Origin of the sequence: Streptomyces sp. NBC_01497 (assembly GCF_036250695.1) — a bacterium.
Lineage (GTDB): Bacteria > Actinomycetota > Actinomycetes > Streptomycetales > Streptomycetaceae > Streptomyces.
Genome location: NZ_CP109427.1, coordinates 576,715 through 690,449 on the forward strand (window position 1 = coordinate 576,715; position 113,735 = coordinate 690,449).

Genomic DNA, 113,735 nt, shown 5'->3' on the forward strand with positions numbered 1-113,735 from the left:
CCTGGAAGGCCAGGTCGCGGTAGAAGGGGGTGCGCTTCTTTCTGCCCTGGTCCTGTCCCGGCACGGGGGCAGCAGTTGCTGTGGTTTCGCTCATCGTTTCCGGTTTCTCCGTTGAATGTCCGGCGCCGATATCCGGCCTGCGTCCGCGTGATCAGTCCGCGGCGTGGCCGAGGACGTCCCTGGCCGGCCCGAACACCTCGTCCAGGCCGAGGCGTCGGGGCAGCAGTCCCTGCGCGAGGCAGGCGTCGATCAAGAACTCCATCGGCTCCTTGAGCTGTTCGAAGCCGAAGAGGGTGGGCGACGGTGCGCCCTCGGGTCGTTCGACGGTGTCGTCGGCGCGGCGCAGCAGCGCGTACGCCGCACGGATCGCCTCGGCGTCCCCGCGGCAGGCCGAGGACCCGGCGGCCACCATGTGGTTGATCGGCATGAAGCCGTGCTGACGCCACCACTCCTGGTCGCGTACGACGGCGTCGGGGACGACCGGGACGAACTCGTCGCCGCCGGGCAGGTCGTTGCCGAGGATGGTGGCGTCGATGCGCCCCTCGCGCAGCAGGTCGAGCAGACTCCCGTCCTCGGTGTCGTGCTCGACGAACCCGGGGTCGGCGTACTGCTCCACGTGGGCGCCCTCGCGGGTGGTCCAGCGGACGTCCTGCGGTGCCAGGCCGTAGTCCTCGGCGAGATGGGCGCGGACCCACATCCCCGTCGTCTGGGTGTAGGCGCGTACCCCGATGTGCTTGCCGGCCAGTTCCCGCGGTGCGATCGGTCGTGACGCGTGGGCGATCAGGCAGCCGCGCTGGAAGCGCGAGGCGACGACGGCGGGCAGCAGTACCACGGGACGCCCGTAGGCGATCGCCTGCAGGGCGGTGACGACGGCGAGTTCGCTCAGGTCGTAGGCCTCGTCACGCACCATCGGCGCGAATGCCCGGTGGATCGGGGAGACAGTGTGGAAGTCGAGCCGTACCCGGTCGTCGCCGATCAGGCCGTTCTTCAGCGGCGTCGTGTGCGGGTAGTCGGCGAGCACGGCACGCAGCACGGTGGATTCAGGCACGACGGTCTCCCGTGGTCGCGACGGAGGGGTAGAACGCGGCGGCTGTTCCACCGAAGATCATTTCCTGGTCGGTCTCCGGCAGGCTGGACACCATCTCGCGGGCCTCCGCGAGGATGTCCGCCGCACTGCCCTGCGCCGCCGGGAAGTTGGAACCCCAGGCGATACGGCCGGCGCCGTACGCCGCGACCAGGTCCGCCAGGAAGTCCGCGGGCGTCGAGGCGCCCTTCGCCGACGCCGCCAGGGCCCGGTGGGTGAGTTTGAGGAACACACCCGGGAAAGCCGCCAGTTCGAAGAGTTCCTTCGACGTGACATACGGCCGGCCGTCGGAGAGGTCGGGGCGCGCGCAGTGGTCGAGCAGGACGCGCACTCCGGGGAACCGCTCCAACAGATCGCGCAGCGCGGGCAGTCCCTGGATCGTCATCTGGAGGCAGACAGGGATGTCATGTTCCTCGGCGTAGGCCCAGGCGGGGTGGGAGTCCTCGTGCCCCAGCCAGTCCGCCTGGCCGGGCATGGTGGTTCCGGTGGTGAACAGCCGGAAGCCCGAAAGGCCTTGCCCCTGCCAGTGCTTTATTTTGGCCACCGCGTCGGGTGCCATGGCGTCGAGCGAGTAGACACCGACGAACGTGTCGGGGTGGGTCCGCACCGCCTCGACGACATAACGGTTGTCGTGTCCGTACACCGTTGAGGCCTGCACCACCACGGCTTTGGCGATGCCGGCCTGGTCGAGCGCCTGCCGCAGGCCGTCGATGTCCACCGGGTGTGCCAGCGACCACTCGGACTGCCGTCCACCGATGGGACCGACCGGATATCGCACGGTATCCGGCGAGATCACATGGGTGTGCGTGTCCACGATGCGCATCGAACCTCCAGGGAGCGAACGGGTCTGCGGGGAGCGGGTCATAGGCCTCGACCGGGACCCAGCTCCCTGACTGAAGCGGAAGTTAACACGATCGTCAACAATTTCGTCTGGAATCTGGAAGATAATTTTGGTGACAATCGCCTACTGTGATACTTCGTGAGCACAGAGCGATGGCGGCAGGACGCACGGACAGCCACGGGGCGCCAGGTTCCGGGGGGAGGCACCGCCGCGTGGGAACCGGATCTGCCGCGTCAGGTCCCCGCATGACACGACGGATCCCCTTCGGAACACGGCCGGGTCCGGACCGTGTTGACGGCAAGGTGACGCGCCTGCCGCCACCCGCCGATGCCGACGGCCGGCCGCGATGCGGCTCCGGCCCCGGCCCCGGGTTCGTTACCGGCTCCGGCTCCGGCTCCGGCTCCGGCTCCGGCTCCGGCTCCGGCTCCGGCTCCGGGGGGTCGTCACCGACTCACCGGCGTCCCACCGCACATGCACTACCGGGTCCTTCGGCACGGCCGGAGCGCGGACACCCGGAGCCCGGGCACCCGGGGACGGGACACCCGGGGACGCGACACCCGGGGGCCGGACCTCACAACGCCACTTCGGTACCCACCGCGTTGGGCACGAACGCCTCCCCGAACCGGGATGCCATCGCGTGCTGGGCCCGCCAGCCGGTGCAGTGGGCGGGGACGAGCACCGACGGTGACATCTCCCCCAGATCCCTCAGGACCCTTGGGATCAACGGCTCGAACACCGGCCCGTTGAGGTGGAATCCGCCCACCACCGCGTGCAACGGCCGGTCGTGCGTGAGCCGACGGGCATAACGGCAGATGTTCACCACACCCGCGTGGCCACAGCCCGTCAGGACCATCAGGCCCTTGCCCCGGATGTCGATGACCAGTGCCTGGTCATCCAGGACCAGCGGGTCCGGCTCCCATTTTCCGCCGAGCCGGGCCTGCTGCGGCGGCAGTCCGGGCTCGTATCCGGTGGTCCGGGGCACCTCGCCGGTGACCAGGACCGACCCCTCGAACAGGAAACTGGGCTGCTGGTCCTCGACCACCGTGAACCCGGCCCCCTCCAGCGCGCGGCGGCTCGTGGTGGGAAGCTCCAGCGGATCCGCGCCGGGCAGCGTCATGCGTCGGCGCCGCCAGAAGTGGGGGTGGATCAGCACCGGCAGATTCACCCGGCCACCCAGTGCGCGGATCAGCCCGTCGAGACCGGTGGTGTGATCGAAGTGGCCATGGCTGCAGATGATCACCTCGATGGAGGACGGATCGACGTGGAGACGCCGCATGTTCTCCGCGACCCCGTCCGGACTCGTCCCGGCGTCGAACAGGAACCGGTGCTCGCGTCCGGCTTTCACGACCGTCACCAGGGCGGAGAAACCGTGCTCTGCCAGCAGCGGTTCGAGCGCATACCCGTCCTCCATGGTGGAGGCCGGCCTCCTGCCCCCGGGCCGCGCCCGTTTGGCCGGTCCCTGATCCGGCATGAGCAGGTCGCTGACGTTGTCCATCAGTGTGGTGACCGTCACCGAGTCGACCGGCTCCAGCGAAACGGACACACGGGGCTCGAAGTCGTGAAGGATCCGTACATCGCGATCACCGGGTACACCACCTGTACACATTTGTTCAGTATCGTCCCGCATGCCACCGGTGGCCATCGCTCGGCGTCCGGCCCCTGGGGAGCCGTCCCACGGGCTCGCCGAGCCGCCACCCCACACCCCGGCACCCCGGCGCCCCATCACCCCCGAGGACGAGACCGCGACGATCCGCGCCCAGAAGGGGACGGACGTTGGGGACGGCACCCGCGTACGGTCGTCGCCGGCCAGGAGGAACGCGAGCGCCGAGGACCGGCCTCAGCGAGAGCCCCGTACCCCGGCACGGAGGCGGTCGCCCGACGCCCCGCGCGCCACCCCGCCCGGCATCAGGCCGGGGGGACGGGCGGTCCGGCCGCCTCGCCGGGAAGGGGCCGTCGTCTCCTTCGCCGCCCGCCCACGGGTCCCGGCGGGCCGTCGGCATAGAATTCGACACCCGCACCGACCCGAGGAGTACTCGTGACCGACCCGGCGCCCACCGGCCCTCAGCAGGAGATCGCCCGGATCCTCCACGTGAGCGCGACCTTCGACGCGCAGGCGGAGATCGAGCGCCGAGTGGCCTTCCTCACGGGCCAGTTGACGTCCTCCGGACTGCGTTCGCTGGTGCTCGGGATCAGCGGCGGGGTCGATTCGACCACTGCGGGCCGGCTGTGCCAGCTGGCGGTGGAACGTGCGCGGAGCACCGGGCACGAGGCGACCTTCTACGCCATGCGGCTGCCGTACGGCGTCCAGGCCGATGAGCACGACGCCCAGCTCGCGCTCGGCTTCATCCGGGCCGACCGGGCCCTGACCGTGAACGTGAAGGCGGCGAGCGACGCCGCGCTGGAAGCCTGCCTGGCCGGTGACGTGGCGTTCCGCGACGAACGGCACCAGGATTTCGTGCACGGCAACATCAAGGCCAGGCAGCGCATGATCGCGCAGTACGCGGTCGCCGGGGCCCATGAGGGACTCGTCGTGGGGACCGATCACGCGGCCGAGGCGGTGTCCGGGTTCTTCACCAAGTTCGGGGACGGCGCGGCCGACGTGCTGCCGCTCTCGGGGCTGAACAAGCGCCGGGTGCGGGCCGTCGCGGAGGCCCTCGGGGCGCCTGCCTCGCTGATCTGGAAGACACCGACCGCCGACCTGGAAACCCTCGACGAGGGCAAGGCCGACGAGGACGCGCTCGGTGTGACGTACGACGAGATCGACGACTTCCTGGAGGGCAAGCCGGTGGGCGGGCCCGCCTACGAGTCGATCGTGCGCAGGTACCACAACACCGAGCACAAGAGGCAGCCGCCGGTCGCTCCGCCCCAGGTCTGAGGCGTCCGGGACGGGTCGCCGTCGTCACGGCCCGGCGCACCCTCGCTTCCGCAGGCTCCTGATCCGGCGAGGGCGGTGGGCCGGCGCGGGGCGGGGCGGGGCGGGGCGGGGCGGGGCGGGGAACGTACCCGTGCGGGCCTGCCGTCCCGCAGTGGCCGTCCGGCGTCGCCGGCCCGTGGACCGGACGTCCTCCGGAGTCCGTCCCGCCCGCCCCGGCCCCGAGCGGCGGGCGGAAGGACTCCAAGGGGCCTGTGTGCTGCGGGCCCGCACACGAGGGTGGATGCTGGGCAGTGCACCGAATCGGTTCCCGGCGCCCCGACGCCGGGAACCACGACGGTGCACGACACTGACGCGAGAGCCGACAACCGACAGCGGGCCCGCGTGTCGGTTGGCCGTATCGGCGTGGCCGCGCCGTTGCGCCATTGCGCCGTCACGATGTTGTGTTGTTGTGTTGTTGTGTGAATGTTCCGGAATCGTCGCCGTTTCGGCGGGCCGACGTCAGGAGACCATGGTGGATCCCGCCCCTCCTCTCCCCCGACAGCTGCCCCTCGCGCGTGCCGCCGACGAGTTCCTGCTCACCACCGTCCTGCTGTTCCTCGCGGTGACCGTCGTGCGCTGGCTGCGCGACCCGGGTTCGCCCCTGTTCATCGCCGACCTGCGCGTCGCGCTCGCGGTCATCGGCCTCATCAGCGGGGCCATCCTCACCGGACTGATCTTCACCCCGCCCGGCAGGCGCAGCGGAGGTCACATGAATCCGGCGGTGACGGTCGCCCTGTGGCTGGTGGACGCCTTCCCCGGTCGCAGTGTCCTGCCCTATGTCATCGCCCAGCTCGCCGGCTCCGTGGCGGGTACCGGCCTCGCCCGCCTGGTGTGGGGGCATGCGGTGACCCTTCCGACGGTCTCCCACGGCGCGATCGGACCAGCGCCCGACTGGCAGGCCGCATCCGTCTTCCTGGCCGAGGGGGGCAGCATGATGGCCCTGATCCTCATCGTCGGTTACTTCCTCGCCCATCCCCGTCTCGTCCGCCTCCTGCCGTACGTCATCGGGTTGTGCGTGGCGCTGGTGATCGCCCTGCTGGGTCGCTTCAGCGGCGGAGCGATCAACCCGGCCCGGTCCCTGGGTCCCGCCGCCCTCTCCGGGCAGGCGACCGATCTGTGGGTGTACCTGATCGTTCCTGTCCTGGGGGCGGTCATCGGTGCGGCGATCTACCACCTCTTCATCTGGCGGTTCAACGCGTGCCGGCCCCTGACGTACAAGCTGACGGGGGACGAGAGCCCGGACGGTGACGTCTGACGGCTCGCACCTGCGGCCTCGGCCTCGTCGTGCCGCCCTGACCACCGGCGCCGCGGCGGCCACCGGACGCCCCGCGCGGGCCCGGACCGGCCCGGTGACCGGCACCGTCCGGGATGTCCTCGGCACACCGTCCTGAACCGGCGATTGTGTCCGCATATTGCTAGTTTTGTTTCGATCGGGTGCACGATGATGCCCGGACCGGCCGGAAGAGGGATCTCCCATGCACGTCTTCGTCGCGGGTGCCACCGGAGCGGTCGGCCGACTGCTCGTTCCGTTGCTGCTGGAGACGGGTCACCAGGTCACCGGGATCTCCCGTACGCCCCGGGGCACCGAGCGTGTACGGCGGCAGGGCGCGTCGGCCTTCCAGGTCGACGTGTTCGACCGGGAGGCGCTGCGCGAGGCGGTGATGACGGCCGCGCCGGACGCGGTGATCCATCAGCTCACCGACCTGGCGGAGGCGGACGGAGAGGCGACGAACCGGCTGCGCCGGGAGGGAACGCGCAATCTGGTGGACGCGGCCGGCGCCGCGGGCGTCACCAGGATCGTCGTCCAATCGATGTCCTGGATGTACGTGCCCGGCGAGGGTCCTGCCGACGAGAGCGTGCCTCTCGACGTCGGGGCGGCCGAACCGCGCGGAGGGCTCGTGGAGGGGATCCGGGCGCTGGAGGAGACGGCGGCCGAGCTGGCGACGGCGGTCGTTCTGCGGTACGGCGTCCTGTACGGCCCCGGTACCTGGTACGCGCCGGGCGGCCCCGCAGCCGGGGCCCTGGCCGGCGATCCGTCGGCCCGCTTCCTCGGGAGCGTCGAGGCGGACCTCTCCGTGACCTCGTTCCTGCACGTCACCGACGCGGCGCACGCCGCCGTCGCCGCCCTCGACTGGCCGTCCGGTCCCGTGAACATCGTGGACGACGAGCCCGCACAGGGACGCGAGTGGGTCCCGGTTCTCGCCACCGCTCTGGGGCTGCCGGAGCCGCGGCCCACCTCAGGAAAAGCGAGCTGGGCTCGGGGCGCGGCCAACGGCCTGGCCCGCTCGCGGGGCTGGAACCCCGCATACCCCTCGTGGCGGACCGGATTCTCGGCGCAAGGCTCCTGAACCGAGAGTCGCGCGGCCGCCGCGCGGTCCGGGTGTTGTCACAGGGGGCGAGGCTCCCGCGCGACCGTCGCGAGGCGGCCTCAGCGCTCAGGGCGTCACCGCCGAGCACAGCACACCCCCGCCGGCCGGTTTCGACGTCAGTACGTCACCCCTGACCACCACCCCGGTCGGCTTCGCCGATGAGCGCGTCACCGCCGGTTCGTCGCCGACCGGTCACGCTGTTCCGAGCGCCGCCTCCAGGTGGGCGAGCGCCTCGGCCCCCTCGTCGGCGACGAAGACCAACTGGTCCAGGGGCACGGGCAGGAAGCCCTCCGCCTCCATCCGCCGCAGCTGCAGCGCCAGCCCGTCGTAGAACCCCGCCGTGTTCAGCAGTACCACCGGCTTGTCGTGCAGCCCGTGCTTCCGCAGCTCCAAGATGTCCGTCGCCTCGTCGAGTGTGCCGAGCCCGCCGACCATCACGACCACCGCGTCCGACCCCGCCACCAGCAGAGCCTTGCGTTCCGCGAGGTCCTTGGCGACCACCATCTCGTCCGCGTCGTCCCTGATCCAGGTGCGGAGGAACTCGACCGAGACGCCGACGAGGCGCCCGCCGCTCTCCCGTACGCCGTCGGCGACGACCTTCATCAGGCCGGTGTCGGATCCGCCCCACACCAGGGTGTGACCGCTCTTGCCGAGGAGCTCGGCGAACTCACGAGCCGGCCGGGTGTAGCGCTCGTCCAGGTCTGCGGCGGAGAGGAAAACGCATATCTTCATGGCAGAACTGTAGATCCCGTCCGAAGTGTGAGTCCCGTCGAACGCCACGGTGCAGGACGCTGCCACTCCCTCGGGCGGACCGGTGGGGTCCCGCGGGGCACGGAGTGCGCCGGCTCAGCCTCCGCACCCCCGGTCTGCGGAGTCAGGCGTTGTAGCCGCCGTGGGCGTCGAGCACCGCGCCCGTGACGTACGACGCGGCGGGACTCGCCAGGAAGGCGATCGCCGCGGCGATCTCGTCGGGGTGACCCATGCGCTGGAGGGACAGGGCGCCGAGCAGTGCCTTGAGGGTCTCGGCGTCCGGCGGTTCCATTCCGCTCTCCATCAGTCCGGCTTCCACGACATTGGCCGTGATGCCGCGGGGGCCGAGGTCCCGCGCGACGCCCATGGTGTACCTCTCGACCCCGGACTTGGTCGCCGAGTAGTCGGCCAGTCCCGGGAGACCGACGCGGGAGCCGAGTCCGGAACTTACCGTGATAATGCGGCCGTTCGGGCGCAGCACCCTGGAGGCGGCCCGGATGACGGCGATCACGCCGAGGTAGTTCGTGGCGTGCATCCGGTCCAGAGCGGCGGTGTCGACGTCCGGGTCGTCCACCGTGCGGCCCTGCTCCGGCGAGATGGCGGCGTTGTTGACGAGGATGTCCAGGCCGCCGAAGTACGCGACCACCTCGTCGATCAGGGCCGGGGCCCGGCCCATGTCGGCCTGGTCGGACTTGAAGGCGACAGCCTTGGCTCCGCGTGCGCGCACCTCCTCGACGACCGTGCCCGCCTGCTGGTCGGAGCTGACATACGTGAACGCGACATCGGCCCCCTGCTCGGCCAGCATCCGTACGGTCGCGGCCCCGAGCCCGCGGGATCCTCCGGTGACCAGGGCGACCTTGCCCGTGAGCGGTTTATTCACTGTTCTCCACCTCGCTGATCGATCCTTGCCGACAGTCGAAACCATAATGGTTACGACAGATAGATGCAACTATTATTGTTACGACAGGGAGGTCGTAACATGGAGCGTTACGGTCAACAGGAGAGGCTTCATGAGCGCCAACAGCAGGCTGACCATCGCCGCCCACGCGCTGGCCTGGATCGGCCTCTACCAGCGCCAGGGCCATGAGGTGGCCACGTCGGAACAGATCGGCTCCAGCGCCAACACCAACCCCGTGGTGATCCGGCGCCTGCTCGGCGAGCTGCGCGCCGCCGGACTCGTCGAGTCCCGGCGCGGCGTCGGCGCCGGCTGGTCCCTCTCGCGCGAGCTGAAGTCGATCACCCTGCTCGACGTGTACGAGGCCGTCGACCCCGACCCCCTGTTCGCGATGCACCGCGCCACCCCTGACCCCGGATGCGTGGTGGGTTACGGCATCCAGCCCGCGATGCGCGGCATCTACGACGGCATCGAGGAGACCCTGCGGCGCGAGCTCCGCGAGGTCACGCTGGAAGACGTGCTGCGCGAGGTCCTCGCGGCACCTCGTTAGCACCCCGGCACCCCGGCCGGGGAGTCCGCCCGGTGGGGCGGCGGAGCGGGGACGAGGCGAAAATCGCCACGTCACGATGGCCCCTGCCACTACCGTGACCTGGTGACGACTCAGGTGATCGTGTTGAACGGCGGATCGAGCGCGGGGAAATCAGGGATCGTCCGATGCCTGCAGGCCGTGCTGCCGCATCCGTGGCTCGCCGCCGCGATCGACTCACTGGTCGAGGCGATGCCCGCTTCCCTGCGGGAGTCGGACACGGGAATCGCGTTCACCGCGGACGGCGGTGTGAACGTCGGATCGGCGTTCCGCGAGCTCGAAGCGGCCTGGCGGGAGGGGGTCGCCGCGACGGCCCGCGCGGGCGCCCGCGTCATCGTCGATGACGTCTTCCTCGGCGGATCGACGTCCCAGGAGCGGTGGCAGAAGGCCCTGGCCGGGCTGGACGTGCTGTGGGTCGGCGTGCGGTGCGAGAGCGCGGTGGCCGCGAACCGCGAGATCGCCCGCGGGGACCGGGCACGGGGAATGGCCGCCTCACAGGCGGAGACCGTCCACCGGGGCGTGGCCTACGACCTGGAGGTGGACACCACGCACACGGAGTCCCTGGACTGTGCGCGCTCCATCGCCGCCCGTCTCGGATGATCCGGCGTTCCTGGGGGAACCGGCACCACCCGGGAGCGACGGAGCCGGCCGTGGCCGCCCGCTGAATGCCGTGCCTGGTCCCGGGCGCGCACCGGGACGCGGCCCGCTCAGGACATCGCGGGCCCGCCCTCACGGAACGGTCGCGTCGCCGGTGCGGCGAGGCGCCGTCCCGCGAGAGGCGGGCATCCCGTGGAGCGCGGGTGTTACCGGCCGGTCGTTTCGAGGAAGACCGGGTTGGTGAGAGCGGCCATCGGGCCGAACAGCAGTGCGTCACCCATGGTGTTGCCCTGGCCCGGCGATCCGTCGGCCATCGGGTGGCGTACCTCGGCGCGGACATACGCGGCGAGCGAGGCGGTCGTACGCCACACAACGGTGCCGTCACCCTCCGCGCTCACCGACTCCTGGTGCATCTGGCCCTCGTCGGTGATGAACCGGACCGTACCGTGGGGCACTCCCTGGACGTCCAGGCGGATGTCCACCGGCGCGTCGGCGGGCACGCTCAGTTTCTCGCCGATGCCCGCCTGCTTGCCGTGCCCGCTGGCGGTGAAGGTCAGCTTCACGGCCGCGGACTCGGCGATCCAGTTCCGGCCCGCGCGGATCCCGTCCATGATCGCGTCGGTGCTCAGGTCGTCGGCCTGGACGACGTTGTGCGGCAGCCCGATGACCTGCGGATCGCTGTGGGCGTCGCTGTTGCCCATCGCGGGCAGCCAGCGGCCGCCGCTGCGGACCGCCTCACCCAGCTTCAGGTCCCAGGTGCTGATGGCGTGTTCGTCGTCGTACGTCCACGGGCCCGTCCACACCTCGGTCGCGTCGGCGTCGTCGAAGCCGAACTTCCACTGGCTGGCCACGTAGGCGCAGTACATGTGCGCGGGTACCGCGAGGCCGCCGCCCTTGCGGACCTGGCGCGAGAAGCGCGAGAAGGCGTCGTCGCGGGAACGGTAGCGCCAGTCGATCCACTCGCCGGGAGGCAGGCCGAGGGCCAGCCAGTGCCCGTTGCGGGTGGTGACCTCCTCACCCGTGATGATCAGCAGGTCGGAACCGGCGTAGTCACCCCACACCGCGTGCGAGGACGAGGTGTTGTGATCGGTGGAGACCATGAAGTCGAGTCCGGCGGCGCGCGCCCCGGTCGCCACGTCGACGGGCAGGTGCTTGCCGTCGGAGTGCACCGTGTGCAGGTGGCAGTCGCCGCGGTACCAGTCGCGGCCGCGCCCCTTGGCCCGCTGCGGCGGATAGTGCTTGGCGGCGGCGGGACCCGTCTCGCCGTAGGTGAGGGTGACCTGGACCTGGTAGTTCAGGCCCTGCGGCGCCACCTGGTAGGGGCCGAGCACGATGTGCCAGGTCCCGGCGCTGACCGGCCCCGGCAGATAGCCCGGTGTGGCCTCGCTGTTGCTGATCTCGAACGAGGTGCGGAAACCGCCGGACCAGCCGCGGAAGCCCTTGCCGCCGAGAGCGGTCCCGCGTTCGTCGAAGACGCCGATGTCGCACGAGTTGCCCGGGGTGCCCGTGGGGACGCCCGGCTTGTCGTACGAGTACGAGACGGCGATCTTCTGCACGCCGCGGGGCACCTCGACCGGGAGGTAGACGAAGTCGGCGACCCCGGTGGGCAGCAGTCCCGTGATGACGCGGGTCACCTCTCCGCTCTTCGGAGGTGCGCCCTTGGACGGGCCGTCAGCGGCCTGGGCGAAGGAGACCGGGGTGAGCGTGAGGGCGGCGGCGCCGGCGACCCCCGCGGTCAGGAGACGGCGACGCCCCCACGCGGAACCCGGTTCGTCCGCGCCTTTGGCCTCGGGCTCCAGGGGGTTCGCATGGTGTTCGCAGTGTCCGTCAAGGCACATGGGTCCTCAGCAAGGTGAGTGGTGGATTCACATGGATCGTTCGGACTCTCACCTTTCCCCGTGAACGGCGGGTGAGGACCACATGTCCTCTTTGGCAATTGCCCATGGCATGCTCGGGCGCACGCTCCGTCAGAACGGATCGGGCGGGCGTCGGCGCGACGCCGTCGACGAGGCGGTGCCGGCCGCGGCGGCGTGTCCCGGCGTCGCGGAGCCGACAGGCCGTCCACGCGCCCGAAGGGGTGGCGGCCCCTCACCGGACGGCGCGGAACGGCCCATCTGGTGCGACGAGAACGGCTGGACGTCACCGGCCCCCGGAAGACCCGTACGTGCACCGCACCGCCCGGGACCCGGGTCAACCAGCCAGCAGCACCCCGGGAACCGCGAGAAGACCGACCGCCGCCAGGCCGAGGGTGAGTGCGGCGGCGAGGACCCCGAGGACGGCGAAGCCCACCATGTCGCCGTGGCTCACGGGCTTCTCGTCGGAGTGGCCCGGCCGGTACCACAGCGTCCGGACGGTATGGGCCCGCGCGAAGCGGAACGACGGCGACACCTCGCACTGGCGCCTGAAGCCGTCCAGGTCAGTGAACTCGTAGACGTAGAGCGGCCAGAGACCGTTCTTCGTCTCCCGGGTCCTACGGGCCACCAGAGCGGCCTCCACCTTCACACCGCCGACGAACTGGTCCCGCAGGATCTCGAAGCACCCGCTCGCGCCGATGCCCGCCAGGGGCACGAGCAACCAGAAGGGCAGACCGGCCCAGGTGGCGATCGCCGCGACGGTCCGGCCCTGCGTCAGCAGGATCAGCGAATCGATCACGAAGAGCACCGCCATGCCCCGACGGACCCACTGCAGGGGGGTGCGCGGCGCGTGCCGCGCGAGTTCTTCCTCTTCCTCCGCCAGTCGCGTCACCGACGGGGGCCGGGCCCCCTGCGGTGGCTGGTGCCGTTCCACCAGCTCGCGCAGCGACCGGCTGAACACCTCACTCTGCCGGACCGAGCACCGCAGTTCGTAGGCTGCCGGAGCGCCCGGTCCGGGCGACCGCACGACCACCCGCACCAGGGGTCGCCGGCCCCGGCTGTTCTCCCGCGACACCGCGCCGATCGCGGAGTAGGGGATACGGGTGACCTTGCGCCCCTGCTGCCAGCGCAGCCCCTGCGGTGTGAACTTCGCTGTCGCCCCACCGCCCCGCACCACCAGCGACGGTACGGTGACACTCGGCTGTTCGTACGACACATGGATCCCCTCGCCGTCGCGGGGCCCCACCCTTTTCGCCCCCGCGTGAACTGACTGACGATCACCGGACCCCGAAGGTTGTACGGAACGGGTGCGTCGCGTGGGGCCCCGTGCCGGCTGTGGGTACCTCTCACACCGTGGGCACGCCTCACTTGTGCGCGCGCAGGAACGCGGGGATGTCACGGCGGGTCGGGTAGTTCGGCAGGGGCGCCGGCTGGTCCTGGAGGAAGGCCATGATGGTGGCGGCGGCCCGTCGGTCGTTGTCGTCGAGGCCGTTCCACATATGGTGTCCGACTCCGGGCATGTACTGGGTGCGCCGGATTGCGGGGTCGTCGGCGAGTACGGCGGTCTCCCACTGCCGGACCTGGGAGGAGCACGCGGCGATCATCAGCATCGCGGGTGTACGGGAACGCCTCAACAGCGGGGCTATGGAGGGCGAGTCCTTGATGCTCTGCTGGACCCGGAGGCTGGCGGCTGCGCTGAAGGAGAAGTTCCGCGCGGTGTCCTCGGCGGGAATACGGTGCGCGTCCCCCGCGCAGTAACCGGACGCGGTGTCGCTGCCGAGATCGGCGGCCGTGAAGGCGTTGTCTCCCTCCGCCTGCCCGATCAGAGCGCTGTCGGGGCTCAGGAGACCGAGCCGCATGAGGCCGAACGCGACGGCGTAGCGGGGCGCCCGCGGGCGGCAGGGCCGTGACCGACCCCGACGCGTGCATTTCCGGCCGGGGTTCGCGCGTCACCACCCGGCGGGCGGTCCTGCCGGCGGCAGTTCGGCCGCCGGGCATAGGGACCGCACCGCCGTCCGTGCGTCCGGGATCGGGATCGGGATCGGGCGGGAGCCAGCGTCCGCCGGCCGCATCCGCCAGCCGTACACCGACTGCCGCGAGCCGCGCCGCGTCAGCCGACGCGGTCGCCGCCCTGGCTCTCTTCGGGTATCCGCTCCTGGTGGAACGCGAAGTACCGGGCGACCTCCGGCGCGAGGGGTGGCACCTGAGTGCGGACGCCCCCCGCGCGCAGCGAGGCGGTGGCGGCGACGCCCACGGCCACCGCCTCCCGGGCCGCGACGGGAGAGGTGCGGGTCGCACCGCCCCCCGCCGCGAACCGCAGGAACTCCCCCACCAGTTCCTCGTCGGCCCCGCCGTGCGGACGGTCCCCGCCGGTGACGGTCTCGGTGTGATCTGCGTCGGACCGGTAGCCGGAGCGGCGCTGGTTCCACAACTTGAGGGTCGGGCGCTCGTCCTCCAGACCGTCGCCGAAGTTCTCCAGGCGCCCCTCGTCGCCGATGACGGTGTAGTTGCGCCAGTAGTCCGGGGTGAAGTGGCATTGCTGGTAACTGGCCAGCACACCGTTGTCGAGGCGGCTGAGCATCATGCTGATGTCCTCCACGTCGACGACCGGGTTCAGGCCGGTCAAGGACGCCGGCGGCCAGATGTCCGGGTCGAACCAGTCGGGCATCCGCGCCGGATCCTCGGCGTCGCGGTCCCCGGCCGGGCGCCGGGGGTTCGCGCCGTACACCGCCAGATCACCCAGGGCGACGACCTGGCGCGAACTGCCGCCCGCCAGCCAGTGGATGACGTCGAGGTCGTGAGCGCCCTTCTGCAGCAACAGGCCGGTGGTGCGGGCCCGTTCGGCGTGCCAGTCCTTGAAGTAGTAGTCGCCGCCGTGCCCGACGAAGTGCCGGCACCACACCGAACGGACACGCCCGATCCGGCCCGCGTCGATCATCTCCCGCATCCGCCGCAGCACCGGCAGGTGGCGCAGGTTGTGGCCGACGTACAGTCGCGTGCCGGATGCGAACGCGGCGCCCAGCAGCCGGTCGCAGTCCTCGACGGTGATGGCCAGGGGCTTCTCCACGAAGACCGGTACGCCCGCGGACAGGAAGAAGAGGGCGGGCTCGACGTGCCGGTCGTCCGGGGTGAGGACGAAGACCGCGTCGAGGCCGTCGGCGGCCATGCCGGTGTGATCCCTGTGGACGGCGATGTCGGTGCCGAAGAGGCGGACGGCGTCCGCCCGGCCGCGCGGGGAGGGGTCGGCGCAGGAGACGACCCGCGCGACACCGGGCCTGTTCGCCTCGGTCGCCAGGGTGGCCCGCTGGCCGATTCCTACGACGCCGACGCGCAGTTCAGTCATCGGTGCTCCGCCTTTCGCAGAGGGTGGGGGCCACGCGGTTCAGTGGCCGAGTGTGGCGCGCAGGGAGGGCTGGAGCAGTTCGCCGTGTGCGCGCACCATGTCGTCGCACAGGTCCCAGATCGCCTCGACCGTCAGCGTCGCCGCCGTGGCCGGGTCGACCATGGCGGCGTGCCGGATGTGCCGGGGGTCGTCCTCGACGGCGGCCCGTACGACAAGGTCGTTCATGCTCAGGTAGGTACGGTTGAGCGCCGCGCACTGCGGCGGCAGGGCGCCGACGCGGGTGGGCTGGACACCCAGGGAGTCGACGAGGCACGGCACTTCGACGGTGCCCTCGGAGGGCAGGTTGTCGATCAGGCCCCGGTTGGGCACGTTGCCGTACACGGTGCGCGGTGTGCCGGTGGTCATGCTGTGGATGATCTGCGGGGCGTACTCCATGGTGGACTCGACCGCGAGCGGTTCCCCGGCGGCGAGCGCGCGGCGCGTCTCCTCGTACGCGGCCACGTTCTCGTCGACGATGCCGAGGTAGTCCCCCACGGGCAGGCGCAGCCGCTCGATCTCGCTGTCGTGGTGCAGGTACCACGGCACGTACTCGCTGGAGTGCTCGCTGGTCTCGGTCGGGTAGTACCCGAGGCGCCGGTACATGTCGACGCGTACCCTGCGGCGCAGTTCGGCGTCCTCGGCGACGAGCGCGTCGAGCCTCGGGTACAGGTCGGTGCCCTGGTGCTCGAAACGCAGGACCCAGGCCTGGTGGTTGACCCCCGCCGCGTGGTAGTCGACCTCCTCGAACGGCACCCCCACCAGCTCGGCCAGGTCGTGCATGGTCCAGTACACCGAGTGGCACAGTCCCACCACCTTCGTCAGTCCGGTGGCCCGGGCGAGGTACTGGACGTTCATCGCCATGGGATTGGTGTAGTTGAGCAGCCAGGCGTCCGGGCACACCGCGGTGATGTCGTCCCCGAGGCCCTTCAGCAGCGGGAAGGTGCGCAGCGCGCGGAAGATGCCGCCGATGCCGATGGTGTCTCCGATGGTCTGGCGCACACCGTGGCGAGCCGGGACGTCGAAGTCGGTCCGCGTCGACTCGCGCATGCCGACCTGGACGATGTTGATGACGAAGTCGGCGCCCTCCAGGGCCTCCCGGCGCTCGGCGTGCGCGGTGATGCGCGGCGACGCCTCCCGTTCCCCGGCGATGTAGCGCGCGGCACCGAGCGCGGTGGCCAGTCGCTCGGCGTCGATGTCGTGCAGGGCGATGTGCACGTCCTTGAGCTCGGGGAAGGCGAAGAGGTCGGCCAGGAGCCCCTGGGTGAAGACGACGCTGCCTGCGCCGATGAACACGATCTTCTTGGCGGTCATGACTCGTTCTCTCGGTTGTGGGTGAGGGCTGCGGGCGCCCGGGTCGTGCGATCGGTGTCTCCGGCCGGCCGGGCGGGGCGGGGAGCGCCGCGCTCAGCCCTTGAGGCCACTGGAGGTGATGGACTGGATGAAGGACTTCTGCGCGCCGAGGAAGGCCAGCATGACGGGCAGTACGGTGATGACATTGCCCGCCATGACGGCGGCCCACTGGGTGTGGTGCTGCCCCTGGAACGTCGTCAGCCCGAGTTGCAGTGTGTACTGCGTGTCGTGGTTGATGGCGATCAGCGGCCAGGTCAGGTCGTTCCAGGTGGTGAGGAAGGTGAGGACCGCGACCGTGCTGAGGGCGGGTTTCGACAGGGGCACGACGATGCGGAACAGCACCCGTAGCCGTGAACACCCGTCGATCCAGGCCGCCTCCTCCAGCTCTCGTGGCAGGGACAGGAAGAACTGCCGGAGCAGGAACACGGCGAACGGTGTGACCAGTGAGGGGACGATCAGCGCACCCAGCGAGTCGATCAGGCCGAGGCGCTTCATGACCAGGAAGGTCGGGATCATGGTCAGCTGGAAGGGCACCGCCATCGTCGCGAGCATCAGGAAGAGCAGGGCGCGCGAGCCACCGAACCTCATCCGCGCGAAGGCATAGCCGCCCAGCGAGCCGAGGACGAGGTTGGAGACGACCGCGGACGCCGAGACGATCAGCGAGTTCAGGAACCACCGGGGGAACATCGCGTTGCCGAGAACGTAGCGGTAGCCCCCGAGGTGGATCCCGGAGGGCCACAGCGCCGGCGGGAACCGGTTGATCTCCGCGTTGCTCATCACGGAACTGAGCACCAGCCAGACCAGGGGAAGTGCGAAGAGCAGGGCCAGCGGCGCGAGCAGCAGGTGCCAGGCGCTGAAGGGCAGGCGACGGCGCGGGGGCGGCGCGTCCGCGGGCGGGGACGTGCGGGGGTGCGCCGTCGCGCCGGTCGCGGTGGTGCTGGTCGTGGTGGTCATCGTGCTGCTCCCTCGGCGGACGTACGACGCCGGGCCAGCCGCATGGCTCCCCCGAACACCAGCAGGGCCAGGGCGAGGATGTAGGCGGCCGACGCCCCGTATCCGGCCGTGAAGTTCTGGAACGCCTGTTGCCAGATGAAGTACACGATGAGCGTCGTGGAGCCCAACGGTCCGCCCTTGGTGGTGACATAGACCAGGTCGAACACCTGGAGGGCGTTGAGCGTCTGCCACATCACCAGGAACACACTGACCGGTGTGAGTGTCGGCAGCACGACGTGGCGCAGCAGGTGCCACCGGCCGGCACCGTCCAGCTTGGCCGCCTCGATCAGAGGCTGCGGCACGTCCTGGAGCGCGGCCAGGTAGATCATCACGCAGAACCCGGTGCCGCTCCACAGCGAGATCACCACCAAGACGGGCAGCGCCTGCCCCGGGTCCGAGAGGAAACCCTGGGAGTGCAGACCGAGCTTGTGCAGCACGGAGTTGGCCGCGCCGAACTGGGGGTCCAGGATGAAGGAGAACAGCACGCCCTGGGCCGTCTCCGAGATGATGAACGGTACGAAGATGAGCGTGCGGTACAGCCCCACCAGCCGGATGCGCCGGTTCAGCACCAGTGCCAGCGCCAGGCCGAGAACCATGCTCAGCGGGACGTACAGCACCGTGTACAGCAGGGTGTTGCCGACGGCCTGGCTGAAGTGCGGATCCTCCGTCAGCGCGCGGTAGTTGTCGAACCCGACCCAGCGGCTCGGTGTCACCAGGTCGTCGGCCTGGAAGGACAGCAGCAGCGACCAGATGACGGGGACCACGCTGAGGCCGAGGATGACGAGGACGGAAGGGAGGACGAAGCCCCAGGCGGTCGCGGACTCGCGTCGGCGTCCGCGGCGCCTTTCGCGCAGTTGTCGCTCGTGGTCCGACAGCGTGAACGGAGCGGGCAGGGATGACATGGTTGGCTCCTCAACGCGGTATGACGAGGGCGGCCCTGGCCTCGGCGGCGCAGCGGCGCATCGCCTGCACCGGGCTGCTCCTGCCGAGCAGGACGGACACGATGGCCTGGCCGAGTGCCGTCGACACCTGGGCGTAGGCGGGGTGGTTGGAGCGGACACGTGCCGAGCCGAGCGCCTCGGTGAACACGTCGAGCCCGCTGGTCCGTGCCGCGTGCGCACGCCAGGCGGGCTCGTCCTCGCTGCGCCGGCTGAGCGGCAGGCTGCCCGCTTCGACATCCCAGACGACGTCCTGGTCGGGCTGGGCCAGCCAGGAGACGAAGGTCCGTGAGGCACGCACCCGGGCGCTTCCGTTGTCGAAGACCGTCCAGGTGTCGGGGCCGGAGATCGTCATGGGCCGGCGGCTGTAGCTCGGCAGCGGCACCACCGCGTAGTCGATCTTCGCCTCGCGGATGTCGGGGAGCTGCCAGGGGCCGGTCACGACCATGCCCATCCGCCCGGAGGTGAACACCTGGTACATCTGCTCGCTGCCGGGTTTGGGGTCGATGTAGACGCTCCGGGCGCGAGCGAGCGCCTCCACCGTTCCGAGGGCGCGTACCCCGGCGTCCGCGAAGCCGATACTGCGGCCGTCCGAGGCGATGATGTCACCGCCCAGGTCCCATACCATCGGCCACAGCCGCCACACAGTGTCCTCGTCCCCCACACCCGGCCAGCCCGTGCCGAAGGTGCCGCGCCCCGCGTTGGTGAGGCGGCGGGCGGTGTCCTCGAACTCCTCCCAGGTCCAGCCCTTCTCCGGCAGGGGCAGGCCCGCCTCACGGAACAGCTTCTTGTTGCACACCACGGCCAGCGCGTCGAGGACCGCGGGCGAGGCCCTGACGTGCCCGTTGATCGTGACGGCCGCCCTCGCCGGCCCCCAGTAGTCGGTCCACGGGTCGGGGCCCGAGCGCACCGTCTCACTCAGGTCGACCACCTTCGGACTCCGCGCGACGCCGGCGAGGTCGGACCCGAAGATGTACGCGATGTCGGGGTAGGAGCCGGAGGCCAGCGCGGCGGTGACCTTCTGGAGCATCGAGTCGGCCAGCACTCCCCCGCCGAGGTCGACGGAGATGTGCGGGTGGTCGCGGGTGAACCGCCCCACCAGGTTCTTGATGGCCTTGAGACCGACGTCGGTCTGGCCGTGCCACATGTTGATGGTGACGCGCCCGTCAGGCCCCACACCGTCGTCGGCTCCCCCGGCGCATCCGGACAGGGCCGTGGCCACGGCCACGCCCGCGCCGGCGCGCAGCACACTCCGGCGCGGGAAAGGGGCGGAATCGTGCCGGCCAGCAACCACGGGGCCTCCAAGCAGGTTTCGACGAGCGGGGTACGGGCGAAGACGCTGATGTGCGCAAGGGGGCGGCCCGCACCCGGAGAGCACGGCCCGGGGCCGGATCACGGACGCCGATGCGGGAGCGACAACGGCGATGGGCGGGTGTGCCGCCATCGGCGTCGACTCGCGCAGGCTCCGGCACCGCCTCGCCCCCGGCGCACCCCAAGCGGGGCACGAGGGGCCCGGCAGGCACTGTCGGCGCGAGCCGGTGGGCGCTCGCCTCACCAGGTGGTGCGGACGAGGACGCCCTCAGCGCGCTGTGAGCGCGGTGCGGGCCGCGTGGCTTCGATGAGCGCGCGGGCCCGATCGCACCCTTGCCCGTCCCGCCGGCGCGGAGTCACGGGTCAGGCGGATACGGGACGGCGCGCGGGTTCTCGGTACGCGGCGCCATCGGCGGTTCCCGACCGCCGGAAGGGAGTGCGACGAGCGGGGCGCCCCTCGGCGCGGCGCCGAGGGGCCGACTCCTCACGGCACGGCGCCCGGAACGATGTCCCGTACGGACGGGCGGTGTTGGCAGGCACCTCTGATATGCGGACGTTCATCATCGAGCTCCGGCTGAGCGCGGGCACGTCCCCGCCTCGGGTGATGGCCGACCACCCTGGCGACTTTGTCCGGGCTCGCGGCATCACACCGTCCACCGGCTAGGCGTACCTCTGACACCGACTACTGGTGCGGCGTCCGCAGCAGTAAATCGAGCAGTATTCGTCATGTCAAGAGAGTGAATCTGATCAAAACTGCTCGTTGAAGGCCGAGTGCTGCGGCGGGTATTTGCCTATACGGTGCCCTTGTACCCGGTGAAACGCGCTCGACGAGCGAGGATGGCTATGCTGCGGGCATGCTGAGAACTGAGCGCCATGCGCGCATCCTTGAGCATGTCTTCGCGAAGGGCAGCGCGGGCGTCGAGGAGTTGTGCCGGCTGCTGGACGTCTCGGGGGCCACCGTTCGGCGCGATCTGCAGCAGTTGGACGCGCAGAACCTCCTGCGGCGGACCCACGGCGGGGCGGCCGTCGGGAACATCGGCCTCGAAGCCCCGCTCAAGTACCGCAGCGAGCGGCGGAAGCCGGAGAAGATGGCGATCGCCCGCGCCGCCGCCGCCCTGGTGCCGGCCGGCGCGGTCGTCGGCATGACGGGCGGCTCCACCGCGACGGAGATCGCCCGCCTGCTGGCCGAGCGCGGCCCCGTCACGATCGTCACCAACGCGGTCAACATCGCCGCGGAACTCATCCTGCACAGGGACGTCACCCTCGTCGTCATCGGGGGCACCGCACGCAGTGAGAGTTTCGAACTCGTGGGCCCCACGGCGGAGAAGGCGCTCGCCGAATACCACACCGACATGACGTTCCTCGGTGTGGACGGGATCAGCGCGGCCCATGGCTGCACCACGCACGACCAGTTGGAGGCCGCGACCGACCGGGCCTTCACCAACAGCAGCAGTCGCACCGTCGTCGTGGCGGACAGCTCGAAGATAGGAAAGGTGACCCTCGCGAAGATCTGCCCACTGTCCGCTGTCGCGCACCTCGTCACGGATCGCGACGCCTCGAAGGAGGAACGGGACCGCATCGCCGCAGCGGGCGTCCCCGTGATCACCGCCTGACGCCCCTTCCTTCACGCCCCCGATGGGGCCGCGAGCCCTCACGAGCGACGACACCCGGCGAACCCCCCCGATGCCGGCGGTGCCCGACCCCGTGGGCGGGGCCCGGCACCCCACCGTGCGAGGAGGATCAAGGGGTCCGGGGCGGACTGCCGGGCCGGCTGACGTCGTCGGCCCGGGTTGCCGCCCAGTCGACGGTGTCCGGTCTCCTGTGTCAGGCTCCTCCTCGGCGCAGCCGGGCGCGGCACCGGGCGGCGCCCCCGGGCCGCACCGCCGCACCTCGCTCGGGGCGGCCCGAACGTGTGGTGACCGCCCCGTCACGCCGTACCGCGATTCAGCCGCGCCTGGCGATGCTCCGTGCGCGGAGGCGGTCCGCGGTGATGGCCAGGCCCAGGACACAACCCAGCACGATATTGGTGTAGTTGGTATTTGCCTGCAGTGTCGTCAGGCCGTTGTTGATGAGTTCGAGCAGGACGGTGCCCGCCACGATGCCCAGGATGCGGCCCTGCCCGCCGACGAGGCTGACCCCGCCGATGACGGCCGCCGCGATCGCCGACAGCTCCCAGCCGACCCCCACTCCGCTGGCGGAACCGACACTCATCCGTCCGAGCACCATGATCCCGGCGAACGCCGAGAGCAGTGAACTGGTCACGTACATCGACACGATGCGGCGGTTGCCCCGGATCCCGGCGAGCCGGGCCGCCTCGGGGTTGCCGCCGACCGCGTAGACCTGCCGGCCGGCGTAGGTACGCTCCAGGAAGAACCAGGCCGCCACCGCGACCGCCACGAACAGCAGGGGCGGCAGGGGTATCTGGGCGACGTACGTCTGCCCGATGTCGCCGAACAGGCCGCCGATGCCGGTGATGGACGCGCCGGAGGTGATCGCCAGGGTGACGCCCTGCGCCACCGTGTAGGTGACCAGGGTGACGACGAACGGCGCCATCCGCAGCCGGGTCACGGCCAGCCCGTGCATCAGTCCGACGCCCCCCGCGATCGCCAGGGTGACGAGGATGGCGAGGATCGGCGGCAGGCCCGCTCGGACGTTGAACCAGGACATCAGGATGACGCTGGTGCCCAGCAGTGCCCCGACCGAGAGGTCGATGCCGCCGGTCAGGATCACCAGGGACTCGCCGATGGCGATGAGCCCGTACTGCGCGAGGTCGAACCCCATGCCCCGGAGGTTGACTGCCCCGGCGAATGCCGACTTGTCCACCGTGAGAGCCACGAAGACGACCACGCACGCGATGGCCACCCCGACCTCGGGCGTCTCGGCGAGCCGGCGTACGAGCGACGCACGCGTCTCGTTCACGGCGTCCGCCTCCGGCTTCGCCGGTGCGGTGCGTTGCGCGTCGGCAGGGCCCGCAGCGCGCAGCGCCGCCCGTCGCGAGAGTCACGCGACGGTGGGGCACCGACCGCGCCCGGCTGGACCCGGCCGGTCCGCGTGGGTGCCGGCCACCACGCCGCGCCGGGGGCACGCCGTACGTCACCGATCGTCCGGCCCTACCGGCCGCATGCCGCCACGGCATCGCGCCCACCCCCTTCCGCCGGTCCTTCGCGGGGATTTGCGTCCCGGTGCCGAAACGTTCCGACCTCGGGAAACGGGGCTTCGGGCAGGCCGATGGCCCGCTGCGCGGCACGGTCCGGCCGCCCTCGCTAAGCCCATCCCACTCGGTGACTCAGAGTGGCGACACGGTGAATCCGCCCGTGTGTCTTCAAGTAAAGGAATGGTCATGCCGGTATAGATATGCCTGTGCTCGCAAGGGATTCCGAAATCCCGGGCGTGCGCAGCTCGCGCACACGACGCCGTCGTACCGTCCTTCACGCTGCGCCGAACCCTCCGTCCGGTCAGGGATTCGGTTGTGCGGCGCGCCCCTCGCCCACCAGCACACACGACCGTCGGGTTGCGACGGGCCGGGACGCCCCGGTCCCCCGCCCCGGCGGTCGTAGGTGACAGGCCCACGCAAGGAGAACCCTCATGCGTTACGGAAGTACGCTGCGAGACCAGGTCCGTTCGCCTGGAACGACTCCGCTCATCGGCATCTACGACATGTACTCGGCGTCGCTCGCCGCCCAGCACTACGACGGTTTCTTCGTGTCCGGGTTCGGGTTCGCCGCGTCCCACTACGGCCTCCCGGACATCGGCTTCATCGCCTGGCCGGACATGGCCGCGTTCGTGGAACGGCTCCGTCTGGCCTTCCCCGAGCACCACTTGCTCGTCGACATCGACGACGGCTACGTGGACCCCGAGGTCGCGTGCCACATGGTGCAGAGACTGGAGCGGATCGGGGCGTCCGGAGTCATCCTGGAGGACCAGAAGCGCCCCCGTCGGTGCGGCCACGCGGACGGCAAGCTCGTCCTGCCGCTCGACGAGTACCTGGAGAAACTGAACCTCGTACTGGCGAGCAGGCAGGACATGGTGGTGGTGGCACGCACCGATGCCACCGAGGAGGACGAGATCCTGCGCAGGGCGCAGGCCCTCGCGGAGACCGACGCGGACGTGATCCTCGTGGACGGCGTGCGCAGCGTCGAGTGGATTCGCCGTATCCGCAAGGTGATCGGTGACAAGCCGCTCCTGTTCAACCAGATCGCGGGCGGGAAGTCCCCCCGGCTTTCCCTGTCCGAACTGACCGACCTGGAATGCCAGGTGGCCATCTACAGCACACCGTGCCTCTTCGCCGCGCACACCGCCATCGACACGGCACTCGGCGAACTCAAGAAGGCCGACGGCCGGCTTCCCGAGTTCTCGGTGCCGGGATCGGTGGGCGTGCGCACCGCGACGGAGTTGCTGGAGAAGAACATCAGCCGGCATCACGTGGCCGAGCCGCAACTCGCCTCCTCCTGACCGGCAGGGCGGCGGCTGTCGGACACCACCCGTGTTCGTGGCGCCCGACGGCCGCCGCCCGGTGACGAGTTGGACCGCAAGGACACGACGAACGGAAAAGATCACCCCCCGAGCGACTGGAGTCGCGGCATGGCAATCACCTCGTCCACAGCGCGCACCACCCTGGCGGTCGCCCTGACCGTGCTGTGCGGAGGGCAGTTGGCCACGGGCACGGCACGGGCCGACGGGCAGGAGACGGGTACGCCGACGTACGGACTCTCCCTGATCAGCATCGACAACTCCGGCGCCGACTCATGGCTTGAGGTGGACAGGACACTGAACGTGCTGGGCCCCCTGAGCAAGGGCACAGCGGGCAGCGACCACGACGGAGGCGGGGGCGCAGTGGAGCAGTACGTGTCGGGCTCCTCGACAGTGGGTCTGCAGGCCGCGCCGCAACACCGGGACGGGGACGAGGAGGAGGGCGAGCAGGCGGATTCGGCGGCGTGCGGAGGCGACGATCCCGAAGGGGATGCCGACCACGACACCCCGGCGCCCAGGCGGCACTCCGGCGCGTGCGGCCCCGCCCAGGCGGCTTCCGCGCCTCGGAACGCACAGGAGTGAAGTCCGTTCCCGATCAACGGCGGTACGGTGCCGGGCCGCGTGGTCCGGTGGATTCCGGCAGCGGTCGTCGCGATCGCTCCCGGGCGCCGGCACCCTCGGCGCTCGGACCCGGACGCTGTAGACGCCACGTCGACAGCGGCGGCGGGGCCACTGCTCGCTCGCTGCGGCCGCCCGAGATCCCCTGCGCGTCGACATCCACTCCGCGCACCGATCCCCCTCGCCATCGGCCCGGCGCTCGGTCCCGGGCACCAAGGGAACAGAGGTCGGCGCCAAGAACCACCCGCGGACCCGCCGCCCGATGAGCGGCGGCAGGACGTCCTGGACGAGGACGTGGTCCGGGGCTCCCCGCTGAAGCAGCACGCCGACCTCAACTGCCCGGCCCGCAACAGCTTCGCCGCCCGCCCGGCACGCGAGGACCCGTGCCACCTGCGTGGTCCGTCGACCGTCCGGCTCGACGAGGAGGACGAGGCCTCCGTCGCATGACGCGGCGTCAGGGCACACATCGGTCGTGCTCCCTGGGCGATGCCGCTTCCGGGGTGGGTGCCCGCCCGGGGCAGGGGCCCGGCGATCTGCGGCTACGCCGCGTGGGCGCGAGCGACACGAGCGATGCCGCGGGCAGGCGGCGGGGCCCGAGGGCCCCCGGCTGCCCGCCCGCCGGGGCGGCGTGTCAGACCACGGCGAGCCGGTCCACGAGCAGCTCCACCCTCTGTGCGGCGTCCTCCGGGAGCAGCCGTCCCGCTCGCGTCAGGGTGGCCAGTCCGTGCAGGGCCGCCCAGAACACCTCGGTGAACAGCCCGGGGTGGACGCCGTCCCCGGCGACCTCGCCCAGGCTCTCCAGCAGCGCGGCGAAGGCGTCCTTGAGAGGCTCCGGCGTGTCCTCCCGCGCGAACGCCAGGCCGCCGTCGAGCTGGAACAAGGCGTCGTAGGCCGCCGGGTTGCGGGCGGCGAAGTCGAGGTAGGCGCGCGCGAGAGCGGTGACCCGTTCGCGTGGGGCGTCCGTGCCGGAGGCCGAGGCCCGCACCGCCGCGGCCAGCTCCGCTGCGCCCTGGAGGGCGACAGCGCCGATGATCTCGCGCTTGCCGCGGAAGTGACTGTAGAGGACGGGCTGGCTGTATTCGATGCGCTCGGCGAGCCGGCGGGTGGTGACCGCGTCCCAGCCACGCTGCTCGGCGAGTTCGCGGGCTGTCGCCACGATGAGGCGTTCGCGATCCGCCCGTTCGCGCTGCTTGCGTTCCTGTACCGACATGATTCGATTCTAGCATCGCTAGACAATCAAGCGGGAGTAGTACTAGCGTTGCCTCATCACCTAGCAACGCTAGATAACGGGGGCATCATGTTCAACGCACTCGAGGTCGTCACCACCGTGATCGTCGGCGTGATGGTGGGGGTGGAGTTCTCCGTCGCCTTCGTCATCAACCCGATCCTCAACGCGCTCCCCGAGGACAGCGGCCAACTCGGCCACGCCCACGGGGGCCGGATGCTCGGCGCCGTGATGCCGGTCTGGTACATCGGCTCGCTCGTCCTCGTCGCCATCTGGGCCATCGCCGGATGGCACCACGGCACCGGCCTGGTCGTCACCGCCGGCGCGCTGCTGGCCCTGACCGTGGTCATGTCGCTCCTGCTGCTCGTCCCGATCAACAACCGGAACAAGACGTGGACCCCGGACAACCGGCCCGCCGACTGGAAGGAGCAGATGACCCGATGGGACCGCTTCCACTACGTCCGCGTCGCCGCCCTCATCGCCGCCTTCACCCTGCTCGTCGCCGCCCTCACCTGAGCGCGCGGGCCGGCACGAGGCCGCCGGCAGCACCCTCCCCACCCCCGGGCCGCAACCGGCATACGCAATCCCGGCATTCGGGCATACGGCTGCCGCTCCGTTCTCTCCATGGCGATCCCGGCAGACCACTCCCCTCGATCAGCCGCGCTCGGCGCGGCCGATCGGGCTCCACACGACTCAGCAAGCTCCACGAAGCTCACCAGTCCGACGAAGACTCGCAAGGAGAAGAACCATGTCGCTGAAGAAGACCAACACCGTCCTGGCCGCCGCCTTCATCCTCTTCATCCTCTGGTTCGGGGCGGAGTTCATCCTGAGCCCGGAGACGACGGCGCCGGGCTTCGGCCTGCCGAGCTGGCCGTCCGGCGACGGCGACGGCTTCCTGATCACCAAGGGAATCCGCGACGTCGTCCTGGCCCTGGTCCTGGGCATCCTGCTGGTGACGGGGCACCGCCGGGCCCTGGGCTGGGCGCTGCTGGTGGAGGCCCTCGCCGCGTACGGCGACATGACCACCGTGCTGGCCCACCACGGCTCCGTGGCCACAGCGCTCGGTGTCCACTGCCTGACCGCGACGCTGATGGTGGTCAACGGCCTGCTGATAATGCGCGAGACCCGCAAGGTCGCGGCCGCTCCGGCGGCGCCCGCCCCGCAACCCGCCTGACGCCGACTCGGCGTGTCTCGCTATTCGCCTGTCAGTTGCCTGCGGGGAGAGGCGAGGCGCACCATCTTCCTCAAGTGGGCGCCGGCCCGCTCCTGTTCCCCGGCATGGGCGGCGCGGCCCCTGCCCTGATGCCCATCAGCAGATCCAGCCCGACCTGATCATCCCCACCGGCGAGCGCAACGGCCGGACCGGCAGCGTCGCGAGCATCTACCGGGTCACCGGGTCACCCAAGCTCGCGAGCGAGGCCTGAGGCACCCGAAGCCGACGCCGCCTGAGAACTCCTCACGCAATGAAGCGTTCCGATTCGGGTCAGGAGTCGATCTCCCAGTGGAGAGCACTGGCTCGGGCGGGTGCTTCCAGGACCTCCACAAGGGCTGCCGGGTCGGTGCCGGGTGACAGGTCCACCGAGAGGTAGGTGCCCTGAAGCCACTCGTGTGCCAGGCCAGCAGTTGCGACCTTGTCGTGCAGGAGCTCGTGCAGCTGATCCCGGTCTTGATGCTCCGCGACGAGGGCGACGCGAAGGGTCCGGTGGCCGGACTTCTGTACCACCGAGGCGACCAGGTGGTTGCTGTCGATGGTCACTACGTCGCGGTAGCAGATTCCGTAGGTGAAGAAGGGCAGACAGGCCACCTCGAACCTGTCAGCGGTGAGCTGGCGGGTCCACAACTGCTCGCGCCAGCCGTCCTGTCGGTCCGACATGTCAGCATGAATCATGTAGTTGGTGGGGCCCCGGCCGATGGGGTCCTCATGCGTGATGATGGCGATGGGGTGCCTCCCGAGCCGGATCCCGACCTCAAGATTCCGCATCATGCCCTCTGTTGGAACGCGGCGGGCCTCCTGCGGTCGTCTCAAATGATGATGAGTTCGGGTGACAGGGGCAGCAACAACGCGATGCGCCACTCCCCTTGGAGGCGTCACGGGCAGCAACGCGCCCCTGGACGCCCCCCGGGCCCAAACAGTCACACAACTAACCACTAAATGTAAATTGACAGGTTAGGTGCGAGCTTCTAGCCTGGACTCGTGAAGACCGGCGGGCACACAGGTTCCGCCCTTCCGGAAGGAGGAACATCATGGGTCTGGCATGGCAGCAGGGTCCTCTTGCGGGGCGGCCGGTCGGCAGGTTCCTGACTCCCGATCCCCTGCCGGAGAGGCTGCTCTTCGCGGAGCCCCTGCGCCGGCGCATGCGCGTGAGGTTCGGGGACCGCTGGATCGCCGACAGTGAGGACGTACTCGTCCTGCACGAGCCGGGCAGATACCCGGTGGCCTACTTCCCACTCGCCGATGTGCGGGAGGGTTCGCTGGAGGAAGCGGGCCGCACCACCGCGCATCGCGAGCTGGGTGCGACCGCCTGGTACACGGTGCGCGGCGGCGGGCGCGAGGCGGTCCGCGCGGCCTGGCGCCATGCTGAACCGCCGTCCTGGGCGGACGAGTTCGAGGGGCGCGTGGCATTCGCCTGGCGCGCCGTGGACTCCTTCTACGAGGAGGACGAACGCGTCCATGGACACGCGGCGGACTCCTACCACCGCATCGATATCCGCGACACGTCGCGTGAACTGGTGGTGGCGGACGGGGACCGCGTGGTGGCACGGTCCCGGCATCCCGTCGTGCTGTACGAGTCCGGCTTCGCACCGCGCTGGTACGTGCCGCGCGAGGACATCGACGGGAACGCCCTCATCCCGGTCGACGGTAAGACGTTCTGCCCATACAAGGGCGTGGCCGACTACTACGCGATCGGCGGGACCGCCGGCGCCGCCTGGTCCTGTCGGGACGCCCATGCAGAGGTCGGCCGGGTGTCCTCCATGGTCTCCTTCGAGCCGGACAAGGTCGCCGTGAGTCTCGATGGCCGGCGCCTCGAACCCGCGCCCGGCCAGAGGGTGATTTCCCATGGCGCGGACCGGGGACTCGATGTACACGAGGCACGCGAACCGTCGACGTGAGCGGCAGCGCCGGGACGTGCGGCAGGGCCGGACTGGGGCCCGGCCGGGACGCGCTCGCGAGACCTGCGACCTGAGCGGACTGGACGGGTGCGGCATCCGGGCGACGGCCTGTCCCCCGCGCCGGTGGGGGCGACCGGGCCGCCCGTGCACCGCCGGATCACCGGAAACCGCTGAGCCGAGAGAGTCACGAGAGACAGAGATCGAGGACACGTCATGTCACAGGAGCTTCGGGACACCACAGTGCTCGTCATCGGCCGGGGCGGCGGGATCGCCCGGGCGACCGCGCTGGCGGCACGAGCGGCCGGCGCACGGGTGGTCGTCGCCGGCCGCGATCAGGGGACGCTGTCGGCGGCGTACGACGATCCGGGCATCACGGCGGAGCGCGTGGACGTCACCGACGAGGGGTCCGTCGAGGCCCTGGCGGAGCGGCTCGGCGAGGTCGACCACATCGTCTCGACGGCGTCGGCGCGGGCCCGCGGGCTGGTCGGCGACCTCGCCCAGGACACCGTCCGGCTCTCCTTCGACGTCAAGGTGATCGGTCCGATGCTGCTCGCCAAGCACTTCAAGGGCCGTATTCGCGACGGCGGTTCCCTGACCGTCCTGTCCGGCTCCTCGGCGCGCAAGCCCGTCCCCGGGATGCTCGCGGTGGCCGCCACGAACGCGGCGGCCGACGCCGTCGTCCAGGCGCTGGCCGTGGAGCTCGCGCCCGTGCGCGTGAACGCCGTCTCGCCCGGGACCATCGACACCGGTGCGTACGACGCGCTGGGTGAGGAGAAGAAGGCCGGGCTGTTCGCCGACCGGGCCGCCCGCAACCCGGCACGCCGCATCGGCACCGCGGAGGACGTCGCCGGCGCGGCCCTCTTCGCGATGACGAACACCTTCCTGACGGGCGCCTCGCTCCCCCTCGACGGCGGTGAACCGCTCGTCTGAGGAGCGAGCGGGACGCCGAGGATCGCGGGCCTCGGCGTCGTCCCGTACCCGTGCGGGCGGGACGAGAGGCGGATCGTGCCACCCACGGATCGGACGTCCTGAGCAGTCGGCCGTGATGCCGGTCAGTCCGCCGCGTTCTCCTTGGCCCGCGCGTAGTGCCTGCGGGCCTTCATCCTGTTGCCGCACACCGTCATCGAGCACCACCGCGCCTTGTTGGGTTTGCTCCTGTCCAGCAGGAACAGGCGGCAGTCCGGGTTCGCGCAGGGCCGCAGCCGGCCCGGCTTGGCCCGCTGCAGATGGCCCCAGGCCAGCACCGTCATGACGACCGGCATGCGCGCCTCGGGGGCTTCCAGGCGCCACTCAAGACCCTCCGCGCCGATGTCGGGCACGCAGGAGGTCGCGGTGAGGAACTTCTGGAGGACGGCGGGCTCCTCCTGCTTTCTGACCACCTTCTGCAGGACGTCCCTGGCGCGGCGGAGCGTCCGCAGATCGGCACCGGCCGCTTCCAGCCCGTGCTCGTCCAGCCACGCACGGGCACCGTCGTCGTCCGCGAGGAGATCCTGCTGGGCACCGTTCACCACGGGGGTGGTGTTGAGCAGTTCGAGCAGCTCGTCCTCGTGGACTTCGTCGATCCTCATCGTCTCCCCTTGCTCCCACCGCCGTCACGACCAGGGCCGAAACAGTAACCCTAACCCATTCAGAATACTGCAAGGGTTAGCAATCGGGCAGTGTCGCCGCATTCCCCACCGCAGAGGGCGGCCGGCGGTGCGCACGAGGCACACGCCGGTACCGGGCCGGAGTGCGGCATGGGGGCCGGTAGGCCGGGGTCCAGGCAGGGCGGTCCATGGCCCGCCCTGCCTCGGCGGTCGCCGCGCACACCGCGAGCGGACGCCACGCTCACCGCACCCGCCGAAGCGGGTCATCGCGTCCCCGGACGACCGTCCGGGCGTACGCGACGGGTGTCAGGGAGTGCGGCAGGACGGTACCCGCCTGTCGATCGCCGACCGGCCGGGGTGGCCTATTTGAGGCCCGTCGTGGCCACTCCCTGCACGATCTGGCGCTGGAAGACCAGGAACACCGCGATGAGCGGCAGGAACCCGAGGACCGAGGACGCCATGACCTCGGCGTACTGGATATTGCTGTTGCTGAGTAGCGACGCGAGGCCCACGGGGATCGTCTGCGAGGAGGTCTGGTTGAGCACCAGCAGCGGCCACAGGAAGGCGTTCCACGAGTTGATGAACGTCAGGATCGACACGGTCGCGACAGCCGGGCGGCAGATCGGCATGCACACCGTCCGGTAGATGCGCCACCAGCCGGCCCCGTCGATGCGCGCGGCCTCGATCAGGGGGCGCGGGATGCCCTTGAAGAACGCCTGGAAGATGAACACCGACACCGGCGCGGCGACCGATGGCAGCACCAGGGCCCAGTAGGTGCCGAGCAGGTGCAGGGACCGGTACTCGACGAACTGCGGCAGCACCAGGGCCTCGGTGGGCAGCATGAGCCCCGCCGTGACCAGCGCGATGACCGCCGCACGGCCGCGGAAGCGCAGGAACGCGAGAGCGAACCCGGCCATCGAGCAGAACAGGACGGTGAAGACGACCGCGAGAGCGGCGATCACCAGGCTGTTGAGGTACCAGGTACCGATCGGGTAGTTGTCCCAGGCGTAGGCGTACGCGTGCAGGGACCAGCCGCCGGACAGCGGGGACATGGGGTGCTGGGTGATCGAACCGTCCGAACGCAGCGAAGTGACGATCGCCCACCCGAACGGCACGAGCCAGATCAGCGCGAACAGGGTCATGCACACGGCGCAGAGCCGGTTGAAGAGTTTCGCGCCGTTGACGCCGGGCGGGCCGTCGGCCGCGGTGCGCCGCGGCTGGATGAGGGTGCTCAAGGTTCCTCCGCTCAGGCACCGGCGCGGGGCGCGGCAGGGGTGGTGGCAAGGGTGGCGGTGGTCGGGACGGTACGGGTGGCCGCGCGGGTCACGCCACGGCGGCGCAGCGCGTACCAGGCCGCCGAGACGGCGACGATGAGGACGAAGTAGACCATCGTGGCCGCGGCCCCGTAGCCGCCCCGGTAGGAGGTGAAGCCGGTGTCGTAGATGTACTCGATGACGGGCCGGGTGGACTGGTTCGGGCCGCCGCCGAGCAACAGGTAGATCTGGTCGAAGACCTTGAGCGAGGCGAGGATCTGCAGGATGAGCACCAGACTGGTGGTGGGGCGCAGCAGCGGCACCGTGATGAGGCGGATCTGCTGCCAGGGGCTCGCCCCGTCGATGGCCGCGGCCTCGTACACGTCCGGTGGGACGTCCTGGATCGCGGCGGTGTAAAGGACGAAGTTGAAGCCGAACGTCCACCACAGTGTCATCAGGATCACCGCGGTCCAGCCACCGGACGTGCTGCCGAGGAAGTCCGGCGGGGCCAGCCCGACCGCTCCGAACAGCTTTGGCAGCAGGCCCACTTGGGGCGTGTACATCCACAGGAAGATCAGCGCGACGACGGACGAGGGCACCACGTACGGCGCGAAGAACGCCAGCCGGTAGAAGACCCGTCCGCGCCTGATCCGCGACGCCAGGACGGCGGCCAGCAGCGCGAGGAGCACCAGCAGCGGGGTGGTGATCAGGGTGAACAGCACGGAGTGCCACAGGGCGTCCCAGAAGAGGGAGTCCTTGACCACCTTGGTGTAGTTCGACACACCGACCCAGGCGCCCAGACCGTCCTTGACGGTGGTGGTGTTGAAGAAGCTCAGCACGATGCCCATCAGCAGCGGGCCGACCAGGAACACCAGGTAGACGATGAGGAAGGGGGTGCTCAGCAGCAGCCCGGCCCGCCGGTCGGAACGCGGCGGCCGGTCGGCAACCTCCCGTACGGGCACCGGGCGGGAAGCCGGTCGCGTGGTGGTGACGGTCGTCATGGGCAGCCTCTCACTTCATCGTGACCGGCGGTCGGGCCGTGGTGTAGCGCCCGAGGTCCGCACGCATCGCGGCGACGGCACCGGCCGGGCCGAGCCGCCCCGCGAGGACCTCGATGATCGTCGCGCCCACGGTGTTCTGGAAGTCCGAACCGGCACCCGTGTACCAGGCCACCGGGTCGTACTGGGCGTTGAAGGCGGCCTGTACGTAGTTGCGTTGCGGCGACTGGTCGAGGAACCCCTTGCTGCGCTGGATCGGCAGCCAGGCCGGCACATGGCCGCCGTGCGCCCAGGTGGCGCTGTGGTCGAGGACGCTCCTGATGAAGCGTGCCGCGAGCGCGGTGCGCGCCGCCGAGCGCCCCGGGTTGCGCGGAACGACCAGCGCGTGCGAGTCCGCGTAGGCCACCGGCTTGGGGCCGAGCAGCGCGGGGAAGGGCACCACGTTGAAGTGGAGCCCCTTGACGAGCCGGTACGAGGGGATCTGCCATTCCCCGTCGAACAGGAAGCCCGCCTTGCCGGTGCTGAACAGGACGTTGGCGCCGGAGCCGTTGAGCTCCTTCGGCATCAGGCCGGGGCCGGTGAGGCTCTGCATGAAGGCGAACGTCTCCTCCATCGCGGGGGCGTCGATGTCGGTCGCGGTGCCGGAATCGGTGACGACCGGGCCGGCGAGGCCGGAGTAGATCATGCTGAAGTAGCGCCAGGCCGTGGACGGATCGGCGGTGATGGACATCGCCGCGCCGTAGGAGGCGCCGGCGTCCTTCATCGCCTTGAGCGCGTCGATGAAGTCGGTGCTCCTCGCCATCGGTTTCAGGCCGTCGCCGGAGGCGTCGAGGAGACCTGCCTTGCGCGCCAGGTCCACGTTGTAGAACAGCACGAACGGGTGGGTGTCCAGTGGCACCGCGTACACCGTCCCGTCCACGGTGGCCTTCTTCCAGGCCGCCGGTGTGAACCGGTCCGCGGTGATGCCGAGGTCCGTGACACCCACCTCGTCGACCGGTTCCAGCAGGCCGGCGGCCGCCAGCAGGGGCAGCCGCGAGAGATGCGAGATGCCCACGTCGGGTGGCGTACCGCTGGCGGTGGCCAGGGCCAGCTTGGTGTAGTACGGGTTTCCCCAGCCCAGAATGGTCGCTTCGAGGGACACGCCCGGATGTGACGTCCGGAACGCGTCCTCCATCAGCACCATGTTGGCGCCGTCACCGCCGGTGAACAGGTTCCAGAAGATGACGTCCGCGGCGTCCGGCTGGGAACCCGTCAGACCGGAGGCCAACGGGGACGAACACGCCGACAGCCCACCGGTCAGGGCCAGGCCGCCACCGAGTGCCAGGAGCCGTCGGCGCGTCATCGCTCCGCCCATGGGGGTATTCACCTCGTTGGTTCGATGTGACCTCGTTGGCGCAGACGGTCGCACATGATTTGCATCGATGCAATAGACGGAACGGAAATCGCCCGCCCGTCCTGGTGACCCGCGTGGGCAGGGGCGTTCGGCGCCGTGTCGACGTACGAGCCGGGTCCGCCTGCCCCGGCTCGTGACCGCTTCGGGCGGAGCCCGGCCATCGCCACCGGTGCTGCCGGGACAGTGCCCCGGGCGGGGCGGCTACCCCCGTCGCAGTGAGGACTCGCGCACGACCAGCCGGAAGGGCGTCGCCTCCTGCCGTGCGCCCGACCCGCCCGACCCGCCTGCGCTCCCGGCACCCATGCGCTGTCCCTGCTCGTCCAGCAGGCTCAGCGCGCGTTCGGCGATCGCCTCCAGGTCGGGCGCGATCGAGGTCAACGGCGGGTGGGTGTAGGCGGATTCCGGTACGTCGTCGATGGCGGCCACCGCGATCTCGTCGGGTACCCGCACCCCCGAGGCGTCCAGCGCACGCAGCGCGCCGACGGCGAGTGCGTCGTTGAAGGCGAAGATCGCGTCGGGCAGCGGACCGTCGCCGTCCAGCAGGTTCCTCACGGCCTCGTAGCCCTGTGCCCGGTTCCAGTCCTCCACCGGGACGACCAGCCAGTTGACCCGCCGCACGCCGGCGGCGGACAGTGCCTGCCGGTAGCCCTCGGCACGCTGGCGTCCGTTCTCGCTGCCGTTGCGGCCGAGCGCCACGATCCGCCGGCACCCCTGCTCGACCAGGTGCTCCACGGCGGTGCGGGCCGCGGCCACATTGTCGATCCCCACACGCGGGAAACGGTCGCCGACATCGTGTTCGCCGAGCATGACCAGCGGAAAGTCCGGAGCCGTCGCCGCGACGTCGGCCGCCGGCACCGTGAGGGCACTGAAGAGCACGCCGTCGGCCACATTGGTCAGGCCGCCCGCCAGGATGCGCCGTTCCGTCTCGCGGTCGCCCTCCGTCGACTCGACCAGCACCGTGATGCCGCGCCGGGCCGCCGCCCGGATGACGGCCTGGGCCAGTTCGGCGAAGTAGGGCTCGGCGAGGAAGGGCACCGCGAGGGCGACGAAGCCGGTACGGCCCGAGCGCAGGCCGCGGGCGAGGAAGTCCATCTTGTAGCCCAGCTCGTCGAGCGAGCGCTGCACGCGGGCGCGCGTCTCCGGCCGGACGTGGGTGTAGCCGCTGACCACGTTGGACACCGTCCGCACCGACACGCCGGCGTGCTCGGCAACATCCCGCATGCGCACTCTGGCCAACGGTCGCACCCCTCCGCTCGGGTCGGGCGCTCGCCGGACGACGGCCGCCACCTTCTTGCATCGTTGCAAACGATCACTCATGATGAGCGGATTCCGATTGTACGGAATCCACGGCCGGCGAGTCAGAAGGAGGAGCCGTGAGGGCGAGTGAGCAGGAGGGTTCGTACCCGAGGCCGATGCTCTGCCGTGAACGGTGGAGCAGCCTGGACGGCGTCTGGGAGTTCGGGTACGACGACGGCGACACCGGCGAGGGCGCCGCGTGGTTCTCCGAGTCGGCGCCCGGCGGGTTCGACCGGGAGATCACGGTCCCCTTCCCGCCGGAGTCACCCGCCTCCGGCATCGGTGACACCGCGCCGCACGCGGTCGTCTGGTACCGCCGCCGCATACCGCACGCGACGCTGGCCGGTGCCGCGGGTGATCGGACACTGATCCACTTCGGGGCGGTCGACCACCGCGCGCGGGTCTGGCTGGACGGTCGGCTCGTGACCGAACACATCGGCGGACAGAGCCCGTTCAGCGCCGATGTCACGGACGCGATGCGCCCGGACGCGGCCGAGCACGTGCTCGTGGTGCGCGCCGAGGACGACCCGGGCGACCTCGCCGTACCGCGCGGGAAGCAGGACTGGCGGGAGCGCCCGCACGCCGTCTGGTACGAACGGACGACCGGCATCTGGCAGAGCGTCTGGACCGAGTCCGTCCCGGCCCAGCACATCACCGACCTTGCGTGGATCACCGACCCGAAGCACGGTGTCGTCGCCGAGGTGACGCTCGCCCGGCCGGTGCACCGGCCCCTCACCGTGGACATCGAACTCCGTCTCGGCGAGCGCCTCCTGGCCCGGACGTCCACCGTGACCACCGGCCGGCGCACCCGGATCGACATCGTGGTCCCCGCCCTGGCCAACGGGATCGACCGGGAGGCGCTGTGGTGGCGCCCCGAGTCGCCGGTCCTCGTGGACGCGCGGGTGACCGTACGCGAACCCTCGGCACCCGCGTCAGTGGATGTGCCGGACGCCGCAAACACCGTGGACGCCGTGGACAGCGCAAACACCGTGGACACCGTGGACAGCTATCTGGGCCTGCGCTCCGCAGGCGTCGGGCGCGGAGCGTTCCTCCTCAACGACCGCCCCTACTACGTCCGTTCGGTACTCAACCAGGGCTACCGGCCGGACACACTGCTGGCCGCCCGCGGCACGGCGGAACTGCGCCGTGAAGTCGAAATGATCAAGGCGATGGGCTTCAACGCGGTCCGCGTCCACCAGAAGGCCGAGGACCCGAGGTTCCTGTACTGGGCGGACCGGCTGGGCCTGCTGGTCTGGGGCGAGACGGGCGCGGCGTACGCGTACGGCACCGAGGCCGTCGAACTGCTGACCCGCGAGTGGCTGGACCTGGTACGGCGCGACCGCAGCCACCCGTCGATCGTCACGTGGGTGCCGATCAACGAGAGCTGGGGCCTCTCCGACATCGCGCACGACCCCGCCCAGCGGAACTACTCCAGGGCGCTGGCGGGCCTGACCAGGGCCCTCGATTCGACACGGCCAGTGGTCTCCAACGAGGGCTGGGAACACACCGACAGTGACATCCTCGGTGTGCACGACTACAGCGGGGACGCGACCGTGCTGGCGGAGCGCTACGGGGACGCCACCGGCTTCGCCGCGGTCCTGGCCGGGCCCGGCCCCCAGGGACGGGTCATCTCCCTCGACGAGCGGCAGGACGCGCGGTTCGCGGCGGGCGACGCACCCCTGATGATCACCGAGTTCGGCGGTCTCTCCCTGGCGGGCGAGAAGGACGAGTTCTTCTACACCCAGACCACTTCCGACACGCAGTACGCGGCCCTGCTCGGTGAGCTGTTCGGGGCGCTGCGGACGAGCCCGCTGGTCGCGGGCTTCTGCTACACGCAGTTCATGGACACCGCGCAGGAGACCAACGGCCTGCTCTTCCACGACGGCACGCCCAAACTCCCGCTCGACTCGATCCGCCGCATCGTCACGGGCATCGAGACGGGCGAGGCCCCCGAGGCCGGCTGACCGGACGGGACCGGGCCGGGTCCGGTGTCCCGGGGCGGCGCGGTTCGGGTGTCCCGGCCCGCTCGGGTCGCGTATCCCGGAGGCGCGCCCGGGTCGGGTGTCAGGCGAGTGTGTTTCGCCCGGCTTCCGGACCGGCCGGCGCCCGGCAGGTATCCGCGCCTGCCGACCGCGGCCCGAACAGCGGCCGGTCGGCGAGCCGAGGGGTGCACGGCGTACGGGCGTGCCGCCCGGCGCGGGGTGCCCCGGCCGGGTCGAGCCACCGCGACATCCCGGGCACGCCCGGTGGCCCCCGAGACCGGGCGACGATGCCCGTAGCATGCGGTTCATGAACCGACCCGCAGACGACACCCCCGCCCCCGCCCTGCGGGAGGCCGCACGCACACCCGAGTTCTGGCGGGCGCAGATCGTCCGTCGTATTCCGGCGGACCCCGATGTCAGCGGCCAGGAACTGTTCAGCACCTTCCAGAAGCTGTACCGGCGCCGCATCGCGCGGGAGATCGAGGAACGCGGCCTGACCGGCGCCGCCGAGATCACGGCCGCGCTGCGCGCCGGAGAGCTCGGGGAACTCTGGGACCTCACCGACCCCCGCTGATTGTCGTCGGTGCCTGCGGGCGGCGGGGCGGCCGAGCGGTCGGCGGCGGAACGCCGTGGGCGGCCCGGGTCCGAGGGCTCGCCCCGCGTGGCCACCCGGACCGCTCGCACGCGTGCGGTGGTCGCCGCCCCGGCAGGTGGCACTGTCCCCGGTCGCCGTCAGGGGGCCTCGCGCCGAGGAGATCGCCGTGCTCGCGCCGGACGCCGACACCTCCCGCCCTGCTCTCCGGCCGGACCGCGACGACACGCCCCGGGGCGAGTTGCCGTGTCCCTTCCCTGGACCGGGCCGGCTCCCTCCGGGACAATGAGCCGTGTTCCGCCCGTCGAGAGAGAGGCGGCACCATGGATCAGCAGACAGCGCCGGCGCGCGAGACTCCGCTCGTGGAGGTGACGCCGACGGCCGCGGATCTCATCCGGCGGCTGCGCGACGCCCACGGGCCGTTGATGTTCCATCAGTCGGGCGGCTGCTGCGACGGCAGCGCACCGATGTGTTTTCTCCAGGGGGAGTTCCGTACGGGTGCTTCCGACGTGCTGCTCGAATCGCTGCGGGTCGAGGGCGTTTCGGAGGCCGTGCCCTTCTGGATGTCCGCGGGCCAGTACGAGGCGTGGCGTCACACGCGGTTGATCGTCGACGTGGTCCCGGGCCGCGGCAGCGGCTTCTCGCTGGAGGCCCCCGAGGGAGTGCGGTTCCTCATCAGGTCGCGTGTGATCGGGACGTAGACGGTCCCGCGTGAGGACCGGGGCCCACGAGACGGGAGGGGCGCGCCTCACCCAACTCGGCCTGGTGGTGGGGATGATCGCTGATCATGCCGCCGCGTAGGCGGGTTCATTCCTTCTGATGAAGCGTCACCGTGCGTGCTGATGAGACGGCTTCACCTTCCGCATAGTGGAACGGCCGGTCACAGGTGACCGGTTCGTCCTCGCGAAAGGTGAGCTCGTCATGCGCAGCGAAGCGATCGACCGCGTCAGACTGATCTTCGATCTGTTCGACGCCAATGGCAACGGCGTCCTCGAATCCGACGACTTCGACCTCATGGCCGACCATGTCGTCGCGGCCGTACCGGATGCCGAGGAGGACGCGAAGGCCGCCATGGTGGCGGCCTTCGGCACGTACTGGACAACCCTGCTGCGCGAGTTGGACGCGAACCGTGACGGCCGGATCAGTTTCGAGGAGTTCAAGGACTGCGTCCTTGCTCCGGAGCGGTTCCACGACGCCCTGGAGGACTTCGCGACCTCCCTCGCGAACCTCGGCGACCTCGCGGGCGACGGGTACGTCACCCGCCCGGTGTTCGTGGCGCTGATGACCGCGATCGGTTTCCGGCTGCCCAACATCCACGCGCTGTTCGACGCGTTCGACCCCACGGAGGACGACCGGATCCTGGCCGCGACCTGGCTCACCGGGATCCAGGAGTACTACGCACCCGACAAGGCCGGCATTCCCGGCGACCGGCTGCTCGGGGTGCCCGTGACGGGCTGAGCCGCGGGTACGGCCCCGTCGCGGACGGCCGTCCGCGGGCCGCCGGCGGCCGTCACGGCCGGATGCTGCTGACCAGGTCGGCGGTCGACGAGACACCGTTGCTGATGCTGGACGCCATGCTCGTGCTCGCCAGCAGGAAGCCCAGCAGCATGCAGACCACGGCGTGCCAGATCTTCAGGCCGCCGCTGCGGATGAAGATCACCGCCATGATCGCGAGCAACAGCAACAGAGACATCGAGATCGCCATCGTGCACCCTCCTCCGCCGCAGGTGTTGCGGCGCATGGGCGTCAGTGTGGCGGAGCAGACGCGCCGTCCGGCCGTATGACGTGTCCGCCGTTCGGGTGATGGCGGGGCGGTCACCGTTACGGGCCCTGTCGCGGGGGCCCGTAACCGGCCTCGCGGCACGGCGACAGTATCGGCGACGGGCCACGACATGTGGCCCGTCGCCGCCCGAGGATGCGCCGTGGCGCAGGGCCGTCCGCGCTCAGGTCCCGGAGGGAGCCGGCAGGTCGACGAGCCCGGCCAGCGCCTCCTTGTGCCGCCCCGCGGTACCGAAGGCCGCCTCGTCCGCCTTGGCGCGCTTGAGCGCCAGATGCGCGGGGTGCTCCCAGGTCATGCCGATGCCGCCGTGCAACTGGACGCACTCCTCGGCCGCGTGCACGGCGACCCGGCCGCAGTAGGCGCCCGCGACGGCGACCGCGAGTTCCGCCTCGGGGCTGCCGGTGGCGAGCGCGTCGGCGGCGTTGCGTGCGGCGGCGCGGGCCGAGACGATCTCCACCCACAGCTGGGCCATCCGGTGCTTGAGCGCCTGGAAGGAGCCGACCGGCCGGTTGAACTGGTGGCGCTCCCTGGTGTGCCGGACGGTCTCCTCCAGGCACCATTCGGCCACGCCCAGCTGCTCGGAGGCGAGGAGTCCGGCGCCGCTCAGCAGGCCGCGGCGTACCGCCGTGCGGCCCGTGGGCCCGTCCGCGAGGCGCAGCCCCGCCGAAGCGGGGACCGTCACGGCCGCGAGGGGCCGTGTCAGGTCGAGCGGCGTGAGCGGACGGATCGTGACGGCCGGGTCGGCGGTCTCGACCGCGTACAGCCCGTCCTCCCGCAGCGTGAGCAGGACATCGGCACGCGCGGCGTCCGCGACGCTCGTCACCGTCGCGGCCGGGGCGGCGAGCCGGCCGTACGGCGCGGTGGTGAGCGGCAGGGCGAGGACGGCGACGCGCCTGCCGGTGGCGAGCGCGGTGACGAGTCCCGCGACGTCGGGCAGGTCGGTGTCGCAGCCGAGCAGGGTCTGCGTCGCGAGGACGGAGCTGGTGAGGAACGGCGCGGGTGTGACGGCCCGGCCCAGTTCCTCCAGTACGACGGCGGCCTCCCGGTGACTCGCCCCCTGCCCGCCCAGCTTCTCCGGTACGAGCAGACCGGCGGCACCGATCCCGCCGGCGAGCAGGTCCCAGAGCCCCGCGTCGTAGGGGTTGCCGGACTCGGCCGCGGCGAGCGCGGCGGCCGGGTCCGCGCGGTCGGCGAGCAGGTCCCGCACGGCCGCGCGCAGATCGTCCTCGGTCTGCGAGTACAGCAGGTCGGGGGTGCCGGGGACGGGGGTCTCCGTGCTGGTCATCGCGTCAGGTCCTTCCATGCGACGTCCTTGTCGTTGCGCGGCTCGGACGGCAGGCCGAGAACGCGTTCCGCGACGATGTTGAGGAGGACCTCGCTGGTACCGCCCTCGATGGAGTTGCCCTTGGAGCGCAGGTAGCGGTATCCGGCGTCGCGTCCGGTGAAGTCGACGTGCTGCGGCCGGCGCATGGTCCAGTCCGAGTACAGCAGGCCCTCGTCACCGAGGAGTTCGACCTCCAGGCCGCTGATGGCCTGGTTGAGGCGGGCGAACGTGAGCTTCATGCCACTGCCCTCGGGGCCCGGCTGGCCCTGGGCGAGCTGCTGCCGCAACCGCTCGCCGGTGAGGCGCCCCACCTCCGACTCGACCCACAGGTCGAGAAGACGCTGGTGCAGCTCGTGGGTGCGCAGCTCCGGGCGCTCGCGCCAGGTCGCGGCGGCGGGTCCGATCATGCCGCCCTCGCGCGGCTGCCGGGCGCCGCCGATGGACACGCGCTCGTTCATCAACGTGGTCTGGGCGACGCGCCAGCCCTCGCCTACGGCGCCCAGGCGCTGGGCGTCGGGGATACGCACGTCGGTGAGGAAGACCTCGTTGAACTCGGCCTCGCCGGTGATCTGGCGCAGGGGACGCACTTCGACGCCCGGGTCCGTCATGTCGCAGACGAAGTACGTGATGCCGCGGTGCTTGGGCAGGTCGGGGTCGGTACGGGCGATGAGGATGGCCCAGCGCGCGAGGTGCGCGCTCGACGTCCAGACCTTCTGGCCGTTCACGATCCAGTCGCCCGTCGCCTCCTCGCGCACGGCGCGGGTGGCGAGCGCCGCGAGGTCGGAACCCGCGCCGGGCTCACTGAACAGCTGGCACCACACCTCCCGGCCGGTCCACAGCGGCTTCAGGAACCGTTCCCGCTGCTCCTGGGTGCCGTATTGCAGCACGGTGGGCGCGGCCATGCCGAGGCCGATGCCGATGCGGCGCGGGTCGTTGCCGGGAGCGCCGGCGGCGGCGAGTTCCGCGTCGACGACGGGTTGCAGCGAACGCGGCGCGTCGAGGCCGCCGAGGCCGACGGGGAAGTGGATCCAGGCGAGACCGGCGTCGAAGCGCGCGTCGAGGAAGTCCGCCGGGTCCGTGGTGGCGGGCGGGTGGTCCGCGAGCAGCCGCCGGGCGCGGGCGCGCAGGTCGTCGGCGCCGGGCGGGGTGGCAGCGGTGCCGGCCATCACTTGGCTCCTTCCGGTACGACGACGACCCGGCCCGTGGTGGTGCCGTCGGCGACGCGCTGGACGGCGTCGGCGGCGTCGGCGAGAGCGACACGGTCGCTGACGAAGGGCGCGATCCTGCCCTGCTCGGCGAGGACGGTGAGGCGCTCGTGGCAGCGGGCGACGGCGGCGGGTTCCTTCGCCGCGTACAGGCCCCAGTGCAGGCCGAGGATGGAGTAGTTCTTCACGAGGGCGTGGCTGAGCGCGGGTGCGGGGATGTCGCCGCTGGTGAAGCCGATGACGACGATGCGCCCCTCGAAGGCCACGCACTTGGCGGACTTGGTGTAGGCGTCGCCGCCGACCGGGTCGTAGACGACGTCGGCGCCACGGCCGCCGGTGACGTCCTTGACGGCGGCCACGATGTCGTCGGTGTGCCGGTCGAGCACCAGGTCGCAGCCGAGCTCGCGGGCGGCCCCGGCCTTCGCCGGGCCGCCGACGACGCCGATGACGGTGGCGCCGGCCGCCTTGCCGAGCTGCACGGCGGCGCTGCCCACTCCCCCGGCGGCCGCGTGCACGAGCAGCGTCTCGCCGGCCTGGAGGTGGGCGCGGCGGTGCAGGGCGAACCAGCCGGTCTGGTAGCCGATGTGCAGGGCCGCGGCCTGTGCGTCGTCGAGTGCGGCGGGGGCGGGGAGCAGGGCTGCCTCGGTGGCGAGCGCGTAGTCCGCGAAGCCGCCGTGCGGCAGCGCCACGGTGCCGATGACGCGGCGGCCGTCCTCGGTGCGGCCACAGATCTCCACGCCGGGCGTGAACGGCAGAGGTGGCCTTATCTGGTACTGCCCGCGGCACAGCAGGGCGTCGGGGAAGTTCACGTTGGCGGCGCTGACCGCCACCCTGACCTGCCCGGGTCCCGGCTCGGGCGGCTCGATCTCGGCGAGGCGCATCACCTCGCCCGGCTCGCCGTTGCGGTGCACTTGCCATGCCTGCATTCGGGCCTCCACACACGATGGGCAGTAGGGCGTCCCGCCGCATACTAAGCGGTCGCTTGCGGGTGAGGGAACCGGGTCAGGGGTGCGTTCACCGCGGAAGCCGGGCCGGGAGGCGTCTCGGGCGGATCGCGGACCGGTCCTCCGCGCGGACCCGCTGGGCCGGAGCCCGGGTGGCCCCGGACCGGGCAGGGCACCGGCCGGGACGAGGGCCGTACGGGATCTCTCCTCGCGCGGCGCCCGCCCACGGCTCACCGCCGAGCCGCCTCGAAGAGGCCCTGCGCCTCAGTGACCGCCCGCGCCAACGACTCCGGTTCCGGTCGCAGCCGGGACATGATCGCGTCGGTGCCCCGCAGGCCGGCCCGTTCGAGGAGGCGCTTGTCGTTGGTGACCCACTCACCACGTGCGGCCAGCACCGCGTGGGCCGTCTGTGCGGCCGCGACGGACAGCGCGCCCGCCACCTCGCTCAATCGGCCGTGCGGGACGTGGGCGGCCTTGGCGTACTGGAGGGTGAGGGCCGCCCTTTCGCGCCACACCGGCGGGGCCGTCGCGCGCAACCGCGGCGGATACCCGGGGCGGGGCAGTGCTCCGCGCAGGACCTGGTTCAGGCCCAGTTCGGCGACCACCAGGTAACTGGGGACGCCCGCGAGGTGGAACATCAGCGGCTCCCAGTGGAAGCGGCCGTGCCGGGCCTCGGTGAGTTCGTGTTCGACGGCGTCGAGGTCCCGGTAGTGGACGTCGACGCGTCGGCCGTCGATCGTGAGCCAGGCTCCGCCGTTGAACACCCCGCCGCCCCAGTCGCCGATCCCGGACACCTCGCCGTCCCAGCCGACGGCCCGTAGGGACGCCGGCTCGAAGGCTCCCCGGTAGTAGACGGCCAGGTCCCAGTCGCTGTCGGGAGTATGGGTGCCCTGGGCGCGCGAGCCGCCGAGGGCGACAGCCCGTACGGCGGGCAGCGCGGCAAGCCGGTCGGCGACGTGGTCGAGGAAAGCGGGGCCGGTCATGGATGTCCGGGGCATGGGGATCCGATCGCGCGAAGTGGATGACGGACGGCGCGGGCGCACCCGGTGAACACCGGAGCGGGAGCTCGAACGGCGTCACATGGCGTGCCGGGCGTGTCATCACTTCACGGCGGCGACCTTACCGCCGCGGGCGGGTGCCCGGTACGGGCATGTCGCGCGGCGGACGCCGCCGCCGGAGCCGTGGCGAGCCCGGAAGGGCCGCCTCCTTACGAGGCGGCGGGAAACCCACACCCGCGTACGCGTAGGCGGGCGAAGCACACCGCTTTGGAGGGCACCCCTCTGTACGAGGCCGCCCGTCACGGGTCCCTACGCGGCCGGCGGTGAGCCGAGACGCGCGATGGCCCGGCCGGACGTGCCGGCCGGGCCATCCGGTGCGTGGGCCTCGCGCGTGGGCGGGGCCGGTGAGTCAGGCCCCGCCGCGGGCGCTGTCGGCGTCGGCGAAGAGCGGGACGGGGCGGATGTGACGGAGATAGGACTCCGCCTTGAGGATCGCCTCACGGGCCGTGCGCTGGCCCATCAGGACGCAGAGCGTGTAGGCCACGTCCTCGAAGCGCCTTCGCGTGGTCTCGTCGTACGGGTCGGCGAGCACCAGCCGTTCCCAAGCCCGGTAACGGCCCAGCAGGTCGGCGACCAGGTGTCGGTCCGGCAGCAGCATCTCTACCACTTCCAGCGGTGGTCGGTCGGTCCCGCTCGCCGTATCGAGACGTGCGCCTTTGGACGTGGCGACGCGGGCGGAAGACGGGACCTGCGCCGCAGCGACGCCCCGCTCCCCAGCTCATTCTCACCCGGTCGCCATGTTTGCGCCTGTCGAGACGCGTGGTGCCGGTCCTACCGGCCCTCTCCCCGCCCTGAGCGCGATCCCGGAACGCTCCCGAGCGGAAGCCGTCGTCAGCGCGGGAACAGTTCGAAACCCACTGCCGGCCTGCCCCCGAACCTCGGCGCCAGTGCCCCGGCCGCCCCGGTCAGGAACGTACGGCAGTAGTCCTCGGGCTCCTGGTCGGTCAGCGCCTCCACGTAGGTGCGGTGTTCGAGCAGCGAGGCGACCGCGCGTTCGAGACCGGGGCCCGCGTCCACGGCGTGGGTGGGCGAGGCGGACCCGGCGACGGCGACCCAGCGCACGCCGTCCCAGGGGGCGAGGCCCCGCCCGGTCAGTTCGGGGAAGATCCACCGGTTTCCGGCGTCGCACGCCGCGTCCAGCGCTGCCCGGCCGACGGCCCGGTGATCGGGGGTGTTCCAGGCGACGCCGCCCCAGGTGTCCCGGTGGTTGACCGTGATGACCAGTTCGGGGCGGTGGCCGCGGATCGCGGCCGTGATGTCCCTGCGCAGCTCCGGGCCGTACGCGACGACACCGTCGGGGTGGCCGAGGAACTCCACGGCGTTCACCCCGACCACGGCGGCGCCTGCCCGCTGCTCGCGTTCGCGCAGCGGCCCGCACTTCTCGGGAGCGATCGTGTCGATCCCCGCCTCGCCCCGGGTGGCGAGGACGTAGTTCACCTCCCGCCCCTCGTCCGTCCACCGCGCCACGGCCGCCGCGCAGCCGCACTCCAGGTCGTCGGGGTGCGCCACGACGGCGAGCGCGCGCTCCCAGTCGGTCGGCATCGGGGCCAGCTGTTCGGTCGGCTCTGCCATGCGGCGACTATAGGCACGCCGGGGTGCCGGTACGGCTCTTCCCCCGGACAGGTCCCGGCCGTGTGCGGGCGGGACCCGCCGCTCCTACGGTGGGAGCGTGATCCGGTTCGAGCAGGTCGGCAAGGTCTATCCGGACGGGACGACGGCCGTCGACGGCCTGTCGTTCGAGGTGGGTGAGGGCGAACTCGTCACCCTGGTCGGTCCTTCGGGCTGCGGCAAGACGACCACGATGATGATGGTGAACCGGCTGATCGAGCCGACCTCGGGACGCATCCTCGTCGGCGGCGAGGACATCGCGCACGCCGACCCGGTGCGGCTGCGGCGGGGCATGGGGTACGTGATCCAGCAGGCGGGCCTCTTCCCGCACCGCACGGTCCTCGACAACGCGGCGGCGGTGCCCCTGCTGATGGGCTGGAACCGGACGAGGGCCCGCGCACGGGCGGCGGAGCTGCTGGAGCTCGTGGGGCTGGACCCCGCGACGTACGGCGGCCGGTATCCGGGGCAGCTGTCCGGCGGGCAGCGCCAGCGGGTCGGCGTGGCACGGGCCCTCGCGGCGGACCCGCCGGTGCTGCTGATGGACGAGCCCTTCGGCGCGGTGGACCCGGTCGTGCGGGAGCGGCTCCAGGGAGAGTTCCTCGCGCTTCAGGCCACCGTGCGCAAGACCGTGCTGCTGGTGACGCACGACATCGAGGAGGCGGTCCGCATGGGTGACCGGATCGCGGTGTACGGCGAGGGCCGCATCGCGCAGTTGGACACACCCGCCGCCGTGCTCGGCGCGCCGGCCTCGTCCTACGTGGCGGAGTTCGTCGGCGCGGACCGGGGCCTGAAACGGCTGTCGGTGACGGCGGTGAAGGCGCCGGACCTGGAACAGCCACCGGTGGCGAGGACGGACGAGCGGGCGCGCGATGTCGCCCGCAGGTTGCGGCGCACGGGCACCCGCTGGGCCGTCGTCCTCGACGCGGACGGCGGACTGCACGGCTGGGCGTCGGTACGGGAGCTGTCACGCGCGGACGGCGCGGCCCGCGTCGGCGAACTGGCGCGGCGCATGGAGGCGTGGGTGCCGCTCGGGGCGCCGTTGAAGCGGGCCTTCGGCGAGATGCTCCAGCACGACGCGGGGTGGGTCGCGGTGCTGGACGGGGACCGCTTCGCGGGGGTGCTCACCCCCGCCGGGCTGCACGAGGCGCTGCGCAGGTCGGTCGACGCCGACGCGCACGCGATCGCGCGCGGCGACGTCGACTTCGCGTCGGTGTCCGACGCCTGACCGCCGGGGCTTGGATTGTCGGCCCGCCGGGGCCCGCTCGACGGCGCCTCCCATGGGTCCGGGCTCGCGCGTTCACGTGCCCACCGCGTGCGGGCGGAGCCCGTGGGCCCGACGCGTCACGGTCGGCCCCCTGGCTCGGACGCCGTCCGTTTCGGACCCCTGGTGCGTACGTCCGTCTCGGACTCCTGGTGCGGACGCCCTTTCGGACCGTGATTCAGACGCGGTCCGTTTCAGGTGCCGCGTCCGGGTTCTCCATGGCGGTCAGGTCGGGCCTGCGGCCCGTCAGGAGCAGTCCCAGCAGCAGGATCACGCCCACCCCGAGCCACACGAAGCCGAGGCGCTGCGCGGCGACCTGCGCGTTGATGACGACGTACGCGAGGATGGCGAAGCCGATCACCGGGGCGATCAGGTGACTGAAGTACCTGCGGCTGCGGTTGCGTACGACGTAGTGCCAGACGACCGCGACGTGCAGCACCAGGAAGCCCGTCAGCGCCCCGAAGTTGACCAGGGTGGACAGCAGGGTGATGCCGTCGTCGCGTGAGGCCGACCACAGGCCCAGCACCAGCGAGACCCCGGCGACCAGCAGGGTGGCGTTGACCGGCACCCGCCGGGTCGGGTGGATCTTGGCGAGGAAGGCGGGCAGTTGCCGGTCGCGCGCCATCGCGTACAGCAGCCGGGACGTGGCGGCCTGCGCGACCAGGGAGTTGGCGAAGCCCCAGGCGATGGCCGTGGCGAGCGCCGTGAGATCGGCGAGCCAGCCGCCCGCCGCGACACGCGCCGCGTCGTAGAAGGCGGTGCCCTTCGGGTCGCCGCCGCTGATCAGGTGTCCGGGGTGGGGGACGAGCAGGGCGGCCACGAAGGTCTGGACGATGAACAGGGAGCCCGCGAGGAGCAGCGCCCCGATCATGGCGCGCCCGATCGCGCGAGCGGACTCCTTGCTCTCCTCGGCCATCATCGAGATGCCGTCGAAGCCGAGGAAGCTGAGGGCGGCCACGGAGACGGCACCGAAGACGAGGGACCAGGAGAACGTGTGTCCGTCGTAGACCGGGGACCAGCTGAACCCGTGGCCCTTGCCCTGGGCGAGGGCGACCACGGCCACCACCAGGAAGATCACGAGGACGATCGCCTCGAAGACCAGCATGATCTTGTTGAGACGCGCGGTCATCTCGATGCCCCGGTAGTTCGCCGCCGTGTTGAGGACGACGAAGAAGACCACCCAGGCCCAGACCGGGATCCCCGGCACGAGCGAGTTCATCGCGACGCCCGACGTCAGGTAGAGCAGGCTCGGGACCAGGACGTAGTCGAGCAGCAGCATCCAGCCGGAGAGGAACCCGACGGGCGCCGCGATGCCGCGGCCCGCGTAGGAGTAGACAGAGCCCGCCATGGGGAAGGCCCGCGACATCTGCGCGTAGGACAGGGCGGTGAACATCATGGCGACCATGCCGACGGCGTACGCGAGGGCCACCATGCCGCCGGACGCCTGAAAGACGCTGCCGAAGATCCCCATGGGGGCGATGGGCACCATGAAGACCAGCCCGTACACCAGCAGGTCGCGGAAGCTGAGCGAGCGCCGCAACTGCTGCTCGTAGCCGTACTTCTCGATGCTCTCGGGACCCTGGTGTGGTGGCTCCCCGGGAATGCCGGTCATCGCGGTTCTCCCTTTCCGGACCCGGACGGACGGCAGACGGACAACGTGCGGACGACGGGGGCGTGGGGCCGGGCCCTGACCGGGGGCAGAGCCTAGGGTGCGTGGGTGTCGCGCCGATAGGGGTCGTCGCCGTCCTCACCGAATACGCACTTCTGCGCCGGGTCCCACGCGACGTACGGTGTGACCGCTCTCCCCCGACGATCAAGGTGGTTCCCCGATGGCCCTGTTCGACATGGACCTCGACCGGCTGCGCGCGTATCGCGGCGCGTCACAGGAGCCGGCCGACTTCGACTCCTTCTGGGCCCGCACGCTGGAGGAGACCAGGGCGTACGGGCTGGAGGCCCGGTTCGAGCCGGTGGACACGGGGCTGAGGAAGGTGGACGTCCTCGACGTGACGTTCGCGGGCTTCGGCGGCCACCCGGTCAAGGGCTGGCTGTTGCTGCCCGCGGCGACCGCGCGGCCGCTGCCGGTGGTCGTGCGCTACCTCGGTTACGGCGGCGGGCGCGGCCTGCCGCACCAGCACCTGCTGTGGCCCGCGGCCGGGTTCGCGCACTTCGTGATGGACACGCGGGGTCAGGGCGCGGGCTGGGACGGCGGGGACACACCCGATCCGGTGGGCAGCGCGTCCGCGTTCCCCGGCTTCATGACGAAGGGCATCGAGGACCCGGACACGTACTACTACCGGCGCCTGATCACCGACGCGGTGCGGGCCGTGGAGGCGGCGCGTTCACATCCGCTGGTGGACGCGGAACACACCGCGGTGACCGGGGACAGTCAGGGAGGCGGTATCACGCTCGCCGTCGCGGGCCTGGTGGACGACCTGGTGGCGGTCGCACCGAACGTCCCGTTCCTGTGCGACTTCCCCCGTGCCACGACGCTGACGGACAAGGCGCCCTACCGGGAGATCGGGAACTACCTGAACACCTACCGGGGCCGTACGCACCGGGTGCGCGAGACGCTCGCGTACTTCGACGGGGTGCACTTCGCGGCGCGCGGGCGGGCCCCCGCCCTGTTCTCGACGGCCCTGGAGGACCAGACGTGTCCGCCTTCGACGGTGTTCGCCGCGTTCAACGCCTACGGCAGCGACGACAAGGCGATCGAGGTGTACGACTTCAACGGCCATGAGGGCGGTGGCCCGTATCAGGAGGCGGTGCAGCTGAAGTGGCTGCCGCCGCGGCTGATGTCCTGAGGCCGTCGCGCGGCGTGGCGGTGGGGGCGGGCGGGCCGCCGCCGCCGCCCGCCTGGCCTCTTGCCTCGCCGCTGCCGTGGGCCGGGATCAGCCGTCGCGATGCGAGATAGTGCCGCGCGACGTCCTCGGGCAGCCTGCGCCAGCTGTCGACCTGTTCGTTCATGGACGCCAGGTCCGCGGTGGTCAGGGCGCTGCCGAGACGGTCGAGCACGGCGGCGATCCGGCGGCTGCCCGCCCGGGCGCGGTTGGCCACCGGCACGATGTGGTCCGCGTTTTGGAGGTGCCGGTCGTCGCCGAGGATGACGAGGCCGAAGTCATCGAGGGTCGCGTCGGTCGTCGTGGTGACGAGCATCTGGTCCCGGCCGCGCTGCACCGCCCGCTTGGAGGGGGTGGTCCCGATGCCCGTCGGGTCGATGCCGGTGACGCGGACGTGATAGACCGAACGCAGGCCGGGCGCGCAGTAGGGGCGCGAGACGCACTCGTCGCCCGCGGCGAGGCGCACCGGAAGGCGGGCCCGTCCGACGTCGCTGAGGTCGCGCAGGTGGTGCCGCGCCGCGTACGCGCGGGTGACGGCGTACGCGTTCTGGTCGACGGCACGGCCGGGCGCGAGGACGGTGAGGCCCCGGCGTGCGGCGAGCGGGCGCAGCGCGGACAGGGTGGCGCCGAGCCGGGGAGATCCGACGGGTTTCGCGTCGGACCCGTGCGCCTTCGTGTTCAGCCAGTCGGCGAAGGTGGCCGCGTATTCCGGTACGAGGTCGATCTGCCCGCTCTCCAGGGCGGGCTCGTAGATCTCACGGTTCGTTACGGACAGGACGCGGGTGCGGTAGCCGGCGTGGTCGAGGAGCAGGGCGTACATCCGGGCGAGCAGGTCGCTCTCGGTGAAGCCCGCGGAGCCGATCGTCAGGTGGGTGGCGTCGCCGGGCGGCGCGGTGACCTGGCCCCGGCTCTCCAGCGACGGGCCGGCGACGCAGCCGGCGAGGAGCACGGTGGCGGCTGTGAGCATGGCCGCCGCACGCACCGCCCCGCGGGACTCAGCCGTCATGTCCGCCCGCCCCGGTAGCGCTCGGGCGCCAGCCGCAGCGCGAGCTCGAAGGCGCCCTCCACAAGAAGCGCGAGGACGGCGACGAGGACGGCGCCCGCGACGACCTGCGGTGTGGAGGCCAGGTTGAAGCCCGCCGTGATGATCCGGCCGAGACCGCCACCGCCGACCAGCGCGGCGAGGGTGGCCGTCGCGACGAGCTGCACGGCGGCGATCCGTACACCCGTCAGGACGAGTGGCAGGGCGAGCGGCAGCTCCACGCGCAGCAGCTGCTGGGTACCGGTCATCCCCATCCCGCGCGCGGCCAGGACCACGTCGGCGTCGACGCCCCGCATGCCGACCCAGGCGTTGGTGAGCAGCGGCGGGATCGCGAAGAGGACGAGCGCGACGATCGTCGGCCACTGCCCGTAGGAACCGATCGGTGTGATGAGCAGCAGGACCAGGACCGCGAAGGTGGGGACGGCCCGGCCCGCGTTGGAGATGTTGACGGCGAGCGCACCGCCCTTGCCGATGTGCCCGAGGACGAGCGCCACCGGCAGTGCGATGGCGCAGCTCAGGGCCAGGCAGACGGCGGTCAGCCCGAGGTGCTGCAGGAGCCGGTGCCCGATGCCGTCGGGGCCCGCCCAGTGGTCGGCGCCGGCCAGCCACGACCAGGAGTTCCCGAGGACGCTCACGGGCGCTGCCGCCTCACCCAGGGGGTGATCAGCCACTGGACGCCGAGCAGCAGTACATCCGCGAGGACGGCGATGACGACACACAGCACGGACGCGGTGAGCACCTGCGCCTTGAAGAAGGTGTTCATACCGGCGTAGATGAGGTTGCCGAGACCGCCGTGGCCGACGATCGCGCCGATGGTGACGAGCGAGACGGCGGAGACCGTGGCGATGCGCAGGCCGGCCATCGCGGCGGGCAGCGCGAGCGGCAGCTCGACGGTGAACAGCAGGCGCAGCGGGCCGTACCCGAGGCCGCGGGCCGCCTGCCGGGTCTCCTCCGGCACGGCCCGGAGCCCGGCGAGGATGTTGCGCACGAGCAGCGTCAGGGAGTAGAGGACGAGCCCGGCGACGACAAGTGACGCGGACAGGCCGTAGAGCGGGAGCAGCAGCGAGAACATCGCGAGCGACGGGACGGTGTACAGCACCGTGGTGAAACCGAGCACCGGGCCGGCGGCCCAGCCCCGGTGGCGCGCGGCGAGCGCGAGAGGCAGCGCGATCAGCAGGCCGAGGCCGACCGAGACCGCGGTGAGCTGGACGTGTTCGACGACGGCGTCGGCGAGGATGTGCCGGCGGGTGGAGACGTAGGCGCCGCAGATCCACTCGTTGCGGGCGAGGCAGTCGTGCGGGGCGGCCGTCATCCTGCCATTCCAGCCGCGCACGGATGCGCGCGCGCCCCGGACTGACCCGTACGGGCGGCTGCACCGCTCCCCCGGGGTGGCCCGGAACCGCACCGACCGCGGCCCCGGGCCCACGGGCCGGTGCGGGCCGTGCGCCGGTGCGGGCCGTGTGCCGGTGCGGGCCGTGCGCCCGTGCGGGCCGTGCGCCCGTGCGGGCCGTGCGCCTCGTGCGGGCCGTGCGCCCGTGCGGGCCGTGCGCCCGTGCGCGGGGAGCCCACGGACCGATGCGTCGAGGTGAGCCCGGCGCTTCGCGCCCGCCGCCGGGCCGCCTGCCGTCGTCGCTCTGTCGGGCAGGACCGGACGGAGCACACCCGGGCGGGGCGCGGGTGCCCGGTGGGCTCAGGCCGGGTCGCCGTCGTATTCGGAGTAGTCCGCGAAGTCGAAGCCGGGGGCGACGACGCACGACACGAGGACCGGCTCGTCTCCCGCGGGTTCCGCCGCCTGCCACTCGCCGGCCGGGATGAGGATCTGGGGCCGTTCGCCGGCCGCGACGGACATACCGAGCAGCCGGGTCGTGTGCTCGGCGGGGGTGGCCTCCTGACCGCCGAAACGCAGGCGGAGCGGGCCGCCGCTGTGCCACAGCCACAGTTCGTCGGAACGCACCCGGTGCCAGCGCGAGCGCTCTCCGGGGTGGAGGAGGTAATGGATGCCCGTCGCGTAGGCACGGGGGCCCGGGTAGCCGTCGGGGGTCGCGCTCGCCCCGGTGCGCCAGGTCTCGCGGAACCAGCCGCCCTCGACGTGCGGTGCGAGGTCGAGTTGGCGCACGAGCGGTGAGATGTCGTCTGTCACCCGGGCATCTTGACACGCGCCGGGGCCGCCGCCGGGCCGGCGACGGCCCCTCGGGGGCGCGGCGGTGGCGTCAGCCGGTCCAGCGGGGGAACGTCTCGTTGGCGACATGGAACTGGTCGAGGATCTTCCCGCACGTCTGGCGCAGCAGGTCCTCGATGGTCCGCGGCTGGTGGTAGAAGGAGAGCACGGGCGGCAGGATGGTGCCGCCCGCCAGCGTCACCCGCTTCATGTTCTCGATGTGGATGTAGTTGAGCGGCGTCTCGCGTGCCACCAGCACCAGCGGGCGCCGTTCCTTGAGGGTGACGTCCGCGGCGCGGGCGAGGAGGTTGTCGGAGTTGCCGGTGGCGACGGCCGCGAGGGTCCGCATCGAGCACGGCACGACGACCATGCCGAGCGTGACGAACGAGCCGGAGGAGACGGCCGCTCCGAGGTCACGTGTGTCGTGGACGACGTCGGCGAGCTTCTCGACCTCCGACGGGTCCTGGCGCAGTTCGCGTTCGATGCTGAGCCGGGCGCCCGCCGACATGACGAGATGGGTCTCGACGGTGCCGAGTTCCCGGGCGATCTCCAGGAACGTCACCGCGAGTTGGGGCGCGCTGGAGCCCGACACCCCGACCACGAGTCGCGGCCTGTTCCCGTCCGTACCTGCCATGTCCCTCTCCCTCACCACTGTTCTCGTCCGGCCGGTGCCACGGCGCTCTTCACCGGTACAGGTGCGGGTACTTGGCGCGTACCTGCGCCGCCAGTCGCGGGGAGCTCTGGGCCACGGTGGGGAACGTGTCGCGGCGCTCGTAGGGGATGCAGGCGTCGATGACCATGCGCGAGTTGTAGAGCCGGTCGTAGTCGGTGACCAGGGTGTCGAGCCGGGACGACCAGGTCCGGCTCAGTGTGGTCGTCATGGTCTTCGGATCGCATCGGGTGCCCATCGCCCAGATGACCTCGTGGATGTCGCTCGGATCGATGTCGTCGTCCACCACCACGATCCACCGGCCCACGTAGCCGACCGGGTTGACCTGGGAGGCGACGAGCCCGACCTGGGTGGAGTGGCCGAAGTAGCGCTGCTTGACGGACACCACCACGAAGGTGCGCCCCGATCCGGCCTGGTGGGCCCAGGCGCTGACGACGTCGGGGATGCCCGCGCCCTCCAGTGAGTCAAGGAGCGCGGCGGAGCGCAGGAAACACCGCTCGAAGAGGTGCGCGTGCGGGGGCTTCTGGCTTGCCGCGCACGTCAGGATGGGATTGTCGCGGTGGTAGACGCGATTGATGCGGACGACGGGTTCGCTCTTGGCCTCGCCCGCGTAGTAGCCGTGCCACTCACCGAACGGTCCTTCCTCCACTGTCTCGTCCGGCAGGATCTCGCCCTCCAGGACGATCTCCGAGCGGGCCGGGAAGGGCAGCCCGGTGAGCTCGCCCTCGATGACCTCGTGCGGACGGCCCATCAGGCCGCCGCACCACTCCAGTTCGGGGACCTGGTCGGCGAGGGTGTAGCCGGAGGCGAGGTACGTCACGGGGTCCATGCCGACGATGATGACCACGGGGCACGGCTTGCCCGCGTTCAGGTACTTGTCCCGGTGGATGCGCCCCTGTTTGCCGTTGGAGATGTACGAGGCGCAGGTGTTCTTCCCGGTCACCTGGACGCGGTAGGTGCCGAGGTTGACCCGGCCGGTGTCGGGGTCCCGGGTGACGACACCGCAGGCGGTGCCGATGTACCGGCCGCCGTCGAGCTCGTGGTGGACGGGCACGGGGAACATCGACAGCAGGTCGATGTCGTCGCCGCTGACCACGTTCTGAAGGACGGGGCCGTCGTCCACGGTCTTCGGCGGGATCCGGTCGAACCCCTTCTTGATGACCTTCCGGAAGGTGGTGAGCATCTCGGCGCGGCTCCTGGAGGCCTCCGGCTCCATGCCGAGCGCCAGGGCGAGGCGCAGCGGTGATCCGAACATGCCGTAGAGGCAGCGGTTCTGGTCCGGATAGCCGGGCACCTGGTCGAACACCAGCATCGGGGACTTCTCCACCTTCTGCCGGTAGAGCACCTCGGTGACCGCGCCCATCTCCTTGTCCCAGTGGGCCCCCGAGACGACCTCCAGTTCACCGTGGTCGTCGACGGCCTCGATGAAACTGCGCAGATCGCTCTGGATGACGTCGCCGGGCAGATTCGGCATGACTGTGGGCCTCCTGTCGCCGCGGCCCTGTGCCGGGCCGATTCGGCTGGCTCTCGTGGTGGACCGATGATGGGGCTAACCGTCTGACCTTTTCAAGGGTGCGGATCCATTGCATGGTCTGATGTTCAGACCTAGACTCCACGGCCATGTCTCCCAGCACCCATCGCTCCCCGCAGGACTCGACGCCGCGGTCCGGTCCTGCGCACGAGCCGTCAACGCACGGCGCGGCAAAGGGACTTCGCACCACCCACCTGGAGGCGAACGGCGTCAGCATCGACTACCGCAAGCCCGGATCGACCGAGGGGCCGGAGGCCGGCGGCGTGGTCGAGCAGGTCGACCTGACCCTGCACAAAGGCGACTTCGTCTGCATCGTCGGCCCGTCCGGCTGCGGCAAGACGACCTTCCTCAACGCCGTCGCCGGGTTTCTCCCCATCACCGGCGGCTCGTTGACGGTGGACGGCCGCGACATCCCCGGCCCCGGCCCCGACCGGGCCATGGTGTTCCAGCACGCGAGCCTGCTGCCGTGGCGCAGTGTGCTGGACAATGTGACCTACGGCCTCGAACTCGGCAGGGGTCTCAAGCGCGCCCAGGCACGCGAGCGGGCCCGCGAACTCCTGGATCTGGTGGGCCTGTCAGGGGCGGCGGACCAGCACCCGGGCCAGCTGTCCGGCGGGATGCAGCAGCGGGTCAATCTGGCCCGTGCCCTTGCCGTGGAACCCGAAATCCTGTTGCTGGACGAGCCGTTCGCCTCCATCGACGCGCAGACGCGCGAGGTGATGCAGGGAGAACTCCTGCGCATCTGCGTCGAGTGGAACGTCACCGCGCTCTTCGTCACCCACGACATCACCGAGGCCGCGTTCCTCGCCGACCGGGTCTGCGTCTTCAGCCCGCGCCCGGGGTCCATCGTCAAGGAGATCGAGATCCCGCTGCCCAGGCCGCGGGACCAGCGCATCCGCAAACTCCCCCAGTTCCAGGCGCTGGTGGAGGAGATCTCCGACACCCTGCACGGTGCGGCGGCCGGCCAGGCGGCCCCCGCCGCGAACGGAGGTACCGCCTGACATGGCCGTCACCACACGCGTCGAGCCCCGACAACCCGCTCCGGGGACGACACGGCGCGCCTCCGGCAGGCGGCGCCCCCCTCCCCAGTACACCTACGGCACCGCGGCGGTCGTGGCGGCCCTCGCCCTGTGGGAGGTCCTGGCACTGCTGCGCGTGCGGCCGGCGATCGTCCTGCCCGGGCCCGGCGACGTCATCACCGCCTTCGGGAACCTCTTCAGCACGAGCGCCATCTGGACGGACCTGCTGACCAGCGGGCGGGAACTGCTGCTCGGCCTGGTGTTCGCGACCCTGGTGGGTCTGCCCGTCGGCATGCTGATCGGGTGGTACCGGCGGCTCTCCTGGATCCTCAGCCCGTTCGTCAGCTTCCTCTACGCCACACCGCGCATCGCGCTCACCCCCCTGCTGATCATCTGGCTCGGCATCGGTGACTCCTCGAAGATCATGATCGTCTTCCTGATGGCGGTGTTCCCGATCCTGATCAACGCGGCAAGCGGGGTGCGGAACCTGGATCCGGCGGTGCTGCGCGTCGCGCGGTGCTTCGGCGGCACGGACCTGCAGATCTTCCGCACGATCGCCCTGCCCGGCACGGTGCCGTTCGTCATCAGCGGCCTGCGGCTCGCCGTCGGCCAAGCGCTGATCGGTGTGTTCGTCGCCGAACTGAGCGGTGCCCAGGCGGGCGTCGGCATGCTGATGAACAACGCAGGACAGCAGTTCCAGACGTCCGTCGTCTTCGCGGGGCTGTTCATCTTCGCCCTCACCGGCGTGACTCTCAACGCCCTTCTCCAGCGCGTGGAACGGCACTTCGACTCCTGGCGCAACACCTCCGACTGACACCGGCCGACCCCGAAAGAGGCACCATGCCCAACAGCAGGAAGTACGGCTCGACGCTCGGCCTCACGGCGGCGGCGGGGGCGCTGGCCCTCGCGGCGGCGGCCTGCGCACCGGGCACGAGCGCGGGGAGCGCGGCCGGTACGGGCGGCGGCACGACGAAGATGACCGTCAGCTACAGCCAACTCGTGGCCGACCAGCTGCCGCTGTGGATCGCGGCCGACTCCGGGCTGTTCACGAAGCAGGGACTCGATGTCACGCTCACCAGCCTCAGCGGCTCCGACGGCTTCCCCGCCCTCATCTCGGGACAGACCCAGATGGCATCGATCGGCGCGTCCGAGATGGTCTCCGGCGCCGCGTCAGGGGCGAAGGTGAGCTATCTCGCGACGCTGACACCGGTCTTCCCGTACCAGTTCTACGCGAAGGTGAAGACGGCGTCGGAGCTGAAGGGCAAGCGGGTCGGCATCACCACGAGCAGCGGATCGGTGTATGTGGCGACACTGGCCGCGCTCAAGCAGTTGGGGCTGACACCGAACGACGTACGTCTGGTGTCGCTCGGTTCCGTCACGAACGTCAACAACGCGCTCATCGCGGGCAGTGTGGACGCGGCCCTGTCCCACCCGCCGGCGTCCGCTCCGATCGAGGCGGCGGGCTACCACAGCCTGCTCGACCTGGCCAAGCAGAAGATCCCCACGTCCAACGTCGGCCTCGCGACCACGACGGCCTACGCGGCGGGCCACAAGGGGCAGATCAAGAAGTTCATGACGGCCCTGAGTCAGGCCATCGCCCGGGAGAAGTCGGACGAGACGTACGCCGAGAGCGAGCTGTCGAAGCACCTGAAGATCAACGATCCGACGGCACTCAAGCAGACCTGGGAGTACTTCGCGAAGGAGGTGCTGCCGTCCCGGCCCACGCCCACCGTCGCCCAACTCCAGACGTCCAAGGACGCGTTGGCCAAGACACCCGGCGTCTCGAAGCTCGACCTGTCGAAGATCGTGGACACCACGTATTTCCCACCCGCCCCCTGACCGCCCGGCGGGCGCCGGCCCCCTCCCGCGGGCACCCCCGCCCGGGCATCGCACTTCTCGCGCGGCACCCGCTTCTCCGGCGCCGCCTCGGTCCCGACGGCCACCCTCGCCTGCCTCCGCCACCCTCGCCGGTCACCACGTACGGATCCGACCGTCCTCCTCATCCACCACCACCTGCCGGGGCCGCACCACCCGCCCCCGGCCGCTCCGCTCCGGGGCCGGCGCCTCCCCCCGCGCCGGCCCCGGGCCCGATCGCCAACGGCCGCGCGACGAAGGATGGTTCCACCCGGGGCGCTTGTCGGCTTCGCTGGGGCGTTTCGGCCGCTTGATGCCTGTCCGGGGCGGCCGATCCCGTGATCGGGCGCGTGACTGCGGTGGGGGCATCGGACCGGCGACGGCGTGCGCGGGAGCCGTCGATCACAGGGGAAGCGAGAGCAGGCGGACCTCACCAGTAGGCCAGGGCGCACCGTCACGCAGTGGCGTCCTAAGGGGTGCGCAGCGCGCATGATCGCGGGTCGTCCGGGTTGCTCGACATGACGTCCTGCTCACGTGCGGGCGACCCCGCCGACGCCCACCACCTGTGTGTCCACTCCTGCGATCGACAGAGGCAGCCGTAGCAGACCAGCGTGGGCGACGGGACAGCGACGAACTCAGGCACGAAGATCACGAACCACGACCGGAGCGCCATGCGGTGTGGCGGAGCCCCCCGTCCCGTGGTAATCCGGTTCGGTCAGTGATCACCGAGCCAACCGCCCCCACAGAGAGGGACGTTACGTGACCGATTCCATCGTCGAAAAGGAGCGGCGTGCCGCGTCCAGCCGGCGCGCACCGCTCGCGCTCCATGCCACGGGCCCCGTCGCCGCGCACGCCCCCGGCGTCCGGGCGGTCGCGTCGTGAGCCTGCGTGACATCGTCGTCGTGGGCGCGTCCGCCGCCGGGAACACCGCGGCCCTCACCCTCCGCCGGGAGGGGTTCGACGGCCGCATCACCGTAGTGGGCGCCGAGGACCGGATGCCCTACGACCGGCCCCCGCTGTCGAAGCAGGTACTGGACGGACGGTGGGCGCCGGAGCGCGTCGTGCTGCCCGCCGCGCCGGACGTGACGTGGCGTCTCGGCGTGCCCGCCGGGGCCCTGGATATCGCCGGGCGGGCGCTCACCCTCACTGACGGCGCCCGCCTGCCGTACGACGGGCTGGTTCTCGCCACCGGCGTGGCGCCTCGACCGCTGCCGTACGGGCACGATCTGGCGGGCGTGCATCTGCTGCGGACCGCCGATGACGCGCTGGCGCTGCGCGAGGGCCTGCTCTCGGCGGCGTCCGTGGTGGTGGTCGGCGCCGGGTTCCTCGGAGCCGAGACGGCGGCGGTGGCGCGGACGCTGGGACTGGACGTGACCCTGGTCGACCCGCTGCCCGCCCCCATGGTGCGCCAGTTCGGGCCGCGCGTCGGTGCTCTGCTCGCCGACCTGCACCGGGCACACGGGGTCGCGGTCCGGATGGGCACCGGCGTCACCGCGCTGCACGGCACCGACGGACGGGTCACCGGGGTGGGGCTGACGGACGGCCCTGCCGTGGCCGCCGACGTGGTCCTCGTGGCGATCGGCTCCGTGCCCGCGACGGACTGGCTCACGGACAGCGGTCTGTCACTGACGAACGGAGTGGACTGCGACGATCTCTGCCGGGCCGCCCCCGGCGTGGTCGCGGCCGGCGACGTGGCGAGTTGGCCGCACCCGGAGCTGGGGGGCCGGCGGTTGCGGGTCGAGCACCGGATGAACGCCACCGAGCAGGCCGTCGCCGCCGCGCGGACGCTCCTGGGAAAGGGCACGCCGTACGCGCCGGTGCCGTACTTCTGGACCGATCAGTACGACGTGAAGCTGCAGGCGTACGGCAGCTGGACGCAGGACGCTGCTCTCGCCGTCGTCGAAGGCTCCCCGCAGGAGGGCAGGTTCGCGGCGGTGTACCACGAGAAGGGGATCGTCACGGGCGTCCTCGGGTGGAACATGCCGCGCGCCACCCGGCAGTTGCGCGCGTCGCTGGGGACTCCCGCGCCCTGACACCCTCGCCGGGCGAATCCCCGCCACCCCTCGGCCGGAGTACGGACGGGCCGCCGGGCCCCAGTCCGGCGCGGCGGCTCCGCCGGGCCCCGGTCCGGCGCTGCCCGGCGCGCGGGACGCAGGCCTCCAGGGTGGCCGCCCGGCCTCGTCCTGCCCGTGGTGACGCCGCCCCGCCGCTGAGGCGGCCTCAGCCACCGGGCAGGGGCGCCGGACCTCCGGGGCGCCGCACCCCACCTGCGCCGGAACACCCCTTCTCTGCATGGCCGGCGCGCGGCGTCAAGTACGCACCCAACTGTGGGACACAGTTCACATTCCATTGACGGACAGTGAAACGCGAACGCAACATGTGGGAAACCACTCCTCCTGCGGGCGGCGGCCGATGCCGCAACTGTAAACGTTTTCAGTCCGCATGGAGGCGACCTGTTGATCTGCGAAGGGGCGATCATGACGAGTTCGGGCGGGCCACCGACCGTGGAGACCATCGCCGCGGCAGCGGGGGTCTCGATCGCCTCCGTATCCCGCGTTCTCAATGGTCACGGGGCTCGCCCCGACACCGTACGACGGGTCGAGCAGGCCGCCGCGGAACTCGGCTACGTGCCCAACAAGGTGGCCAGGTCGCTCAAGGGGGGCCGGACCCGGCAACTCACCTTCGCCATGCCGGACATCGGCAACCCGGCCTACGTCTCGATGGTGCGCCAGATACAGGCGGTGACCAAACCGCTGGGATACCGGCTGCTGCTGCACTCCACGGATGCCGTCGCGAAGGACGAACTGGACGTGGTGCGCAGCCTCGCCGACCGCACCAGCGACGGGCTGATCATCTGCCCGATCCGGGTCACCGAGGAGCATCTGGCCGCGCTGACCACGGCGTCGGGACCCGTCGTCGTGATCGGTTCACTGCCGCAGGGGGCACGCGTCGACAGCGTGCGGGCGGACTCGGTGTCCGGAGCGGTGCTGGCGGTGCGCCATCTGGTGGCTCTCGGCCGGCGCAGGATCGCCTTCGTCAACGGCCCCGCCGACACCGTGCCCGGCGCCAACCGCGCCGCCGGTTACCGCACCGCGCTCGCGGCGGCGGGACTCGCGGTGAACGAGGCGCTCACCGTCACGACCGACTTCTCCGTGGAGGCGGGCGCCGCGGCGGCACACCGCCTGCTCGACGCCGGCCTCGGCATCGACAGCGTCTTCTGCGCCAACGACCAGCTGGCGCTGGGCGCGGCGCACGCCGCGCAGGACCGGGGCCTGCGCATCCCCGAGGACCTCGCGGTCGTCGGGATGGACGACAGCGAGCTGGCCCGCGCCGGCCACCCCGCGCTGACGAGCGTCGACCTCGGCTCCGGCGAACGCGGGCGGCTCGCCGCCCAGATGCTGGTCGCCCGGCTGGAGGGCGGCGCGCCCGCGACCGGTTCGGGGGACGCTGCGGGGGTCGGGCGGGTGACCGTCGCACCCCGGCTGGTGGTCCGCGCCTCCACCGGGGGGGCCGGGGCGGCCTCGGCGGACGCCGGGACCCGCGGCGACCGCGCGGCCCGCTGCGTACCCGCCGGGCCCGGGCACTCGGGAGCCCGCACGGGGGCGCCCCCCACGGCGGCACGGGAGCGGACACCGGACGCGTCCACCGCCTGCGCGGGGAGCACCATATGAGCGCGCAGCTCGCCACGCGCCCCACGGACGGCACCGGTCCGCCGAGGCCCCGCACCCCCGCCGCCCGGCGCAGGATGCTCGGCCTGGAGCGGGACGCCTGGTTCCTGCTGCTGCCCGCGCTGATCCCCGTCCTCGTACTGAGCGTCGGCCCGCTGCTGTACGGTCTCGGGCTGGCGTTCACCGACGCGCAGTCCGGGGTGACGCGCTCCACGTCCTTCACCGGCCTGCGCAACCTCGCGGACCTCCGGCTCGACTCGCTGTTCTGGCAGTCCTTCAAGATCGGCATCATCTGGGCGGTCTGCGTGACGGCCCTGCAGTTCCTGCTGTCCATGGGGCTCGCCTCCCTGCTCAACCAGAACCTGCGCTTCCGCTGGCTGACCCGCACGCTCGTCCTGGTGCCCTGGGCGATGCCGGAGGTCGTCGTCGGCATCATGTGGCGGCTGGTCTACAACCCGGACTCCGGCATCCTCAACAGCACCCTGCGCGACCTGCACCTGACGTCGGGGAACATCGACTGGCTCTCCAGCCTCACCCTGGCACTGCCCGCGGTGATCGTGGTGGGTGTGTGGGCCAAGATGCCGCAGACCACGGTGGTGCTGCTGGCGGGTCTCCAGAACGTACCGGCGGAACTGCACGAGGCGGCCGCGCTCGACGGAGCGGGGTTCTGGCGCCGCTTCACGGCGGTGACCTGGCCCGCGATGAAACCGGTCGTCCTGTCCATCACGGCGCTCGACTTCATCTGGAACTTCAACTCGTTCGGTCTGGTCTACGTGCTCACCAACGGCGGGCCCGGCGGCAAGACCCGGCTGCCCACCCTCTTCGCCTATCAAGAGGCCTTTCAGTACGGGCAGTTCGGCTACGCCGCCGCGATGGGCCTGGTGATGGTCGCGGTGATCGCCGTCCTGCTGACCGTGTTCCTGCGCAACCGTCTCAAGGAGGCAGACCAGTGAGCAGCACCGCAGCCCCCTTGCGGGACACGCCCGCGAAGGCGCCCGGGAAGACCCGGCCCGTCCGCTCCTCGCGCCGCCGCGGCCGCCGTGCCGCCGGCCGCGCGGGACAGTACCTGGCGCTCCTGTGCTACGTCGTGTTCCTGGCTTTCCCCCTGCTGTGGCTGCTCTCGACGGCGTTCAAGTCGCCGCAGGAGCTGGGGTCCGTCGACCCGACCTGGCTGCCGCACCACCCGACCCTCGGCAACTTCCGCACCGCGATCGACGAGCAGCCGCTGCTGCGCTCGGCGCTCAACAGCCTGCTCGTCTCCGTGGTCACGGCCGTGGTGTCAGTGGCGGTCGCGGTGCCCGCCGCGTACGTGATGGTGCGCTTCCGCTCGGCCGTCAGCAGGCTCGGCACGGGCTGGGTGCTGGTCAGCCAGATGTTCCCGTTCGTGCTGGTCATCATCCCGCTGTTCCTGGTGCTGAAGAACCTGCACCTCGTGGACTCGCTGCCCGGCCTCGTCATCGTGTACGTGGTGTGGAACCTGCCGTTCGCGCTGTGGATGCTCCAGGGGTACGTGAAGGCGGTGCCGGTCTCGCTGGAGGAAGCGGCCTCGATCGACGGCTGCGGGCGGCTGCGCACCCTGCGCAGTGTGGTCCTGCCCCTGCTGATGCCGGGACTCGTGGCCACGCTGATGTTCTCCTTCGTCACCGCGTGGAACGAGTTCTTCTTCGCCCTGGTCCTGCTCAAATCTCCCGAGAAGCAGACGATGTCCGTGATCCTCACCCACTTCCTGGGCGCGGAGGGCGCGGCCGACCTCGGTCCGCTGGCCGCCGCGTCCGTGCTCGCCACCGTACCGAGCCTGCTGTTCTTCGCGTTCCTCCAAAAGCGCCTGGTGAGCGGCGCGATGACCGGGGCGGTGAAGGGCTGATGCGCCGCCGTACGCTGCTGGCGGGCGCGGCCGCGACCGCCGCCGCCGCCTCGTCGTCGCTCCTCGCGGGCTGTGGTGCCGACAGCTCCGGCGTTCCGACGCTGGACTTCCTCTCGCTCGCCTGGCAGAAGGAGTCGCTGGCCGCCAACAAGGCCCTGGTGGCCCAGTGGAACAGGGACCACCCCGAGGTCCGGGTGCGGTACGTCCAGGGCAGTTGGGACAACGTCCACGACCAGCTCCTCACCTCCTTCGAGGGGGGCGCGGCGCCGGACATCATCCACGACGAGGCCATCGACCTCACGGACTTCGGCTACGGCGGCTACCTCGCCGACCTCACCGGCCTGATCCCGGCGGACCTCCGCCGCCGCATCCCCGATTCGGCGTGGGCGACATCGCGGTTCAAGGGAGGCCTGTACGGGGTGCCGTTCCTGCAGGAGCCCTGGGTGCTGATCGCCAACCGGTCCCTGTTGCAGAAAGCCGGAATCGCCCTGCCGACCGTCGAACGACCCTGGAACTGGGGGGAGTTCGAGGAGGCGACGAAGGAACTCACCCGCCGCGGAAGTGGACGGGCCGAGCGGTTCGGCACCGCCTGGGCGATGAACGCGCCGGTCAACGCGACGGTGAACCTGTCCATGGGCAACGGCGGCCGGGTCCTCTACAAGCGAGCGGACGGCACACCGGAGGTGCGTTTCGACGCCGCGGACTCCGCGTTCGCCGAACTCATCCACCGGCAGGTCAACACCGACCGCACCGCCGCGCCGAGCGCGCTCGGCATGGGCGGCGGCGACACCCTGCCGGGCTTCTTCGCGGGACGGTACGCACTGCTCCCGCTGGGTTTCTCCTACCGCCAGCAGGTACAGCAGCAGGCGCCGGACCACTTCGACTGGGTGACACTGCCCCTGCCCACCGGCCGGGGGACGACGGACGGCGGGCGCGCCCAAGGAGTGAGCCCGCAGACCCTGTCGGTGTCGAAGTCGTGCGCGCATCCCCGGGAGGCCGCCGCCTTCATCGCCTTCATGACGCAGAACGCGCACCTCGTCGAACTGGCCCGCGGCGACTGGCTCGTGCCGACCGGGGACGCCGCGCTGCGCGCCCCGTCGATCACCACCGCCAAGGACGGCTGGTCGACCGGAGTCGCCGTGGCGAGCCACCTGACGGCCTCGCCGGTGCTCGGGATGCGGGGCTACCCCGAGTGGAAGGACAAGATAGCCACGCCCGCCCTCCAGCAGTACTACAGCGGCGGCACCGACCTCGACGGGCTGCGCAGCCGGCTCGTCCGCGACGGCAACCGCATCTTCGACCGCTACCGGGACTGACGCGCCGGCGGCCGGGGACGACCCCCCGGCCGCCGGCGCCCCACCCCGAGGTCACCGCCACGAACCACTCAGCACCACCACGCACCAGGAACGGCACGGCATGAGCGCACCCTCCGCCTCCCCCACCCTCTGTGACTCCTCCCCCACCCCTCGCGATCCATCGCCCGCCCCCGCCACATCCGGTTCCTCACCCTTCACCCCGCCCGACCGGGGACCGCGCCTTCCGCCGCCCGCGCCGGGCAGCGCCCGCGACCGGGCCCGCGGCGCTCTGACCGGGCTCGCCGTCGGCGACGCGCTCGGCGCACCGGCGGAGAACATGAAGCCTTCCCAGATCAGGGAACGCTGGGGCCGTATCGAGGACTTCGTCTCGGACGACCCCGCGGGCACCGACGACACCGAGTACGCGATCCTGTCCGGGCTGCTGCTCGCCCGACACGGCTCCGCGCTCACCGTCGGCGATGTGGAGGCCGCCTGGCACGTGTGGATCGCGGACATCAACGAAGGCGCCTTCCGGGGGGCGGGCTTCAGCGAGCGCGGCACCCTGGAGAACCTGCGCAGGGGCCTCGCCGCTCCCATCACCGCCCAGCACCGGCACGCCTGGAGCGACGGCCTCGTGATGCGCGCCGCGCCGTTCGGTGTGTTCGCGGCGGGCCGGCCCGCGGAGGCGGCCCGGCTCGTCGCCATCGACGGCACGGTCAGCCACGAGGGCGAGGGCATCTACGGCGGCCAGGCCGTCGCGGCGGGTGTGGCCGCGGCGATGGGCGGCGGTGACGGCACGGCCGTGATCACCGCGGCCCTCTCGGTGGTGCCGGAGGACTCGTGGACCTCGCGTTCGCTGCGGCGCGCCGTCACCGCGGCGCGCCGGCTGCGGCGCGATCCGTCACTGAGCAGGCTGGACCGGGAACGGGCGCTCAGGAGCACGGTCGTCATCGGCGGCTACCCGTGGACCGACCTGGCGCCCGAGGCCGTCGGCCTGGCGTTCGGCGCGTTCGCCCTCGCGGGCGGCGACTTCGCCGCGTCCGTGCTGGGCGCGGTGAACATGGGGCGGGACGCGGACACGACAGCAGCCGTGGCCGGGGCCCTCGCCGGCGCGCTCGGCGGGTTCGGCGCGATCCCGGAGCGCTGGTCGTCGGCGGTACGCCCGGTGCGCGGCTCCTGCCTGCCCGCCATGGCGGGTCATCACGTACGCGACGTCGCGGACCTCCTTGCGCCCGACGGCGACGGGGACCGGATGCCGGGCCACGGCGGGCGGGCCGCCTCATGAGCGCCGCCGCACCCCGGGCGCAGGGGACCACCGCCACCGCCTCGGTCCCCGGCGCCTTCGGCGAAGGGCCCGAGGCCACGCCGCGCGACCGGGTCGCGGGGATGCTGCTGGGTCTGGCGGCCGGAGACGCGGCCGGCTGGCCCGCGGCACGCCACCGGGCCGCGCGGATGCCCGAGTGGACACGCCGTCTCACCCGCGAACTCGACACGTTCGCCGAACAGAACGAGACGACCACGCTGCCCGTGCCCATCGCGCTCAACCAGCCGCCGGAACCGCTGCGGCTCGGCCCGTCCGACGACGCCGAGTGGGCCGCCCACACCGCCCTGGCCGTGCTCGCCTCGCGCGGCGGGCAACTCGGCGACCAGAGCCGGGACCGGCGAGTCCGCGCCGCCGTCGACCTGGCGTGGATGTCACTCGCCTCGGAGATCTCCTCGGCGGCGGCCCGCGCGCCCGAGGTGGAGTCCGCGATCATCCCGCTGCGCGCCCGGATCTCCGTACGGGCCGGGCTCGGCAATCTCGCGACCGGCCTTCGGCCGCCCGCGACCGGTCACGACAACCCGCACTTCTTCGACGACGCGGCCTGCGTGCGTGCCTGTGTACTCGCCGTCGTCCATCCGGGCGACCCGGCGGCGGCAGCGGACCTCGCGGAGTTCGACGCCCGGTACACCCAGGACGGCGACGGCGTGCACGGCGCCCGGGCGATGGCCGCCGCGGTCGCGCTGGCGCTCGCCGGGGCGGACCCCGAGACGTGTGTCGAGGGCGCGCTCGCCGAACTCCCGGCCGGTTCGGAGATCGCCCGCAACGCCGCGCACGCCGTGTCGCTGGCCCGTGCGGGCGACCGGGGCGCGCCGGGCCGGGCGTTCGGCCTGATCCCGCTGCTCGAACACCAGATCATCGACCACGTGTACAGCTACGGCATCGCCGCGGCCGAGACGGTGCCGGCCGCGCTCGCCCTGCTGATCGCCTCGGACGGGGCGGTCGTGGAGGCCGTGCCCGCCGCCGCGTGCATGTCACGGGTGGCGGACTCGGCACCCGCGCTGGCCGGTGCCCTCGCGGGCGCCGTCGGCGGTGCGGGCGCACTGCCCGCGGCCTGGCGCGACACCTGCCGCATCCTCGCGGGGTGTGCGCTGCCGCGCCTGGCCGGGTACGACCTCGTCGACCTGGCGGACCAGCTCACCGCGGCGGCGCCGACGGCCGTCCCGTACACGCCGGGGTCACGGTTCGCGGACGCGTCCCCAGGCGTCGCCGTCGCCGCCGGGCGTAGCGGTTCGCCGGGCCGCACCGAGCCGGAGGGTCCCTTCCCTCACACGGGCCCCACCGCGCTCGCCGGCCCGGCCGGCCCTCTCCAACCCACCTCTCCCACGGGCCGCGTGGACCACACCGCGCGCCCCCCGCACACCGCCACGGAAGGACCCCACGCCCCATGAAACCGACTCTTGAGGACCGCGTGACCGGATGCCTGATCGGCGCCGCGGTCGGCGACGCGCTCGGCGGCCCGGTCGAGGGCTGGACACCGGAGCAGATCAAGGAACGCCACGGCGGTCGCGTCCAGGGCATCGTCGGCCCCTTCTACGGCGACGACTGGCGTACGGCGCGGCCGATCGCGCCGTACCACAAGGGTGACGGGCACGTCACCGACGACACCCTGATGACGCAGGCGCTGGTGCGCGTGTACACGACGGTCCGCGACCATCTCGACGCGTACAGCGTCGCGGACCACCTGGTGCCCGACCTCATCACCAACCCCCGCTGGATCCCCGAGCTGGAAGCCGAGGCCCTGCCGCTCCAGCGGATCTTCCTGGCCGAGAAGTGGATCGTCGCGCGCCTGCACTACGGGCATGTCGACCCGCGCGAGGCCGGGGTCGGCAACATCGTCAACTGCGGCGCGGCGATGTACATGGCCCCGGTCGGCGTGGTCAACGCGGGCCATCCGGACGCCGCGTACGCCGAGGCGCTGGAGGTCGCCGCGCCGCACCAGTCGTCCTACGGACGCGAGGCGGCCGGGGTGTTCGCCGCCGCGGTGGCCGCCGCGTTCACGCCGGGCGCCACCCCGTCGAGCGTGGTCGGCGCGGCGCTGCGGCTGGCGAAGGACGGCACCCGCGACGCGATCGAGGCGGTCTGCGAGCGGGCGGGCGCGTACGACGACTGGGAGGAGGCGCTCGTCCCGCTGCGCGAGGCGGTCGCTCCCTACGACACGGTCGGGCCCCGCTACCGCGAGCCGTCGCTGGGCGCGCGCCGCCCCTCGCGGCTGCACAGCATCGAGGAGCTGCCGCTCGCGCTCGGGATGCTGCTGGTCGGCGGTGGAGCGTACCGGCCGACGGTGCTCGGCTCGGTCAACTACGGCCGGGACTGCGACTCGATCGCCACGATGAGCGGCGCGATCGTGGGCGCGCTCGGCGGCGGCGGGGCGGTGCCCGCCGAGTGGGCCGACGAGGTGATCCGGGCCAGCCGGCTCGACCTGCACGGCCCGGCGGCCGAGCTCGCCGCGGTCACCCGCGAGGTGTTCGCGAAGGACACGGAGCGGCGCCGCACCCACGAGGAAGCGTTCGCCGAGCTGGCCGGGGTGGCGTGACGTGCTGCGTCTGACCTGGGTACAACCCGAGGACCTGGTCGGCCACGAGCTGCGGCAGGCGGCCGAGGACGGCCGCGACGCCGCGAGCGTGCACAAGCGGTGGCTCGCGGCCGGCGGGGCGCTCGCACCGGAGCGGGCCGGCGCCTCACCGGGGCCCGGCGATCCCGCCCTGCGGACCCTCGCCCTCGATCTGCTCGACGAACTCGCCGCACTGGACTGCCCGTCGGCCGCCGCCGAGCCCACGGACCTGGCCGCGATCCGCGCCCTGCGGAGCGCGCCGGAGCCGTACGCACCCCTCGCGGGACCGCCGGCCGCCCGGCTGGAAGCGGCGTGGCTCGGCAGGGCGGCCGGCTGTCTGCTGGGAAAGCCCGTGGAGAAACTGCCGCTCGACGGGATCCGCGCGATCGCCGCCTCCACCGGCAACTGGCCGCTGGACACGTGGTTCACCGAGGTCGGGCTCGACCCCGCGATCGCGGAGCGGTACCCGTTCAACCGCCGCAGCCGGCCCACCTCGCTCGCCGAGAACATCGACGGTATGCCGGAGGACGACGACCTCAACTACCCGCTGCTGGGACTGCTGGCGCTGGAACGCCACGGGCACGGCTTCCGCACGTCGGACATCGCGGAGCTGTGGCTCGCGGAACTGCCCGCCGGGCGGACCTTCACCGCTGAGCGGGTCGCGTACCGCAATCTGCTGGAGGGCGTCGAGCCGCCGGAGACCGCGTCGCGCCGCAACCCCTTCCGGGAGTGGATCGGGGCGCTCATCCGCGCCGACGTCTTCGGCTGGACCCGCCCCGGCGACCCGGTGGCGGCGGCCGACGCGGCCTGGCGGGACGCCGTGCTCACGCACACCGCGAACGGCGTCTACGGCGCCATGTTCGCGGCGGCCGTCGTGGCGTACGCGGCGGGCGGCGGCGCGGACGTGCACGCCTGCCTGGCCGCGGGGCTGGCCGTCGTCCCGCCGGGCTCGCGGCTCGCCGCGGCCGTACGGTTCGGGATCGACGCCGCCCGCGCCGAACCGTCCGGCACCCTCGAAGGGTTCGCCGCCGTCGTGGACGACCTGCACGCGGCCTACGGCCACTACCACTGGGTGCACGTCCTGCCCAACGTGGCGCTGCTGGCCGCGGCGCTGACCCACGCCGACGGCGACTTCACGGGCTCGGTGTGCCGGGTCGTGTCCGGCGGCTGGGACACCGACTCGAACGGTGCGACCGCCGGGTCGGTGGCCGGGCTGCTGGCGGGTTCCCCCGCCGAACTGCCCCGGCGCTGGACCGGCCCGCTGAAGAACCGGCTGGCCACAACGGTCGGCGGACTCGACGGCATCGGCTTCGACACGCTGGCGCAACGCACCGCCGCTCTGGCCGACGTTCCGGCCGGGGCTCCCGAAGGCGCGGACCCCGGCACACGACGACGGTCCCAGGAGGCCACCTCATGACGGTCACCACCGGCGCGCCCGGACCGGACGACACATCCGGCGCGCCCCGGGCGAGGATCGCGGTCCTCGGCAGCACGAACATGGACCTCGTCGCGTACGCGCGGGTCGCGCCGGGCCTCGGCGAGACCGTCACCGGCGAGTCGTTCCGTACGGTCGCGGGCGGCAAGGGGGCCAACCAGGCGGTCGCCGCGGCCCTCGCGGGCGGCGACGTCACGATGATCGGCGCGGTCGGCGACGACGACTTCGGTCCCCGGCTCCGTGGCGTCCTGGACGACGCGGGCGTGTCCACGGCGGCCCTGCGCACGGTGGACGGCGCGAGCGGAACGGCACACATCGTGGTGGACGGCGAGGGGCACAACGCGATCGTCGTGGTACCGGGCGCCAACGGCACCGTCACCGCCCTGACCGCACAGGACGAACGGGTGGTGGCGGCGGCCGACGCGCTGCTGCTCCAGCTCGAACTGCCGCTGGACGGAGTGCTCGCCGGGTTGGTGACCGCGCGGGCACACGGCGTCCGAACGGTCCTGACCCCCGCACCCGCCCAGCCACTCGCGGACGAACTGCTGTCCCTGGTGGACCTGTTGGTGCCGAACGAGCACGAAGCGGCAGCGCTCACCGGCCACCGGGAACCCCTTCGGGCGGCCCGCGCGCTGCTGGAGCGGGTACCCGAGGTGGTGGTGACGCTGGGCGCCGAGGGCTGCCTGTACGCGCGCCGGGACGCAGAACCGCTCGTGGTGCCCGCGCGCCGGACCACGGCCGTGGACACGACGGCCGCGGGCGACACCTTCGTCGGCACGCTCGCGGTCGCGCTGGGCGAGGGCCGGCCCGCCCCCGACGCGCTCGCCTGGGCGACGGCCGCGTCCGCGCTGTCCGTACAGCGGCACGGGGCGTCCTCGTCCATGCCGCGGCGCGCGGACATCGACCGCCTCGCCGCGAGTGCGCCGTGAGCGCCCGCCGTGAGCTTTCCCTCCCCGCCCCGAAAGCCGAGGTACCCGCCATGCACGCACCCCGCAGTGACGACAGCGCCCGGTCACCTGGGCCCGGCGTCCCCGACACGCCCGGGGCGCCCGCGTCGGTCGACGGGTCCGACACGCGCGGCCCGTCCGGGGCACCCGGGCACGCCGACGGGCCCGGCGGGTCGGCCCCCGGTCCGCTCACCGGGCTGCGCGTCCTCGACCTCGCGACGCTGTTCGCGGGGCCGATCGCCGCGACGATGCTCGGCGACTTCGGCGCCGAGGTCATCAAGGTCGAGCACCCCAGGCGGCCCGACCCCTCGCGCGGCCACGGCCCCGCGAAGGACGGCGTGGGCCTGTGGTGGAAGCACCTGGGCCGCAATAAGCGGAACCTGACGCTCGATCTGTCCACGCCCGGCGGCCGGGACGTCCTGCTGCGTCTCGCCGCGACCGCCGACGTGGTGATCGAGAACTTCCGCCCCGGCACGCTGGAGAAATGGGGGCTCGGCTGGGAGGACCTGTCCGCCGTCAACCCCCGGCTCGTCCTCGCGCGTGTCACCGGTTTCGGCCAGTTCGGTCCGTACTCCCGCCGCCCCGGGTTCGGCACGCTCGCGGAGGCGATGAGCGGGTTCGCCGCCACCACGGGTGAGCCGGACGGGCCGCCGACCCTGCCGCCGTTCGGCCTGGCCGACTCGGTGGCCGCGCTGGCGACGGCGTACGCGGTGATGACCGCGCTCGCCGGACGCGAGCGGACAGGCGAGGGGCAGGTGGTCGACCTGGCGATCATCGAGCCGATGCTCGCCGTCCTCGGACCGCAGCTCCTCTGGTTCGACCAGCTCGGCTACGTCCAGCCGCGGACGGGCAACAGGTCCGTCAACAACGCGCCCCGCAACACGTACCGCACGGCCGACGGGAAATGGCTCGCCGTCTCGTCGTCCGCGCAGTCGGTGGCGGAGCGGGTCCTGCGGCTCGTCGGGCGTCCCGAACTCGTGACGCAGCCGTGGTTCGCCACCGGCACCGGCCGTGCCCAGCACGCGGAGGAGATCGACGCGGCGGTGGGCGGGTGGATCGCCCGGCACGACCGGCACCAGGTGGTGGCCGCCTTCGAAGAGGCGCAGGCCGCCGTCGCGCCCATCTACGACGTCCGGGACGTCATGGAGGACCCCCAGTTCGCGGCGCTGGGCACGGTGGCACAGGTCGAGGACGACGAACTCGGCCCGCTGCGCATGCAGAACGTCCTGTTCCGGCTGTCCGGCACCCCGGGCGCCATCCGCTGGCCGGGCCGCCCGCACGGCGCGGACACCGACGCCGTCCTGAACGAACTCGGCCTGGCCGGGCCGGAGATCGAACAGCTGCGGGAGAAGGGAACGCTGTGAACACCACGACACGCCGTACCGGCGCCGTACCGGCACGGGACGCCCCGGCGATCCCGTACCTGACCTGGCTCTACGTGCCCGGCGACCGGCCCGGGGTGGTCGAGAAGGCGATGCGGTCGGGCGCCGACGTCGTCCTGATCGACCTGGAGGACGCCGTCGCGCCGGAGCGCAAGGGGTACGCGCGGGACGCGACGGCCGAGCTGCTGTCGGCCCCGGTGGGCGGACCGGCCGCCGTGCACGTCCGGGTCAACGCCCTCGACGGCCCGGAGGCCGGCGCCGATCTCGCCGCGCTGGCGGGACTGCCCGGGGTCGGCGGGCTGCGGCTGCCGAAGGTGACTTCCGCTGCGGACGTCAGCGCCGTCGTCGGCGCGCTGCGCGACGCGATGGCGGACGCCGGGCGGCCCGTACCCCCGCTGTACCCGCTGCTGGAGTCGGCGCTCGGGGTGGAGAACGCGTTCGCCGTCGCCACCGCCGACCCCGCCGTGGCGGGCATCGCGCTCGGCGAGGCCGACCTGCGCGCGGACCTCGGCCTGACCGGCGAGGAGGCGCTGTCCTGGCCCCGCGTGCGTACGGTGGTCGCGGCGCGGGCGGCGGGACTCGCGCCGCCCGCGCAGTCCGTCTACCCGGACGTGCGCGACCTGCAGGGCCTGGAGGCCTCCTGCCGGCAGGGCCGGTCGCTCGGACTGCTCGGCCGCACCGCCATCCACCCGCGCCAGCTGCCGGTCATCGAGCGGGCGTTCCTGCCGAGCGCGGCGGAGATCGCCGCCGCGCGGGAGACGGTCGACGCGGCGGCCGCCGCACCCGGTGCGACCGCGCTGCCGGACGGCCGGTTCGTGGACGCCGCCGTGGTCGCGTCCGCCCGGCGTCTCCTGGTCCTCGCCGAGCGAGCGGCGGCGGCATACGCCTGAGGCGGGCACCGGCGGGCGAGTTGGTGCGGGCCCGCACCGCCTGATCCAATGCGGGGGCGGGACGCGGGGAACATCCCGCCCCGCCCCGCCCCGCCGGGCCGGAGGGGCCGGCCGGGCCGACGAAGGGATACCGCCGTGGACGTGCTCGTGGTGCAACACGTGCCGGGCGAGGAGACGTACGCGATCGGGGAGGCGCTGCGGGCGCGCGGCCTGACCCCGCGGGTCTGCCGGATGTGGCGGGGCGAGACGCTGCCGGCGGACCCGGCGGGGCTGCGCGCGCTGGTGGTGATGGGCGGACCGGCGGCCGCGTACGGCGACGACGCGGGCTTCCCGAGCCGGGCGGCCGAGGTCGCGCTGCTGCGGGCGGCACTCGCGCGGGACGTCCCCGTGCTCGGTGTGTGTCTGGGCGCACAGCTGCTCGCCGTGGCGGCGGGCGGGCGCGGGCGCCCCGGCGACGGCCTCCAGGTGGGCTGGGGGCCCGTCCGGCTGAGTGCGGAGGCAGCCGGGGACCCGCTGTTCGCGGACGCGCCGGGTGAGCTGCGCGTGCTGCACTGGCACGGCGACACCATGGACCTGCCGCCCGGGGCCGTGCTGCTCGCGTCCTGCGACCGGTACGCGGCGCAGGCGTTCCGGGTCGGCGCGGCGGCGTGGGGGCTCCAGTTCCACATCGAGGTCGACGGGCCCGCGGTGGACGTGTTCGCGGCCAACTTCCCCGAGGACGCGGCGACGGTTCCCGGCCTGCGCGCCGAGACCCCCGCCGCGCTCGCCGCGCTGGCACCCCACCGGGACGCCCTGCTGGCTCGCTTCGCCGACCTGGTGGCGGCGCGGCACCCGGACTGAGCGCGGGAGTCCTCCGACGCCAGGCATACCGGTATGAAATAGGATGAACAATGGCGGCGGCAATCCTGACGCGGCACGCTGGGAGACTGGACGGGGCCACGCCAGGCGGCCCACGGGACAGCGTCACGACGACACGCGGCAGCAGAGAAAGACGATGGAAGACAAGAAATCACCGGCGGACTCCATGGTCACGCTCGCGCACATCATGTCCGCCCACGACACGAACCTGTACGGGACCGTGCACGGAGGCGTCGTCATGAAACTCGTCGACGACGCGGCGGGCGCCGCCGCGGCCCGCCACGCGGGCTGCCCGGCCGTCACGGCCTCCGTGGACGGTATGAGCTTCCTCGCCCCGGCCCGCGTCGGCGACCTGCTCACCGTCAACGCCCAGGTCGAACACGCCGGGCGCACCTCGATGGACGTCGGCGTGCGCGTCACGGCAGAACGCTGGAACACCTCGGGCCCCGGAACCGAGGTGGTCACCGCGCACCTCACGTTCGTCGCCGTGGACGCCGACGGCACACCGCACGCCGTTCCGGCGCTGGTGCCCGTGACACCCGAGGAGCGCGAACGGCACACACTGGCGGCCGAGCGCCGGGCCCAGCGCGCGGCCGCGCGGCGGGCCGAGGACGCCTGAGCCACGCCGGGTCGCGTCCGGGCCTCAGGGCCCCAGGCGCGGCGTCGGAGGTGTCCGGGGGGCCTGCGGCGGGTGGGGCCCCTCCCGCGGAACGGGGACCAGCGAGCTCCGGCCATCTGCTGGACGCCCCTTGACGCCCCCGGTGGGGCGACAGAGACTCATGACACGACTCCGGTGAACGGGCGGGTGAGCATGAGGCTTTCAGGGACGGGGTTCCGAAACGCGGCCACGGCCATGGCCCTCCCCGCCCTGCTCCTGCTCACCTCGCGCCGCCACATCGACCTGCTGCGCGTCTGCAGCGCCGCCGGCCCCTCCGTCTGACACGGCCGGGGCGGGCGCCCGTCGAGCGCCACCCGTCCCCCGTGTCCTGCGAGCGCTCCGTCACCTCGACATCCAGGACCGCAGGGAGACGCATGTCCGCCAGCGTGAACGCTTTTTCCGGATTTACCGGTATGGCCTCTGCCATGTCAGAACCCGTCCCTTCCGCGGAGGCCGGGGCTCCACCGATGCGCGGGCGGATCGGCACCGATGCCCGCTACGGGCACTACGCCGTCCCGCACCGCTACCGCCTGCACCTGTCCGCGACCTGTCCGCACTGTCTGCGGATCTCGGTGACCCACGCCCTGCTCGGCCTGGACGAGACGCTGCCTGTGACCCTGCTGCCGCCGGTCCCCGACCGGTCCGACGGCGGGTACGCGGCACTCGACGACCTGTACGAGGCCAGTTCCCACCAGCATCCGGGGCCGTCCGCCGCGCCCGTGCTGAGCGACACCTGGACGGGCCGCGTCGTCAGCACGTACGCCCCCGAGATCGTGCGGGACCTCGCGGCCCGCTTCGGCGACGGACTGCGGCCGTTGCGGCCGTGCGCGTCGGCCGCCGGGATCGACGCGCTGGCCCGGCTCTGCGACCACGACATCGAGGCGGCGGCCGTACGTGCGGGCGGGCCGGACCCCGATCCGGCCGCGGCGACCACTGTCCTGAACGCACTGAGCGACCTCGAACACCGCCTCGGTCGCGGTGAGTTCCTGCTCGGCGCCGAACTCTCGACGGCAGATGTGCACGCCTGGGTCACCCTGCTGATGCTGGACACCGTGCACCGGTGGCACCTCGCCGCGCCCCTCGTCGAGCGCGTCGCGGACCATCCCCGCCTCTGGGCTTACGCGCGGCGGCTGGCCGGGAATCCGGCCTTCGGCGGCGCCCCCGACCGGGACGGCATGGCCCTTCGCCACCATGCCCCCTGCGGCTGCCGGGACACGCGGCCGGCCGGCGCCCCGCTGATCCCCGGGTCGGCGTACGCACAACGGGCGGTCCGCGCCGAGGCGGCCCGCCCGGTGTGCCACGCCCGCTGAGCTCAGCCCGTCACGCGCTCTCGGACGCGGCCCACAGCGTGGTGGGTGCCTCGCGGCGCACGACAGGCGCCACCTCCTCGGCGAACCGCTGGAGTTGCTCCCGCTGTGCGGCGAGGCCGAGGCCGAACCCGTCGACGGTGACGGACTGCAGGTCGTGCCCGTACGCCTCCCGGTAACCGAGGATCTTGTCGATGACCTGCTGCGGACTGCCGATGAGCTGGGGCCCGTCCTGCACCGCCTGGCCCACCGTGCGAAACGGTGTGTTGTAGCCGGCCCGCCCCGCGAGGTGCGGCTTGAAGTTCTGGCGCACTCGCGCCTCGTACAGCGGCCCGTACTCCGCCACCGCACGGCGGGTGGTGTCCGCGATGTACAGGCCACCGGAGCCCGCCGCGACGTACGCCCGTGCCGGGTCGTGGCCGTACTCGGCGAACTTCTCCCGGTAGTGGCCGATCAGCCGGGCGTAGGCCTCGCGCGGCTGTACGGCGTTCGCGGTGAACAACGGATCGCCGTGCCGGGCGGCCAGTTCGGGTGAGTTGAGGCTCGTCGCGGAGCCGTGCCAGACACGCGGCGGCCCGTCGTAGGGGCGGGGCACCGTGGTGACGCCCTTCAACGCGGGCCTGAACCGCCCGTCCCAGTCGACGTGTTCCTCGCTCCACAGGCGGCGCAGCAGCTCGTACTTCTCGGCCTGGTACTCCCACTGCAGCGACTCGTCGAGGCCGAACAGGCCGAAGTGGCCGGCTTCCGCGCCCTTGCCGATGACCAGTTCGACGCGTCCCCGGGAGAGCTGATCGAGGGTGGCGTAGTCCTCGGCGACCCTCACCGGGTCCAGGATCGCGACGACCGTGACGCCGGTCAGCAGCCGGATCCGATGGGTGCGGGCGGCCAGCGCGCCGAGGATCACGGTCGGGCTGGACGAGAGGAACGCGCCCGCGTGCCGCTCCCCCACCGCGAAGGAGTCGAAGCCGAGGCGCTCCGCCTCCGTGCCGAGCTCGACCACTTCGGTCAACCGGTCTGCGGCCGACTGGAGTTCCCCGGTGAGGGGGTGGGGTGCGTGGCTGACGATGGTCAGGACGGAGAACTTCATGTGCGGCTCCCGGGGGCGCGGCTGGAGATTGCGGAGGCGGCGGTGTGCGGGCGGGCGGGGACCCGGTGCCGAGCGCGGGCGGGCCCCCGCACCGGCACCGGACTCCCGGCCCTCACAGCACCTTGGAGAGGAAGGCCCGCGTGCGTTCCTGCCGCGGGCGGTCCAGCACCTCGGACGGCGTGCCCTGCTCGACGACCACGCCGCCGTCCATGAAGACGACCGTGTCGGCCACCTCCCGGGCGAACCCGATCTCGTGGGTGACCACGATCATCGTGGTGCCGCCGCGCGCCAGGTCCTTGATGACGTCCAGCACCTCACCGACCAGTTCGGGGTCGAGGGCTGACGTCGGCTCGTCGAGAAGGATCACCTTCGGTTCGAGCGCGAGGGCCCGCGCGATGGCCACGCGCTGCTGCTGGCCACCGGAGAGCTGGCGCGGATAGGCGTCCGCCTTGTCGGCGAGCCCGACCCGGGCCAGCAGCCCGTGCGCCTGCGCCACCGCCTCGCGGCGGGAGCGGCGCAGAGCGGCGATGGGCGCCTCGGTGATGTTCTCCACCACGGTCAGGTGGGGGAAGAGGTGGAAGTTCTGGAAGACGAAGCCGATCTGCCGCCGCTGCCTGCGCACATCGCGCTCGGGCAGTTCGTACAGGGCGTTGCCCGAGCGGCGGTAGCCGATCAGTTCGCCGTCCACACTGATGTACCCGCGGTCCACCCGCTCCAGGTGGTTGATGGTGCGCAGCAGGGTCGACTTGCCCGATCCCGAGGGGCCGAGCACGACGGTCACGCCGCCGGCGGGCACCTTCAGGTCGACGCCGCGCAGCACGTCGAGGGAGCCGAACCGCTTGTGCACGCCGCTCACATCGACCATCAGCGCCGGCCCGCCCGGGGACGGGGCGGCGGGCGCGGACGCCGCGAGGTGTGCCATGTCCGCCACCTATTCCGCCGCTGCCGGGTGCTGAGCCTTCAGCTCGGGCGGGCTGACCTGTGACGTGGTGATCGCGGAGTCCCGCACGCCCCACTTGTCGAGGATCCTGGCGTATGTGCCGTCGGCGATGAGTTCGTTCACCGCCGCCTGGAGGGGCCTCGCGAGCGGCGAGCCCTTCTTGAGGGCGAAGCCGACGTCGAGCCGCTGGAACTCGTTGAGGAACTTCACCCCGGCGGCGGGCTGCGACGCCTGGTAGCGCAGCCCGTTGATGGTGGACATGGAGACGTCGATGCGGCCCTGCTGGAGGCTGGTGAGCGCGGCTCCGTTGTCGGAGTACACCTTCACCTCGTAGGGCTTCCTGCCGGCCTTGGCGCACCCCGCCTTCTGTACGTTGAGCGTCGCCTCGAAGGTGGTTCCGGCGCCGACTCCGATGTTCTTCCCGCAGAGTTGGAGGAGGCTCGTGACCTTCTTCAGGTCGGTGTTGTCCTTGCTGACGGCGAAACCCTGGCCGTCGTTGATGTAGGTGACGAAGTCGATGGTCTTGCGTCGCTCGTCGGTCACCCCGAAGTTGCCGGTGCCGAGGTCGTACTTGCCGCTGTCGAGGGCCGGCAGGATCGCGTCGAAACTCGCCTCCTGGCGGTCCAGTCGGATGCCGAGGACCTTGGCCGCCGCGTCGGCGATGTCGATGTCCAGACCGACGGGCTGCCTGGCCGAGGCGGAGGGCAGGTACGCGGAGGGCGGGGCGCCGACGGACGAGGCGATCTTCAGGGTGCCGCGGGCCCGTACGGCCGCGGGCAGGAGCTTGGTGAGGGCCGGTTTCGCCGCGACGGCGGCCAGGACGTTCGCGGTGGGCGCGGCCGAGACCGCGCCGCCCGCGGGGGCTCCGCCGGCGGCGCCCGTGGCGGCCGGGCCGTCACCGCAGGCGGCGAGCACGGGCAGCAGGAGAGCCGCGGTGCCCGCGAGCGCGACGGCACGCGGGAGGGACGCGGACGGACGCGCGGAGCGCCCAAGTGGCGGGGAGGGGCGCGCGGAGCGCGGGCGTGGTGTGGACATCAGCCGGCCACCGCCAGGGTCTGGGGTCCACGGGCGCGGCCTTCGGCGTCGCGCCGCGCGACCTCCTGGCGGACCAGCGGGATGACGTACCGGCCGAAGTCGACGGCGTCGCCCAGCAGGTCGTACCCGCGCGCCGAGAGGATGTCGACGCCGAGGTCGTAGTAGTCGAGCAGTGCCTGCGCCACGGTCTCCGGGGTACCCACCAGCGCGTTGGAGTTGCCTGCCCCGCCGGTCGCGGCCGCGGTCGGGGTCCACAGGGCGCGGTCGAAGCGCTCGCCCGACTCGGCGATGGCCAGGAGCCGTTGGGAACCGGTGTTCTCGGGGGCTCCGACGCGATGGCGGCGGGCCACCGGGGCGTCGCCGCTCGCCCGCCTGTCCTTGATCGTCGCGACCGTGCGGTGTGCCTTCTCCCAGGCCAGTTCCTCCGTGGGCGCGATGATCGGCCGGAAGGCGACCTGGATGCGCGGCGCGGTGGTGCGCCCGGCGGCCCGCGATGCGGCGCGTACCGCCTCGATCTGCTCGGCGGTCTTCGCGAGCGGCTCGCCCCAGAGGCAGTAGATGTCGGCCTCCGCCCCGCCCGCAGCGAGCGCCGCGGGCGAGGAACCGCCGAACGAGACGCCGGGGCGCGGCTGCTGGACGGGGAAGACGTCGCTGACGAAGTCGTGGAAGCGGTAGTGCTCGCCCTCGTGGTCGAAGGCCTCGTGGGTGGTCCAGATCTTCTTGACGATCTCGATGTACTCCCGGGTGCGGGTGTAGCGCTCGTCCTTCGTCAGGATGTCGCCCTCACGGCCCTGTTCGTGGTCGTTCCCGCCGGTGATGAAGTGGACCGTGAGGCGTCCGCCGCTGATCTGGTCGAGGGTGGCGAAGGTCTTCGCGGCGAAGGTGGGGTACGAGACGTTCGGCCTGTGGGCCAGCAGGATCTGGAGGGTGTCCAGGCGGCTCGCGATGTACGCGGCGGCCGGGGCGGGGTCGGGCGAGCCGGAACCGTACGCGAACAGGACCCGGTCCCAACCGTGGTCCTCGTGGGCGCGGGCGAGCCGCAGTGTGTACTCCTTGTCGAAGGCGGCGCCCGTTCGGGCGTCCGTCTCGGAACCGTTGTTGGTCGCGGCGATGCCGAGGAACTCGACGGGCATGGGGGCCTTTCGGGGGAGGGCGGTCCGCACCGGGGCACGGAGGAGGGGCCGGCGCGCGGCGGGGCACGACGGCGAAGGCGGGGGGACGGGCGGGCGCGCGACGGTGCGCGGCTCGGGGCATGCGGGTGCGGGCACGCCGCGCACGAGGAGGTGAGCGCGGTGGACCTGCGGGGCGGTGTGCGAAGGGCCCACCCCGCTGGGACGTGCCCTGCTGTGCGGGAGGAGCGCCGTGCGGTGTGCGTGATGACGACACGTCAGGGACGTGGAGTACGAGGCGGCAGCGTGCGCCCGGGTGGAACAGGGAGAGCTCGGCCCGCGACGGGAAGTCCGAGGGAGGGAGGGCCGGTCAGGCGGCCCGCTGCCGGATCAGGCGCAACAAGAGGCGGACCACACGCGACCGAAGTCGATGTGTCCGCGGGTGACCAGCGGCAGCTGCTTCTGCATGCGCTCAGTCGAACACCGGGCGTTCGGTGAAGTCAAGGGGCGACCGCATCCTGGGCGAACCGGGCCCGTCGCCCGCCTCGCGCGCGACGGCTCGCACGGGCCGCGCGACCGGATCTGCCCGGTCCGGCCGCCGACCGTTCCCTCAGCCCGGCGGCCGGACGGTGCTTGACAGTTCGACGGTGGTCGCACGTACAGTCGATACGGCTTCGCCCGCTGTACTTCCGGGCCCGGCCGGCCGTGTTGAGGGACGCGGTTCGCGTGATGACACCGGTATGTCCGGGCGCCACCCGTAGGTGCGCACCCGTGGACCCGTAGACCACCGCCGCCCGCGAACCCCGCCGGAGTCCTCACCCATGACCGCGTCCTTCGATGTCGCACCCCTTCCCCCGCCCCCGTCTCCCCCCGCCGGCAGCGCCGCGGCCGGCCCCGACGCGCCGACGGCCGTCCGTATCGTGCCCCGCCGGCACCCGGTCCGGCTGCTGTCCGCGGCGGTGGCCCTCCTGGTCCTCGCCATGGTCGTGAACTCGGTCGTGCGCAACCGCCACTTCCAGTGGAACGTCGTCGGCCGGTACTTCACCACCCGCGCCGTGCTGGACGGGCTGGTGCTGACCCTGTGGCTGACGGCCGCGGTGATGGCGCTCGGCTTCCTGATCGGCACGCTGCTGGCCGTCCTGCGCCTGTCGACCAACCCCGTGCTCCGGACGCTGAGTTGGGGTTACGTCTGGATCTTCCGGTCCACGCCGATCCTGGTGCAGCTGCTGTTCTGGTTCAACATCGGCGCGCTGTACCCGCGGCTCGGCCTCGGCATCCCGTTCGGTCCCGAGTTCGTCACGGTCAAGACCGTGAACCTGTTCGGCGCGGGACTCACCGCGCTGATCGGCCTGACCCTCCACGAGTCGGCGTACGCGGCCGAGGTGGTGCGCGGCGGAATCCTGTCCGTGGACGCGGGGCAGAGCGAGGCCGCCGCCGCGCTCGGGCTGAGCCGCCTGCGCGTGCTGCGGCGGATCGTGGTGCCGCAGGCGATGCGCTCCATCGTGCCGACGGCGGGCAACATGCTGATCGGCACCCTCAAGGGCACCAGCATCGTCAGTGTCCTCGCCGTCCAGGACCTGCTGTACTCCGTGCAGTTGGTCTACAACCGGACCTACCAGATCATTCCGCTGCTGATGGTGGCCACCATCTGGTACGTCATCGTCACGAGCGTCCTCTCGTTCGGCCAGTACTACGTGGAGCGCCACTACGCGCGGGGAGCGCAGCGCGCCCTGCCGCCGACCCCGCTCGAACGGCTGCGCGCGTTCGCGGCGCGGAGCGCGGCGTGAGGGCCGCCGAGGCGGCGCCGGCCGTCGTCGTCCTGGTCGGTGCGGGCCCGCGCGCCACCGGCCTGCTGGAACGGGTCGCCGCCAACGCGCCCGAACTGTGGCCTCCGGGAAGACCGTTGGAGTTCCACCTGGTCGATCCGCATCCCCCGGGGGCGGGCCGGGTCTGGCGGCGGGAGCAGTCGCCGCTGCTGCGGATGAACTCAATGGCCGAGGACGTCACCCTGTTCACCGACGAGAGCTCGGTGCTCGACGGTCCGGTGTGCCCGGGGCCCTCGCTCGCCGAGTGGGCGGCGGGCACCGCAGGACGCACCGCGCCGTACGCCCCGCACGTGCCGCCGTCGGACCCGGAGGTACGGGCCGAGCTCGCGCACCTCGCACCGACCGACTTCCCGACCCGGCGGGCACAGAGCGCTTACCTGGACTGGGCGCTGCGGCGCACGCTCGGCACGCTGCCACCGCACATCACCGTCCACACGCACCGCACCACCGCCACCGCCGTGCACGGCCTGCCCGAGGGAACGCAGTTCGTCGCGCTCGCCGACGAGGACACGCCGCTCGCCGCCGACCTGGTCGTCCTGACGCAGGGACACCTCGGCTCGGAACCGGGCCCTGGCCACCGCGAGCTCGCCGAGTTCGCCGCGCGGCACGGCCGTACGTACGTGCCACCGGCCTTCTCCGCCGACGTGGCGGACGACCTCGACGCCATCGCGCCGGGTGAGCACGTCGTGCTGCGCGGTCTGGGGCTGGCCTTCGTGGATCTCGTGGCGATGCTCACCCAGGGGCGCGGCGGCCGCTACCGGGAGGAGGACGACGGCTCACTGACCTATCTGCCCTCGGGCCGGGAGCCGGTGGTGCACACGGGCTCGCGGCGCGGTGTGCCGTACCACTCCAAGACCGGATACCGGCTGGCCGGCCCGCGCCCCGGGCTGCCCCGGCACTTCGGACCCGAGCAGGCGCGCCGCCTGCTGGAGCGGGGGGAGCCGCTGGACCTGCGGCGGGACCTGTGGCCGCTGATGGCCAAGGAGATCGGCTACGGCCACTACCACGAGCTGTTCCACGCCCACCCGGAGCGCACGGCGACATCCTGGGAGGCGTTCCTCGCCGCCTACGACGGACTGCACTGGTACGCACCGGCCATGGCCGAGCTGGTGCGCGGGGCCGTCCCGGACCCCGGTGACCGGCTGGACTTCGAGGCGCTGGACCATCCGCTCCAGGGGCGTGTCTTCCCGGACACGGAGGCCTTCCAGGAGCACATGCGGGCGTACATCACGGCGGACGGGGAGCGCCGCGCGGACCCCGCCCACAGTGCGGACCTCGGGGCGTTCCTCGCGCTGCTGTCCGTCTACGGGCAGCTGCCCCAGTATCTGCCCGGCGCGGCGGGGACGGGCTCGCCAGGAGCACTGGACCACGCGTCCGTACGCGAGCACCTGGACGGCTGGTGGCAGGGGTTCTTCAGCTTCCTTGCGTCCGGCCCGCCCGGTTTCCGGCTGCGTGAGCTGCACGCCCTGTCGCGGGCCGGGGTGGTCCGGTTCGCCGGGGCGGGACTGCGGGTGGACGCGGACGAGCGGACCGGCACGTTCCGGGCATCGAGTCCCAGCGTCCCCGGCCATGTGATCACCGCTACGGCGCTCGTGGAGGCGTACCTCCCGAGCCCCTCCCTGTCCCGATCCGAGGACAGGCTGCTGCGCGACCTGTACGCCGCGGGCGAGGCGATCGAGGAGTCGGGGCGTCTCGCCGTGGCGTCCGACGGCCGGGTCCTCGACCCATCCCTGGGCGGCCCGCATCCGCGCAGGCTCGCGCTCGGTCACCACACCGGCGGGCGTGCGGTCGCGGCGTTCGCGAGGCCCCGCACCAACGCGCCCGCGTTCCGCCAGAACGACGCGGTCGTGCGCGCGCTGCTGCGCTCACTGGCGCAGCGGCCCCCGGCCGCCGGGCGCCCCGCGCCGAACCGGCCCACGGCGCTACCCGCTGTCCTGCCCGAACCACCCGAAAAGCAGGACCTGACCGGGCGGGCCGAAAGCCCGGACCGGTCCGGGCCGCCCACCGCGCCTGCGAGGGACCACCCGCCGGTACCCGGGGCGCCGCCGCGCCACGGGCCGCCGGCCCACCACGATCCCGTCCACCCGTTCCAACACGTACCGAGGTGAAACCCGCATGGCCACGATCCTCTCCGTCTCCGGCAGCCCCTCCGACCCCTCACGTACCGCACGGCTCCTGCGGCACCTGGACACCCGGCTCGCGGAGCGGGGCCACCAGGTGGTCCCGCTCGATGTGCGCGCCCTGCCCGCCCCCGCACTGCTCGGGGCGGACTTCGGGCACCCCGAGATCGTCCGGGCCAGGGAGGCGTTCGAACGGGCCGACGCCGTGGTGGTGGGCACCCCCGTCTACAAGGCCGCCTACTCGGGGGTGTTGAAGTCGCTCCTCGACCTGCTGCCGCAGTCGGTGCTCGCGGGCAAGACGGTCCTGCCGCTGGCGACGGGCGGCAGCGCCGCGCACACACTCGCCGTCGACTACGCGCTGCGGCCGGTGCTGTCGTCGATGGGCGCCGACCACATCGTGCAGGGGGCGTTCGTGCTGGACCGGCACATCACCGTACGGGACGACGGCTCGGTGTTCCTGGGTGAGGCGGCGGACGGCCTCTACCGGGTCCTCGACGCCTTCGCCGAGGCGGTGGCGCAGGCGGAGGCCGCGAAGGTGTCCGCCACGATCTGACACCGCGTCACCGCCCCGAGGCGCCACCGGCCGGCGACACCGCCGGCACCACCCACCCCACCGCCCCCTCGCTGCCCGACGGCGCGGCCCGATGCCGCGGTCCGAGCCAGAACCGGAAGGAACCTCTTCATGCCCGATCCCGCCCCCGATCCCCGCTCCCCCGGTGACGGGCCGCTCCACCTCGCCGTGGCGTTCGACGACGCGGGCTGGCACCCGGCCGCCTGGCGCGATCCGTCCACCGGCCCCGCCGCCGCGCTGTTCACCGCCCGCCACTGGGCCGCGCTGGTCGCCGAGGCCGAGCACGGCCTGCTGGACTTCGTGACGTTCGAGGACTCCCTCGCCCCTCAGTCGGCCCGGTTCGAGGGTCCCGACGAGCGCACCGACCAGGTGCGCGGCCGGCTCGACGCGGTGCTGGTCGCCGCGCGCGTCGCCCCGCTCACCCGGCACATCGGGCTCGTCCCGACCGTCGTGGTCACCCACACCGAACCGTTCCACCTCTCCAAGGCCGTCGCCACCCTCGACCATGTCTCGCGCGGCCGTGCGGGAGTGCGGGTACGCGTGTCCGTACGGCCCGACGAGGCGGCCCACTTCGGGCGCCGGACCCTGCCGCGCCTGACCCGCGAGACCATCAACACGCCCGAGGGCCAGCGGGCGGCCTCCGAACTGTTCCAGGAGGCCGGCGACTACGTCGAAGTGGCGCGGCGCCTGTGGGACAGCTGGGATGACGACGCGGAGATCCGCGACGCGGCCACGGGACGTTTCGTCGACCGCGACCGGCTGCACTACATCGATTTCGAAGGGCCGCGCTTCAGCGTCAAGGGCCCGTCCATCACCCCGCGTCCGCCGCAGGGCCAGCCGCCGGTGACGGCGCTCGCCCACAGCACCGTGCCCTACGCGCTGGTCGGACAGGCCGCCGACGTCGGCTACGTCACCCCGCACGACACGGAAGGCGCACGTGCGATCGTCGCGGAGGTCCGCGAGGCGCAGGCCGCGGCCGGGCGCGCGGACGAACCGCTGCATGTCTTCGGCGACCTCGTGGTCTTCCTGGACGAGACGGCGGGCGCCGCCGCCGCGCGCAAGGAACGCCTCGACGAACTGGCGGGCGCGCCGTACACGAGCGACGCGGAGGTGTTCACCGGCACCCCGGAGAGCCTCGCGGACCTGCTCCTGGACCGGCGGCGCGCCGGACTGTCCGGTTTCCGGCTGCGGCCGGGGGTGCACGGACACGACCTGGCCGCGATCACCCGCGGGCTCGTGCCCGAACTCCAGCGGCGGGGCGCGTTCCGCCGCGCGTACGAGGCCGGCACGCTGCGCGGCCTGCTCGGCCTCGCCCGGCCCGCCGGCCGGTACGCCACCGCCCGACCCGCAGAGGTGACCGCGTCATGAACCAGTCGCGTACGCCCGGCAAGCCCGTCAAGCGCGTCCATCTCGCGGCACACTTCCCCGGTGTCAACAACACCACGGTGTGGAGCGACCCGGCGGCCGGCAGCCATATCGACTTCGCGTCGTTCGAGCACTTCGCGCGGACGGCGGAGCGCGCCAAGTTCGACTTCCTGTTCCTCGCCGAGGGTCTCCGGCTGCGCGAGCAGGGCGGGAAGATATACGACTTGGACGTCGTCGGCAGACCCGACACGTTCACCGTACTGGCGGCGCTCGCGGCGGTCACCGAACACCTCGGCCTGACCGGCACCATCAACTCGACCTTCAACGAACCGTACGAGGTGGCACGGCAGTTCGCGAGCCTGGACCACCTGACGGACGGGCGCGCCGCCTGGAACGTCGTGACCTCGTGGGACGCCTTCACCGGAGAGAACTTCCGCCGGGGCGGTTTCCTTGCGAAGGACCGGCGCTACGCGCGCGCCAAGGAGTTCCTGGCCACGGCCAACGAACTCTTCGACTCCTGGCGGTCGGACGATCTCGTCGGCGACCCCGCGACGGGCGCGTTCCTGCGGGACGCGCGGGCGGGCGCGTTCACGCACCACGGCGAGGAGTTCGACATCGAGGGCCGCTTCAACGTGCCGCGCAGCCCCCAGGGCCGGCCGGTGATCTTCCAGGCGGGCGATTCGGAGGAGGGCAGGGAGTTCGCCGCGTCGAGCGCCGACGCCATCTTCAGCCGGCACTCCACCCTCGACGCGGGACAGGCCTTCTACGCCGATGTCAAGGGCCGCCTCGCGCGCCACGGCCGCAGCCCGGACCAGTTGCTGATCCTGCCCGCCGCGACGTTCGTGCTGGGCGACACCGACGAGGACGCCCACGAGAAAGCGCACGAGGTACGCAGGCAACAGGTCAGCGGGCAGACCGCGATCGCGTATCTGGAACACGTGTGGAACCGCGACCTGTCCGCGTACGACCCGGACGGCCCGCTGCCCGACATCGATCCGGCGCCCGGCGAGAACACCGTCGCCCGGGGCCGGGCCAGCGTCCGCATGCACCGCGACCCGGTCGCGGTCGCCAAGGAGTGGCGGGAGAAGGCCGAGGCCGAGCACCTGTCCATCCGGGAGCTGGTGATCGAGACGACCGGCCGGCAGTCCTTCATCGGCGCAGCCGCGACGGTCGCGGAGACCATCGACGCCTTCGTGCAGGCCGACGCGAGTGACGGCTTCATCCTCGCACCGCACATCACGCCCGGCGGCCTCGACGAGTTCACCGACACCGTCGTCCCGCTGCTCCAGGAGCGTGGCGTGTACCGCACGGAGTACACCGGCTCCACGCTGCGCGACCATCTGGGACTCGCGGAGCCCGAAGAGGCGCCCGCCCGCTGAACGGGGCTGCCACCGGACCGGTGCGCGCCGCGTGTGGCGCGCACCGGTCCGGTGGCCGGTGCCGCGCGGCGCCGTACGGGCCCACCGGCCGGTGCCGCGGCCGTGCTCTGCCGTGCCGTGCCCGGGCGACGATCCTGCGGCACCTCACCCGCCGGCGTGGTCCCTCAGCCAGGCCAGCGCCTCGTCGCCGCCGTCCAGTGCGGAGATGTGGCCGTCCTCGGGCCCGACGCGCAGCCGCGCCGACGGCAGCCGGGCGGCGAGCCAGCGGGCGTGCGCCGGGGGCGCGATCCGGTCCAGGCCTCCGTGGAGCAGCAGGACCGGCGCCCGCACCTGCGCCGGGTCGAAGCCCCACGGCGCCACGTAGGCCAGGTCGTCGTCGATGTGGGGGCCGGGCCCGGACGCCGTGGCCGCGCGCACCACGCCGTCGAACCAGGACCAGGGGCCGGTCAGCGCCGCGAGGTCGGCCGGTACGAACTCCGGGTCGTAGGGCGCGCCGGACGCGTGGAGCCGCTCCGCGGCCGCCCGGCCCGCCGCGGCGGTGCGCAGCGCCGTGACACCGGAGGCGGCCATGTCCGCGAACCAGTCGAGGCCCTCGGCGCCGTACGGTGCGAGACCGGACGCGACGACGACGGCGGGCACCCGGTCCGGGAGCAGCGCGGCGCAGGCCAGGGCATGCGGCCCGCCACCGGAGTGCCCCATGACGGCGAACCGCCCGATGCCGAGGGCGTCGGCCGCCCGCGCCGCGTATCCGGCGGCGGAGGCCACGTCCCGGCCGGGTCGCGGCGTCGAGCCGCCGTAACCGGGGCGGTCGTAGGACACCCAGCGGATGCCGAGCCGGTCGGCGGCCGGGAACAGCGGGCGCGGGGGCGCCCCGGTGTTCGGTGTCCCGTGATGCCACAGGACCGGCAGCCGACGGCCGGATCCGGTCCCCGCCGCCTCCACAGGCTCGTCGTCGCCTGTGTCGTAGACATGCAGAACACCGCCGTCGGGCAGCGGCAGATCCAGTTCCCTCATACGGCTGAAAGTACCGGGTGCCTCTGACAACGGGCCGTCGCCGCCGGCGGCAGGTGGCCGGTCGGCGGCTGCCGGCAGCGGGGTCGACGGGCGGGGCCGGCCATCGGAGGACGGCTGCTGCGAGCGGGTCTGGGACGGCCCGCCCGCCACCGGCGCCGGGTCGCCGTCCGGCGCCGCACGGACCCTGGTCGTCGCCGTACACTCGGCCGTCCGTCCCCCTGGCCGACGCGGCCGACCCCGCGCGCAGGCGGGCGCGGCGGACACGACCACGCGGGACACTCAGGGTGGGAGGGCGCGATGGGAGCCGAGGCGCGGGAGACCGAGGCACCGGAGTACGGGGACGCCGCGGCGGCACCGACGCGGTGGGACCGGCAGCGCACGGACGCCGTGGACACGGCCGCGCTGCCCGGGCTCGCCCGTCTGTCGACGTTCGTGCGGAGCGTACGGACGCCCGAGTTCCAGGGCGTCACCTTCCACGAGGTCCTGGCCAGGAGCGCGCTGAACCGGGTGCCGGACGACGCGCGGATGCTGCCCGGCGAATGGACCGTCAATCCGTACCGGGGCTGTTCGCACGCCTGCCGGTACTGTTTCGCGCGCCCCACGCACACCAGACTCGAACTGAACATGGCCGAGGACTTCGACCGCGAGATCATCGTGAAGGTGAATGTCGCGGAGGTGCTCAGGGACGAACTGGCGCGGAAGCGGAAACTGCCGCCCCGGGTCGCGTTCGGCACGAACACCGACGTGTACCAGCGCGCGGAGGGCCGCTACCGGTTGATGCCCGGCATCATCGAGGCGCTCACGGCGGCCCGGGTGCCGTTCTCCATCCTGACCAAGGGCACGATGATCCGTCAGGACCTGGAACTGCTGACGCGGGCGAACGCGGTCACCACCGTGCGTCTCGGTGTGTCGGTCTCCCTGCCCGACACACCGCTCCAGCAGTCTGTCGAGCCGGGCACGGCCACCACACGGGCCCGCCTCGACACTGTGCGCGCGATCCGTGAGGCCGGGCTGGAGTGCACGGTCTTCCTCGCCCCGATCCTGCCGCGCCTGAGCGACAGCCCCGGCCAACTCGACCGCATCGTGCGCGAGATGGCGGCGGCGGGCGCGACGGACGTGCACTACACGCCGCTCTATCTGGCCTCGGGCGTGAAGAACGTGTTCTTCGACTGGCTGCGCGCCAACCACCCCCATCTCGTGGAGGAGTACGCGGCCCTGTACGCGAAGGGGTCGCAGACACCCCCGAGTTACCAGGACGAGCTGCGGGCACGGCTGTTCCCGATCCTCACCCGGCACGGACTGCCCCTGCCGACCGAGGGGACCGCGGACAAGTTCGCCCTGCACGGGCGCCGCGACAAGCCGGAACCACCGCTCCAGGCAACCCTGTTCTGACCTGGCCGCCATCGGCCGGGGCCCGCCCGCGCCGAGACGGCCGCCGCACGGGTGCCGGCGGCGACCGAAGGACACCGGCCCGGCTACCGCTCGCGCGGCGGACGCCCCATGCCCGCGGGGCCCCCGAACGCCTGGGCGAGCGTCAGCCACTCCGCCGCGCCGGGGCCCGTCGTACGCAGTCCGGTGTCATCCGGGTGGCGCCGCTGGGTCACGACGAGGCAGAAGTCGAGCGCGGTGCCCTCCACGCGGTCGAGCGCGTCCTCGGGACCCCAGCTCCACTCGTCACCGTCGGGCGCGGTGAGCCGCACACGCACCGGCGCCTCCGGGTCCTGCTTGCCGTGCACCAGGTAGCTGTAGGGCCGGGTGGCCACACCGATGTGCGCGACATGCCGCAGCCGTGCCGTCGGCGTCCTGGTCACACCGAGCGCGTCGGCGATGTCCTGGCCGTGGGCCCAGGTCTCCATGATCCGGGCGGTGAGCGCCGACGCCGCGCTCAGCGACGGGCCGAACCAGGGGACCCGTCGCTTCGGATCGAGCCCGAGGTAGACGGAGAGCAGCCGGGCCCTGGTCTCCGCGAACCAGGCGAGCGCCTGCGCCCCGCCCAGGTCGCGGTGACGGGCGGCGTGGACGTCCGGATCGACGAACCCGATACGACGCTTCTCCGCGGTGAAATCGTCCGGTTCGAGGACGGCCCGCACGGCTTCCCTGTCGTAGTGCGCGAGATGGGTGACCTGATCGAGGATCGTCCAGCCGGGCGACGGTGTGGGCCGCTGCCAGTCCTCCTCGCCGAGCGGGACGAGCAGGGCCCGCAGGTCCTCCGTCTCGGCCGTGAGATCGGTGGCGAGCACTGACATCGATACGGCCATGCGGTGCGGCCCTCCTCCCGCCGCCGTGGGTGCGGCGGCACACGTACGTCGGTCCGGAGCCGGCACCACACCTGTCGTGCGCGGGGCCGGGTCGCTGTCGACACTCTCCGGTGACACGGGGACGGGGTCAAGACTACCGTCAGTCACCGGCGTGGACCCGGCCATCCGTGGGGGAGGGCTGCAGCGGTCCCCGGCGTGGCGCGGACCGGGATCGATCGCAGGCGCTGCCTCGCGGCACGAGGCCGCACGGGCCACGAGGCGCGGGCCACGGGCCGGGCCGTGGGCAACGGGAGTACGCGACACTGCCGCCTCCGCGTGTCGTGGCCGAGCGAGGTCAGGACGCCTTCCTGCGCGGCTGGGACGTCTTCTTCGCGGGAGCTTTTTTCGCCGGGGCCTTCTTGGCGGCGGTTTTGCCAGGGGCCTTCTTCGCGGTGGACGTCCCGGCGGTGGATGTCTTGGCCGGGGCGCTCTTCGCGGACGTCTTCCTGGCTGCGGTCTTCTTGGCGGGGGCCTTCTTCGCGGCTGTCTTTTCGTCAGGCGTCCTCTGCGCGGTGGACGTCTTGGCCGGGGCGCTCCTCGCGGTGGCCCCGCCCGATCCGGACTCCCCGGAAGAGCCTGCCGTGCCGTCCGATCCGGAGTCCGCGCCGGCGCCCTTCTTCGCGGGAGCCCTTCCGGCCGCGCGCTTGCCCGCCGGCGTCTTCTTGGCCGGCGCCTTCTTGGCCGGCGCCTTCCGGGTGGCGGCCCGCTTCCGGGGCATCTCATGGACCGTCGCGTCGGCGCCGTCCCCCTCGTCCGCGCCGGTCCCGGCGTTCTCGCCGCGCGACTCCTTGGCCTTGGTGACGCTCTGCTCCAGCGCGGCCATCAGGTCGACGACCGTGCCGGGACGCGCGCCCTCTTCCGCCTTCGGCGGCTCACGGCCCTCGGCCTTCGCCGCGAGCAGTTCCTCCACCGCGTACCGGTACTCGTCGTGGAAGGCGGACAGGTCATCCGTCGTCATGCCGTCGATGAGCGACATGGCCTGCGTGATCTCGTCCTCGGTCAGCTCGACGGGCCCCGGCGCCAACCCGGCCGGGGAGCGCACCTCGTCGGGCCAGTGCATGGTGTGCAGGGTGAGTGCGTCCTCACGGATGTCGAGGATGGCGAGCCGCTCGCGCCCGCGCAGCGCGAGTTTGGTGACGGCGACCCGCCCGCTGCGCTCCAGCGCGCGGCGCAGCAGAACGTACGGCTTCGCGGCGGCCTGGCCCGCGGCCTCCAGGTAGAAGCTCTGGCCGAGCCGCACCGGGTCGATGGCGTCACGGTCCATGAAAGCGATGATCTCGACCGTCTTCGCGGTGGGCAGCGGGATGGCGTCGAGTTCCTCGTCGGTGACCGGGACGATCTGGTCCCTGCTGAGCTCGTAGCCCTTGCCGATGTCGTCGTCCGTGACGATCCGGTCGTCGAGCTCGCAGCGTTTCTGGTTGCGGACGCGGCCGCCGTCCTCCAGATGGATGCGGTGGAAGCGCACACCGCGGTTCTCGGACGCGCCGGAGATCCGGATCGGGATCGTCACGAGCCCGAACGACACGGCTCCGGTCCAGATGGGGCGGGGCATGCGGATACCTCCAGCTCACCCCCCTGACGCGGTCAGCGTAGAGCGGCCCCGGGCGTTCGGCACCTCGAACAGCTCCGCCGCTCCCGCGCTCGTCCCGCCGGACCGTCGGCCGCCCGGGGCGTCCCGCCCGGCAGTCCGCGGTCGACAGGCGATGCCGACCCGTCGCCTTGCCCCACGCGCCCCACTCGCCCCACCCGCTCCGTCCCTCTTTCTCAGGCGACGGGCGGGGTGAGGGCCGCGTCCTGTGTGCCGCCTTCCGGTTCCGAGGTACCGGGGGCCGCGTCCACGGCCGCCGCGTCCGCACCCCCCGGTGCGGCCGGAGCGGGGGCCGTACGGGCGAGCCGCAGGCCCAGCGCGGCCGTGGCGAGCCCGAGTACGGCGGCCAGTGCCCAGGAGAGCCGGAAGTCGTCCACGGATCCCGCGCCCACCCGCGAGCCGACAAGAGTGACGAGTACGGCCACACCGACCGTGGAGGCCATCTGACGCAGGGAGTTGACGAGGGCGGAACCGGTGGCGGCGCGGGCGCCGGGCAGCGACTGGACCCCGGCCGCCACAAGCGTGCCGAGCGCGAACCCCACGCCCGCACCGGTCATGACGAGGCTGGGCAGCAGATCGCGTACGTAGTCGGGGTCCGTGGAGACCGACACCGTGCGCCACACCATCCCGCCGGCGAACAGCACACCGCCCACGGCGACCAGCGGTCCGTGCCCGAAGCGGTGCGCGGCGCGCGCCGTCAGCACGGTCACCACCGGCACCAGAACGGGTCCCGGCACGAGTGCGACACCGGTCCGCAGTGCGCTCCAGTGCCACACGTCCTGGCACCACAGCACGTTGGAAAGAAGCATGATCGCGAAGGCGATGCCGAAGACGAAGGTGCCGAGGCCCGCCGAGCCGAACCGGGGCAGCCGCAGGAGCGACAGCTCCAGCAGCGGCGAGCGGTGGCGCGAGGACCTCCACCAGAACCAGGCACCCGCGACGAGGGCGACGGCGATCAACCCGTACACCCGCGCGGACGTCCAGCCCCAGGAAGGTGCCTCCACCAGGGCGCCGGACAGCGCGGCCACGGCAGCGGTGATCAGCACGGCGCCCCACAGGTCCGGCAGCGGACCGCTCTCCCGCGCGGTGGGCCGGGGCAGCGAGGCGAGCCCCGCGAACAGCGCGGCGGCACCGATCGGCACGTTCACGATGAAGACCCAGCGCCAGTCGGCCTCCACGAGGAGTCCGCCGAGGACCGGTCCCGCGGCGGCCGCGAGGCCGCCGACGGCCGCCCAGCTCCGGGTGGCCCGCGTACGGCGCTCGACAGGCACGGTCGCCAGCAGCAGTGCGAGGGAGGTGGGCAACTGCGCCGCGGCGCCCACCGCCTGGATCACCCGCGCGACGACCAGCACCCCGAGGGTCGGTGCGAGCGCACAGCCGACCGACGCGAGGGTGAAGACCACGACACCGGCCAGGAACACGGCGCGCTGGCCCATCCGGTCACCCAGTCGTCCCGCCACGACCAGCAGCGCGGCCAGGGTGATCGCGTAGGCATTGAGGACCCATGACAGGTCTCCGAGCGACGCCGGGCGCCCGCCCTCGCCGAAGCTCGCACCCATCGCCGGCAGCGCCACGTTGACGATCCAGAGATCCAGGTTGGTCATGAAGACGGCGAGGACGATGACAACGGAAGCCGTCCTCTCGCGCTTTGAAAATCCAAGCCTTGAGGTCATGGGAGTACCGAAGCATGTCGTACTTTGAAAATCAAACCCTTGATGTGCGAGGCTGGGGCCATGACCGAGAGGATCGACGCCACGACGCTGCCGGGCCGGCCCTGCCCGCTGGCCTCCGCACTGCAGTTGGTGGGCGACCGGTGGGCACTGCTCGCCGTACGCGAAGTAGCCCTGGGCAACCACCAGTTCGGAGTCATCGCCCGGAACACGGGCGCGCCCACGGATCGGCTGGCGGCCCGCCTGAAGGACCTCGTCGTGGCCGGGGTGCTGGAGCGGCGGCCCAACCCGGACAACCCCCGCTACCAGGGCTACCACCTGACCGAGGCCGGCCGGGACCTGACCGGCGCCATGCGCGAGCTGATGGCCTGGGGCAACAAATGGGCGGTCAGCACTCCCCCGGTCCGCCTGTGGCACGGCGACCACGAGCTGCGTCCGCGCACCGTCTGCGCGACCTGCGGCGAGGAGGCACACCGCACGGACGTCCACCGGGAGAGCCTGGTCCCGGGCTGGGACGAGACGGGGCCCGTCGAGGAAGGCTGACCGCGCGAGACGGAGGAGGCCCCTCCGGCGCGCCGACCGGGCGAGGCGAGGGCGACCGACCGGTCGGACCGGGCGAGGCGAGGGCGACCGCCCGGCCGGCTGTACGTGCGGCACAGGGACGACCAGCCAGCCCGGTCGGACCGGGCGACGCGAAGGCGGCGTCCGGCGCACCGCCCGTGCGGCAAGACGACACCCGCCCAGCCCGGACGGACCGGGCGAGGCGAAGGCGACCGACCGGACGGCCATACGTACGGCACGAAGACGACCGCCCCGCCCGCCGACCGGCCCCACCGCTTCGAACCCTTCCGGAACCCCCGCGGGGCGGGCCACGACACGCAGGCGATCACCGGCGGGTGGTGATCGCCCGGCCCGAGGCCGCTTGCCGGAACTCCTACAACGGCCCGTACTCCCGGACGGGCCGCGACCTCCGCGACCACGGCTGCCGGCGGGGACCCGCCGCGGCGGCCTCCCCCTTGCCTCGCCGCGGGCCGTGACGGACGATCCCCGGGTGCGCTATTCCATCAACATCCCCAATTTCGGCGACTTCGCCGACCCGAGGACCGTGGCCTCCCTGGCCGTCGCCGCCGAAAAGGCGGGCTGGGACGCGCTGTTCGTCTGGGACCATGTCGTCCACGTCAAGCGGAACCGCCGGGTCTTCGGCGATCCCTGGATGCTGCTGACCGCGGCCGCCCTCGCGACCAGCAGGATCCGCCTCGGCACACTCGTCACGCCGGTCCCCCGCCGCCGCCCCGAGCAGCTCGCCCGCCAGGTGGCGACCCTCGACCGGCTGAGCGGCGGCCGGGTGATCTTCGGTGCGGGGCTCGGCGGGCCGATCGAGGACGAGTACGGCAGCTTCGGCGAGCCGACGGACCCCGTGGTGCTCGCCGAAAAACTGGACGAGGGGCTGGGCCTGCTCGCCGACTACTGGACCGGTGAACCGGTCACGCACCACGGGCGGCACTTCCACGCCGACGATGTGGAGCTCCTGCCCGGCACGGTCCAGCGTCCGCGCCCGCCCGTCTGGATCGCCGGCTACTGGCCGAAGCGCCGTCCGATGCGCAGGGCGGCCCGCTGGGACGGTGCGGCGCCGCTCTTCGAGTCCGCGCGGCACGGCCACACCCCGCCGGTGGACGAGGTACGGGACCTGGTCGGCTACCTACGGGCCCAGCGCCGCGAGCAGGGAGCGGACGAGGACCGTCCCTTCGAGGTGGTGGTCGGCGGGGCCAGCCCCGCCGACCCGGGGCGCGCCCGCGACCTCCTCGGTCCGCTCATGGACGCGGGAGCCACCTGGTGGGACGAGCGGCGCGTCCAGGACGATCAGGTGTACCGGCTCGATCCCGTGCTGCGCCGCGTCGAACAGGGCCCCCCGCGCATCGACTGACGCGGTGCTTCCCCCGGCCCCCGCGCCACGGGCCCGCCCGCGCCCGCTCCGGGCCCGGATCAGCGCGGCAACTGGTGGTGCGGGCCGCTCTCACCCTGGGCCACCTCGACACCGCTGTGCAGGTCGACGGCCCCCGCCAGCGTCGACGAAGAGGAGATCCCCGCGCACAGGAGCAGCAGCGCGAACGCGGCGGCCACCGGGCGGCGCGCCCCGGACACCGGCCCCTTCAGCAGCGCCGCGACGCGCTGCGGGACCGGCCCGGCCGTCGCCGACGGCAGTACGGAGGGCCTGCGCGCGGGGGCCGCGTGCGCGGCGAGCGCGGCCCGCCCGATGGCCAGGGCGGTCAGCCGCCGGTCGCCCGTGGCGCGGGCGGCGGCCTCGTCGGCCGCACGCTCGACCGCGAGCGCGACGTCCTGGCGCACGGAGCGCAGACCGGGGTGGCAGTGGGCGGACAGCTCGGCCGCGGCCAGGAAAAGGTGATGGCGGCCGGCGAGGTGCGCGCGTTCATGGGCGACGAGCGCCGCACGCTCCCGTGTTCCGAGGCAGCCCAGCATCCCCTCGGTGACCACGACCCGGCCGGGGCCCCCTGCCCGGCCCGGCAGGGCGTACGCGTCGACCCGCTCGTCGGCCACGACGCTCAGGCCCTCCGCGGTACGCGCCCGGTCCGCCTCGGCGTGCGCGGCGCCCAGCGACCGCCGCTCGCGCCGGACCGTCCGTACGGCCGTCCCGGCGCAGAGCAGCAGAGCGGCGACGGCGAGCGCGGCGACGGGCACCAGCACGTACACGGGCCCGGTGGCCATCGGATGGATCATCCTGCCGAGCCGGGCGACGACGGGAAGGCGCAGGGCACCGGTCAGGACGAGGCCCGCGAGCGCCGCCACCGTGCTCCCGCCGAGTGCGACGGTCGCGGCCGTGAGCAGCCACAGCGCCGCGTTCGGTTCGAGGCGTCCCACGAGTCGGCGCGCGAACAGCGGCGCGGCGAAGGGCAGCAGGACCGGCAGTACCAGCAACATGATCATTTCCGGCCACCCGCTTCCGCGTCGTCACGCCCGCCACCGTGGTGCGCGGGGCCTTCTTCCGCCGAGGGTCCCGGGCTGCCCGGGTTCGTCCCCGTGTCCGCGACTGTATCCGCGCCACCGGCGAAGGCTGCCTCGGCGTCCAGCAGGTCCCGCAGGATCCGCTCGTCGTCGGGCCCGAGCTGGGAGACGAAGCGGGCGAGGACCATCTCACGGTCCGCGTCCTTGTCCAGCTCACGGTGCATGCGCCGGGCCGTCAGTCCCTGCCGGTCCTGGGCCGCCGTGTACGTGTATCCGCGCCCCGCGCGCTCCCGCACCACCGCCCCCTTCTCATGAAGGCGAGCCAGTAGTGTCGCGACGGTGGTCCGCGCCAGGGCCATCGGCAGACCGTCCTGCACCCGCTTCGCGGTCAGGGGCGTCTCCGCGGCCCAGAGCACGGCGAGCACCGCGGCCTCCAGCTCGCCCATCGGCCGCCGCTCCGCACTCCCACCAGACAAGGGAACCCCCTTCACGCCACCGACTACATTGCTGTAGTCGACAGCTGCGCCGCAACTTGAGGGGATCGCGCCAGGCTCCCCGGCCGTCCATTATCGGCCAGAGCCCGCCCCCGTGGGCGGCCACCTCGCCGCCGCACCCCCCGCACGACCCGGCAGCACCGCCCGCCCGGCACCCTTCGTCGCGCCATCGCGGCCCCTCCGGCTGCCGTGGGCACTCGCGGACTCACGCTCCGACGTCCGTCCGGGGAACCCGTCGATCGGGAGAAGTCCCCGCCGCGCCGGGGTCCGCGGCACGTGGGGCACGAACTCGATGAGCGGCGGATCCCGAGCCGGGCGCCGAGGGCCGAGGCACCATCCCGGGCGCCCGAGGGGGGATCCGGTGCGCCGCGTGTCCGACCGAACCCACCCGGCCGCCCGACGCGCCGCCCGAAGCGGCACCGAACAGCCGTCGCGGACGCGGTCCCCGATCGGGCGCCCGGACAGCACACTCCGGAGGTCGGCTCGCGCAGAGCAGGCGGTGGTGAGCAGGCTGCGGTGAGCAGGCGATTCCCCGGCTGCCCCGGGACAGCCGGGCCGGTTCCGCGCGCTTGCTCGCGGCGTTACAGGTGGAGCCGGAGCCGGACCGTGGCGAGGGACCGGTGGGTCGGGTCTCCGGCGCACCGACCGGCAGGAATCCCGCGCTCCGCCCGCCGCACGCGTACTACGACATGCCCGTCGAGCGGAACCCGTCGGGTCGGCGCGCGACGATCTGGTCCACGCCCATCCGGTTCTGCTCGAACGCGAGGGCACTGCCCACGAGATACAGCCGCCACACGCGCGCCGTCTCCACCCCCGCCATCGCGGTGAACTCGGGCCAGCGCTCCTCCAGCGTCCGGTGCCACGCCTCGATGGTGCGGACGTAGTGGGTACGCAGCGCCTCGACGCCCGTGACCTCCAGACCCGCGCCCTCCAGCAGCGTCACCGTCTCGCCCAGCGGGCGCATGTGCATGTCGGGGGCGATGAACGACTCGATGAACGCGCCGCCGCCGGGGGCGTTACGGCCGCGGGACATCTGCTGGACGAGTACCCGGCCGCCCGGCCGCACCCGGTCGTGCAGGAGTCCCGCGAAGTCCGGATAGGCGTCGTCGCCGACGTGTTCGCCCATCTCGATGGTGGCGACAGCGTCGTAGGGCCCGTCCGTGATGTCCCGGTAGTCCGAAAGCCGCACTTCCACCCGGTCACCGAGACCCCGCTCCGCGACCTGGGCGCGTACGTATGCGGCCTGGCGTGCCGCCAGCGTGACGGCCGTGACGTGCGCTCCGTGGTGCTCGGCCGCGTGCAGCGTGAGGGAGCCCCAGCCGCAGCCGATGTCGAGCAGGTGCGCACCGGGGCCGAGGCCGAGCGTGCGGCAGGCCAGTTCGAGCTTGTCCTGCTGGGCCTCGGCGAGTCCGTATCCGGGCCGGTCGTCGGTCCAGTACCCGCAGGAATAGGCCATGGTCCCATCCAGGAGCAGGGCGTAGAACTCGTTGGACAGGTCGTAGTGGTGGCTGATCGCGGCGCGGTCGCGGGCCCTGCTGTGGACGGATCCGCGCAGCGCGGCCTGGCTCCTCGGGGCGCGCGGTCGCGGGCCGAGGGCGCCGAGGCGCAGCGCCGTACCGAGGGCGCGGGCGAGGTCGGCGGCGCCGGGCCGGGCGGCGCCGGTTGCCGCGAGACCTCGGCGGACGGCACGCAGCGCGTCCGCGAGGTCCCCTTCGATGTCGAGTTCGCCCGTGACGTACGCCTGGGCGAGGCCGAGTTCGTCGGGCTGCCACAGCAGCCTGCGCAGTGCGCGGCGCGAGCGCAGAACGACGGCGGGGGCGTCCGCGGGGCCCGCGCTGCTGCCGTCCCAGGCGCGCAGGCGGAGGGGCAGGGGACCGCCGCACATCTGCTCCACGACGGGCAGGAGTCGCCCCGCGACGCCGGTGGGCCCGGCCCGCCCGCCGTTCTCGGCGCCCTGTGCGAAGGGCGCGGCCTGGCGCGGGATCCGGGTGCGGGTGTTCACGAGTCGCTCGTCGCTCATCGCGGGTCGCTGCCTCCTTCGTACGGACCGGTCTCTCGGTCGTCCTTCGGAGCCGCGGCGGCCAGGGATTGGTGGCACGGGACCCGGCACGGGCGAGCCGGGCACCTCGCACCTCGCACCTCGCACCTCGCACCTCGCACCTCGGAAAAGAGACGGCAGTGACGCGGGACGTCGGAATGCGGGGACGGCGGCCCGGCACGCGCAAGGGCGAGGGCCGGCGGGCACGACACTTGTCGCGCACACCGGCCCTCCGCCACGCGGAGCCGTGCGGAGCCGCCACCGGCATGCCCCTGGGTCGCGCCAGGGACGTGCGAGTTCCCCGCCGGCACCGCCTGCGGGGAACTCGCACGAGCGTGCTGTGAGGCGGCCGTTCCCGTGGCCTTCGTACCGCCGGCCGGAGCTGTCGCACCGAGCCGGACGGACGTGGTCCGGCCGGATCAGTTGGAGGCGGTCACATTCACGGCCGCCCAGGCCTTGTTCACCGTGGCGTACTGCGTGCTGCCGGAACCGTAGAGGTCCGCGGCGGCCTGCAGGGTGGCCGTGCGGGCGCCGTGGAAGTTCGTGGTGGAGACCATGTACCGGGTCAGGGCCTGGTAGAAGATCTTGATGGCCGCGTCCCGGCCGATGCCGGTCACGGTGGAGCCGTCCACCGTCGGCGAGTTGTAGGACACACCGTTGATGGTCTTGGCTCCGCTGCCCTCCGCCAGCAGGTAGAAGGCGTGCGAGGAGACGCCGGAGCCCGCGTGCACCTCGGTCTTGGGGGCCTTCGTGGACCAGTAGTCCACCGTGCCTTCGAGCTTGTCGAGCGACGGGTGGTCGAGGCGGCGCAGGAAGCCCTGCGCGAGGCCGAGCTGTTCGCCCATGAGGTAGTTGCCGGGGTCGTTCGGGTTGGCGGTGGCGAACTCGTCGGTGCTGCCGAAGATGTCCGCGAGCGATTCGTTGAGGGAACCGGGCTCGCCGATCTGGTTGCCGGTGCTCGGGTCCACCTGCGTCTGAAGGCCCGCAGTCGCGGACACCACGCCGTGGGTGAGTTCGTGGCCCGTCACATCGAGCTGGACCAGCGGCTTGGTGAACGTCTGGCCGTCACCGTCGCCGTAGATCATGCAGTGGCACTCGTCCACCCAGGCCGCGTTGGCGTAGCCGGTGGAGTAGTGGACCACGCCGTGCGGGCCGACGCCGTCGTCGTCGGTGCCGAGCCGGTTGAAGGTCTTCTTGTAGAAGTCGAAGGTCGACGTCAGGCCGTACTGGGCGTCCACCGCGGGGGTGACGTTGTCGGACGTGGCGCCGTTGCCCCACTTGTCGTCCGTGTCGCTGAGGACGGCCGCCGAGTTGAAGGTGGTGGAGCTCAGGGCGCTGGAGTGCTTGGCGTCCCGGATCTCCGTCTTGCCGCGCGTGGTGTCGACCAGTGTGAACTTGCTCGCCGCGGTCTGCGTGGTGTTGAGCGCGACGGTGCCGGAGAACAGCGACGCGCCGGAGCCGACGGCGGGCGCGGGGAAGGTGGCGGCGGGACCGAGCTTCGGGGTCGCGGCGGCGGCGCCGCCCGTGGACGGGGTGGCACGCTCGCCGGCGGCCTTCAGCTTCGCCATGACCTGGGGCGAGATGAAGTCGTCAGCGGCCGGAGTGCTGCTGAGGACCGCGCCGGACGCCGCGTCGACGAGCACCGTACGGGCCTTCTCCAGGTTCCCCTTGGCGCCCGCGACCTGCACCTGGTAGGCGAGCTTCGAGGCGTTGCCCTCGTGGCGCACGACGAGTTTCGCGCTCTTGGCGCTGCCGCCGGCGACCTCCGCCGCGGCCTTGTCCCGTGCCTGCTGTGATGTCAGCCGCGCGGTGACGGTCGGCACGGAGACCGTGCTGGTCGCGGCGCGGGTCACACCGAGGTACTTCGACGCGGAGTCGAGGTGGACAACGATGTCGCCACCGATGACGGGCACGCCGCGGAACGTCTGCGTGAAACGCACGTGCCGCTTGCCGCTCGGGTCCACCATCACCCCGGTCGCGACCAGTGTGTTCTGGGCACCGATGCCCGTCGCGGCGGCGTGGGCGGTCGCCGCCGACCGTGCGGCCGCCACGACGGCGGAGGCCGCGGGGACGGTGGTGCCGGCACGGGTGATGCCGCTCTGAGCCGGCGCCGCGAAGGCGGTTCCGGCGAGGGACGCCGAGGCCGCGGTCGCTATGGCAACTGCCGCTGCCAGCTTCGATATGAGCGGTGCGCGCATGGAAGGTCCTTCCTTGGGGGCATCCTTGGGGGGTGACGGCGCCCTAGGCACGAGACGCCGTTGGATCTTGGCAGGAGCATGACATGTCTCCATGTCCATGCCAATCATGAAAATGCAAAACAACGTTTCTCCTGCCACCACCAGCGCTTTCCTCGCGGGAAGTTGACGAACTCGACGCGCCACCAGGTCCGTTCCGGCCGGATCAATGCGGCCACGCCCCTCGCCGCACTCCCGTCGCCCCTCTCCCCGCAGAACGGGGGCCGCCCGCCCGGACGCGCTGCCAAGCGCCCCAACTTCCTTGCACCGGACGGCTATACGGCACCCCGAAGCATCTGGTAGGAAAGCTTCCTAACAGACGCAGCCCCCACCCCCCAATGGAGGCAGGATGCACTCCCGTAAGAGCTCTCTCCGCCTTGTTCCCGCCGCCCTGCTCGGCATGGCGCTGGCCGCCGTACCGGCCGTGGCCGGCGCCCAGACCGTCGCCGCACCCGGCACGAGCGTCTCCGCCCACCCGGCGTCCGCCCTCTCCCCCGCCGCGGCGGCCGGACTGGACGACCCGGCGAAGAAGGAGATCGCGATGAAGCTCGTCTCCAGCGCGGAGAACTCCTCGCTGGACTGGAAGGCCCAGTACAAGTACATCGAGGACATCGGTGACGGTCGCGGCTACACGGCCGGCATCATCGGATTCTGCTCCGGTACCGGCGACATGCTGGACCTGGTGCAGCTCTACACCGACCGCGAACCGGGCAATCCGCTCGCCACGTTCCTGCCCGCGCTCAAGAAGGTGAACGGCACCGACTCCCACACCGGACTCGGCTCCGCGTTCACCTCGGCCTGGCAGAAGGCCGCGTCCGACACGGTCTTCCAGACCGCGCAGAACGACGAGCGGGACCGGGTGTACTTCGACCCGTCCGTGAGCCAGGCCAAGACCGACGGGCTCGGCACACTCGGACAGTTCATCTACTACGACGCGATCGTGATGCACGGTCCCGGCAGTGACAGCACGAGCTTCGGCGGGATACGCAAGCGCGCACTGTCGAACGCCAAGCCGCCGTCCCAGGGCGGCAACGAGACGACCTACCTCAACGCGTTCCTGGACGCCCGCGTCTGGGCCATGAAGCAGGAGGAGGCCCACTCGGACACCACCCGGGTCGACACGGAACAGCGCGTGTTCCTCCAGAAGGGCAACCTGAACCTCGACCCGCCGCTCGACTGGAAGGTGTACGGCGACAGCTACCACATCAGCAGCTGACCCGGCCGTACGGTCAGGGCGGGGCGGGGCGTGCGATCGGCCCGGAGCGTGCCACGGGAACGGACGAGGCACCGCCCGTACGGACCGGCCGCTCACGGTACGGGCGGGGCGGAACGCACGTCCCGCCCGTGAACGCCTCCCCGCCCCGGCCCGCCGCTTCTCCCACGGGTATCCCCGCCGTGTCCCACCCCCCTGCGGCGAGGACACCCGTGCGTGTGCCCGGCGGACGACGGATCACATCCGCGGACACACGACGGACGCCGATCCGACTGCTTTGCCTTCCGTCGCCGAGGGCGTTACCTTTCAGATGTCCTTGTTGTCTCCGATAGAGGTGGACGTTGCGCATCTGAGGTTCGCGACCATCACGCGGTACGGCATCGCCGTACGCATGTCACGCAGAGCAGGCACCTCCGCCGCCCGTGGCATCAGCGTGGACTGCGACCTCGGTGCACGGGCCGTCCGCTCTTCGACGACAGCCTTCGCCCCTCCTTCTCCCGGCCCGGTCGCCGTGTGGTGCTCGCCCATGCAGCCCCCGACCCCACCGCGCTCCAGACTGCGAGAAGCCATGCCCGACCCCGGCGCACCCGGCGCCTTTGTGACCTGTTCCGCCCTGTCGTTCCAGTGGCCGGACGGCACCACCGTCTTCGACGGGCTCTCCCTCACCGTCCCCCGCGGCCGCACCGGCCTCGCCGGCGGCAACGGCAGCGGAAAGTCCACCCTGCTGCACCTTCTGACCGGTCGACTGCGGCCCACTCAGGGGTCGGTGGCCGTCGGTGGGCATCTCGCCCACCTGCCGCAGAACATCACACTCGGCACCACGCTCCGCGTCGATGAGGCCCTCGGCATCGCGCAGCGGCGCGCCGCGCTGTCCGCGATCGAGGCCGGGGACGCGAGCGAGGAGAACTTCGAGACGATCGGCGACGACTGGGACGTCGAGGAGCGCGCCCACGCCACACTGGGCTCGCTCGGTCTCGGCGGCCTCGCGCTCGACCGCACCGTCGGGGAGATGTCGGGCGGGGAGACCGTCCTGCTCCGGCTCGCGGCCCTGCTGCTGGAACGCCCGGACGTGCTGCTGCTGGACGAACCCACCAACAACCTGGACCTGTTCGCCCGCCGCAGGCTCTACGACGCCGTCGACTCCTGGCGTTCGGGAATCCTCCTCGTCGTCTCGCACGACCGCGAACTGCTGGAGCGGGTGGACCGCATCGCCGAACTCCGTTCCGGGGAGGTGCGTTGGTACGGCGGCGGCTGGTCCGCGTACGAGGAGACACTCGGCGTGCAGCAGGAGGCCGCCGGGCGGACTCTGCGCGCCGCCGAGGCCGATGTACGGCGGCAGAAGCGTGAGTTGGAGGAGACCAGGATCAAGGTGGCCCGGCGCCAACGGCAGAGCAAGAAACTGGACGCCCAGCGGCGGGCGCCCCGGATCGTCGCGGGCGCCCGCAAGCGGTCCGCGCAGGAGTCCGGCGACAAACTGCGCGGTCTCCACGAGGACCGGCTGGACGAGGCGCGCGAACGGCGTGAGGCGGCGGCGGACGCGATCCGCGAGGACGCCGAGATCCGGGTGGAGCTCCCGCACACCGCGGTGCCCGCTGGCCGCACGGTGTTCACCCTGGACGCGCTGCGCCCCCGGCACGGCCGGCTCCGCGAGGGCACTCTCACCGTGCGCGGCCCCGAGCGCGTCGCCCTCGTCGGCCGCAACGGCGCGGGCAAGACCACGCTGCTGCGCACCCTGGCGGGGGAGCTCGCCCCGCTCTCCGGCGAGGCCAGGACGCAGGTGCCGCTCCGGTTCCTGCCCCAGCGCCTTGACGTCCTGGACGACGGGCTGAGCGTCGCCGCGAACGTGGCACGCTCCGCGCCCGGCGTGCCCGACAACGAGATCAGGTCGCAGTTGGCGCGGTTCCTCTTCAAGGGGGCCCGTGCCGAGCAGCCGGCCGGGACGCTGTCGGGCGGGGAGCGCTTCCGCGCCGCGCTCGCGGCCACGATGCTCGCGGCGCCCGCCCCCCAGCTCCTGATGCTGGACGAGCCGACGAACAACCTCGACGTGGCGAGCGTCCGGCAGCTGACGAGCGCGCTCGACGCGTATCGGGGCGCCCTCCTGATCGCCGGTCACGACCTCGCGTTCCTGCGGACGCTGGGCATCACACGGTGGCTGCTGCTCGGGGAGGAGCTGGAGGAGACCACCGAGGACGAGGTGGACGAGCTGCTCGCGGCCCCCGAAGCCCCCTGACGGCCCGTCCGGCGCGGATCGGGAGCGTGCGCCGGGCATGGCCGGGGGAGCCCGCCTTCGGTCGGCGCCGGCGCACCCGGGCGTGCGCCCCCGGAGTACCCGAGGGATCAGGCGCGGGTGGCGAACCCCGCCCGCGCCGCCCGGCCGCTGACCGCGACGAGAGCTCCGGCCAGCAGGACCCCGCAGACCCCCTGGTCGATCTTCATCCAGACCGGGAATGCTCCGGGCAGAGCGATGATCACCAGGATGGCGACGATCATCACGGCCGAGATGACCCGCAGCCTCCGATACGCCCTCCGATCGCCGCGCGCGGCCCGCAGCGCGCAGAGGAAGGTCACCAGCGCGCTGACGACCACGATGGCCGCCCGGATCCACACGGCCTCGTTCACGGCGGCGACGTCGTGACGCAGCAACGCGACCGCCACGAGGGTGGCCGCGCTGACCGCGAGGTAGCAACCGGTCAGCAGCTTCGCGGTGCGGAATGCCGCGATGCCGCTCTCGCGGCTTCCACGATCCTGGGCGCGGGAGGTGGGGCGCGGCCCCCCGGCGTCACTCCGTGCCGTGCTCCGGGCGTTCATGACGGTCCCTCTCTCCTCGTGTCCGCTTCCGTCCCATCGTCGGACCGGCGCCCCGTCGCGACGTCGGCCGCGTGGACGAGACCGCCCGGCGCCGGTGTCGGGGACCGCTCGGGGCTGCCCCGTAAGGGGACCGTCCGAGACCCCGGAGGAAAACCGCCGTACCTCGTTTACGAACGCGAAGGCCGGTCAGGCGGTGGGGAGCAAGGCAGCACACACCACCACCTTCGGGAGGTACGTATGAGCAAGCTGGGCGACATGGCGGACAAGGCCAAGAAGATGGCGAAGGGTCACCCGGACCAGACCGACAAGGCGGTGGAACGCGGCGAACGGATGGTCGACGAGCGCACCGGCAACCGCTACGACTCCCAGACGGACCGGGCCGCCGACTCGGTGCGCCGCACCTACCGCGACGGCGATCACTGATACGAGTGGTCCCTGTGCGGCGGAGGTCCGGCCTCCGCCGCCGGGGCCGCCGGCGCGTGGCGGGAACCTCGGGAGCGGCCTTCCCCTTCCCGCCGTGTCCCTGCGGGCCGCGGAGCCGGAACGTACGACCGACAAGGAGAGACCGTGTCCGAACCACCCCTTCCCGAGGCCGCCGTGGCCATGCTGCGCAAGCCGAACCCCTCGGTCATCACCACGCTGAGGTCGGACGGACAGCCGGTCTCCACAGCGACCTGGTACCTCTGGGAGGACGACGGACGCATCCTGATCAATATGGACGAGGGCCGGGTCCGCCTGCGCCACCTGCGCAACGACCCGCGCGTCACCCTCACGGTGCTCGACGAAGCTGACTGGTACACGCACATCAGCATCATCGGGCGGGTCGGCGAGCTCACCAGCGACACCGGACTGCGGGACATCGACCGGCTGTCGCGTCAGTACACGGGCCATGACTACCCGAGCCGGGAGCGCGAGAGGTTCAGCGCCTGGATCGAGGTCGAGCGCTGGCACGGCTGGGGCAGCCTCAAGGACAGCAGCCAGACCGGCTGATCCCGGCGCCACGAAGGCCCGGAAGCGTGGCTGCGCGAAGGCCCGGACCAGGCGGTTCCGCGACAGCGGGGCGGTGTCCCGCCCTGCTCAGGCCCCGGGCGGTACACCAGCCCCTCGTCCCTGGGCGGTACGCGGCACGCCGAGTGAAGGAGGCGCCCACCACCGGGTGGGCGCCTCCTTCACGTTCGTCCGCGTTCCGCGCCGGGCGCCGCCCGCCGTCGGCTCAGTCGCTGTCGGCCGTGACGAGATCCGCGGACCACTTCTCCTCGATCCGCCCGTAGCGCCACACGAGCAGAGCGACCAGCCAGGAGACGAAGAAGAGGCCGACGATGCCGTAGCCCGCGTAGTCGAGGTTGATCCCCGCGATGGCCGCGAGCGGGCCCGAGGTGATGTTCGCCTGGTCCGCGAGGACACCGACGAGTTCGATCGTGCCGATGATGAGCGCGACGGCCACGGAGATGGACGTGATGGTGATGTTGTAGAACACCTTGCGCACCGGCTTGGCGAACGCCCAGCCGTAGGCGGCGTTCATGAAGACCCCGTCGACGGTGTCCATCAGGCACATGCCGGCCGCGAACAGGACCGGCAGCACGAGGATGGAGTAGAAGGGGAGGCTGAAGGCGGCGGCGCCGCCCGCGAGCACGAGCAGGCCGACCTCGGTGGCCGTGTCGAACCCCAGCCCGAACAGCACTCCGACCGGGTAGATGTGCCAGGCCTTGCGCACGGACTTGGTCAGCCCGTTCAGGAATCGGTTCATCAGGCCGCGCTTGTTGAGCTGCTCCTCCAGTTCCTGCTCGTCGAAGTGGCCGTCGCGCATCCTGCGGAAGATCTTGACGATGCCGACCAGCACGGCGAGGTTGAGGATGCCGAGGACCCACAGGAAGACACCCGACACCGAGGCCCCGATGACCCCGGTGGCCGAGTGCAGCCCCGAGTTGTCGTCCTCCACCTGCCCGACCAGCGCCTTCACGCCCACGGAGAGGAGGAAGGAGAGGGCGAAGACGATCGTCGAGTGGCCGAGGGAGAACCAGAACCCGACCGACAAGGGCCTGCGCTCGCGGGCCGCACCGCGCGCCTCGCGCTCGACGTTGTCGGCGAGGAGTTTGCGGGTCGTGTTGTCCACCGCGGCGATGTGGTCGGCGTCGAACGCGTGCCGCAGCCCGAAGGTGTACGCGAGCACCCCGACCCCGATGTTGAAGACCGGGTGGTCACCCCCCAGGTGGTAGTGCTTGGGCGCCACGAGGCCGAACAGCACCCCGAATCCCGCCAGGTGCAGCAGCACGATGAAGCCCAGCATGCCGCCCAGCGCCCGTCGGTCACCGCGCGTCAGCGACTGACGGAACTGTCCGAGTCGCTCTCCCAGCGTCGGTTCGACACGTATGTCGCTGCTCAATGCCATCTCCCAAGCTCGGCGTGCGGGCCAAAACCGTACTGAGCGTAGCCGCGCACCAGTCGCTGTTGCAACCTATTCGCAAGAAGCCGCACCCCGCCCTCACCCCTTCGCGAGGGCGGGCCGCCCGACTCGACCGGCCCTGCGGCGCAGGCCGGTCCGTCCCGCCCGAGGGCGCGTCCGAATCCTCCGGACGAACGGCTCTCACGAGACATGTGGCGACCGTCGGCGCCGTCTGCGTGCCCGGGACCTCCCCCTACGAGAGGATCGCTCCATGTCCGCTTCGTCCCCCACCGCACGCTCCGTCGGCCTGATCCTCGGGTCCGTCGTCGCCGTCGCCGCCATCCTCTTCGCCGCCTTCACGGCCCTCACCGGCTCCGCCGGCACCACCGACGCGAAGCCGCCCCGCCCCCACACCGCGCCGAGCGCGTCGGAGGCCGCCCCCGGTCCGCCGGCGCCCGACGCCTCGCCCGTCGCGTCCTCCGCTCCGTCCTCCAACGGGCCGGCCTGCAAACTCTTCGACACCGAGTGCCAGGAGCAGAACCCCTCGGGCACCGTCTCGCAGGAGGAGGACGCCACCTCCGGGTCCCGGGCCGGCGCCACTCCCCGCCTCCCCGACCCACCGCAGGGCACGGCCGCCACCGGGGGCGGTGGCGTGCTCGGCGGAACCGAGTGAACCCCGCCCCACGCCCGGGGGCGCGGAGCACGAACCCGCGCACCGCGCCCCTGCCCCGCACCCCCGGCCCGTAGGACCGGCAGACAATGCACCGCGACGCGCCCGTCGCGCCCCGCATCTCGGGGCGCGGCGGGCGCCGCGTCGCGGGCGGCGGAGCCGGCCGGCTCCGCACGGGACGCACCGTTCGCGCGGCGCGGCACCAGACCCTCTCAGCACTCGGGCTCATGATCTCCCAGTCGACGCAGTCCCAATTTTTGGTAAACCGCGCCGGAAGTGCGCCGGACGGGACGGGGGCCGTCGCGTCGCCCGCGCATCGCGCCGAATTCCAGTGACGCCAACGCCCCTGCCTACGAGCGTCGTTACTGAACCCGGGCGCACTGCCCACGTCAACACACTCCAAACCTGCCCGAGTTGTACACCGAGCGCCCCAGGCGCCTCTTGACAGCCATACCGCCCGGGTCCTTGACTTCTGCCGCGGCAGGCGGACGCCTCGACCGTCCGACGGCCGGCACATCAACCGTTCCGATCTGGGAGGTCCTCATGAAGTTCGTTCGCCTCGTGAAGAAGATGCGGTCCGAGAAGAGCCTCAAGGCCTACGCGTGGTACGGCTGGATCTGATCGGTCGTCCACCCGGTACACCGGGTGACGGGTCGTCAAGGGCGTCCCGTCACCCGTCCGCCGTCCCGTTCACGGAGGTGCTCATGCCCGAGCGATCGCATGGTGCGCCGCACGGCGGCCGGACCGTACGCTTCGCCCCCAGGATCGACGCGCTGCTCGCCCAGCACACCGGATCGGACCTGTTCCGGCTGGAACCGGACACGATCGGGGTCGCAGGCCCCGACCTGATGGACGCGCTGCTGCACAGCCGGCCCGCCAACGCCGAGGAACGCCCGACCTTCAAACCCGTACGGGCCAGGCGGGTCAGCAGGACCGACGCCTCCACGTTCATGCAGGCCGTCTCGACGGATGTGCGCGCGGCGCTGAAGCGCCCCCTGGAGCCCACCGTCGATCTCACCGGCTCGTGGCCGCAGGTCCCGCACGCCTACCTGCGCGATCTCGTCTTCGGCCGCGAGCGCTTCCGCTTCCGGGTGCTGGTGGACCGGCGCCTCGAACTCACACCGAAACTGACCTGGTCCGCCGTCACGTCTGGGGCCGCCCTGCTCGGCCGGCCCGGGTCCCAGGTCCCGCTGTCGAAGCTCGCCTCCCTCGTCCTCGACTCGACGACGTACGAGGACCGCAGGTACGCGATGTACCTCTACCGCCGTGTGGCGGCGCCGGTGTGCTTCACCGTGGCCGCGCTCGTCACCAACGCGGTGTGGCTCGGGGCCCCGTTCGACGAGGACACACCGAACCGCCACATCATCCACGAGGCGCTGCGGCTGCTGCCCGTGTCCTGGAACATCCTGCGGGTGGCGTCCCCGGAGTTCACCGCGGTGGACGGGCGCATCGGCGAGCACGACGACGTGCTGGTCCTCCCCCTGCTCAGCCATCGTGACCCGAAGCTCTGGGACGACCCCGACGCGTTCCTGCCCGAGCGCTGGAACGACCTGGACCCGGAGAGCCAGCCCGGATACCTGCCCTTCGGTCACGCCGACGAGCGGTGCTGGGGACGGCACATGGTCCTCCCGCTCGCCGAGCGGCTCCTCGACCTCGTGCGCAGGGACGGCCTGACGGTGGACCCCGGCCGGCGGGCGGGCGCGGTCGAACTCGACGGGCTGATGGAGGTGTCCGACGTCCGTGTGACACACGCGCGGGCCGGGGCCGCGCTCGCCGGGTGATCCCACGGACCGGTCCCCACCAGGAGGGACCGCGTCCTCGCAGCTCCCTGGTGTCAGGCGTCACGGTGTGACGTCGTGGCTCCTCACCGTGTGACGCTCCCGGTGTGCGGGGACGCCGCGGCTCGCCCCTGGCGGCCGCGAGGACCGTGGTCACACCGGCGCCCGGCAGCGGCCCCGCTCAGCGGCCCGCGGGCATCCGTCCCTCGGCCGCGGGGGCCGCGGTCCCGGGCGAGGACTCCGCCGGCCGCAGCGGCTTCGCGTAGCAGCGGCTCAGTTCCTCGAAGCGGTAGTGCCCGAACTTGTCACAGGGCTCGTAGCCGCTGGAGACGTAGAGGGAGATCGCCTCGGGCTGCTTGGTGCCGGTCTCCAGGACCATCCGGAGGCGGCCGGCGGCCCGCGCGTCGTCCTCCAGGGCGGCCAGCACGCGGCGCGACAGTCCCTGGCCGCGCGCCTCGGGAACGACGTACATGCGCTTGATCTCCGCGTCCCCGTCCGTGTAGCCGAGGCCGTTCGCGTCCTGGATCCGCCAGCCGCCGGTGGCCACGGGTACGCCGAGGGCGTCGCGGGCGATCAGGTACAGGCCCCGCGGCGGCTCGAACATGTCCGGGTCGAGAGGGGTGATGTCACCGTCGTCGCCGTATCGCTCGGCGTACTCACGCTGCACGCGATCGTTGAGCCGGACGGCGTCGGGGTGGCCGAAGGAGACAGGGCGGATCATCACGCATTTCATCCTACTTCCGCCCGCACTGTGCTCCGTACGAGAGGTCCCCGGCGGTCCCCGGCGCCACGGGCCAACCGGGATCCGGTCGCTGATCGCTATGCTGCGTGCGAAACGTTCAAACGAACACGAGGGTACCCGAGGAGCGCTTTCATGCGGGAGCCGGTGGACCGGAGACGTCAGCGCATCCTGGCCGTCGTGCGGGCGCGGGGCGCGGCGCGCGTCACGGACCTGGCGGCCGAGCTGCGGGTCTCCGTGGTGACCGTACGGCGGGACGTCGAGGAACTGGCGCGCGGGGGCAAGCTGGTGCGCGGGCACGGCGTCGCGCGCTCCGTCGTGCCCGTGCAGCGGGCCGCAGTCCCGGCGCACCGGACGCTCGACGGCCACACGGTCGGTCTCGTGGTACCCGAGCGCCATTCGTACCTGTCGGAGACCCTGCACGGCTCCAGGACCGTTCTGGAGGCCGCGGGGATGCGGATGTCGCTGCACATCGCCCCGCAGGCGGCGGGCGCCGAGCGGCCCATGGTGGAGGACGCGCTGGCCGCCGGGGCTTCCGGTGTGCTGATCGCGCCGCGCTGGCGCAGTGCCGCCTCGGAGGAGGCCGACTACGGCTGGCTCGCCGAACTCGGTGTGCCGACCGTGCTGATGGAACGCAGGCCCCGTCCGGGCAGCCTGCTGCATCCACTGGACTCGGTGTGCTCCGACCACTGGTACGGCGTGCACCTCGCCCTGGACCACCTCGTCTCCTTCGGCCACCGTCGCATCGTGCTCGCCGCCCGCAACGACAGCCCCACGGCGCGCGCGGTACGGGCCGCCTTCGCCGAGATCGCCTCCGGGCACCCCGCGATCGAGGACTGGTCGGTCGCACTGAGCTCTCCCGACGCCGCGGCCGACCTGTCCCTGAGCCCTCAGGCCCCGCTCGATCTCGCGGCGCTGCTGCGCGAACGCCGGGCGTCCGCAGTCCTGTTGCACGGCGACGTCGACGCGCTCATCCATGTGCAGCGTCTCGTGGGGGCCGGTGTGCGCGTGCCCGAGGACTGCTCGGTGGTGGCGTACGACGATGTCGTGGCCGCGCTGGGCAGCATCCCGCTGACGGCCGTCGCGCCGCCGAAGACGAGGGTCGGGGCGGTGGCCGCCGAACTGCTGCTCCAGCGCCTCGGAGCGGCCTCCGGCGGCCCGGACGCGGGCTCGCCCGAGGGCCCGGCAGCCGAGCCCGTACGGCGTGTCGAGTTGCTGCCCTCCCTGATGGTGCGCGGTTCGGCCGGCCCTGTGCCGGCGGCCTGAGCAGGCCGTTCCCCGCGCTGCCGCATAGTCCCGGCGTTTCAGGTGCACCCCGCGCCCAGCATTCCCCGTGCCCTCGGCGCGCCCCACGTTCCCCGTGCGCTCCGCCCTGCGTCCGCGCGGTCGGGTCCGTGTCCACGCCGTCCTCCCGCGCGGCCTCGGCGCGGCACGCCACCACGAGGCGTCCGTCACGGGAGTTCCCCGGCCAGGGCCCCGCCGGGGAACTCCCCTGGCCGGCCTCGCCATCTGAGTGAGCGTTTGACCGCTTTTATTTCTTCTGATCGATCCCTTGACCG

Annotated in this window: 104 protein-coding genes and 2 pseudogenes (1 of these 106 running past the window's edge); 55 read left to right on the plus strand and 51 right to left on the minus strand. The window is 72.3% G+C overall.

Going from position 1 to position 113,735, the window contains the following annotated elements; all coding sequences use genetic code 11:
- The 4 genes from OG310_RS02515 to OG310_RS02530 form a co-directional block, all read right to left on the minus strand.
- Window positions 1-94 carry the start of a cation:dicarboxylate symporter family transporter gene (locus OG310_RS02515; protein ID WP_329454213.1) on the minus strand. 1,223 nt of this gene lie to the left of the window's left edge, so 94 of the gene's 1,317 nt are visible here — the first part of the coding sequence; the start codon lies at window positions 92-94; the stop codon falls past the left edge of the window.
- Window positions 95-151: 57 nt separating this feature from the next.
- Window positions 152-1,048, minus strand: coding sequence for a hypothetical protein (locus OG310_RS02520; protein WP_329454214.1), 897 nt, complete (start codon window positions 1,046-1,048; stop codon window positions 152-154).
- Entirely contained in the window at window positions 1,041-1,907 is an 867-nt protein-coding gene (locus tag OG310_RS02525) for an amidohydrolase family protein (RefSeq protein ID WP_329454215.1), read from the minus strand. Before OG310_RS02525 ends, OG310_RS02520 begins: the two co-directional genes overlap by 8 nt.
- 589 nt (window positions 1,908-2,496) lie before the next feature.
- A complete protein-coding gene (locus OG310_RS02530; RefSeq protein ID WP_329454216.1) occupies window positions 2,497-3,468 on the minus strand; it encodes an MBL fold metallo-hydrolase in 972 nt (323 codons plus the stop codon).
- Window positions 3,469-3,960: 492 nt separating this feature from the next.
- On the opposite strand from OG310_RS02530, the gene nadE reads away from it, so the two are divergent.
- From nadE to OG310_RS02545, 3 genes are all read left to right on the plus strand, one after another.
- A complete protein-coding gene (gene nadE / locus OG310_RS02535) occupies window positions 3,961-4,800 on the plus strand; it encodes an ammonia-dependent NAD(+) synthetase (RefSeq protein ID WP_329454217.1) in 840 nt (279 codons plus the stop codon).
- Between the two features lie 508 nt (window positions 4,801-5,308).
- Complete coding sequence (locus OG310_RS02540; RefSeq protein WP_329454218.1) at window positions 5,309-6,094, plus strand: MIP/aquaporin family protein; 786 nt, start codon at window positions 5,309-5,311, stop codon at window positions 6,092-6,094.
- Between the two features lie 220 nt (window positions 6,095-6,314).
- Complete coding sequence (locus tag OG310_RS02545) at window positions 6,315-7,187, plus strand: NAD-dependent epimerase/dehydratase family protein (protein WP_329454219.1); 873 nt, start codon at window positions 6,315-6,317, stop codon at window positions 7,185-7,187.
- Window positions 7,188-7,400: 213 nt separating this feature from the next.
- On the opposite strand, the gene OG310_RS02550 is transcribed toward OG310_RS02545, so the two are convergent.
- Both OG310_RS02550 and OG310_RS02555 read right to left on the minus strand, forming a co-directional pair.
- Window positions 7,401-7,940, minus strand: coding sequence for a TIGR00730 family Rossman fold protein (locus tag OG310_RS02550; protein ID WP_329454220.1), 540 nt, complete (start codon window positions 7,938-7,940; stop codon window positions 7,401-7,403).
- Window positions 7,941-8,082: 142 nt separating this feature from the next.
- Window positions 8,083-8,838 carry an SDR family NAD(P)-dependent oxidoreductase gene (locus tag OG310_RS02555; protein WP_329454221.1) on the minus strand — a complete coding sequence of 252 codons (756 nt, stop codon included), beginning with the start codon at window positions 8,836-8,838 and terminating at the stop codon, window positions 8,083-8,085.
- Window positions 8,839-8,968: 130 nt separating this feature from the next.
- Between OG310_RS02555 and OG310_RS02560 the strand changes: the two genes are divergently transcribed.
- Together OG310_RS02560 and cpt are read left to right on the plus strand one after the other, a co-directional pair.
- Window positions 8,969-9,403, plus strand: a complete 435-nt coding sequence (locus OG310_RS02560) for an Rrf2 family transcriptional regulator (protein WP_329454222.1) — start codon at window positions 8,969-8,971, stop codon at window positions 9,401-9,403.
- Window positions 9,404-9,505: 102 nt separating this feature from the next.
- The gene (gene cpt / locus OG310_RS02565) at window positions 9,506-10,039 is read left to right on the plus strand and encodes a chloramphenicol phosphotransferase CPT (RefSeq protein ID WP_329454223.1); all 534 of its coding nucleotides are present in this window, start codon (window positions 9,506-9,508) and stop codon (window positions 10,037-10,039) included.
- Between the two features lie 203 nt (window positions 10,040-10,242).
- Here cpt and OG310_RS02570 read toward each other — a convergent pair whose 3' ends face one another.
- From OG310_RS02570 to OG310_RS02605, 8 genes are all read right to left on the minus strand, one after another.
- Window positions 10,243-11,874, minus strand: coding sequence for a CehA/McbA family metallohydrolase (locus OG310_RS02570; RefSeq protein WP_329454224.1), 1,632 nt, complete (start codon window positions 11,872-11,874; stop codon window positions 10,243-10,245).
- 352 nt (window positions 11,875-12,226) lie between these two features.
- Entirely contained in the window at window positions 12,227-13,105 is an 879-nt protein-coding gene (locus OG310_RS02575; RefSeq protein ID WP_329454225.1) for a hypothetical protein, read from the minus strand.
- A gap of 148 nt (window positions 13,106-13,253) precedes the next feature.
- On the minus strand, window positions 13,254-13,748 hold the full coding sequence (locus OG310_RS02580; protein ID WP_329454226.1) for a hypothetical protein: 495 nt from the start codon (window positions 13,746-13,748) through the stop codon (window positions 13,254-13,256).
- A gap of 251 nt (window positions 13,749-13,999) precedes the next feature.
- Window positions 14,000-15,232 carry a Gfo/Idh/MocA family protein gene (locus OG310_RS02585; protein ID WP_329454227.1) on the minus strand — a complete coding sequence of 411 codons (1,233 nt, stop codon included), beginning with the start codon at window positions 15,230-15,232 and terminating at the stop codon, window positions 14,000-14,002.
- Between the two features lie 39 nt (window positions 15,233-15,271).
- Entirely contained in the window at window positions 15,272-16,582 is a 1,311-nt protein-coding gene (locus OG310_RS02590; RefSeq protein WP_329454228.1) for an alpha-glucosidase/alpha-galactosidase, read from the minus strand.
- A gap of 93 nt (window positions 16,583-16,675) precedes the next feature.
- Complete coding sequence (locus OG310_RS02595) at window positions 16,676-17,575, minus strand: carbohydrate ABC transporter permease (RefSeq protein WP_329454229.1); 900 nt, start codon at window positions 17,573-17,575, stop codon at window positions 16,676-16,678.
- The gene (locus OG310_RS02600; protein ID WP_329454230.1) at window positions 17,572-18,516 is read right to left on the minus strand and encodes a carbohydrate ABC transporter permease; all 945 of its coding nucleotides are present in this window, start codon (window positions 18,514-18,516) and stop codon (window positions 17,572-17,574) included. Before OG310_RS02600 ends, OG310_RS02595 begins: the two co-directional genes overlap by 4 nt.
- A 10-nt stretch (window positions 18,517-18,526) precedes the next feature.
- The gene (locus tag OG310_RS02605; RefSeq protein WP_329454231.1) at window positions 18,527-19,846 is read right to left on the minus strand and encodes an ABC transporter substrate-binding protein; all 1,320 of its coding nucleotides are present in this window, start codon (window positions 19,844-19,846) and stop codon (window positions 18,527-18,529) included.
- Window positions 19,847-20,717: 871 nt separating this feature from the next.
- On the opposite strand from OG310_RS02605, the gene OG310_RS02610 reads away from it, so the two are divergent.
- Window positions 20,718-21,476 (plus strand): DeoR/GlpR family DNA-binding transcription regulator, encoded by a 759-nt coding sequence (locus tag OG310_RS02610; protein ID WP_329454232.1) that lies wholly within the window; start codon window positions 20,718-20,720, stop codon window positions 21,474-21,476.
- Window positions 21,477-21,807: 331 nt separating this feature from the next.
- Here OG310_RS02610 and OG310_RS02615 read toward each other — a convergent pair whose 3' ends face one another.
- Window positions 21,808-22,782 carry an ABC transporter permease gene (locus tag OG310_RS02615; protein WP_329454233.1) on the minus strand — a complete coding sequence of 325 codons (975 nt, stop codon included), beginning with the start codon at window positions 22,780-22,782 and terminating at the stop codon, window positions 21,808-21,810.
- Window positions 22,783-23,448: 666 nt separating this feature from the next.
- Between OG310_RS02615 and OG310_RS02620 the strand changes: the two genes are divergently transcribed.
- From OG310_RS02620 to OG310_RS02630, 3 genes are all read left to right on the plus strand, one after another.
- Window positions 23,449-24,315: an isocitrate lyase/PEP mutase family protein gene (locus tag OG310_RS02620; protein ID WP_329454234.1), complete on the plus strand. Its 867-nt coding sequence runs from the start codon at window positions 23,449-23,451 to the stop codon at window positions 24,313-24,315.
- Between the two features lie 129 nt (window positions 24,316-24,444).
- Entirely contained in the window at window positions 24,445-24,915 is a 471-nt protein-coding gene (locus tag OG310_RS02625; RefSeq protein WP_329454235.1) for a hypothetical protein, read from the plus strand.
- A gap of 330 nt (window positions 24,916-25,245) precedes the next feature.
- On the plus strand, window positions 25,246-25,398 hold the full coding sequence (locus OG310_RS02630) for a hypothetical protein (protein WP_329454236.1): 153 nt from the start codon (window positions 25,246-25,248) through the stop codon (window positions 25,396-25,398).
- 184 nt (window positions 25,399-25,582) lie between these two features.
- Here OG310_RS02630 and OG310_RS02635 read toward each other — a convergent pair whose 3' ends face one another.
- Entirely contained in the window at window positions 25,583-26,161 is a 579-nt protein-coding gene (locus tag OG310_RS02635; protein ID WP_329454237.1) for a TetR/AcrR family transcriptional regulator, read from the minus strand.
- Between the two features lie 87 nt (window positions 26,162-26,248).
- Here OG310_RS02635 and OG310_RS02640 point away from each other — a divergent pair, with 87 nt between their 5' ends.
- Together OG310_RS02640 and OG310_RS02645 are read left to right on the plus strand one after the other, a co-directional pair.
- The gene (locus OG310_RS02640) at window positions 26,249-26,692 is read left to right on the plus strand and encodes a DUF1772 domain-containing protein (RefSeq protein ID WP_329454238.1); all 444 of its coding nucleotides are present in this window, start codon (window positions 26,249-26,251) and stop codon (window positions 26,690-26,692) included.
- A 232-nt stretch (window positions 26,693-26,924) separates the two neighbouring features.
- Window positions 26,925-27,350 (plus strand): DUF4267 domain-containing protein, encoded by a 426-nt coding sequence (locus OG310_RS02645; protein ID WP_329454239.1) that lies wholly within the window; start codon window positions 26,925-26,927, stop codon window positions 27,348-27,350.
- Window positions 27,351-27,659: 309 nt separating this feature from the next.
- Here OG310_RS02645 and OG310_RS02650 read toward each other — a convergent pair whose 3' ends face one another.
- Entirely contained in the window at window positions 27,660-28,049 is a 390-nt protein-coding gene (locus tag OG310_RS02650; protein WP_329454240.1) for a DUF4265 domain-containing protein, read from the minus strand.
- 371 nt (window positions 28,050-28,420) lie between these two features.
- On the opposite strand from OG310_RS02650, the gene OG310_RS02655 reads away from it, so the two are divergent.
- Window positions 28,421-29,287 (plus strand): DUF427 domain-containing protein, encoded by an 867-nt coding sequence (locus OG310_RS02655; protein ID WP_329454241.1) that lies wholly within the window; start codon window positions 28,421-28,423, stop codon window positions 29,285-29,287.
- 213 nt (window positions 29,288-29,500) lie between these two features.
- Window positions 29,501-30,217, plus strand: a complete 717-nt coding sequence (locus tag OG310_RS02660) for an SDR family oxidoreductase (protein WP_329454242.1) — start codon at window positions 29,501-29,503, stop codon at window positions 30,215-30,217.
- A 122-nt stretch (window positions 30,218-30,339) separates the two neighbouring features.
- Here the strand turns inward: OG310_RS02660 and OG310_RS02665 are convergent, their stop codons facing one another.
- The 5 genes from OG310_RS02665 to OG310_RS02685 form a co-directional block, all read right to left on the minus strand.
- Window positions 30,340-30,855, minus strand: coding sequence for a CGNR zinc finger domain-containing protein (locus OG310_RS02665; RefSeq protein ID WP_329454243.1), 516 nt, complete (start codon window positions 30,853-30,855; stop codon window positions 30,340-30,342).
- A 380-nt stretch (window positions 30,856-31,235) separates the two neighbouring features.
- Complete coding sequence (locus tag OG310_RS02670; protein WP_329454244.1) at window positions 31,236-32,108, minus strand: carbohydrate ABC transporter permease; 873 nt, start codon at window positions 32,106-32,108, stop codon at window positions 31,236-31,238.
- 11 nt (window positions 32,109-32,119) lie between these two features.
- Complete coding sequence (locus OG310_RS02675) at window positions 32,120-33,127, minus strand: carbohydrate ABC transporter permease (protein WP_329454245.1); 1,008 nt, start codon at window positions 33,125-33,127, stop codon at window positions 32,120-32,122.
- A 10-nt stretch (window positions 33,128-33,137) separates the two neighbouring features.
- Window positions 33,138-34,478, minus strand: coding sequence for an extracellular solute-binding protein (locus OG310_RS02680; RefSeq protein WP_329454246.1), 1,341 nt, complete (start codon window positions 34,476-34,478; stop codon window positions 33,138-33,140).
- A 240-nt stretch (window positions 34,479-34,718) separates the two neighbouring features.
- Window positions 34,719-35,738, minus strand: a complete 1,020-nt coding sequence (locus OG310_RS02685) for a LacI family DNA-binding transcriptional regulator (RefSeq protein WP_329454247.1) — start codon at window positions 35,736-35,738, stop codon at window positions 34,719-34,721.
- 152 nt (window positions 35,739-35,890) lie between these two features.
- Here OG310_RS02685 and OG310_RS02690 point away from each other — a divergent pair, with 152 nt between their 5' ends.
- From OG310_RS02690 to OG310_RS02705, 4 genes are all read left to right on the plus strand, one after another.
- Window positions 35,891-37,777, plus strand: coding sequence for a glycoside hydrolase family 2 protein (locus tag OG310_RS02690; RefSeq protein ID WP_329454248.1), 1,887 nt, complete (start codon window positions 35,891-35,893; stop codon window positions 37,775-37,777).
- Window positions 37,778-38,102: 325 nt separating this feature from the next.
- Complete coding sequence (locus tag OG310_RS02695) at window positions 38,103-38,369, plus strand: hypothetical protein (RefSeq protein WP_329454249.1); 267 nt, start codon at window positions 38,103-38,105, stop codon at window positions 38,367-38,369.
- A 341-nt stretch (window positions 38,370-38,710) separates the two neighbouring features.
- On the plus strand, window positions 38,711-39,088 hold the full coding sequence (locus OG310_RS02700; RefSeq protein ID WP_329454250.1) for a DUF779 domain-containing protein: 378 nt from the start codon (window positions 38,711-38,713) through the stop codon (window positions 39,086-39,088).
- Window positions 39,089-39,308: 220 nt separating this feature from the next.
- Window positions 39,309-39,845, plus strand: coding sequence for an EF-hand domain-containing protein (locus OG310_RS02705; protein ID WP_329454251.1), 537 nt, complete (start codon window positions 39,309-39,311; stop codon window positions 39,843-39,845).
- 52 nt (window positions 39,846-39,897) lie between these two features.
- Here OG310_RS02705 and OG310_RS02710 read toward each other — a convergent pair whose 3' ends face one another.
- The 7 genes from OG310_RS02710 to OG310_RS02740 form a co-directional block, all read right to left on the minus strand.
- Complete coding sequence (locus OG310_RS02710; RefSeq protein WP_329454252.1) at window positions 39,898-40,092, minus strand: hypothetical protein; 195 nt, start codon at window positions 40,090-40,092, stop codon at window positions 39,898-39,900.
- A gap of 238 nt (window positions 40,093-40,330) precedes the next feature.
- Window positions 40,331-41,452 (minus strand): acyl-CoA dehydrogenase family protein, encoded by a 1,122-nt coding sequence (locus tag OG310_RS02715; protein ID WP_329454253.1) that lies wholly within the window; start codon window positions 41,450-41,452, stop codon window positions 40,331-40,333.
- Window positions 41,449-42,657 (minus strand): acyl-CoA dehydrogenase family protein, encoded by a 1,209-nt coding sequence (locus OG310_RS02720; RefSeq protein ID WP_329454254.1) that lies wholly within the window; start codon window positions 42,655-42,657, stop codon window positions 41,449-41,451. The genes OG310_RS02715 and OG310_RS02720 overlap by 4 nt, the downstream gene beginning before the upstream one ends.
- The gene (locus OG310_RS02725) at window positions 42,657-43,622 is read right to left on the minus strand and encodes an NADPH:quinone oxidoreductase family protein (protein WP_329454255.1); all 966 of its coding nucleotides are present in this window, start codon (window positions 43,620-43,622) and stop codon (window positions 42,657-42,659) included. The genes OG310_RS02720 and OG310_RS02725 overlap by 1 nt, the downstream gene beginning before the upstream one ends.
- Before the next feature lie 248 nt (window positions 43,623-43,870).
- Complete coding sequence (locus tag OG310_RS02730; protein ID WP_329454256.1) at window positions 43,871-44,623, minus strand: nucleotidyltransferase domain-containing protein; 753 nt, start codon at window positions 44,621-44,623, stop codon at window positions 43,871-43,873.
- A gap of 424 nt (window positions 44,624-45,047) precedes the next feature.
- A complete protein-coding gene (locus OG310_RS02735; protein WP_329454257.1) occupies window positions 45,048-45,296 on the minus strand; it encodes a DUF5133 domain-containing protein in 249 nt (82 codons plus the stop codon).
- A gap of 233 nt (window positions 45,297-45,529) precedes the next feature.
- A complete protein-coding gene (locus OG310_RS02740; protein ID WP_329454258.1) occupies window positions 45,530-46,270 on the minus strand; it encodes a PIG-L deacetylase family protein in 741 nt (246 codons plus the stop codon).
- Window positions 46,271-46,367: 97 nt separating this feature from the next.
- Between OG310_RS02740 and OG310_RS02745 the strand changes: the two genes are divergently transcribed.
- Window positions 46,368-47,531, plus strand: a complete 1,164-nt coding sequence (locus tag OG310_RS02745) for an ATP-binding cassette domain-containing protein (RefSeq protein WP_329454259.1) — start codon at window positions 46,368-46,370, stop codon at window positions 47,529-47,531.
- 214 nt (window positions 47,532-47,745) lie between these two features.
- On the opposite strand, the gene OG310_RS02750 is transcribed toward OG310_RS02745, so the two are convergent.
- A complete protein-coding gene (locus tag OG310_RS02750) occupies window positions 47,746-49,179 on the minus strand; it encodes an APC family permease (RefSeq protein ID WP_329454260.1) in 1,434 nt (477 codons plus the stop codon).
- 217 nt (window positions 49,180-49,396) lie between these two features.
- Here OG310_RS02750 and OG310_RS02755 point away from each other — a divergent pair, with 217 nt between their 5' ends.
- On the plus strand, window positions 49,397-50,368 hold the full coding sequence (locus OG310_RS02755) for an acetylxylan esterase (RefSeq protein ID WP_329454261.1): 972 nt from the start codon (window positions 49,397-49,399) through the stop codon (window positions 50,366-50,368).
- Window positions 50,369-50,450: 82 nt separating this feature from the next.
- On the opposite strand, the pseudogene OG310_RS02760 reads toward OG310_RS02755, so the two are convergent.
- The 6 genes and pseudogenes from OG310_RS02760 to OG310_RS02785 form a co-directional block, all read right to left on the minus strand.
- A pseudogene (locus OG310_RS02760) lies at window positions 50,451-51,410 on the minus strand (ABC transporter substrate-binding protein); the annotation flags it as partial.
- On the minus strand, window positions 51,407-52,081 hold the full coding sequence (locus OG310_RS02765; RefSeq protein ID WP_329454262.1) for an ABC transporter permease: 675 nt from the start codon (window positions 52,079-52,081) through the stop codon (window positions 51,407-51,409). The pseudogene OG310_RS02760 and the gene OG310_RS02765, both read right to left, overlap by 4 nt.
- Window positions 52,078-52,758: an ABC transporter permease gene (locus OG310_RS02770; RefSeq protein ID WP_329454263.1), complete on the minus strand. Its 681-nt coding sequence runs from the start codon at window positions 52,756-52,758 to the stop codon at window positions 52,078-52,080. Before OG310_RS02770 ends, OG310_RS02765 begins: the two co-directional genes overlap by 4 nt.
- Window positions 52,759-53,136: 378 nt before the next feature.
- Window positions 53,137-53,586, minus strand: a complete 450-nt coding sequence (locus OG310_RS02775) for a cupin domain-containing protein (protein WP_329454264.1) — start codon at window positions 53,584-53,586, stop codon at window positions 53,137-53,139.
- Window positions 53,587-53,656: 70 nt separating this feature from the next.
- Entirely contained in the window at window positions 53,657-54,238 is a 582-nt protein-coding gene (locus OG310_RS02780) for a UbiX family flavin prenyltransferase (protein ID WP_329454265.1), read from the minus strand.
- Window positions 54,239-54,287: 49 nt separating this feature from the next.
- Window positions 54,288-55,748, minus strand: coding sequence for a UbiD family decarboxylase (locus OG310_RS02785; protein WP_329454266.1), 1,461 nt, complete (start codon window positions 55,746-55,748; stop codon window positions 54,288-54,290).
- Between the two features lie 146 nt (window positions 55,749-55,894).
- Between OG310_RS02785 and OG310_RS02790 the strand changes: the two genes are divergently transcribed.
- The 20 genes from OG310_RS02790 (at window position 55,895) to OG310_RS02885 (ending at window position 76,860) form a co-directional block, all read left to right on the plus strand.
- Window positions 55,895-56,806 (plus strand): ABC transporter ATP-binding protein, encoded by a 912-nt coding sequence (locus OG310_RS02790; RefSeq protein ID WP_329454267.1) that lies wholly within the window; start codon window positions 55,895-55,897, stop codon window positions 56,804-56,806.
- Between the two features lies 1 nt (window position 56,807).
- Window positions 56,808-57,638: an ABC transporter permease gene (locus OG310_RS02795; protein WP_329454268.1), complete on the plus strand. Its 831-nt coding sequence runs from the start codon at window positions 56,808-56,810 to the stop codon at window positions 57,636-57,638.
- 26 nt (window positions 57,639-57,664) lie between these two features.
- Window positions 57,665-58,663 carry an ABC transporter substrate-binding protein gene (locus OG310_RS02800; protein ID WP_329454269.1) on the plus strand — a complete coding sequence of 333 codons (999 nt, stop codon included), beginning with the start codon at window positions 57,665-57,667 and terminating at the stop codon, window positions 58,661-58,663.
- A gap of 774 nt (window positions 58,664-59,437) precedes the next feature.
- Entirely contained in the window at window positions 59,438-59,560 is a 123-nt protein-coding gene (locus tag OG310_RS02805; RefSeq protein WP_329454270.1) for a hypothetical protein, read from the plus strand.
- On the plus strand, window positions 59,557-60,711 hold the full coding sequence (locus tag OG310_RS02810; protein WP_329454271.1) for an NAD(P)/FAD-dependent oxidoreductase: 1,155 nt from the start codon (window positions 59,557-59,559) through the stop codon (window positions 60,709-60,711). The genes OG310_RS02805 and OG310_RS02810 overlap by 4 nt, the downstream gene beginning before the upstream one ends.
- A 444-nt stretch (window positions 60,712-61,155) precedes the next feature.
- Window positions 61,156-62,349: a LacI family DNA-binding transcriptional regulator gene (locus OG310_RS02815; protein ID WP_329454272.1), complete on the plus strand. Its 1,194-nt coding sequence runs from the start codon at window positions 61,156-61,158 to the stop codon at window positions 62,347-62,349.
- The gene (locus OG310_RS02820) at window positions 62,346-63,299 is read left to right on the plus strand and encodes a carbohydrate ABC transporter permease (protein ID WP_443078533.1); all 954 of its coding nucleotides are present in this window, start codon (window positions 62,346-62,348) and stop codon (window positions 63,297-63,299) included. Before OG310_RS02815 ends, OG310_RS02820 begins: the two co-directional genes overlap by 4 nt.
- Window positions 63,300-63,412: 113 nt before the next feature.
- The gene (locus OG310_RS02825) at window positions 63,413-64,210 is read left to right on the plus strand and encodes a carbohydrate ABC transporter permease (RefSeq protein ID WP_329459999.1); all 798 of its coding nucleotides are present in this window, start codon (window positions 63,413-63,415) and stop codon (window positions 64,208-64,210) included.
- Window positions 64,210-65,526 carry an ABC transporter substrate-binding protein gene (locus OG310_RS02830; RefSeq protein WP_329454273.1) on the plus strand — a complete coding sequence of 439 codons (1,317 nt, stop codon included), beginning with the start codon at window positions 64,210-64,212 and terminating at the stop codon, window positions 65,524-65,526. The genes OG310_RS02825 and OG310_RS02830 overlap by 1 nt, the downstream gene beginning before the upstream one ends.
- 100 nt (window positions 65,527-65,626) lie before the next feature.
- The gene (locus OG310_RS02835; RefSeq protein WP_329454274.1) at window positions 65,627-66,790 is read left to right on the plus strand and encodes an ADP-ribosylglycohydrolase family protein; all 1,164 of its coding nucleotides are present in this window, start codon (window positions 65,627-65,629) and stop codon (window positions 66,788-66,790) included.
- A complete protein-coding gene (locus OG310_RS02840; protein ID WP_443078534.1) occupies window positions 66,787-68,217 on the plus strand; it encodes an ADP-ribosylglycohydrolase family protein in 1,431 nt (476 codons plus the stop codon). The genes OG310_RS02835 and OG310_RS02840 overlap by 4 nt, the downstream gene beginning before the upstream one ends.
- Window positions 68,214-69,362, plus strand: coding sequence for an ADP-ribosylglycohydrolase family protein (locus OG310_RS02845; RefSeq protein WP_329454275.1), 1,149 nt, complete (start codon window positions 68,214-68,216; stop codon window positions 69,360-69,362). The genes OG310_RS02840 and OG310_RS02845 overlap by 4 nt, the downstream gene beginning before the upstream one ends.
- 1 nt (window position 69,363) lies before the next feature.
- The gene (locus OG310_RS02850) at window positions 69,364-70,797 is read left to right on the plus strand and encodes an ADP-ribosylglycohydrolase family protein (protein WP_329454276.1); all 1,434 of its coding nucleotides are present in this window, start codon (window positions 69,364-69,366) and stop codon (window positions 70,795-70,797) included.
- The gene (rbsK, locus tag OG310_RS02855) at window positions 70,794-71,744 is read left to right on the plus strand and encodes a ribokinase (protein ID WP_329454277.1); all 951 of its coding nucleotides are present in this window, start codon (window positions 70,794-70,796) and stop codon (window positions 71,742-71,744) included. Before OG310_RS02850 ends, rbsK begins: the two co-directional genes overlap by 4 nt.
- Before the next feature lie 50 nt (window positions 71,745-71,794).
- The gene (locus OG310_RS02860) at window positions 71,795-73,126 is read left to right on the plus strand and encodes a CaiB/BaiF CoA transferase family protein (protein ID WP_329454278.1); all 1,332 of its coding nucleotides are present in this window, start codon (window positions 71,795-71,797) and stop codon (window positions 73,124-73,126) included.
- Window positions 73,123-74,034: an HpcH/HpaI aldolase/citrate lyase family protein gene (locus tag OG310_RS02865; protein ID WP_443078535.1), complete on the plus strand. Its 912-nt coding sequence runs from the start codon at window positions 73,123-73,125 to the stop codon at window positions 74,032-74,034. Before OG310_RS02860 ends, OG310_RS02865 begins: the two co-directional genes overlap by 4 nt.
- A gap of 135 nt (window positions 74,035-74,169) precedes the next feature.
- Window positions 74,170-74,874 (plus strand): type 1 glutamine amidotransferase, encoded by a 705-nt coding sequence (locus OG310_RS02870; RefSeq protein ID WP_329454279.1) that lies wholly within the window; start codon window positions 74,170-74,172, stop codon window positions 74,872-74,874.
- Between the two features lie 154 nt (window positions 74,875-75,028).
- Complete coding sequence (locus OG310_RS02875) at window positions 75,029-75,511, plus strand: acyl-CoA thioesterase (protein ID WP_329454280.1); 483 nt, start codon at window positions 75,029-75,031, stop codon at window positions 75,509-75,511.
- 192 nt (window positions 75,512-75,703) lie between these two features.
- Window positions 75,704-75,832, plus strand: a complete 129-nt coding sequence (locus OG310_RS02880) for a hypothetical protein (protein ID WP_329454281.1) — start codon at window positions 75,704-75,706, stop codon at window positions 75,830-75,832.
- 143 nt (window positions 75,833-75,975) lie between these two features.
- A complete protein-coding gene (locus OG310_RS02885; RefSeq protein ID WP_329454282.1) occupies window positions 75,976-76,860 on the plus strand; it encodes a glutathione S-transferase family protein in 885 nt (294 codons plus the stop codon).
- Window positions 76,861-76,870: 10 nt separating this feature from the next.
- Here the strand turns inward: OG310_RS02885 and OG310_RS02890 are convergent, their stop codons facing one another.
- The 4 genes from OG310_RS02890 to OG310_RS02905 form a co-directional block, all read right to left on the minus strand.
- A complete protein-coding gene (locus OG310_RS02890) occupies window positions 76,871-77,944 on the minus strand; it encodes an LLM class flavin-dependent oxidoreductase (RefSeq protein ID WP_329454283.1) in 1,074 nt (357 codons plus the stop codon).
- A 112-nt stretch (window positions 77,945-78,056) separates the two neighbouring features.
- Window positions 78,057-78,809 (minus strand): amino acid ABC transporter ATP-binding protein, encoded by a 753-nt coding sequence (locus OG310_RS02895; protein ID WP_443078814.1) that lies wholly within the window; start codon window positions 78,807-78,809, stop codon window positions 78,057-78,059.
- 66 nt (window positions 78,810-78,875) lie between these two features.
- A complete protein-coding gene (locus OG310_RS02900) occupies window positions 78,876-79,919 on the minus strand; it encodes an ABC transporter substrate-binding protein (RefSeq protein WP_329454285.1) in 1,044 nt (347 codons plus the stop codon).
- Complete coding sequence (locus OG310_RS02905; protein WP_329454286.1) at window positions 79,919-81,052, minus strand: LLM class flavin-dependent oxidoreductase; 1,134 nt, start codon at window positions 81,050-81,052, stop codon at window positions 79,919-79,921. Before OG310_RS02905 ends, OG310_RS02900 begins: the two co-directional genes overlap by 1 nt.
- A 797-nt stretch (window positions 81,053-81,849) precedes the next feature.
- On the opposite strand from OG310_RS02905, the gene OG310_RS02910 reads away from it, so the two are divergent.
- From OG310_RS02910 to OG310_RS02930, 5 genes are all read left to right on the plus strand, one after another.
- On the plus strand, window positions 81,850-82,815 hold the full coding sequence (locus OG310_RS02910) for an amino acid ABC transporter permease (RefSeq protein ID WP_329454287.1): 966 nt from the start codon (window positions 81,850-81,852) through the stop codon (window positions 82,813-82,815).
- Entirely contained in the window at window positions 82,812-84,962 is a 2,151-nt protein-coding gene (locus OG310_RS02915) for an FAD/NAD(P)-binding protein (protein ID WP_329454288.1), read from the plus strand. The genes OG310_RS02910 and OG310_RS02915 overlap by 4 nt, the downstream gene beginning before the upstream one ends.
- Before the next feature lie 7 nt (window positions 84,963-84,969).
- The gene (ssuE, locus tag OG310_RS02920; protein WP_329454289.1) at window positions 84,970-85,527 is read left to right on the plus strand and encodes an NADPH-dependent FMN reductase; all 558 of its coding nucleotides are present in this window, start codon (window positions 84,970-84,972) and stop codon (window positions 85,525-85,527) included.
- Window positions 85,528-85,656: 129 nt separating this feature from the next.
- On the plus strand, window positions 85,657-86,913 hold the full coding sequence (locus OG310_RS02925; RefSeq protein WP_329454290.1) for an LLM class flavin-dependent oxidoreductase: 1,257 nt from the start codon (window positions 85,657-85,659) through the stop codon (window positions 86,911-86,913).
- The gene (locus OG310_RS02930; protein WP_329454291.1) at window positions 86,910-88,289 is read left to right on the plus strand and encodes an NtaA/DmoA family FMN-dependent monooxygenase; all 1,380 of its coding nucleotides are present in this window, start codon (window positions 86,910-86,912) and stop codon (window positions 88,287-88,289) included. Before OG310_RS02925 ends, OG310_RS02930 begins: the two co-directional genes overlap by 4 nt.
- 144 nt (window positions 88,290-88,433) lie before the next feature.
- Here OG310_RS02930 and OG310_RS02935 read toward each other — a convergent pair whose 3' ends face one another.
- Window positions 88,434-89,303 (minus strand): alpha/beta fold hydrolase, encoded by an 870-nt coding sequence (locus OG310_RS02935; protein ID WP_329454292.1) that lies wholly within the window; start codon window positions 89,301-89,303, stop codon window positions 88,434-88,436.
- Window positions 89,304-89,600: 297 nt separating this feature from the next.
- Between OG310_RS02935 and OG310_RS02940 the strand changes: the two genes are divergently transcribed.
- Window positions 89,601-90,695 carry an Rv2578c family radical SAM protein gene (locus tag OG310_RS02940; RefSeq protein WP_329454293.1) on the plus strand — a complete coding sequence of 365 codons (1,095 nt, stop codon included), beginning with the start codon at window positions 89,601-89,603 and terminating at the stop codon, window positions 90,693-90,695.
- 83 nt (window positions 90,696-90,778) lie between these two features.
- On the opposite strand, the gene OG310_RS02945 is transcribed toward OG310_RS02940, so the two are convergent.
- From OG310_RS02945 to OG310_RS02955, 3 genes are all read right to left on the minus strand, one after another.
- Window positions 90,779-91,561 (minus strand): TIGR03084 family metal-binding protein, encoded by a 783-nt coding sequence (locus OG310_RS02945; RefSeq protein ID WP_329454294.1) that lies wholly within the window; start codon window positions 91,559-91,561, stop codon window positions 90,779-90,781.
- A 334-nt stretch (window positions 91,562-91,895) separates the two neighbouring features.
- Window positions 91,896-93,152 (minus strand): non-homologous end joining protein Ku, encoded by a 1,257-nt coding sequence (ku, locus tag OG310_RS02950; RefSeq protein ID WP_329454295.1) that lies wholly within the window; start codon window positions 93,150-93,152, stop codon window positions 91,896-91,898.
- Between the two features lie 212 nt (window positions 93,153-93,364).
- Complete coding sequence (locus OG310_RS02955) at window positions 93,365-94,861, minus strand: MFS transporter (RefSeq protein WP_329454296.1); 1,497 nt, start codon at window positions 94,859-94,861, stop codon at window positions 93,365-93,367.
- A 60-nt stretch (window positions 94,862-94,921) separates the two neighbouring features.
- Between OG310_RS02955 and OG310_RS02960 the strand changes: the two genes are divergently transcribed.
- Both OG310_RS02960 and OG310_RS02965 read left to right on the plus strand, forming a co-directional pair.
- Window positions 94,922-95,401 (plus strand): winged helix-turn-helix transcriptional regulator, encoded by a 480-nt coding sequence (locus tag OG310_RS02960; protein WP_329454297.1) that lies wholly within the window; start codon window positions 94,922-94,924, stop codon window positions 95,399-95,401.
- Between the two features lie 508 nt (window positions 95,402-95,909).
- Entirely contained in the window at window positions 95,910-96,782 is an 873-nt protein-coding gene (locus OG310_RS02965; RefSeq protein WP_329454298.1) for an LLM class flavin-dependent oxidoreductase, read from the plus strand.
- 59 nt (window positions 96,783-96,841) lie between these two features.
- Here the strand turns inward: OG310_RS02965 and OG310_RS02970 are convergent, their stop codons facing one another.
- The 4 genes and pseudogenes from OG310_RS02970 to OG310_RS02985 form a co-directional block, all read right to left on the minus strand.
- Window positions 96,842-97,801: a M48 family metalloprotease gene (locus OG310_RS02970; protein WP_329454299.1), complete on the minus strand. Its 960-nt coding sequence runs from the start codon at window positions 97,799-97,801 to the stop codon at window positions 96,842-96,844.
- Window positions 97,802-97,932: 131 nt separating this feature from the next.
- Window positions 97,933-98,265, minus strand: a pseudogene (locus tag OG310_RS02975) (BlaI/MecI/CopY family transcriptional regulator); the annotation flags it as partial.
- 730 nt (window positions 98,266-98,995) lie between these two features.
- Entirely contained in the window at window positions 98,996-100,198 is a 1,203-nt protein-coding gene (locus OG310_RS02980; RefSeq protein ID WP_329460002.1) for a cyclopropane-fatty-acyl-phospholipid synthase family protein, read from the minus strand.
- A 572-nt stretch (window positions 100,199-100,770) separates the two neighbouring features.
- The gene (locus OG310_RS02985; RefSeq protein WP_329454300.1) at window positions 100,771-102,549 is read right to left on the minus strand and encodes a M4 family metallopeptidase; all 1,779 of its coding nucleotides are present in this window, start codon (window positions 102,547-102,549) and stop codon (window positions 100,771-100,773) included.
- Between the two features lie 385 nt (window positions 102,550-102,934).
- On the opposite strand from OG310_RS02985, the gene OG310_RS02990 reads away from it, so the two are divergent.
- Both OG310_RS02990 and OG310_RS02995 read left to right on the plus strand, forming a co-directional pair.
- On the plus strand, window positions 102,935-103,801 hold the full coding sequence (locus OG310_RS02990) for a chitosanase (protein WP_329454301.1): 867 nt from the start codon (window positions 102,935-102,937) through the stop codon (window positions 103,799-103,801).
- Window positions 103,802-104,366: 565 nt separating this feature from the next.
- Entirely contained in the window at window positions 104,367-106,028 is a 1,662-nt protein-coding gene (locus OG310_RS02995) for an ATP-binding cassette domain-containing protein (RefSeq protein WP_329454302.1), read from the plus strand.
- A 107-nt stretch (window positions 106,029-106,135) separates the two neighbouring features.
- Here OG310_RS02995 and OG310_RS03000 read toward each other — a convergent pair whose 3' ends face one another.
- Window positions 106,136-106,606 (minus strand): hypothetical protein, encoded by a 471-nt coding sequence (locus tag OG310_RS03000; protein WP_329454303.1) that lies wholly within the window; start codon window positions 106,604-106,606, stop codon window positions 106,136-106,138.
- A gap of 237 nt (window positions 106,607-106,843) precedes the next feature.
- On the opposite strand from OG310_RS03000, the gene OG310_RS03005 reads away from it, so the two are divergent.
- Together OG310_RS03005 and OG310_RS03010 are read left to right on the plus strand one after the other, a co-directional pair.
- Window positions 106,844-107,029: an antitoxin gene (locus OG310_RS03005; RefSeq protein ID WP_329454304.1), complete on the plus strand. Its 186-nt coding sequence runs from the start codon at window positions 106,844-106,846 to the stop codon at window positions 107,027-107,029.
- Window positions 107,030-107,173: 144 nt separating this feature from the next.
- Complete coding sequence (locus tag OG310_RS03010) at window positions 107,174-107,596, plus strand: PPOX class F420-dependent oxidoreductase (RefSeq protein WP_329454305.1); 423 nt, start codon at window positions 107,174-107,176, stop codon at window positions 107,594-107,596.
- Between the two features lie 223 nt (window positions 107,597-107,819).
- Here OG310_RS03010 and OG310_RS03015 read toward each other — a convergent pair whose 3' ends face one another.
- On the minus strand, window positions 107,820-108,995 hold the full coding sequence (locus OG310_RS03015) for a HoxN/HupN/NixA family nickel/cobalt transporter (protein WP_443078536.1): 1,176 nt from the start codon (window positions 108,993-108,995) through the stop codon (window positions 107,820-107,822).
- A gap of 265 nt (window positions 108,996-109,260) precedes the next feature.
- Here OG310_RS03015 and OG310_RS03020 point away from each other — a divergent pair, with 265 nt between their 5' ends.
- The 3 genes from OG310_RS03020 (at window position 109,261) to OG310_RS03030 (ending at window position 111,440) form a co-directional block, all read left to right on the plus strand.
- Window positions 109,261-109,662, plus strand: coding sequence for a hypothetical protein (locus OG310_RS03020; RefSeq protein ID WP_329454307.1), 402 nt, complete (start codon window positions 109,261-109,263; stop codon window positions 109,660-109,662).
- A 462-nt stretch (window positions 109,663-110,124) separates the two neighbouring features.
- Window positions 110,125-110,280 carry a tryptorubin family RiPP precursor gene (locus OG310_RS03025; protein ID WP_329454308.1) on the plus strand — a complete coding sequence of 52 codons (156 nt, stop codon included), beginning with the start codon at window positions 110,125-110,127 and terminating at the stop codon, window positions 110,278-110,280.
- 83 nt (window positions 110,281-110,363) lie between these two features.
- Window positions 110,364-111,440 carry a cytochrome P450 gene (locus OG310_RS03030; RefSeq protein WP_329454309.1) on the plus strand — a complete coding sequence of 359 codons (1,077 nt, stop codon included), beginning with the start codon at window positions 110,364-110,366 and terminating at the stop codon, window positions 111,438-111,440.
- Between the two features lie 178 nt (window positions 111,441-111,618).
- Here OG310_RS03030 and OG310_RS03035 read toward each other — a convergent pair whose 3' ends face one another.
- A complete protein-coding gene (locus tag OG310_RS03035) occupies window positions 111,619-112,158 on the minus strand; it encodes a GNAT family N-acetyltransferase (RefSeq protein ID WP_443078815.1) in 540 nt (179 codons plus the stop codon).
- Window positions 112,159-112,311: 153 nt separating this feature from the next.
- Between OG310_RS03035 and OG310_RS03040 the strand changes: the two genes are divergently transcribed.
- Entirely contained in the window at window positions 112,312-113,442 is a 1,131-nt protein-coding gene (locus OG310_RS03040) for a substrate-binding domain-containing protein (RefSeq protein ID WP_329454311.1), read from the plus strand.
- The last annotated feature ends 293 nt before the right edge of the window (window positions 113,443-113,735 follow it).

Coding starts and splice junctions, on each gene's coding strand:
- OG310_RS02640 (WP_329454238.1), top strand. CDS start 26,249: ATGTTCAACGCACTCGAGGTCGTCACCACCGTGATCGTCGGCGTGATG.
- OG310_RS02715 (WP_329454253.1), bottom strand. CDS start 41,452: ATGACCAGCACGGAGACCCCCGTCCCCGGCACCCCCGACCTGCTGTAC.
- OG310_RS02795 (WP_329454268.1), top strand. CDS start 56,808: ATGGCCGTCACCACACGCGTCGAGCCCCGACAACCCGCTCCGGGGACG.
- OG310_RS03000 (WP_329454303.1), bottom strand. CDS start 106,606: ATGAACGCCCGGAGCACGGCACGGAGTGACGCCGGGGGGCCGCGCCCC.
- OG310_RS02770 (WP_329454263.1), bottom strand. CDS start 52,758: ATGACGGCCGCCCCGCACGACTGCCTCGCCCGCAACGAGTGGATCTGC.
- OG310_RS02780 (WP_329454265.1), bottom strand. CDS start 54,238: ATGGCAGGTACGGACGGGAACAGGCCGCGACTCGTGGTCGGGGTGTCG.
- OG310_RS02930 (WP_329454291.1), top strand. CDS start 86,910: ATGAACCAGTCGCGTACGCCCGGCAAGCCCGTCAAGCGCGTCCATCTC.
- OG310_RS02590 (WP_329454228.1), bottom strand. CDS start 16,582: ATGACCGCCAAGAAGATCGTGTTCATCGGCGCAGGCAGCGTCGTCTTC.
- OG310_RS02885 (WP_329454282.1), top strand. CDS start 75,976: ATGTCAGAACCCGTCCCTTCCGCGGAGGCCGGGGCTCCACCGATGCGC.
- OG310_RS02735 (WP_329454257.1), bottom strand. CDS start 45,296: ATGCTGCTGCCGGACCGACACCTGGTCGCCGACCTGCTGGGCCGTTAC.
- OG310_RS02840 (WP_443078534.1), top strand. CDS start 66,787: ATGAGCGCCGCCGCACCCCGGGCGCAGGGGACCACCGCCACCGCCTCG.
- OG310_RS02740 (WP_329454258.1), bottom strand. CDS start 46,270: ATGGCAGAGCCGACCGAACAGCTGGCCCCGATGCCGACCGACTGGGAG.
- OG310_RS02710 (WP_329454252.1), bottom strand. CDS start 40,092: ATGGCGATCTCGATGTCTCTGTTGCTGTTGCTCGCGATCATGGCGGTG.
- OG310_RS03020 (WP_329454307.1), top strand. CDS start 109,261: ATGTCCGCTTCGTCCCCCACCGCACGCTCCGTCGGCCTGATCCTCGGG.
- OG310_RS02845 (WP_329454275.1), top strand. CDS start 68,214: ATGAAACCGACTCTTGAGGACCGCGTGACCGGATGCCTGATCGGCGCC.
- OG310_RS02940 (WP_329454293.1), top strand. CDS start 89,601: ATGGGAGCCGAGGCGCGGGAGACCGAGGCACCGGAGTACGGGGACGCC.
- OG310_RS02570 (WP_329454224.1), bottom strand. CDS start 11,874: ATGTGCCTTGACGGACACTGCGAACACCATGCGAACCCCCTGGAGCCC.
- OG310_RS02635 (WP_329454237.1), bottom strand. CDS start 26,161: ATGTCGGTACAGGAACGCAAGCAGCGCGAACGGGCGGATCGCGAACGC.
- OG310_RS02960 (WP_329454297.1), top strand. CDS start 94,922: ATGACCGAGAGGATCGACGCCACGACGCTGCCGGGCCGGCCCTGCCCG.
- OG310_RS02755 (WP_329454261.1), top strand. CDS start 49,397: ATGGCCCTGTTCGACATGGACCTCGACCGGCTGCGCGCGTATCGCGGC.
- OG310_RS02675 (WP_329454245.1), bottom strand. CDS start 33,127: ATGACGACCGTCACCACCACGCGACCGGCTTCCCGCCCGGTGCCCGTA.
- OG310_RS02990 (WP_329454301.1), top strand. CDS start 102,935: ATGCACTCCCGTAAGAGCTCTCTCCGCCTTGTTCCCGCCGCCCTGCTC.
- OG310_RS02685 (WP_329454247.1), bottom strand. CDS start 35,738: ATGCGGGATGTTGCCGAGCACGCCGGCGTGTCGGTGCGGACGGTGTCC.
- OG310_RS02945 (WP_329454294.1), bottom strand. CDS start 91,561: ATGGCCGTATCGATGTCAGTGCTCGCCACCGATCTCACGGCCGAGACG.
- OG310_RS02925 (WP_329454290.1), top strand. CDS start 85,657: ATGCCCGATCCCGCCCCCGATCCCCGCTCCCCCGGTGACGGGCCGCTC.
- OG310_RS02550 (WP_329454220.1), bottom strand. CDS start 7,940: ATGAAGATATGCGTTTTCCTCTCCGCCGCAGACCTGGACGAGCGCTAC.
- OG310_RS02980 (WP_329460002.1), bottom strand. CDS start 100,198: ATGTGCGGCGGTCCCCTGCCCCTCCGCCTGCGCGCCTGGGACGGCAGC.
- OG310_RS03030 (WP_329454309.1), top strand. CDS start 110,364: ATGCCCGAGCGATCGCATGGTGCGCCGCACGGCGGCCGGACCGTACGC.
- rbsK (WP_329454277.1), top strand. CDS start 70,794: ATGACGGTCACCACCGGCGCGCCCGGACCGGACGACACATCCGGCGCG.
- OG310_RS02750 (WP_329454260.1), bottom strand. CDS start 49,179: ATGACCGGCATTCCCGGGGAGCCACCACACCAGGGTCCCGAGAGCATC.
- OG310_RS02880 (WP_329454281.1), top strand. CDS start 75,704: ATGAGGCTTTCAGGGACGGGGTTCCGAAACGCGGCCACGGCCATGGCC.
- OG310_RS02890 (WP_329454283.1), bottom strand. CDS start 77,944: ATGAAGTTCTCCGTCCTGACCATCGTCAGCCACGCACCCCACCCCCTC.
- OG310_RS02695 (WP_329454249.1), top strand. CDS start 38,103: ATGAACCGACCCGCAGACGACACCCCCGCCCCCGCCCTGCGGGAGGCC.
- OG310_RS02815 (WP_329454272.1), top strand. CDS start 61,156: ATGACGAGTTCGGGCGGGCCACCGACCGTGGAGACCATCGCCGCGGCA.
- OG310_RS02970 (WP_329454299.1), bottom strand. CDS start 97,801: ATGATCATGTTGCTGGTACTGCCGGTCCTGCTGCCCTTCGCCGCGCCG.
- OG310_RS02730 (WP_329454256.1), bottom strand. CDS start 44,623: ATGACCGGCCCCGCTTTCCTCGACCACGTCGCCGACCGGCTTGCCGCG.
- OG310_RS03035 (WP_443078815.1), bottom strand. CDS start 112,158: ATGATCCGCCCTGTCTCCTTCGGCCACCCCGACGCCGTCCGGCTCAAC.
- OG310_RS02835 (WP_329454274.1), top strand. CDS start 65,627: ATGAGCGCACCCTCCGCCTCCCCCACCCTCTGTGACTCCTCCCCCACC.
- OG310_RS02820 (WP_443078533.1), top strand. CDS start 62,346: ATGAGCGCGCAGCTCGCCACGCGCCCCACGGACGGCACCGGTCCGCCG.
- OG310_RS02655 (WP_329454241.1), top strand. CDS start 28,421: ATGGGTCTGGCATGGCAGCAGGGTCCTCTTGCGGGGCGGCCGGTCGGC.
- OG310_RS02955 (WP_329454296.1), bottom strand. CDS start 94,861: ATGACCTCAAGGCTTGGATTTTCAAAGCGCGAGAGGACGGCTTCCGTT.
- OG310_RS02665 (WP_329454243.1), bottom strand. CDS start 30,855: ATGAGGATCGACGAAGTCCACGAGGACGAGCTGCTCGAACTGCTCAAC.
- OG310_RS02720 (WP_329454254.1), bottom strand. CDS start 42,657: ATGGCCGGCACCGCTGCCACCCCGCCCGGCGCCGACGACCTGCGCGCC.
- OG310_RS02800 (WP_329454269.1), top strand. CDS start 57,665: ATGCCCAACAGCAGGAAGTACGGCTCGACGCTCGGCCTCACGGCGGCG.
- ssuE (WP_329454289.1), top strand. CDS start 84,970: ATGGCCACGATCCTCTCCGTCTCCGGCAGCCCCTCCGACCCCTCACGT.
- OG310_RS02995 (WP_329454302.1), top strand. CDS start 104,367: ATGCCCGACCCCGGCGCACCCGGCGCCTTTGTGACCTGTTCCGCCCTG.
- OG310_RS02985 (WP_329454300.1), bottom strand. CDS start 102,549: ATGCGCGCACCGCTCATATCGAAGCTGGCAGCGGCAGTTGCCATAGCG.
- OG310_RS02600 (WP_329454230.1), bottom strand. CDS start 18,516: ATGTCATCCCTGCCCGCTCCGTTCACGCTGTCGGACCACGAGCGACAA.
- OG310_RS02645 (WP_329454239.1), top strand. CDS start 26,925: ATGTCGCTGAAGAAGACCAACACCGTCCTGGCCGCCGCCTTCATCCTC.
- OG310_RS02595 (WP_329454229.1), bottom strand. CDS start 17,575: ATGACCACCACGACCAGCACCACCGCGACCGGCGCGACGGCGCACCCC.
- OG310_RS02830 (WP_329454273.1), top strand. CDS start 64,210: ATGCGCCGCCGTACGCTGCTGGCGGGCGCGGCCGCGACCGCCGCCGCC.
- OG310_RS02660 (WP_329454242.1), top strand. CDS start 29,501: ATGTCACAGGAGCTTCGGGACACCACAGTGCTCGTCATCGGCCGGGGC.
- OG310_RS02725 (WP_329454255.1), bottom strand. CDS start 43,622: ATGCAGGCATGGCAAGTGCACCGCAACGGCGAGCCGGGCGAGGTGATG.
- OG310_RS02625 (WP_329454235.1), top strand. CDS start 24,445: ATGGCAATCACCTCGTCCACAGCGCGCACCACCCTGGCGGTCGCCCTG.
- OG310_RS03005 (WP_329454304.1), top strand. CDS start 106,844: ATGAGCAAGCTGGGCGACATGGCGGACAAGGCCAAGAAGATGGCGAAG.
- OG310_RS02540 (WP_329454218.1), top strand. CDS start 5,309: ATGGTGGATCCCGCCCCTCCTCTCCCCCGACAGCTGCCCCTCGCGCGT.
- ku (WP_329454295.1), bottom strand. CDS start 93,152: ATGCCCCGCCCCATCTGGACCGGAGCCGTGTCGTTCGGGCTCGTGACG.
- OG310_RS02785 (WP_329454266.1), bottom strand. CDS start 55,748: ATGCCGAATCTGCCCGGCGACGTCATCCAGAGCGATCTGCGCAGTTTC.
- OG310_RS02900 (WP_329454285.1), bottom strand. CDS start 79,919: ATGTCCACACCACGCCCGCGCTCCGCGCGCCCCTCCCCGCCACTTGGG.
- OG310_RS02700 (WP_329454250.1), top strand. CDS start 38,711: ATGGATCAGCAGACAGCGCCGGCGCGCGAGACTCCGCTCGTGGAGGTG.
- OG310_RS02585 (WP_329454227.1), bottom strand. CDS start 15,232: ATGACTGAACTGCGCGTCGGCGTCGTAGGAATCGGCCAGCGGGCCACC.
- OG310_RS02620 (WP_329454234.1), top strand. CDS start 23,449: ATGCGTTACGGAAGTACGCTGCGAGACCAGGTCCGTTCGCCTGGAACG.
- OG310_RS02680 (WP_329454246.1), bottom strand. CDS start 34,478: ATGGGCGGAGCGATGACGCGCCGACGGCTCCTGGCACTCGGTGGCGGC.
- OG310_RS02910 (WP_329454287.1), top strand. CDS start 81,850: ATGACCGCGTCCTTCGATGTCGCACCCCTTCCCCCGCCCCCGTCTCCC.
- OG310_RS03040 (WP_329454311.1), top strand. CDS start 112,312: ATGCGGGAGCCGGTGGACCGGAGACGTCAGCGCATCCTGGCCGTCGTG.
- OG310_RS02790 (WP_329454267.1), top strand. CDS start 55,895: ATGTCTCCCAGCACCCATCGCTCCCCGCAGGACTCGACGCCGCGGTCC.
- OG310_RS02525 (WP_329454215.1), bottom strand. CDS start 1,907: ATGCGCATCGTGGACACGCACACCCATGTGATCTCGCCGGATACCGTG.
- OG310_RS02560 (WP_329454222.1), top strand. CDS start 8,969: ATGAGCGCCAACAGCAGGCTGACCATCGCCGCCCACGCGCTGGCCTGG.
- OG310_RS02545 (WP_329454219.1), top strand. CDS start 6,315: ATGCACGTCTTCGTCGCGGGTGCCACCGGAGCGGTCGGCCGACTGCTC.
- OG310_RS02935 (WP_329454292.1), bottom strand. CDS start 89,303: ATGAGGGAACTGGATCTGCCGCTGCCCGACGGCGGTGTTCTGCATGTC.
- OG310_RS02895 (WP_443078814.1), bottom strand. CDS start 78,809: ATGGTCGATGTGAGCGGCGTGCACAAGCGGTTCGGCTCCCTCGACGTG.
- OG310_RS02875 (WP_329454280.1), top strand. CDS start 75,029: ATGGAAGACAAGAAATCACCGGCGGACTCCATGGTCACGCTCGCGCAC.
- OG310_RS02705 (WP_329454251.1), top strand. CDS start 39,309: ATGCGCAGCGAAGCGATCGACCGCGTCAGACTGATCTTCGATCTGTTC.
- OG310_RS02650 (WP_329454240.1), bottom strand. CDS start 28,049: ATGTCGGACCGACAGGACGGCTGGCGCGAGCAGTTGTGGACCCGCCAG.
- OG310_RS02610 (WP_329454232.1), top strand. CDS start 20,718: ATGCTGAGAACTGAGCGCCATGCGCGCATCCTTGAGCATGTCTTCGCG.
- OG310_RS03015 (WP_443078536.1), bottom strand. CDS start 108,995: ATGGCATTGAGCAGCGACATACGTGTCGAACCGACGCTGGGAGAGCGA.
- OG310_RS02580 (WP_329454226.1), bottom strand. CDS start 13,748: ATGCGGCTCGGTCTCCTGAGCCCCGACAGCGCTCTGATCGGGCAGGCG.
- OG310_RS02905 (WP_329454286.1), bottom strand. CDS start 81,052: ATGCCCGTCGAGTTCCTCGGCATCGCCGCGACCAACAACGGTTCCGAG.
- OG310_RS02860 (WP_329454278.1), top strand. CDS start 71,795: ATGCACGCACCCCGCAGTGACGACAGCGCCCGGTCACCTGGGCCCGGC.